General features: G+C 68.5%; 111 protein-coding genes and 1 tRNA gene (2 of these 112 cut by a window edge). 64 read left to right on the top strand and 48 right to left on the bottom strand.

The features are described 5' to 3' along the window. A protein-coding gene (locus GLO27_RS08850; protein WP_029258241.1) for a hypothetical protein crosses the window boundary here: on the bottom strand, window positions 1-499 show its 5' portion. 113 nt of this gene lie to the left of the window's left edge; the window shows 499 of its 612 coding nt (coding positions 1-499); the start codon lies at window positions 497-499; the stop codon falls past the left edge of the window. 131 nt (window positions 500-630) lie between these two features. On the opposite strand from GLO27_RS08850, the gene GLO27_RS08845 reads away from it, so the two are divergent. After that, a complete protein-coding gene (locus GLO27_RS08845) occupies window positions 631-1017 on the top strand; it encodes an Rv3235 family protein (RefSeq protein ID WP_021199857.1) in 387 nt (128 codons plus the stop codon). A gap of 24 nt (window positions 1018-1041) precedes the next feature. Next, a complete protein-coding gene (locus GLO27_RS08840) occupies window positions 1042-2526 on the top strand; it encodes a PAS domain-containing sensor histidine kinase (protein ID WP_029266826.1) in 1485 nt (494 codons plus the stop codon). Between the two features lie 63 nt (window positions 2527-2589). Here the strand turns inward: GLO27_RS08840 and GLO27_RS08835 are convergent, their stop codons facing one another. Next, the gene (locus GLO27_RS08835; protein ID WP_017203224.1) at window positions 2590-2838 is read right to left on the bottom strand and encodes a WhiB family transcriptional regulator; all 249 of its coding nucleotides are present in this window, start codon (window positions 2836-2838) and stop codon (window positions 2590-2592) included. A gap of 230 nt (window positions 2839-3068) precedes the next feature. On the opposite strand from GLO27_RS08835, the gene GLO27_RS08830 reads away from it, so the two are divergent. Then, entirely contained in the window at window positions 3069-3455 is a 387-nt protein-coding gene (locus tag GLO27_RS08830; RefSeq protein WP_029258238.1) for a hypothetical protein, read from the top strand. 54 nt (window positions 3456-3509) lie between these two features. Here GLO27_RS08830 and bcp read toward each other — a convergent pair whose 3' ends face one another. The 3 genes from bcp to aroA are packed head-to-tail and all read right to left on the bottom strand — an operon-like array spanning window position 3510 to window position 6382. Beyond that, window positions 3510-3983 carry a thioredoxin-dependent thiol peroxidase gene (bcp, locus tag GLO27_RS08825; protein ID WP_021199860.1) on the bottom strand — a complete coding sequence of 158 codons (474 nt, stop codon included), beginning with the start codon at window positions 3981-3983 and terminating at the stop codon, window positions 3510-3512. Window positions 3984-3992: 9 nt separating this feature from the next. Beyond that, window positions 3993-5063 carry a ribosome small subunit-dependent GTPase A gene (rsgA, locus tag GLO27_RS08820; protein WP_167254452.1) on the bottom strand — a complete coding sequence of 357 codons (1071 nt, stop codon included), beginning with the start codon at window positions 5061-5063 and terminating at the stop codon, window positions 3993-3995. A 2-nt stretch (window positions 5064-5065) separates the two neighbouring features. Then, on the bottom strand, window positions 5066-6382 hold the full coding sequence (aroA, locus tag GLO27_RS08815; protein ID WP_029258236.1) for a 3-phosphoshikimate 1-carboxyvinyltransferase: 1317 nt from the start codon (window positions 6380-6382) through the stop codon (window positions 5066-5068). A gap of 124 nt (window positions 6383-6506) precedes the next feature. Here aroA and GLO27_RS08810 point away from each other — a divergent pair, with 124 nt between their 5' ends. Genes GLO27_RS08810 through GLO27_RS08800 form a run of 3 tightly spaced genes read left to right on the top strand, consistent with a single transcriptional unit; the run spans window position 6507 to window position 8693 of the window. Then, window positions 6507-7115, top strand: a complete 609-nt coding sequence (locus GLO27_RS08810; protein WP_231479889.1) for a sigma-70 family RNA polymerase sigma factor — start codon at window positions 6507-6509, stop codon at window positions 7113-7115. Next, a complete protein-coding gene (locus tag GLO27_RS08805; protein ID WP_021199864.1) occupies window positions 7112-7357 on the top strand; it encodes a zf-HC2 domain-containing protein in 246 nt (81 codons plus the stop codon). The genes GLO27_RS08810 and GLO27_RS08805 overlap by 4 nt, the downstream gene beginning before the upstream one ends. A gap of 34 nt (window positions 7358-7391) precedes the next feature. Continuing rightward, the gene (locus GLO27_RS08800; RefSeq protein WP_167254450.1) at window positions 7392-8693 is read left to right on the top strand and encodes a GNAT family N-acetyltransferase; all 1302 of its coding nucleotides are present in this window, start codon (window positions 7392-7394) and stop codon (window positions 8691-8693) included. Between the two features lie 63 nt (window positions 8694-8756). Here GLO27_RS08800 and GLO27_RS08795 read toward each other — a convergent pair whose 3' ends face one another. After that, a complete protein-coding gene (locus tag GLO27_RS08795) occupies window positions 8757-12437 on the bottom strand; it encodes a multifunctional oxoglutarate decarboxylase/oxoglutarate dehydrogenase thiamine pyrophosphate-binding subunit/dihydrolipoyllysine-residue succinyltransferase subunit (RefSeq protein ID WP_021199866.1) in 3681 nt (1226 codons plus the stop codon). Between the two features lie 160 nt (window positions 12438-12597). Between GLO27_RS08795 and GLO27_RS08790 the strand changes: the two genes are divergently transcribed. The 3 genes from GLO27_RS08790 to GLO27_RS08780 all read left to right on the top strand — a co-directional run bounded on the left by GLO27_RS08790 (window position 12598) and on the right by GLO27_RS08780 (window position 16539). After that, window positions 12598-14052: a GuaB1 family IMP dehydrogenase-related protein gene (locus GLO27_RS08790; RefSeq protein WP_167254448.1), complete on the top strand. Its 1455-nt coding sequence runs from the start codon at window positions 12598-12600 to the stop codon at window positions 14050-14052. Window positions 14053-14164: 112 nt separating this feature from the next. Then, entirely contained in the window at window positions 14165-15481 is a 1317-nt protein-coding gene (locus GLO27_RS08785) for a hemolysin family protein (protein ID WP_021199868.1), read from the top strand. Beyond that, entirely contained in the window at window positions 15478-16539 is a 1062-nt protein-coding gene (locus GLO27_RS08780; protein ID WP_021199869.1) for a hemolysin family protein, read from the top strand. Before GLO27_RS08785 ends, GLO27_RS08780 begins: the two co-directional genes overlap by 4 nt. Window positions 16540-16610: 71 nt before the next feature. Here the strand turns inward: GLO27_RS08780 and GLO27_RS08775 are convergent, their stop codons facing one another. Further along, complete coding sequence (locus GLO27_RS08775; RefSeq protein ID WP_167254446.1) at window positions 16611-17678, bottom strand: NADH:flavin oxidoreductase/NADH oxidase; 1068 nt, start codon at window positions 17676-17678, stop codon at window positions 16611-16613. Window positions 17679-17734: 56 nt separating this feature from the next. On the opposite strand from GLO27_RS08775, the gene GLO27_RS08770 reads away from it, so the two are divergent. From GLO27_RS08770 to GLO27_RS08745, 6 genes are read left to right on the top strand one after another with little or no spacing between them, the layout of a single operon-like run. Then, window positions 17735-18568 (top strand): ADP/ATP-dependent (S)-NAD(P)H-hydrate dehydratase, encoded by an 834-nt coding sequence (locus tag GLO27_RS08770; protein WP_167254444.1) that lies wholly within the window; start codon window positions 17735-17737, stop codon window positions 18566-18568. After that, complete coding sequence (locus tag GLO27_RS08765) at window positions 18565-19800, top strand: hypothetical protein (RefSeq protein WP_167254443.1); 1236 nt, start codon at window positions 18565-18567, stop codon at window positions 19798-19800. Before GLO27_RS08770 ends, GLO27_RS08765 begins: the two co-directional genes overlap by 4 nt. 4 nt (window positions 19801-19804) lie before the next feature. Beyond that, window positions 19805-20149, top strand: coding sequence for a thiamine-binding protein (locus GLO27_RS08760; protein ID WP_167254441.1), 345 nt, complete (start codon window positions 19805-19807; stop codon window positions 20147-20149). Between the two features lie 13 nt (window positions 20150-20162). Further along, window positions 20163-20618 carry a GNAT family N-acetyltransferase gene (locus GLO27_RS08755; protein ID WP_167254778.1) on the top strand — a complete coding sequence of 152 codons (456 nt, stop codon included), beginning with the start codon at window positions 20163-20165 and terminating at the stop codon, window positions 20616-20618. 9 nt (window positions 20619-20627) lie between these two features. Continuing rightward, window positions 20628-21857, top strand: a complete 1230-nt coding sequence (locus GLO27_RS08750) for an MFS transporter (RefSeq protein WP_021201022.1) — start codon at window positions 20628-20630, stop codon at window positions 21855-21857. A 35-nt stretch (window positions 21858-21892) separates the two neighbouring features. Beyond that, entirely contained in the window at window positions 21893-22504 is a 612-nt protein-coding gene (locus GLO27_RS08745) for an NUDIX domain-containing protein (protein WP_021201021.1), read from the top strand. Between the two features lie 10 nt (window positions 22505-22514). Here GLO27_RS08745 and GLO27_RS08740 read toward each other — a convergent pair whose 3' ends face one another. The 3 genes from GLO27_RS08740 to GLO27_RS08730 form a co-directional block, all read right to left on the bottom strand. Next, the gene (locus GLO27_RS08740; RefSeq protein ID WP_167254439.1) at window positions 22515-23720 is read right to left on the bottom strand and encodes a homoserine O-acetyltransferase; all 1206 of its coding nucleotides are present in this window, start codon (window positions 23718-23720) and stop codon (window positions 22515-22517) included. A gap of 213 nt (window positions 23721-23933) precedes the next feature. Continuing rightward, on the bottom strand, window positions 23934-24878 hold the full coding sequence (locus GLO27_RS08735) for an endonuclease/exonuclease/phosphatase family protein (RefSeq protein ID WP_021198514.1): 945 nt from the start codon (window positions 24876-24878) through the stop codon (window positions 23934-23936). Window positions 24879-25002: 124 nt separating this feature from the next. After that, window positions 25003-26325 carry a bifunctional o-acetylhomoserine/o-acetylserine sulfhydrylase gene (locus GLO27_RS08730; RefSeq protein ID WP_021198513.1) on the bottom strand — a complete coding sequence of 441 codons (1323 nt, stop codon included), beginning with the start codon at window positions 26323-26325 and terminating at the stop codon, window positions 25003-25005. A 195-nt stretch (window positions 26326-26520) separates the two neighbouring features. Between GLO27_RS08730 and GLO27_RS08725 the strand changes: the two genes are divergently transcribed. The 3 genes from GLO27_RS08725 to GLO27_RS08715 are packed head-to-tail and all read left to right on the top strand — an operon-like array spanning window position 26521 to window position 28641. After that, the gene (locus GLO27_RS08725; protein ID WP_167254437.1) at window positions 26521-27303 is read left to right on the top strand and encodes an SDR family oxidoreductase; all 783 of its coding nucleotides are present in this window, start codon (window positions 26521-26523) and stop codon (window positions 27301-27303) included. Between the two features lie 2 nt (window positions 27304-27305). Next, window positions 27306-28019 (top strand): uracil-DNA glycosylase, encoded by a 714-nt coding sequence (locus GLO27_RS08720; RefSeq protein WP_021198511.1) that lies wholly within the window; start codon window positions 27306-27308, stop codon window positions 28017-28019. Between the two features lie 4 nt (window positions 28020-28023). Next, on the top strand, window positions 28024-28641 hold the full coding sequence (locus GLO27_RS08715; RefSeq protein ID WP_021198510.1) for a GNAT family N-acetyltransferase: 618 nt from the start codon (window positions 28024-28026) through the stop codon (window positions 28639-28641). A gap of 30 nt (window positions 28642-28671) precedes the next feature. On the opposite strand, the gene GLO27_RS08710 is transcribed toward GLO27_RS08715, so the two are convergent. From GLO27_RS08710 to GLO27_RS08685, 6 genes are all read right to left on the bottom strand, one after another. Further along, window positions 28672-29469, bottom strand: a complete 798-nt coding sequence (locus GLO27_RS08710; RefSeq protein ID WP_031206731.1) for an ATP-binding cassette domain-containing protein — start codon at window positions 29467-29469, stop codon at window positions 28672-28674. Beyond that, the gene (locus tag GLO27_RS08705) at window positions 29466-30257 is read right to left on the bottom strand and encodes an ABC transporter ATP-binding protein (RefSeq protein ID WP_029266363.1); all 792 of its coding nucleotides are present in this window, start codon (window positions 30255-30257) and stop codon (window positions 29466-29468) included. The genes GLO27_RS08710 and GLO27_RS08705 overlap by 4 nt, the downstream gene beginning before the upstream one ends. Continuing rightward, entirely contained in the window at window positions 30254-31123 is an 870-nt protein-coding gene (locus GLO27_RS08700) for an ABC transporter permease (RefSeq protein WP_021198507.1), read from the bottom strand. Before GLO27_RS08700 ends, GLO27_RS08705 begins: the two co-directional genes overlap by 4 nt. Beyond that, window positions 31120-32070, bottom strand: a complete 951-nt coding sequence (locus GLO27_RS08695) for an ABC transporter permease (protein ID WP_021198506.1) — start codon at window positions 32068-32070, stop codon at window positions 31120-31122. Before GLO27_RS08695 ends, GLO27_RS08700 begins: the two co-directional genes overlap by 4 nt. A gap of 17 nt (window positions 32071-32087) precedes the next feature. Further along, entirely contained in the window at window positions 32088-33608 is a 1521-nt protein-coding gene (locus GLO27_RS08690) for an ABC transporter substrate-binding protein (RefSeq protein WP_167254435.1), read from the bottom strand. Window positions 33609-33700: 92 nt separating this feature from the next. Continuing rightward, window positions 33701-34627, bottom strand: coding sequence for an alpha/beta hydrolase (locus GLO27_RS08685; protein WP_292774678.1), 927 nt, complete (start codon window positions 34625-34627; stop codon window positions 33701-33703). Window positions 34628-34797: 170 nt separating this feature from the next. Between GLO27_RS08685 and GLO27_RS08680 the strand changes: the two genes are divergently transcribed. Genes GLO27_RS08680 through GLO27_RS08670 form a run of 3 tightly spaced genes read left to right on the top strand, consistent with a single transcriptional unit; the run spans window position 34798 to window position 36529 of the window. After that, entirely contained in the window at window positions 34798-35274 is a 477-nt protein-coding gene (locus GLO27_RS08680) for a carboxymuconolactone decarboxylase family protein (RefSeq protein WP_021198503.1), read from the top strand. Beyond that, window positions 35271-36005 carry a tyrosine-protein phosphatase gene (locus GLO27_RS08675; RefSeq protein ID WP_167254431.1) on the top strand — a complete coding sequence of 245 codons (735 nt, stop codon included), beginning with the start codon at window positions 35271-35273 and terminating at the stop codon, window positions 36003-36005. The genes GLO27_RS08680 and GLO27_RS08675 overlap by 4 nt, the downstream gene beginning before the upstream one ends. A 53-nt stretch (window positions 36006-36058) precedes the next feature. Further along, window positions 36059-36529: an SIP domain-containing protein gene (locus tag GLO27_RS08670; protein WP_136023783.1), complete on the top strand. Its 471-nt coding sequence runs from the start codon at window positions 36059-36061 to the stop codon at window positions 36527-36529. Window positions 36530-36605: 76 nt separating this feature from the next. On the opposite strand, the gene GLO27_RS08665 is transcribed toward GLO27_RS08670, so the two are convergent. The 4 genes from GLO27_RS08665 to GLO27_RS20015 form a co-directional block, all read right to left on the bottom strand. Continuing rightward, the gene (locus GLO27_RS08665; RefSeq protein ID WP_021198500.1) at window positions 36606-37049 is read right to left on the bottom strand and encodes a hypothetical protein; all 444 of its coding nucleotides are present in this window, start codon (window positions 37047-37049) and stop codon (window positions 36606-36608) included. After that, window positions 37046-37849: an arginase family protein gene (locus GLO27_RS08660; RefSeq protein WP_021198499.1), complete on the bottom strand. Its 804-nt coding sequence runs from the start codon at window positions 37847-37849 to the stop codon at window positions 37046-37048. Before GLO27_RS08660 ends, GLO27_RS08665 begins: the two co-directional genes overlap by 4 nt. Window positions 37850-37913: 64 nt before the next feature. After that, window positions 37914-38657 (bottom strand): PspA/IM30 family protein, encoded by a 744-nt coding sequence (locus GLO27_RS08655; protein WP_017831053.1) that lies wholly within the window; start codon window positions 38655-38657, stop codon window positions 37914-37916. Between the two features lie 58 nt (window positions 38658-38715). Beyond that, on the bottom strand, window positions 38716-40764 hold the full coding sequence (locus GLO27_RS20015; protein ID WP_167254430.1) for a TPM domain-containing protein: 2049 nt from the start codon (window positions 40762-40764) through the stop codon (window positions 38716-38718). A gap of 122 nt (window positions 40765-40886) precedes the next feature. Between GLO27_RS20015 and GLO27_RS08645 the strand changes: the two genes are divergently transcribed. The 5 genes from GLO27_RS08645 to GLO27_RS08625 all read left to right on the top strand — a co-directional run bounded on the left by GLO27_RS08645 (window position 40887) and on the right by GLO27_RS08625 (window position 44972). Beyond that, window positions 40887-41726 (top strand): DUF3097 domain-containing protein, encoded by an 840-nt coding sequence (locus GLO27_RS08645; RefSeq protein ID WP_021198497.1) that lies wholly within the window; start codon window positions 40887-40889, stop codon window positions 41724-41726. 65 nt (window positions 41727-41791) lie between these two features. Next, the gene (trmB, locus tag GLO27_RS08640; RefSeq protein WP_167254429.1) at window positions 41792-42517 is read left to right on the top strand and encodes a tRNA (guanosine(46)-N7)-methyltransferase TrmB; all 726 of its coding nucleotides are present in this window, start codon (window positions 41792-41794) and stop codon (window positions 42515-42517) included. A gap of 20 nt (window positions 42518-42537) precedes the next feature. Then, the gene (locus tag GLO27_RS08635; protein WP_167254776.1) at window positions 42538-43404 is read left to right on the top strand and encodes a CPBP family intramembrane glutamic endopeptidase; all 867 of its coding nucleotides are present in this window, start codon (window positions 42538-42540) and stop codon (window positions 43402-43404) included. Between the two features lie 53 nt (window positions 43405-43457). Beyond that, window positions 43458-43850, top strand: a complete 393-nt coding sequence (locus tag GLO27_RS08630) for a DUF1304 domain-containing protein (protein ID WP_021198039.1) — start codon at window positions 43458-43460, stop codon at window positions 43848-43850. A 45-nt stretch (window positions 43851-43895) separates the two neighbouring features. Next, on the top strand, window positions 43896-44972 hold the full coding sequence (locus GLO27_RS08625) for a DNA polymerase IV (RefSeq protein ID WP_208323577.1): 1077 nt from the start codon (window positions 43896-43898) through the stop codon (window positions 44970-44972). 37 nt (window positions 44973-45009) lie between these two features. Here the strand turns inward: GLO27_RS08625 and GLO27_RS08620 are convergent, their stop codons facing one another. The 4 genes from GLO27_RS08620 to GLO27_RS08605 form a co-directional block, all read right to left on the bottom strand. Beyond that, window positions 45010-45411 carry a RidA family protein gene (locus tag GLO27_RS08620; protein ID WP_029258462.1) on the bottom strand — a complete coding sequence of 134 codons (402 nt, stop codon included), beginning with the start codon at window positions 45409-45411 and terminating at the stop codon, window positions 45010-45012. A 56-nt stretch (window positions 45412-45467) separates the two neighbouring features. After that, on the bottom strand, window positions 45468-46445 hold the full coding sequence (locus GLO27_RS08615) for a zinc-binding dehydrogenase (RefSeq protein WP_167254428.1): 978 nt from the start codon (window positions 46443-46445) through the stop codon (window positions 45468-45470). Window positions 46446-46472: 27 nt separating this feature from the next. Then, window positions 46473-46937, bottom strand: a complete 465-nt coding sequence (locus GLO27_RS08610) for a MarR family transcriptional regulator (protein WP_208323576.1) — start codon at window positions 46935-46937, stop codon at window positions 46473-46475. A 92-nt stretch (window positions 46938-47029) separates the two neighbouring features. Continuing rightward, the gene (locus GLO27_RS08605) at window positions 47030-47416 is read right to left on the bottom strand and encodes an SHOCT domain-containing protein (RefSeq protein ID WP_021198034.1); all 387 of its coding nucleotides are present in this window, start codon (window positions 47414-47416) and stop codon (window positions 47030-47032) included. 186 nt (window positions 47417-47602) lie between these two features. Here GLO27_RS08605 and GLO27_RS08600 point away from each other — a divergent pair, with 186 nt between their 5' ends. From GLO27_RS08600 to GLO27_RS08590, 3 genes are all read left to right on the top strand, one after another. Continuing rightward, window positions 47603-49279, top strand: coding sequence for a SulP family inorganic anion transporter (locus GLO27_RS08600; protein WP_167254427.1), 1677 nt, complete (start codon window positions 47603-47605; stop codon window positions 49277-49279). 117 nt (window positions 49280-49396) lie between these two features. Then, window positions 49397-50377 carry an FUSC family protein gene (locus tag GLO27_RS08595; protein ID WP_167254426.1) on the top strand — a complete coding sequence of 327 codons (981 nt, stop codon included), beginning with the start codon at window positions 49397-49399 and terminating at the stop codon, window positions 50375-50377. A 100-nt stretch (window positions 50378-50477) separates the two neighbouring features. Next, window positions 50478-53078, top strand: a complete 2601-nt coding sequence (locus GLO27_RS08590) for a LuxR C-terminal-related transcriptional regulator (protein ID WP_167254424.1) — start codon at window positions 50478-50480, stop codon at window positions 53076-53078. Window positions 53079-53091: 13 nt separating this feature from the next. Here GLO27_RS08590 and GLO27_RS08585 read toward each other — a convergent pair whose 3' ends face one another. From GLO27_RS08585 to GLO27_RS08570, 4 genes are all read right to left on the bottom strand, one after another. Continuing rightward, window positions 53092-53808, bottom strand: coding sequence for a GAP family protein (locus tag GLO27_RS08585; protein ID WP_167254422.1), 717 nt, complete (start codon window positions 53806-53808; stop codon window positions 53092-53094). Window positions 53809-53853: 45 nt separating this feature from the next. Then, window positions 53854-54525, bottom strand: coding sequence for a GAP family protein (locus tag GLO27_RS08580; protein WP_167254420.1), 672 nt, complete (start codon window positions 54523-54525; stop codon window positions 53854-53856). Beyond that, a complete protein-coding gene (locus GLO27_RS08575; RefSeq protein ID WP_208323575.1) occupies window positions 54525-56177 on the bottom strand; it encodes a solute carrier family 23 protein in 1653 nt (550 codons plus the stop codon). Before GLO27_RS08575 ends, GLO27_RS08580 begins: the two co-directional genes overlap by 1 nt. A 195-nt stretch (window positions 56178-56372) precedes the next feature. Further along, window positions 56373-57152 (bottom strand): AI-2E family transporter, encoded by a 780-nt coding sequence (locus tag GLO27_RS08570; RefSeq protein WP_292774635.1) that lies wholly within the window; start codon window positions 57150-57152, stop codon window positions 56373-56375. A 24-nt stretch (window positions 57153-57176) separates the two neighbouring features. Between GLO27_RS08570 and GLO27_RS20245 the strand changes: the two genes are divergently transcribed. Further along, window positions 57177-57383: a hypothetical protein gene (locus GLO27_RS20245; protein ID WP_167254416.1), complete on the top strand. Its 207-nt coding sequence runs from the start codon at window positions 57177-57179 to the stop codon at window positions 57381-57383. A gap of 28 nt (window positions 57384-57411) precedes the next feature. On the opposite strand, the gene GLO27_RS08560 is transcribed toward GLO27_RS20245, so the two are convergent. Further along, window positions 57412-58353 carry an HAD family hydrolase gene (locus tag GLO27_RS08560; RefSeq protein WP_031206625.1) on the bottom strand — a complete coding sequence of 314 codons (942 nt, stop codon included), beginning with the start codon at window positions 58351-58353 and terminating at the stop codon, window positions 57412-57414. A gap of 209 nt (window positions 58354-58562) precedes the next feature. Between GLO27_RS08560 and GLO27_RS08555 the strand changes: the two genes are divergently transcribed. The 5 genes from GLO27_RS08555 to GLO27_RS08535 all read left to right on the top strand — a co-directional run bounded on the left by GLO27_RS08555 (window position 58563) and on the right by GLO27_RS08535 (window position 64605). Continuing rightward, window positions 58563-58772 carry a heavy metal-associated domain-containing protein gene (locus tag GLO27_RS08555; protein ID WP_021198018.1) on the top strand — a complete coding sequence of 70 codons (210 nt, stop codon included), beginning with the start codon at window positions 58563-58565 and terminating at the stop codon, window positions 58770-58772. Then, window positions 58772-59728 (top strand): heavy-metal-associated domain-containing protein, encoded by a 957-nt coding sequence (locus GLO27_RS08550; RefSeq protein WP_167254414.1) that lies wholly within the window; start codon window positions 58772-58774, stop codon window positions 59726-59728. The genes GLO27_RS08555 and GLO27_RS08550 overlap by 1 nt, the downstream gene beginning before the upstream one ends. A 62-nt stretch (window positions 59729-59790) precedes the next feature. After that, entirely contained in the window at window positions 59791-62118 is a 2328-nt protein-coding gene (locus GLO27_RS08545) for a heavy metal translocating P-type ATPase (protein WP_167254412.1), read from the top strand. A 20-nt stretch (window positions 62119-62138) separates the two neighbouring features. Beyond that, window positions 62139-62399 carry a YHS domain-containing protein gene (locus GLO27_RS08540; RefSeq protein WP_021198015.1) on the top strand — a complete coding sequence of 87 codons (261 nt, stop codon included), beginning with the start codon at window positions 62139-62141 and terminating at the stop codon, window positions 62397-62399. A 139-nt stretch (window positions 62400-62538) separates the two neighbouring features. After that, window positions 62539-64605, top strand: a complete 2067-nt coding sequence (locus GLO27_RS08535) for a heavy metal translocating P-type ATPase (RefSeq protein WP_243844805.1) — start codon at window positions 62539-62541, stop codon at window positions 64603-64605. A gap of 63 nt (window positions 64606-64668) precedes the next feature. On the opposite strand, the gene GLO27_RS08530 is transcribed toward GLO27_RS08535, so the two are convergent. Together GLO27_RS08530 and GLO27_RS08525 are read right to left on the bottom strand one after the other, a co-directional pair. Continuing rightward, window positions 64669-67023 carry an arylsulfatase gene (locus GLO27_RS08530; protein ID WP_021198013.1) on the bottom strand — a complete coding sequence of 785 codons (2355 nt, stop codon included), beginning with the start codon at window positions 67021-67023 and terminating at the stop codon, window positions 64669-64671. Between the two features lie 64 nt (window positions 67024-67087). After that, window positions 67088-67582: a DUF1269 domain-containing protein gene (locus GLO27_RS08525; protein ID WP_167254408.1), complete on the bottom strand. Its 495-nt coding sequence runs from the start codon at window positions 67580-67582 to the stop codon at window positions 67088-67090. Window positions 67583-67916: 334 nt separating this feature from the next. On the opposite strand from GLO27_RS08525, the gene GLO27_RS08520 reads away from it, so the two are divergent. Genes GLO27_RS08520 through GLO27_RS08500 form a run of 5 tightly spaced genes read left to right on the top strand, consistent with a single transcriptional unit; the run spans window position 67917 to window position 73349 of the window. After that, window positions 67917-69344, top strand: a complete 1428-nt coding sequence (locus GLO27_RS08520; RefSeq protein ID WP_167254406.1) for an amino acid adenylation domain-containing protein — start codon at window positions 67917-67919, stop codon at window positions 69342-69344. Then, window positions 69329-70663, top strand: coding sequence for a hypothetical protein (locus tag GLO27_RS08515; protein ID WP_167254404.1), 1335 nt, complete (start codon window positions 69329-69331; stop codon window positions 70661-70663). Before GLO27_RS08520 ends, GLO27_RS08515 begins: the two co-directional genes overlap by 16 nt. A gap of 11 nt (window positions 70664-70674) precedes the next feature. Then, entirely contained in the window at window positions 70675-71445 is a 771-nt protein-coding gene (locus GLO27_RS08510; protein WP_167254402.1) for an enoyl-CoA hydratase/isomerase family protein, read from the top strand. Window positions 71446-71487: 42 nt separating this feature from the next. Further along, the gene (locus GLO27_RS08505) at window positions 71488-72213 is read left to right on the top strand and encodes a response regulator transcription factor (RefSeq protein WP_046398829.1); all 726 of its coding nucleotides are present in this window, start codon (window positions 71488-71490) and stop codon (window positions 72211-72213) included. 5 nt (window positions 72214-72218) lie between these two features. Next, window positions 72219-73349: a HAMP domain-containing sensor histidine kinase gene (locus GLO27_RS08500; RefSeq protein WP_167254400.1), complete on the top strand. Its 1131-nt coding sequence runs from the start codon at window positions 72219-72221 to the stop codon at window positions 73347-73349. A 45-nt stretch (window positions 73350-73394) separates the two neighbouring features. Here the strand turns inward: GLO27_RS08500 and GLO27_RS08495 are convergent, their stop codons facing one another. Beyond that, the gene (locus GLO27_RS08495) at window positions 73395-75305 is read right to left on the bottom strand and encodes a heavy metal translocating P-type ATPase (protein ID WP_136023765.1); all 1911 of its coding nucleotides are present in this window, start codon (window positions 75303-75305) and stop codon (window positions 73395-73397) included. A gap of 138 nt (window positions 75306-75443) precedes the next feature. Here GLO27_RS08495 and GLO27_RS08490 point away from each other — a divergent pair, with 138 nt between their 5' ends. Genes GLO27_RS08490 through GLO27_RS08480 form a run of 3 tightly spaced genes read left to right on the top strand, consistent with a single transcriptional unit; the run spans window position 75444 to window position 78171 of the window. After that, window positions 75444-76865 (top strand): ferredoxin reductase family protein, encoded by a 1422-nt coding sequence (locus GLO27_RS08490; RefSeq protein ID WP_243844755.1) that lies wholly within the window; start codon window positions 75444-75446, stop codon window positions 76863-76865. Between the two features lie 14 nt (window positions 76866-76879). Next, on the top strand, window positions 76880-77359 hold the full coding sequence (locus tag GLO27_RS08485) for an FMN-binding protein (protein ID WP_167254398.1): 480 nt from the start codon (window positions 76880-76882) through the stop codon (window positions 77357-77359). Beyond that, a complete protein-coding gene (locus tag GLO27_RS08480) occupies window positions 77359-78171 on the top strand; it encodes an FAD:protein FMN transferase (protein ID WP_167254396.1) in 813 nt (270 codons plus the stop codon). Before GLO27_RS08485 ends, GLO27_RS08480 begins: the two co-directional genes overlap by 1 nt. Here the strand turns inward: GLO27_RS08480 and GLO27_RS08475 are convergent. The 4 genes from GLO27_RS08475 to GLO27_RS08460 form a co-directional block, all read right to left on the bottom strand. Beyond that, complete coding sequence (locus tag GLO27_RS08475; protein WP_167254394.1) at window positions 78149-79126, bottom strand: HAMP domain-containing sensor histidine kinase; 978 nt, start codon at window positions 79124-79126, stop codon at window positions 78149-78151. The genes GLO27_RS08480 and GLO27_RS08475 overlap by 23 nt on opposite strands. Then, entirely contained in the window at window positions 79123-79800 is a 678-nt protein-coding gene (locus GLO27_RS08470; RefSeq protein ID WP_167254392.1) for a response regulator transcription factor, read from the bottom strand. The genes GLO27_RS08475 and GLO27_RS08470 overlap by 4 nt, the downstream gene beginning before the upstream one ends. Window positions 79801-79838: 38 nt before the next feature. After that, window positions 79839-81131 (bottom strand): Na+/H+ antiporter NhaA, encoded by a 1293-nt coding sequence (nhaA, locus tag GLO27_RS08465; protein WP_167254390.1) that lies wholly within the window; start codon window positions 81129-81131, stop codon window positions 79839-79841. Window positions 81132-81198: 67 nt separating this feature from the next. After that, window positions 81199-81372: a hypothetical protein gene (locus GLO27_RS08460; RefSeq protein WP_017831028.1), complete on the bottom strand. Its 174-nt coding sequence runs from the start codon at window positions 81370-81372 to the stop codon at window positions 81199-81201. 72 nt (window positions 81373-81444) lie between these two features. On the opposite strand from GLO27_RS08460, the gene GLO27_RS08455 reads away from it, so the two are divergent. Continuing rightward, entirely contained in the window at window positions 81445-83085 is a 1641-nt protein-coding gene (locus GLO27_RS08455) for an MFS transporter (RefSeq protein WP_167254388.1), read from the top strand. A 23-nt stretch (window positions 83086-83108) separates the two neighbouring features. Here the strand turns inward: GLO27_RS08455 and GLO27_RS08450 are convergent, their stop codons facing one another. Together GLO27_RS08450 and GLO27_RS08445 are read right to left on the bottom strand one after the other, a co-directional pair. Next, window positions 83109-83546, bottom strand: coding sequence for a cupin domain-containing protein (locus GLO27_RS08450; protein WP_167254386.1), 438 nt, complete (start codon window positions 83544-83546; stop codon window positions 83109-83111). A 56-nt stretch (window positions 83547-83602) separates the two neighbouring features. Then, window positions 83603-84073 carry a hypothetical protein gene (locus GLO27_RS08445; RefSeq protein WP_021199346.1) on the bottom strand — a complete coding sequence of 157 codons (471 nt, stop codon included), beginning with the start codon at window positions 84071-84073 and terminating at the stop codon, window positions 83603-83605. A gap of 156 nt (window positions 84074-84229) precedes the next feature. Here GLO27_RS08445 and GLO27_RS08440 point away from each other — a divergent pair, with 156 nt between their 5' ends. From GLO27_RS08440 to GLO27_RS08430, 3 genes are all read left to right on the top strand, one after another. Further along, window positions 84230-85114 (top strand): aldo/keto reductase, encoded by an 885-nt coding sequence (locus GLO27_RS08440; protein WP_167254384.1) that lies wholly within the window; start codon window positions 84230-84232, stop codon window positions 85112-85114. Between the two features lies 1 nt (window position 85115). Beyond that, window positions 85116-85871: an SDR family oxidoreductase gene (locus GLO27_RS08435; protein WP_167254382.1), complete on the top strand. Its 756-nt coding sequence runs from the start codon at window positions 85116-85118 to the stop codon at window positions 85869-85871. A 93-nt stretch (window positions 85872-85964) separates the two neighbouring features. Next, on the top strand, window positions 85965-86825 hold the full coding sequence (locus tag GLO27_RS08430; protein WP_031207103.1) for a helix-turn-helix transcriptional regulator: 861 nt from the start codon (window positions 85965-85967) through the stop codon (window positions 86823-86825). Window positions 86826-86988: 163 nt separating this feature from the next. On the opposite strand, the gene GLO27_RS08425 is transcribed toward GLO27_RS08430, so the two are convergent. Then, window positions 86989-87061 (bottom strand) — tRNA-Arg (locus GLO27_RS08425). A gap of 16 nt (window positions 87062-87077) precedes the next feature. After that, the gene (locus GLO27_RS08420; RefSeq protein ID WP_243844754.1) at window positions 87078-87893 is read right to left on the bottom strand and encodes an SGNH/GDSL hydrolase family protein; all 816 of its coding nucleotides are present in this window, start codon (window positions 87891-87893) and stop codon (window positions 87078-87080) included. A gap of 92 nt (window positions 87894-87985) precedes the next feature. Between GLO27_RS08420 and argS the strand changes: the two genes are divergently transcribed. Next, a complete protein-coding gene (gene argS, locus GLO27_RS08415; protein ID WP_167254380.1) occupies window positions 87986-89650 on the top strand; it encodes an arginine--tRNA ligase in 1665 nt (554 codons plus the stop codon). 40 nt (window positions 89651-89690) lie between these two features. Beyond that, complete coding sequence (locus tag GLO27_RS08410; protein ID WP_167254378.1) at window positions 89691-90536, top strand: DUF2993 domain-containing protein; 846 nt, start codon at window positions 89691-89693, stop codon at window positions 90534-90536. 44 nt (window positions 90537-90580) lie between these two features. Here the strand turns inward: GLO27_RS08410 and GLO27_RS08405 are convergent, their stop codons facing one another. The 4 genes from GLO27_RS08405 to GLO27_RS08390 are packed head-to-tail and all read right to left on the bottom strand — an operon-like array spanning window position 90581 to window position 93896. Beyond that, the gene (locus GLO27_RS08405; RefSeq protein ID WP_167254376.1) at window positions 90581-91330 is read right to left on the bottom strand and encodes an alpha/beta fold hydrolase; all 750 of its coding nucleotides are present in this window, start codon (window positions 91328-91330) and stop codon (window positions 90581-90583) included. A gap of 2 nt (window positions 91331-91332) precedes the next feature. Continuing rightward, window positions 91333-91914 carry a TetR/AcrR family transcriptional regulator gene (locus GLO27_RS08400; protein ID WP_021199354.1) on the bottom strand — a complete coding sequence of 194 codons (582 nt, stop codon included), beginning with the start codon at window positions 91912-91914 and terminating at the stop codon, window positions 91333-91335. Further along, window positions 91892-92794 carry an alpha/beta hydrolase gene (locus GLO27_RS08395; RefSeq protein ID WP_021199355.1) on the bottom strand — a complete coding sequence of 301 codons (903 nt, stop codon included), beginning with the start codon at window positions 92792-92794 and terminating at the stop codon, window positions 91892-91894. The genes GLO27_RS08400 and GLO27_RS08395 overlap by 23 nt, the downstream gene beginning before the upstream one ends. 55 nt (window positions 92795-92849) lie before the next feature. After that, the gene (locus GLO27_RS08390; RefSeq protein ID WP_021199356.1) at window positions 92850-93896 is read right to left on the bottom strand and encodes a YihY/virulence factor BrkB family protein; all 1047 of its coding nucleotides are present in this window, start codon (window positions 93894-93896) and stop codon (window positions 92850-92852) included. Window positions 93897-94043: 147 nt separating this feature from the next. Between GLO27_RS08390 and lysA the strand changes: the two genes are divergently transcribed. The 5 genes from lysA (at window position 94044) to prfA (ending at window position 100935) form a co-directional block, all read left to right on the top strand. Then, window positions 94044-95462 (top strand): diaminopimelate decarboxylase, encoded by a 1419-nt coding sequence (gene lysA, locus GLO27_RS08385; RefSeq protein ID WP_021199357.1) that lies wholly within the window; start codon window positions 94044-94046, stop codon window positions 95460-95462. Window positions 95463-95483: 21 nt separating this feature from the next. Then, window positions 95484-96788 carry a homoserine dehydrogenase gene (locus GLO27_RS08380; protein WP_021199358.1) on the top strand — a complete coding sequence of 435 codons (1305 nt, stop codon included), beginning with the start codon at window positions 95484-95486 and terminating at the stop codon, window positions 96786-96788. 2 nt (window positions 96789-96790) lie between these two features. Further along, window positions 96791-97753, top strand: coding sequence for a homoserine kinase (thrB, locus tag GLO27_RS08375; RefSeq protein WP_029258410.1), 963 nt, complete (start codon window positions 96791-96793; stop codon window positions 97751-97753). Window positions 97754-97933: 180 nt separating this feature from the next. Then, a complete protein-coding gene (rho, locus tag GLO27_RS08370) occupies window positions 97934-99844 on the top strand; it encodes a transcription termination factor Rho (protein WP_167254374.1) in 1911 nt (636 codons plus the stop codon). 11 nt (window positions 99845-99855) lie between these two features. Continuing rightward, window positions 99856-100935, top strand: coding sequence for a peptide chain release factor 1 (gene prfA / locus GLO27_RS08365; RefSeq protein WP_021199361.1), 1080 nt, complete (start codon window positions 99856-99858; stop codon window positions 100933-100935). 21 nt (window positions 100936-100956) lie between these two features. Here the strand turns inward: prfA and GLO27_RS08360 are convergent, their stop codons facing one another. Beyond that, window positions 100957-101610 (bottom strand): response regulator, encoded by a 654-nt coding sequence (locus tag GLO27_RS08360; protein ID WP_021199362.1) that lies wholly within the window; start codon window positions 101608-101610, stop codon window positions 100957-100959. Beyond that, the gene (locus GLO27_RS08355; RefSeq protein WP_167254372.1) at window positions 101607-103250 is read right to left on the bottom strand and encodes a sensor histidine kinase; all 1644 of its coding nucleotides are present in this window, start codon (window positions 103248-103250) and stop codon (window positions 101607-101609) included. Before GLO27_RS08355 ends, GLO27_RS08360 begins: the two co-directional genes overlap by 4 nt. A gap of 168 nt (window positions 103251-103418) precedes the next feature. Here GLO27_RS08355 and GLO27_RS08350 point away from each other — a divergent pair, with 168 nt between their 5' ends. Both GLO27_RS08350 and GLO27_RS08345 read left to right on the top strand, forming a co-directional pair. After that, window positions 103419-104963, top strand: coding sequence for a CitMHS family transporter (locus GLO27_RS08350; RefSeq protein ID WP_167254370.1), 1545 nt, complete (start codon window positions 103419-103421; stop codon window positions 104961-104963). Between the two features lie 70 nt (window positions 104964-105033). Beyond that, window positions 105034-105441, top strand: a complete 408-nt coding sequence (locus tag GLO27_RS08345; RefSeq protein ID WP_031207104.1) for a phage holin family protein — start codon at window positions 105034-105036, stop codon at window positions 105439-105441. Window positions 105442-105462: 21 nt separating this feature from the next. Here GLO27_RS08345 and epsC read toward each other — a convergent pair whose 3' ends face one another. Both epsC and cysK read right to left on the bottom strand, forming a co-directional pair. Then, entirely contained in the window at window positions 105463-106035 is a 573-nt protein-coding gene (gene epsC, locus GLO27_RS08340) for a serine O-acetyltransferase EpsC (RefSeq protein WP_029258405.1), read from the bottom strand. A gap of 8 nt (window positions 106036-106043) precedes the next feature. Next, window positions 106044-106982 (bottom strand): cysteine synthase A, encoded by a 939-nt coding sequence (gene cysK / locus GLO27_RS08335; RefSeq protein ID WP_167254368.1) that lies wholly within the window; start codon window positions 106980-106982, stop codon window positions 106044-106046. 100 nt (window positions 106983-107082) lie between these two features. On the opposite strand from cysK, the gene prmC reads away from it, so the two are divergent. The 8 genes from prmC to GLO27_RS08295 all read left to right on the top strand — a co-directional run. Further along, window positions 107083-107943 carry a peptide chain release factor N(5)-glutamine methyltransferase gene (gene prmC / locus GLO27_RS08330; RefSeq protein ID WP_167254366.1) on the top strand — a complete coding sequence of 287 codons (861 nt, stop codon included), beginning with the start codon at window positions 107083-107085 and terminating at the stop codon, window positions 107941-107943. A gap of 52 nt (window positions 107944-107995) precedes the next feature. Then, the gene (locus GLO27_RS08325; RefSeq protein WP_167254364.1) at window positions 107996-108730 is read left to right on the top strand and encodes an L-threonylcarbamoyladenylate synthase; all 735 of its coding nucleotides are present in this window, start codon (window positions 107996-107998) and stop codon (window positions 108728-108730) included. After that, window positions 108727-109896: an MraY family glycosyltransferase gene (locus GLO27_RS08320; protein WP_021199370.1), complete on the top strand. Its 1170-nt coding sequence runs from the start codon at window positions 108727-108729 to the stop codon at window positions 109894-109896. The genes GLO27_RS08325 and GLO27_RS08320 overlap by 4 nt, the downstream gene beginning before the upstream one ends. Then, the gene (locus tag GLO27_RS08315) at window positions 109896-110414 is read left to right on the top strand and encodes a hypothetical protein (RefSeq protein ID WP_021199371.1); all 519 of its coding nucleotides are present in this window, start codon (window positions 109896-109898) and stop codon (window positions 110412-110414) included. Before GLO27_RS08320 ends, GLO27_RS08315 begins: the two co-directional genes overlap by 1 nt. Before the next feature lie 210 nt (window positions 110415-110624). Next, window positions 110625-111344 carry a F0F1 ATP synthase subunit A gene (gene atpB, locus GLO27_RS08310; RefSeq protein WP_231479872.1) on the top strand — a complete coding sequence of 240 codons (720 nt, stop codon included), beginning with the start codon at window positions 110625-110627 and terminating at the stop codon, window positions 111342-111344. Window positions 111345-111388: 44 nt separating this feature from the next. Next, entirely contained in the window at window positions 111389-111625 is a 237-nt protein-coding gene (gene atpE / locus GLO27_RS19755) for an ATP synthase F0 subunit C (RefSeq protein WP_021199373.1), read from the top strand. A 27-nt stretch (window positions 111626-111652) separates the two neighbouring features. Then, window positions 111653-112210 (top strand): F0F1 ATP synthase subunit B, encoded by a 558-nt coding sequence (locus tag GLO27_RS08300; protein ID WP_021199374.1) that lies wholly within the window; start codon window positions 111653-111655, stop codon window positions 112208-112210. After that, window positions 112210-112357, top strand: partial view of a F0F1 ATP synthase subunit delta gene (locus GLO27_RS08295; RefSeq protein WP_021199375.1) — the 5' end (the start) only. The gene runs 644 nt beyond the window's last position; only the first 148 of its 792 coding nucleotides appear in the window; it begins with the start codon at window positions 112210-112212; its stop codon lies off the right edge, out of view. The genes GLO27_RS08300 and GLO27_RS08295 overlap by 1 nt, the downstream gene beginning before the upstream one ends.

Here is a 112357-nt window from a genome sequence, read left to right as displayed (position 1 = left end):
GATCGAGGTGATCGGCAGCGGCGCGGTCGATCGTGCCATGGACGTCGTCGCCCACCCGTGTGCTGATGTGCACCGGGACGCGTCGCCGCGCGAGGTCACGCAGCACGAAACCGAGAGTCATCCGCTCTCGCAGCGGTATGTCAGCAGACGGCGGTGCGTCGAGACTCGCCAGGAGCATGCCGTGATCCGTCGCGACACCGCTGACGGCCGCGAGCGGAAGGAAGAGGGCGGTGGAGTCGCCGTGTGCCGCGCCAGTGCCGCGCGTGGAAACCGCGACCCAATCCGCACCGAGGCACTGCAGCGAGACCGGAATTCGTCTCCCGTTCGTGAGGTCGATCGTGGCGTCCGCACCGGTGCGGCACAGCGCGCGCAGCCGAGAGCGCAGATCCAATCGCGCGATGCGAAGCCGTTCCGACTCGGCGTCCAGCACCGCGCGCTCGGCCTCCCATTCCGATGCCAGCTGGCCTTCGAGGTCTTCGAACAGTCGGTCCCAGTGCATTCGACAGAGCGTAGGCGACACCATTCCCCGGCTGTACGAGTTATCCACATTCCTCCACCTTTTCCGCCCTCGTCCGGGCATCGCGGTGCTGTACTTGCTCACTCGCAGACCTCCCCGATCGAGAGTTCGACATGATGCCGCACGAGTACTTCGCACCCCAGCCGACACCGACCATCGAGCTGCCCGACCCTGTTCCGCTTCTGCGCAGCCTCACGCACGGCGTGCTCGAGGTTCTCGCGGGTGTCAGAGAAATCGATCAGCTCGCCCGATGGTTCAGCGAAGAGGCGTTCCGCAGCCTGGTCACCCGATCGAACCTCTCCGCGCGAGCACGCAGTGCACGCGGAGTGCCTCCTGCACGTCCGACCTTCGAGATCCGCGCGCTACGAGTCACCGAGCCCCTCGACGGTGTCATCGAAGCCGTGGTGGTGGTCGCGGGTCCCGGTCGAACCCGGGCGGTCGCGGTGCGCCTGGAAGGGACGGATCGTCGCTGGCGCGCGACTTCGCTGGCGATTCTCTGAGGCATGTGACCGTAGGCTGGTCAGGTGTCAACCCTCAGCGATCTCGCCCATGCCCAGGGACTCCTGAACGACAGCGATGTCGAATGGCTCCATCGTCTCGCCGGCGACGGACAGCTCCTCGCGGACCTGGCCTCGGCCGACATCGTGATCTGGATCCAGACCGACGACGGCTCCTTCATCGCGGTCGCGCACGCGCGACCGAGCGGCGCCGCGACCCTCTTCTATCGCGACATCGTCGGTGAACGGGTGCGGCCGCAGTGGCGCACGCAGGTCCAGGGCGCCTTCGAGTCCGCCGAGATCGTCGATTCCTCTTCGCCTGACTGGTTCGAAGAGACGCCGACCAGAGTGCGAGCCGTGCCGATCGTGAGTGTCCGCCGCGGCGCCGACGCCCAGTCCACCGTGATCGGAGTGGTCACCCGGCACACCAACCTCGGCGAGGTGCGCACGCCCTCCCGTCAGCAGATCACCTTCGACGAGTGCGCGAACGATCTTTTCCGCATGATCGCCGACGGAAGCTTCCCCGACCTCACCGCACCGACGTCACCGCGTCGCGGCGCCCCGCGAGCCTCCGACGGACTCATCCGCATCGACGTCGACGGGATCACCACATTCGCCAGCCCGAATGCGCTCTCCGCCTTCAACCGGATGGGTTTCGACGACGAGCTCGAGGGGGAGTCGCTCGCCGAGGTCACCACTCGGCTGGTGCCGCCTTCCCGACAGGTAGACGAGTCTCTGCCCGTCGTCGTCACCGGACGCGCGCCGTGGCGCACCGATATCGAGGCCCGCGGGGTGACGGTGTCGCTGCGCGCCATTCCGCTGAAGGACCACGGCACCCGGATCGGGGCGATCGTCCTCTGTCGCGATGTGTCGGAGCTGCGTCATCAGGAGCAGGAGCTCATCACCAAGGATGCGACGATCCGGGAGATCCACCACCGGGTGAAGAACAATCTGCAGACGGTGGCCTCCCTGCTGCGGATCCAGGCACGTCGCACGCATTCCGACGAGGCGCGGGACGCGCTCACGCAGGCCATGCGCCGCGTGGATGCCATCGCCGTCGTGCATGACACGCTCGCTCAGGGCCTCACGCAGAAGGTCGATTTCGATGAGGTCTTCCACCGCGTGCTCAAGCTCGTCGCCGAGGTCGCCTCCGCGCCCAACACGCGCGCACGCACGCAGTCGACCGGACGCTTCGGTGTGCTGCCGAGCGAGTACGCGACTCCGCTCGCGCTCGCGCTGACGGAGGTCGTGACCAACGCGGTGGAGCATGGTCTCGCCGGGCAGGAGGGCGTCGTGACGATCGACGCCAAGCGCACCGAGGAGAATCTCCGCGTGACGGTGCGGGACACCGGACTCGGCCTGCCGGAGGGGCGGATCGGCCAGGGGCTCGGCACTCAGATCATCCGCACCCTCATCCAGGGCGAACTCGGTGGAACGATCGAATGGCACGGGAGCGACGGAGAAGGCACCGAGGTGGTCATCGACATCCCGCTGCGCTGGCTCGAGAGGTGAGCACGGCCGCTCCCGAACAGACGGAAGCGGCCTGAGAGTCGATCTCAGGCCGCTTCCGGACGATCAGGAGGCGCGGCGGGCGCGGGCGGCGCGACGCTTCAGAGCGCGGCGCTCGTCTTCGGAGAGACCGCCCCACACGCCCGAGTCCTGGCTGGTCTCCAGGGCGTACTGCAGGCAGATCTCGGTGACGGTGCAGGTGGCGCACACAGTCTTCGCCTTCTCGATCTGATCGACGGCCGGGCCGGTGTTCCCCACGGGGAAGAAAAGCTCGGGGTCGACAGTCAGGCAGGCGGCCTTATCGCGCCAGTCCATGGGGGCTCCTCGGTGTGGATTTCAAGAGATGTCGCGATGCGACCTCTCGGATTCGGGTAGTAGTTCGGGTTCCGCTACCCTGTTGAGATGCGGACGGAATGCCCGCGAATTGTGATGCGAGCGTGAACGCTCGCCCCACGCCGCTGTGGGAGCACATGACTTTCTCTATTCTGTTACATGAAAACCGTGAAATCAAGGGTTTTCTCCTCTTTCGATCCTTGGGAGACACCGTGCGCGCACCCGGAATCGCCCTCGCAGCTGCGGCGGTCCTCGCCCTCGAGGCGGTGGCTCTCCTGGTCTTCGCCGTGATCGAGCTCGCCGGCCTCGGTGCGGGCGACGCGGCCTCGCTGCCGACGGCGCTGGCACTCATCGTGCTCACGCTGATCGGTGCCGCAGCCCTCGTCGCGTTCGCCGTCGGCACACGCGTGGGCAAGTCGTGGGCGCGGTCCGGGGGAGTGGTCTTCCAGGTGCTCGCCGTGGCTCTCGCGCTGGCGTCTCTCACGCTGCAGCCGATCGCGTGGACATTCACCCTCGGTGTCGGGCTTCCCGGGCTGGTCGGATTCGTCCTGCTGATCTCGAGCGCGCGTCTGGAAGGCCCGCAGCGCGCTGCCGAGTGACCTCAGCGCCGTGCGGGCCGCGGGGCCCATCGGCCTCGGATCGAAAGTCGCGGCTCAGGCGTCGATGCCGAGCTGCTTGCGCAGTCGTGCGACGTGGCCGGTGGCCTTGACGTTGTACTGCGCGAGAGCGATCTTGCCCTCTTCGTCGAGCACGAAGGTCGAGCGGATAACGCCCTCGATGCGCTTGCCGTAATTCATCTTCTCGCCCCACGCGCCGTACGCCGTGTGCACCGCGTGGTCGGGATCGCTCAGGAGCGGGAAGGTCAGCCCGTCGCGCTCGCGGAACTTCGTCAGCGTGGCGGGTTCGTCGCGCGAGATGCCGATCACCCGATAGCCGGCGCCCTGGAGCGAGGAGATGCTGTCGCGGAAGTCGCAGGCCTCGGTGGTGCATCCGGGGGTCATCGCCGCCGGATAGAAGTACAGCACGGTCTTCTGGCCGCGCAGGTCGTCCAGACGGACGGTGTTCCCGTCCTGGTCGAGGAGGGAGAAGTCGGGGGCGGCGGTTCCGGGTTCGAGGCGCTGAGTCACGTGTCCAGCCTAACGGCCGGGCGCCTGCTCCGCCTTGTCCGCGAAGGTCTGCAGGAGCCGCTGCAGGGAGTCGAGCCGCGCTCGACCGGTCTCGCCCAGTTCGCCGCTCTCCGCGGCCTCGATGAGGGCACAGTCGGGGGCGTCGGCGAGGTGGGTGCAGCCGCGAGGGCAGTTCTCGGCGATCGCGGCGAGCTCGGTGAACGCCGCAAGGATGTTCGCGGGATCGACGTGTCCGAGACCGAACGAGCGCACGCCGGGGGTGTCGATGACCCAGCCGGTCCCGCGGGGGCCTTCGTAGCGCAGCGACACCGTCGACGACGAGGTGTGCCGCCCGCGTCCGGTGACCTGATTCACGTGGCCGGTGGCGCGCAGCGCCGTCGGGACGAGCGCGTTGACGAGCGTGGACTTGCCCACCCCGGAGTGGCCGACGAAGACGGTGGAGTGTCCGACGAGGGATTCGCCGATCTCGTCAACGGGCATCTGATCCTGCGCACTGGTGAACACCCGCAGGTCGAGCCCGTCGAAGTGCGTGAGGAACTCGGTGGGATCCGCGATGTCGGTCTTGGTGACGACGAGGAGTGGGCGGATGCCGGCATCCAGCGCGGCCACGAGATAGCGGTCGACGAGTCGGGCGCGGGGCTCGGGGTCGGCAGCCGCGACCACGACGAGCATCTGATCGGCGTTGGCGACGATCACGCGCTCGACCTGGTCGGTGTCGTCGGCACTGCGTCGCAGCAACGAGGTGCGGTCGATGATGCCGACGATGCGGGCGAGGGTGCCTTCGTCTCCCGATGTGTCGCCGACGACTCGTGCCCGATCGCCGGTGACGATCGGCATACGTCGCAGCTCCCTGGCGCGCGTGGTGGTGATCATGCGCTCCTCGGCGGTGTCCTCGCCGAGGAGGACGGAGTACCTGCCGCGGTCGACGCCGAGCACTCGACCCACCTGCGCATCCTCGTGCGCTGGGCGACGTTTGGTGCGCGGGCGGTTCGCCTTCGGGTTGGGGCGCGTCCGGATGCTGCTCTCGTCGAAGTCCTCGAAGTCGTCTTCGAGGTCGTCGGCGTCGTCGAGCCAGCTCATCCTCAGCCCCGCAGCATCCGCTCCCAGAGCATCGTGAACTCCGGGAGGGTCTTGGCGGTCGTACCGATGTCGTCGATCTCGACGGCGGGGATGCGCAGGCCGATGAGCGCTCCGGTGGTGGCCATCCGGTGATCGTGATGTGCGGCCCATCCGCCGCCCTGCAGTGGGCGGGGGATGATGCGGAGGCCGTCGGGAAGTTCTTCGGCTTCGCCGCCGAGCTTTCGGAGGTTGCCGATCAGTGCGGCGATCCGGTCGGTCTCGTGCAGACGGATGTGCCCGATGCCGCGGATCGTGGTCGGAGACTCCGCGAAGGCGGCGAGGCCGACCAGGGTCGGCGTCAATTCGCTGGCCGCGGAGAGGTCGAGATCGAGGCCGCGGATTCCGGAGCCGGCGCGCACGGTGAGCGTGCCGCCGTGACGGCCGACGTGCGCTCCCATGGCCTGGAGGATCTCGGGCAGCAGCGCACCGGGCTGGGTGGAGTGGGCGGGCCAGCCCGTGATCGACACCGATCCGCCGGTGACGAGTGCCGCGGCGAGGAACGGTGCGGCGTTGGAGAGATCGGGTTCGATCGCGATCTCCTTGGCGCGCGGCACGCCCGCTTCGACCAGCCATTCGCCGACAGCGGGGCGCTCGATGCGGATGCCGCGTCGGCTGAGGGCCTCGATCGTCATGTCGATGTGCGGGAGGCTCGGCAGGTGCTCGCCGGTGTGGACGAGGTGCAGGCCGACGTCGAACCGAGGAGCGGCGAGCAGAAGCCCGGAGACGAACTGGCTGGATGCCGAGGCGTCGATCTCGACCCGTCCACCGCGGATCCGACCGTGACCGCGGATCGTGAAGGGGAGGGCCCAGGTGCCCTCGTCGTCGATGTCGACGCCGAGATCGCGCAGCGCGCTGATCAGGCCGCCCATCGGACGGTGGAGGGCGGTCTCATGGGCGGTGAGATGCACGTCATGTTCCGCGAGTCCGGCGAGCGGGGCGATGAATCGCATCACGGTTCCGGCCTGCCCGCAATCGATCGTGGTGCCGCCGCGGAGCTTCGCAGGGGTGACGACCAGATCGGGTCCGAACTCGTGTCCGGCGTCCACCTCCTCGATACCGACCCCGAGAGCGCGGAGAGCGTCGACCATGCGCGCGGAGTCGTCGGAGTGCAGCGGCGAGATCAGGCGGCCGGGACCGTCGGCGATCGCGGCGATCATCAGCTCGCGGTTCGTCAGCGATTTGGAACCGGGGATCGTGAGCTCGGCGTGCACCGGCACGTCGGTCGTGGGCGCGGCATAGGCGCCCTGCACACGGGAAGGGGAATACCTGTTGGCGCTCATCGGTTCTCACCTTAGTAAACACAGGGAGCTTCGTCGCGAAAGACAGGCATCCCGACGCGAAGGAGAGAGCATGCCGGCGACGTTGGAGCGCGAGGTGTTCGACCTCAGCGGCCTAGACTGGCCGATGATGGATGACACCGCAACCGCAGACACCGTCAGCGACCCTCGGCGCGAGTTCGAGGAGCAGGCGATCCCTTTCATGGATCAGCTCTACGCCGCGGCGATGCGCATGACGCGCAACCCGGCCGACGCCGCCGACCTCGTGCAGGAGACCTTCGTCAAGGCCTACGGGTCCTGGGCGACGTTCTCGCAGGGCACGAACCTCAAGGCGTGGTTGTACCGGATTCTCACGAACACCTACATCAACATCTACCGCAAGCGCCAGCGGGAGCCGTTCCAGGGAACGATCGACGAGCTCGAGGACTGGCAGCTGGGCGGAGCAGAGTCGACCACGGCGTCGCACAGCCGGTCGGCCGAAGCCGAAGCCATCGACCGGATGCCCGCGTCGGTCGTCAAGGACGCGCTGCAGGCCGTTCCGGAGGATTTCCGGCTGGCGGTGTATCTCGCCGACGTCGAGGGCTTCGCGTACCAGGAGATCGCCGACATCATGAAGACCCCCATCGGCACCGTCATGAGCCGTCTGCACCGTGGCAGGCGGATGCTGCGGGAGCTGTTGGCAGATTACGCCGCTGAGCGGGGCATCGCCGCGGCTGAGACGAGGAGCAAGAAATGAGCGACTGCGGCTGCGACAAAGCCCGTCAGGATCTGGAGGAGTACCTCCGCAACGAGGTGTGCAAGACCGAGCACACCGAGATCCGCGAGCATCTCGAGAACTGCCCGTCGTGCCGGGACGAGGCGCTCGTCGCCACCACCCTCACCGATGTGATCGCCCGTGCCTGCAAGGAGACGGCTCCGGAAGAGCTGCGCGACCAGGTGTTCGCGCGTCTGCGGGCCGTTCAGGCGACACAGCACTGACACACGCGTCTGAGGCCGTCGCTAGTGTGGATGGATGACCTCCATCGATGCGCGCGACGTTCCCGCTGACAACACCTCGACGGAAAGACTGGCCGGATCCGGGCTCGAGTACCGAGTCGTCGATCTGAGCGACGAGGCGAGCGCTTCCGCCTTCGCCCGCGCTGTCGACCGAGGGTTCCTCGGGTCCGACCCGAACGCCGAGATGCGGGCTCAGGTGCGGAAGACGTTCGCCGAGCGACGGAACATCGGTGTCTTCGAGAAGACACCGCCGGCGACCGCTCTGCCGGTGGCGACGATCAACAGCTGGGTGACTCCGCTCACCGTCCCCGGCGGCGAGATCCCCATGTGGGCCATCAGCGTGGTCACGGTCTCGGCGACGCACCGGCGTCGCGGGATCGCCCGGGCACTGCTCGAGGGCGAACTGCGCGCGGCAGCATCCGCAGGGGTGCCGATCGCGGGGCTCACCGTGTCTGAGGCGACGATCTACGGTCGGTACGGGTTCGGATCGGCGATCCCGGTCGCGCGTCACACGGTCGACACCCGACGCGCAGGCTGGAGCGGTCCGACGCCGACCGGCCGGCTCGAGTACATCGATGGCGAAACCCTCGCCGCCGATCTCGGCACGGTGCACGAGCGCGCCCGGGGCCGGGCGTCGGGCCAGATCCCCGGCTGGCAGGGTCGATGGGAGGGGTACGCGGGCGTCGCGCCCACCCCGGATCGCGACCAGGCGCGCGGGGTGCGCTACCTCGACGAGGAGGGTGCGCTGCGCGGTGTGATGGCGTACACGGTGGGGGAGGCCGGCGGAACCTTCCGCTTCCGGATGGACGTGCGCCTGCTGGTCGCCGAGACCGACGATGCGCGCACCGCGCTGTGGCGTTTCGCGCTGCAGCACGATCTCGTCGACGAGGTGGTCGCCGACCTCCGCCCGATCGACGACCCGCTGCCGTGGCTGGTCCACGACACCCGCGGGGTGAAGCAGGAGGTGCACGATCACGGGTGGCTGCGCATCCTGGATCTGCCGACCGCCCTGACCGCGCGCCGCTATTCCGCACCGATCGACACGGTCCTTCGCGTGGAGGACTCCCTGGGCTTCGCGAGCGGCGACTGGCGTCTGCGCGTCGATGACGCCGGGGTCGCGACGGTGGACGCGGCCACGGGAGGCTCCGCGGTCGACGTCACACTCGACGTCTCGACGCTCTCCGCGCTCTACGCGGGGGGTGTCCGTGCGTCCACACTGCACGGTGCCGGACGGATCTCCGCCGAATCCGAGGCGGTCGAGGCGCTCGATCGGGCGCTCGTCGCCTTCCCGGCACCGTCGCTCGACATCTGGTACTGATTCCGGAGGGGAAACGAAAGGGGCGCCACGACCGAAGTCGCGGCGCCCCTTCTCGTCTGACGATCAGCCGAGGGTGACCGCCGCGCGGATCAGCGCGGCCTGCTCAGCCGCGTGGACCTTCGAGGATCCGGTCGCCGGCGATGCCGAGGCCGGGCGCGACACCGGGCGGAACGAGCGGTCTCCGGGAACGTCGGCGAAGGCGAGCGCCAGGAACGGCCAGGCGCCCTGGTTCTCCGGTTCTTCCTGCACCCACACCAGTTCGGCGTTCGGGTAGGAGTCGGTGATGGCCTTGAGCTCGTCGATCGGCGTCGGGTACAGCTGCTCGAGCCGGACGAGGGCGACCTCGGGGTTCGGGTTCTTCTCGAGCTCGGCACGCAGATCCCAGTGCACCTTGCCCGAGTGCACGAGCACCCGCTTGACGGCGGTGCGGTCGAGCCCGCGGTCGTCATCGATGACCGGCTCGAAACGACCCTGCGTGAACGCCTCGACCGGGCTCGTCGCGCCGCGCAGACGCAGCATCGCCTTCGGTGTGAAGACGATGAGCGGCTTGCGCGGTCGGGCGTAGGCCTGGCGGCGCAGCAGGTGGAAGTACGACGCGGGGGTCGACGGACGCGACACGATCATGTTGTCCTGCGCGCACATCTGCAGGAAGCGCTCGATGCGTGCCGACGAGTGGTCCGGCCCCTGGCCTTCGTAGCCGTGGGGGAGGAGCAGGGTCACGCTGGACTGCTGTCCCCACTTCTGCTCGGCGGCCGAGATGTACTCGTCGATGACCGACTGGGCACCGTTGACGAAGTCGCCGAACTGGGCCTCCCAGAGCACGAGCGCCTCGGGAGCCTCCACCGAATAGCCGTACTCGAAGCCGAGGGCGGCGTACTCGCTGAGCAGCGAGTCGTAGACGAAGAAGCGCCCCTGAGCGTCGGAGAGGTTCGACAGCGGCAGCCATTCCTGGCCGTTCGCACGGTCGTGCAGGGTCGCGTGCCGCTGCACGAACGTGCCGCGGCGAGCGTCCTGGCCGGCGAGCCGGACGGGCGTTCCCTCCACCAGCAGCGAACCGAATGCGAGCAGTTCGCCGAAGCCCCAATCGATGTTGCCGTTTCGGCTCATGTCGAGGCGCTTGTCCAGCAGCTGCTGGATCTTCGGGTGCACCGTGAAGCCCTCGGGCTTGTTCACGAAGGCGTCGCCGATCATCTGGATGACCTCGCTCGGCACACCGGTGATCTCGGGGGCACCGACCTGGTCGTCGACGGGGGCCTGCTCCGGAGCGATCGGCAGAGCGCCGGTCTCGGCGGCGTGCGTCTCGGCGAACGCGATCTCCAGGCGGTTCTGGAAATCGGCCTTGGCCTCGTCGTACTCCTGCTCGGTGATGTCACCACGGCCGACGAGCGACTCGGTGTACAGGCGGCGGACGGAACGCTTCGCCTGGATGAGGTCGGTCATCAACGGCTGCGTCATCGAGGGGTCGTCGCCCTCGTTGTGACCACGTCGGCGGTAGCAGACGAGGTCGATCACGACGTCACGGTGGAAGCGCTCGCGGTACTCGAACGCGAGCTGCGCGACGTGGATGACGGCCTCGGGGTCGTCGCCGTTCACGTGGAACACCGGCGCCTGGATCGTCTTGGCGACGTCGGTCGAGTAGATCGACGTGCGGCCGTCGTTCGGCGTCGTGGTGAATCCGACCTGGTTGTTCACGACCACGTGGATCGTGCCACCGGTGCGGTAGCCGCGCAGCTGCGACATCTGCAGCGTCTCGACCACGACACCCTGACCGGCGAAGGCCGCGTCGCCGTGCACGAGGATCGGCAGCCAGGCGAAGGTGCCGATCGGCTTGCGGTCCTGTTTGGCGCGGACGATGCCTTCCAGCACGCCATCGACGGTCTCGAGGTGCGAGGGATTGGCGGCCAGGTAGACCGGAAGCTCGGAGTCGTCGTCGGCGACGAAGGTGCCCTCGGTGCCGAGGTGGTACTTGACGTCGCCGGAACCGCGCTGGTTGCCCGGGGTCTGCGTGCCCTCGAACTCACGGAACACCTGGCCGTAGGTCTTGCCGGCGATGTTGGTGAGCACGTTCAGACGGCCGCGGTGCGCCATGCCGATCGCGGCGCCCTCGAGGCCGGCGGTCGCGGCGCCCTGAAGGATCTCGTCGAGCAGCGGGATGAGCGATTCGCCGCCCTCGAGCGAGAAGCGCTTCTGACCGACGAACTTGGTCTGCAGGAAGGTCTCGAAGGCCTCGGCCTCGTTGAGCTTGCGGAGAACCCGCAGCTGCTCGTCGTGGCCGGGCTTCTGGTACTTGACCTCCACCTTCTCCTGGAACCAGCGACGCTGCTCCGGGTCCTGGATGTGCATGTACTCGATACCGAGCGTGCGGCAGTACGAGTCGCGGAGCACCCCGAGGATGTCGCGGAGCTTCGCGATGCGCCGACCGCCGAACCCGCCGGTGACGAACTCGCGGTCCAGGTCCCAGAAGGTGAGGCCGTGGCTCTCGATCTCGAGGTCGGGGTGCGAGCGCTGCACGTACTCGAGCGGGTCGATGTCGGCCATCAGGTGTCCGCGCACACGGAACGAGTTGATGAGCTCCTGCACACGGGACTGCTTGTCGACGCGCTCGGCGAGGTCGACGGCGATGTCGGGGTTCCAGCGGATCGGCGCGTAGGGGATGCGCAGGGCCGCGAAGATGTCGTCGTAGAAGCCGCGCTGGCCGATGAGCAGCTCGTGCACCTTCTTCAGGAACTCGCCGGAGCCGGCGCCCTGGATGACGCGGTGGTCGTAGGTGCTCGTGAGCGTGATCGTCTTGCCGATCGCCAGCTCGTTGAGCGTCTTCTCGCTCGCGCCCTGGAACTCGGCGGGGTACTCGAGGGCACCGGCTCCGATGATGCAGCCCTGGCCCTTCATCAGACGCGGCACCGAGTGCACGGTTCCGATGCCACCCGGGTTCGTCAGCGACACCGTGGTGCCCTGGAAGTCGCCGGCCGTCAGCTTGTTGCCGCGGGCGCGGGTGACCAGGTCTTCGTAGGCGGAGAGGTACTCGGTGAAGGTGAGGGTGTCGGCGCGCTTGATGCTGGGCACCATGAGGGCGCGTGTGCCGTCGGGCTTGGGCAGGTCGATCGCGATGCCGAGGTTGACGTGCGCCGGCGCGACCACGGAGGGCTTTCCGTCGACCTCCGCGTAGAACACGTTCTGGCTGCGGAACTCGTCGAGTGTCCGGATGAGCGCCCAACCGATGAGGTGGGTGAAGCTCACCTTGCCGCCGCGGGTGCGTGCCATGTGGTTGTTGATGACGATGCGGTTGTCGATCATCAGCTTGGCCGGCACGGTACGCACGCTGGTGGCGGTCGGGACGGTGAGCGACTCGTCCATGTTCGCCGCGAGGGTCTTGGGCAGACCGCGCAGCGGCGTGACCTTGTCCTCTTCGGCGGGCGCCGGAGCGTCCTTCGACTCGGATTTCGCCGGCTTCGGGGCCTGGGCCGGGATCGGCGCGGCAGCGGCGGGCTTGGCCGTCGTGCGCGCCACCGGCTGCGAACCGATCACCGGGATCGGTGCGGTGACGGGATGAGCCGCCGCCGGCGCATCGGGTGTTGCCGCGGGAGCTGCGGAAGCCGTCTCGGAGTGGTACTTCTCCAGGATGGGCCACCACTCCTTGTCGACGGAGTCGCGGTTCACCTTGAACTGCTCGTAGAGCTCTTCAACGAGCCAGGAATTGGCTCCGAACCCCCCGTCGCCGTTGACGCCGGTCACCTGGTTCGACACTCTCGATCGCCCTCTTTCATCGCTGAAGCTCTCTGGTGCGGACGTCGACGCAGGATGCGTTCGGGCCCGCACACTCTCGACCAACAAGCCTAACGTGTTTCGCTATGGGAATCGTCGAAGCTGAGCGCCCACCGCGTCGCGATCTGGGTACCGTGGAAGCATGAAGTTCTCTGGAGAGCAGCCGACCGTCGATCTGACCTACTCCGACGTCTTCCTCGTACCGCGCAGATCCGCGGTCACCAGCCGTCTCCAGGTCGACCTCGCCCCGCAGGACGGCACCCCGGCGACCCTGCCACTCGTCGCCGCGAACATGAACTCCGTGACCGGTCCGCGCATCGCAGCCGTGCTCGCGCGGCGTGGCGCGCTCGGCGTGCTGCCCCAGGACCTGCCGCTGCAGGATCTCGATGCGGCGATCCGCGAGGTGAAGTCGCAGCCCGTGCTCTGGGACACGCCCATCGTGCTGCCTCCCGAAGCATCGGCGGCCGATGCGCTCCGTCTGCTCCCGGCGACCAGCGGTCACGGGATCGTCGTCGCCCGCGGCACGGCGCCGATCGACGTCGAGCGCATCCTCGGGATCCTCCCGGCGACCCGCCTGGCCACGGCGCTCCCCGATGCGCAGCTCGGCGACCTCGTGCACCACGGCACGCCGGCGATCGACGCGGACGACATCGGCTCGGAGCGGCACGCGTTCGATGTGATCACCGACGCAGGCGTCGAGATGGTGACCGTCGTGCACCACGGACACCTCGTCGGAACGCTGAGCGCCCGGAGTGCGCTGCGCTCGACGCTCTACCGCCCTGCGGTCGATTCCGATGGGCGCCTCGCGGTCGCCGCGGCCATCGGGATCAACGGCGACGTCGCGGCCAAGGCCAAGGCACTCGCAGCGGCAGGCGTCGACGTTCTGGTCGTCGACACCGCACACGGCCACCAGGAGGGGATGCTGCGGGCTCTGCGCGCGGTGGCGGAGCTCGACCTCGGCCTCCCCGTCGTCGCAGGCAACATCGTCACCGCCGACGGCGTAGCCGATCTGGTCGACGCGGGGGCCTCGATCCTCAAAGTCGGCGTCGGCCCCGGCGCCATGTGCACCACCCGCATGATGACCGCGGTCGGCCGCCCGCAGTTCTCCGCCGTGCTCGAGACCGCGCAGGCGGCACGCGAGCTCGGTGCGCACGTCTGGGCCGACGGTGGCGTGCGCTATCCGCGCGATGTCGCTCTGGCCCTCGCCGCCGGCGCGGCCTCCGTCATGGTGGGATCCTGGTTCGCCGGCACCATCGAGGCGCCGGGGGAGTTGCAGCGCGACGCAGAGGGGCGTCTGTTCAAGGAGTCCTGGGGCATGGCGTCGACCAAGGCCGTCCAGGCGCGCTTCGGTCGCCTCGACGCCTACGAGCGTGCTCGCAAGGAGCTCTTCGCCGAGGGCATCTCCTCATCGAAGATCTATCTCGACCCGCTCCGTCCCGGGATCGAAGACCTTCTCGACATGATCACCTCCGGTGTCCGCTCATCCTTCACCTACGCCGGCTCCTCGTCTGTACCGGAGTTCCATGAGCGCGCAGTGGTGGGCCTGCAGTCGGCGGCCGGCTACGAAGAGGGCAAGGCGCTGCCGGTCAGCTGGTGACCGCGAGCGCACTCCCCGTCGTCTTCGGTACAATCGTCGGCATAATGGACGACCCTCCCAGTTGTAGAACATCGCCCCACTGTCCGCCTCTCTCACAGGAGAGGAACCTCTGATGGACTACATCATGTTGGGCGTGGGGCTCCTGCTCACGGTCGGCACCGGCCTCTTCGTGGCGAGCGAGTTCGCATTGGTGAACCTCGATCGCGCCGAACTCGAGGCCAGGCAGGCACGCGGTGAATCGCGGCTCTCGCTCACGATCAGCGCCCTCAGGCACACATCGACGCATCTCTCGGCGGCCCAGCTCGGCATCACGCTCACGACGCTTCTGACCGGTTACACGATGGAGCCGGCGCTGTCGAACCTCCTGCGCCCGACCCTCATCGCCTGGAACCTCCCTGAAGCGGCCGTCGCGCCGATCGCGACCATCGTGGCGATGCTGGTGGCGACGGTGCTCTCGATGATCCTCGGCGAACTCGTGCCCAAGAACTTCGCCCTCGCTCTGCCGCTGGCCACGGCGAAGCTCGTGATCCCTTTCCAGATCGCGTTCACGACCGTGTTCAAACCGGCCGTCGTGGTGCTCAACGGCAGTGCGAACGGCGTACTGCGCGGCATGGGGATCGAGCCGAAGGAAGAGCTCTCAGGCGCCCGCAGCGCGGAGGAGCTGTCATCGCTCGTGCGGCGGTCCGCCAACGCGGGCCTGCTGGAGGCCGACACCGCCTCGCTGCTCGACCGCACCCTCATGTTCTCGCGCCTCACGGCCGCCGACGTGATGACGGCCAGACCGAGCATGCACGCGATCGCTGCAGGCGACTCGGTGGACGACGTCATCCAGCTCGCGCGACGCACCGGCCACAGCCGCTTCCCCGTGTACGACGACGACCTCGACGACATCACGGGCGTCGTGCACCTGAAAGCCGCCATCTCGGTTCCGCGCGAGCGGCGCACGGAGGTGCCGGTGGGCGCTCTCGCGACGGAACCGCTCCGCGTTCCGGAGACCGTGCACGTCGACGCCCTGATCGCGGAACTCCGTGCGCGCGGTTATCAACTCGCGATCGTCGTGGACGAGTACGGCGGGACCGCGGGGCTGGTGACCTTGGAAGACCTCGTCGAAGAACTCGTCGGAGAAGTCGCCGATGAGCACGATCGCACCCGCGCGGGAGTCATCCGCAACCGGGAGGGCGTCACGTTCCCCGGAGAGCTGCGCCCGGACGAGCTGCGTCGCCGTGCCGGTGTGGAAGTACCCGAGGGCGATGTGTACGACACCGTCGGCGGCTACGTCATGAGCGTGCTCGAGCGCGTGCCCGCGGTGGGCGACGAGGTCTCTCTCGACAGCGGCGTGCTGCAGGTGGTCCGCATGGATGGCAGACGGGTGGATCGGGTGCGCTACGTGCCGAATCCGCTCGATGGCGATGAGGAGGTGACCCGATGAGCGATTGGGCAGGACTCGCCTGGCTCGTCGTGCTCCTGGTCGCGAATGCGTTCTTCGTCGGTGCCGAGTTCGCGGTGATCTCGGCCAGACGATCGCAGATCGAGCCTCGAGCCGACCAGGGCTCACGCGCCGCGAAGACCGCGCTTTACGCGATGGAACACGCGACGCTGATGCTCGCGACGTCGCAGCTGGGCATCACGATCTGCTCGCTTCTCATCCTCAATGTGTCGGAGCCGGCGATCCACCATCTGCTCTCCGTGCCGTTGCACGCGCTCGGGTGGCCGGACGGTGCGGTCGACGCCGTGTCGTTCACGATCGCATTGGTGATCGTGTCCTTCCTGCACGTGGTGTTCGGCGAGATGGTGCCGAAGAACCTGGCGTTCTCGGTGCCGGACCGTGCCGTGCTGATCCTCGCCCCACCGCTGGTGTGGGTGTCGAAGGTGTTCATGCCCGTGATCTGGGTGCTCAACGCGGCAGCCAACGGCGTCCTGCGCCTGTTCCGGGTCGAGCCCAAGAACGAGGCCGCATCGACGTTCACGCTCGATGAGGTCGCGACCATCGTCAGCCAGTCGCGTCGCGAAGGCGTGCTCATGGACACGGCGGGAACAGTCGCCGCAGCGGTCGAGTTCACCGACAAGAAGGCGCGGGACGTCGCGGTGCCGCTGAGCGATCTGGTCACGCTGCCCCAGTCGACGACGCCCGACGACATCGAGAAGGCGGTCGCACGATACGGGTTCTCGCGCTACGTGATCGTCGACGATGCATCCGTACCGATCGGCTATGTGCACCTGAAGGACATCCTCCGCGCGTCCGAAGGCCCCGACGCCGAGGCCAAGATGGTCGAGCCGGTTCCAGCCAAGCGCATCCACCACATGGTGCCGGTGCAGGAGGACACGGATCTCGAGGACGCCCTCGCGGTCATGCGTCGCGCGGGTCGGCATCTGGCGAAGGTGCGTGACGCGCAGGGCAACACCACCGCCGTGCTGTTCCTCGAGGACATCCTCGAGGAGTTGGTCGGGGAGGTGCAGGACGCGACCCGCCGCTTCCGCGGACGCTGATCGTCGCTCGGACGGACGAAGGCCGCCGACCCCTCTCAGGGGATCGGCGGCCTTCGTCGTCCGAGCACTGTTCAGCGCAGGCGGGCGCGCTCGTACTGCGGTGGCCAGACGATCTCGGCGTCGAGCTCGTGCGCGGCACGGAGCGCGAAATGGGGGTCGCGCAGCCACTCCCGTCCGGCGAAGATCGCGTCCGCGGCTCCCTCGCTGAGCACCTGCTCGGCCTGGGCCGCCGCGGTGATGAGACCGACCGCCGATACCGGGATCCGGCCACCCTGTCGCACGGTCTCGGCGAGCGGGACCTGATACCCGGGGAAGACGCTGATCCGCTGGTGCGCGACCAGGCCGCCGCTCGAGACGTCGATCAGATCGGCACCCCGCTGCGCGGCCCAGTCGCCGACGATCGCCGCTTCCTCAGGTGTGAAGCCGCCGTCGGCATGATCTGTGGCGGAGATGCGCACGAACAACGGCACATCGGCTCCTATGGCTTCGCGGACCGCGTCGACGACGCGCAGCAGCAGGCGGGCACGATTCTCGAGGGAGCCGCCGTACTCGTCCCCGCGCAGGTTCGACAGGGGAGACAGGAACTGGTGCAGGAGGTACCCATGCGCCCCGTGCACCTCGAGCACGTCGAACCCGGCGTCCGTCGCGCGCCGTGCTGCGGACGCGAATGCGTCGACCACACGGTCGATCCCGGCGAGGTCGAGGGCGACCGGCTCGTCGAAGCCGTCGAAGGCGATGGCCGAGGGAGCGGATGTCGTCCACCCGCCATCGGCGGCCGGCACCGATCCGCGTTCGGGTGCCCAGGGCCACCACGTCGATGCTTTGCGGCCGGCATGGGCGAGCTGGATGCCGGCGTGGGCTCCGCGGTCATGGATCGCCTGGACGATCGGGACGAGGGCGTCGCGCTGCTCGTCATCCCAGAGCCCCAGGTCACGCGGTGAGATCCGTCCCTCGGGGACCACGGCCGTCGCCTCGGCGATGATGAGTCCCGCGCCGCCGGACGCGAACTGTACGAGGTGCGTGTGATGCCACTCCTGGGCCACGCCGTCGACTGCGCTGTACATGCACATGGGCGAGACCCAGAGGCGGTTGCGGAAGTCGACGGAACGGATGCGCAGCGGGGAGAAGAGAAGACTCACGGTTCGACGGTACCGCCGCGCGGGTGCAGGACGGGCCGTCGCACTAACGTGGAGTCATGTTCGAGGTGCGCGAGTGGACACGCGGCGACACGGCGCGGTTGTTGCGTGCGCCGACCGCGGATGACGACAAGTACGCCCGCGGCGTGGTGGCGCTGCGCACCGGATCGCCCGCGTATCCCGGTGCCGCGGTGCTCGGCGTCGAGGCGGCGTGGCGAGCCGGGGCGGGCTTCGTCCGCTACGTGGGCACGGAGCGGGTGGCGGATGCCGTTCTCGCCCGACGACCGGAGACCGTCGCCGGGGCGGACCCGGGGCGTTCGAGGGTCGACGCCTGGGTGATCGGATCGGGGACGGACCCGGCGCACCGCAGCGACACGGAATCCGGGGCTCTGCGGGAGATCCTCTCCGGCACCGCCGCCGTCGTGATCGACGCCGGAGCGCTCGATCTCGCCGAACGCGCGACGGCGCCGTTCCTCGTGACGCCCCACGCGCGGGAGTTCGTCCGGCTGCAGGAGAGGCTCGGAATGTCCTCGACCGCGGAGGATCGCGCGCAGGCCGCGCGGCACATGGCGGACACGCTCGGGGGCGCCGTGCTGCTCAAGGGCGCGCGTACGCTGATCGCGGCCCCGGATGGGACGGTCATCGCCGTCGAAGCGGGGACCGGCTGGCTGGCCACCGCGGGGACGGGCGACGTCCTCGCCGGCGCGCTGGGTGCTGTGCTCGCGGCGAACCCCGGACGCCCGATCGCCGAGGTCGCCGCGGCCGGAGCATGGCTGCACGGCCACGCCGGGCGTATCGCCGCCGGCGTGCGTGACGGCGGGACGGGGCATCCGATCGTCGCGATGGACGTGGCCGAGGCCCTTCCGCTCGCGATCGCGGACGTCCTGGCGTGAATCGCGCGTCGACGGCCCGGGTGGTCGCGCTGTGGAGCGTCTTCCTCGTCGTGCACGCGCTGACCGCATGGGCCGGCTGGGTCTACCCCAGCCAGCCCATGGGCGATGTGGTGCTCGTGTACGAGCCCTGGGCGTCCTCTGCACTCGGTGGGGGGCCGATCGTCGGTGTCACCGAGACATGGGTCTACCCTCAGCTCGCCCTCGTGCCGATGCTCGTCGCCGCCGTGCTCTCCGCGCCGCTCGTGCCTCTGCTCGGAGTATCCAGTGCGTATCTCGTCGGATGGGCGGTCCTGGTCGTGATCCTCGACGCCGTCGCCTTCGCTGTGCTGGTGGGGCGCGCGCCCTCGCACGCGCGCCGTGTCGCGGCCTGGTTCTGGTGCGGCGCACTGGTGCTCCTCGGACCGATCGCGCTCTACCGGATCGATGCGATCACCGTCCCGATCGCCGTGATCGGCGGACTCTGGCTCGTGTCGCGGCCCGCTGTCGGAGCCGCTCTCCTCACGATCGGGGCATGGATCAAGATCTGGCCCGGTGCGCTCGTGCTCGCCGCCGTCGTCGCGCTCCGTGCGCGCGTGCGGGTGCTGGTCGCCGCCGCCGTCGTCAGTGTCGGGGTCGTCGCGACTCTGCTCCTGCTCGGGGCAGACACCGAGGTCCTCGGCTTCCTGACCGAGCAGACCGGACGAGGGCTGCAGATCGAAGCCGTGGCCGCCACCCCCTTCCTGTGGCTCGCGGTCGCCGGCGCCGCCCGCATCGAGTACAGCTTCGAGATCCTGACCTTCCAGATCACCGCGCCGGGGGTCGACGTCGTCGCCGCGGCGCTCACACCCCTCATGGCGATCGCGGTGCTCGCGGTGACTGCGGTCGGGGCACTCAAGGCGGTGCGCGGCGCGAGCTTCCCGAGACTGTTCCCTCCGCTCGCGCTCACACTGGTGACGCTTCTGATCGTCACCAACAAGGTCGGTTCACCGCAGTTCCAGACCTGGTTGATCGCTCCGGTGATCCTGTGGCTCGTGCTCGATCGGGCCCGAGCACGCGTTCCCGCCGTCCTCGTCCTCGCGCTCTGCCTGCTCACGTGCCTCGTCTATCCGATCGGCTACGACGGGCTGCTGCGGGCCGACGCCCTCTCGGTCGCCGTCCTCACGGTGCGCAACATCCTTCTCGTCGTCCTGCTCGTCCTCGCAGCCCGCGCTCTCGTGCGCGTGCCTGTCCGCCATCCGAAAACCCAGGAGTGAAACCATGCTTATCGCCTTCTCCGTCGCCCCGAGCGGCACCCCCGCCGCGGGAGCAGAGCGCCCCGATGCTTCCGTGCACGACGCCGTGGCCGCTGCCGTACGGGTGGTGCGCGAGTCCGGACTGCCGCACCGCACCACGAGCATGTTCACCGAGATCGAGGGACCGGACTGGGACACGGTCATGGACGTCGTGAAGCGTGCGACCGAGGCCGTGATGCCCTTCGGCTCGCGGGTCTCGCTCGTGCTCAAGGCCGACATCCGCCCGGGCTACTCCGGAGAGCTGGACGCGAAGATCGAGCGGCTGGAAGCAGCCATCGACGAAGCAGCGGTCGAGGAGTCCGGTGACTGATTCCCCGTCGTCCATGTCGGTAGCTCTTCGACCGGCGACGGCCGATGACTCCGAGTGGATCGCGGAACTCCGCGCCGAAGTGCTTCGGGCCGACCTGGAGCGGCTGGGGCGTTTCGACGAGACCCGCGTCCGGCAGCGGTTCCGTGATGCGTTCGAACCGACGCAGACCCGGATCATCGTCGTGGACGGCACCGATGTCGGCTCGGTCGCCATCCGTGCGGAGGGGGAGTCCCGCTGGCTGGAGCACTTCTACATCGCGACCTCGCATCAGGGCCGTGGTGTCGGTGACCGCGTGCTGGGGATCGTGCTCGATGACGCGACCCCGTATCGACTCAACGTGCTCCAGGGCAGCCCGGCGCGCCGTCTTTACGAACGCCACGGTTTCGTCGTCGACACCCAGGATGACGTTGATGTCTTCATGACGCTCGATCGCGCGGGGCGGGCGACCTCCGGGTCCGACGGCCGCTAAGCTGATCCGGTGAATCCCTCGACTGAATCGAGGGGTGCGGCGAAGTGGGCGCTCCTCTCCCTCGCCATCGGCAGCTTCGGCATCGGCATGACCGAATTCGTGGTCATGGGCCTGCTGCCCAACATCGCCGCCGACCTGCTGCCTTCGCTCTGGGCGACCAGCCAGGAAGATGCGCTGAGCCAGGCCGGCTGGCTGATCTCGCTCTACGCGCTCGGTGTGGTGGTGGGCGCACCGACCATCGCCGGCTTCGTCGCGCGTTACCCGCGGCATCGGGTGATGATCGTGCTGGCCCTCGCGTTGACGGTGTTCAACGCCCTCACGGTCGTGCTGCCCACGTTCGAGCTCGTCGCCGCGTCGCGCTTCCTCGCCGGGCTGCCGCACGGTGCGTACTTCGGCATCGGTGCGCTCGTGGCCGCCGATGTGATGGGGCCGGGCAACCGTGCCAAGGGAGTGGCGTTCATCCTCACCGGCCTCACGGTCGCCAACGTCGTGGGCGTGCCGTTGGGGACATTCCTCGGGCAGCAGTGGGGCTGGCGCTCCGCCTTCGCCGTCGTGGCGCTCGTCTTCGCTCTCGCCACGCTCTGCATCGCGCTCTTCGTCCCGGAACATCCGGGAGACCCGGGACGCACGATGCGCCAGGAACTGCGGGTGTTCCGTATCCCGCAGGTGTGGTTCACCCTGGGCGTCGGCGCAATCGGTTTCGGCGGATTCTTCGCCGTCTACAGCTACATCGCCCCGCTGGTGACCGAGGTCTCCGGCTCCCCGGAGTGGGTGGTGCCGATCGTCCTCGTGCTCATGGGGCTCGGGATGACGGCGGGAAACCTCGTCGGCGGTCACCTCGCCGACATCGATCTGCGCCGCACGCTGCTCTTCGGACTCGCCGCCATGGCCGTGGTCTTCGCGCTGCTGGCGTTCCTGTCGTTCTGGATCGTCAGCCTGGCCGCGGTGGTGCTGGTGGTCGGGTTCGTCTCCTCCGTGCTGAGCCCGACGATCCAGACCCGACTCATGGACGTGGCGGGCGACAACCAGTCGATCGCCGCAGCCATGAACCACTCGGCGCTCAACATCGGAAACAGCCTGGGCGCGTTCCTCGGGGGCGTCGTTATCGCCGCCGGCTGGGGCTTCACCGCACCGGCATGGACCGGTGCCGCGCTCGCCGTGGCCGGTCTGCTGATCGCCCTGCTCTCGTACCGCGTCGAAGGACGCCGCCCGGCGGCAGCGGAGCTCATCGCCTCGTAGTTTCGCCGCGGTCGGTCCGGTCGTAGAGTGACGGGGTGAGTGCCCCCGAGCTGTCCCTGCCCGTCGCCGGCACTGCTGTCCTGCTGCGCGCGTCGGACCCCGCCTTCGATGTGCTGCTGATGCGTCGGCCCGATCGCGGGTCGTTCGCGGGAGCGTGGGTCTTCCCCGGAGGCAAGGTCGAACCGGGCGACGTCCACGACGGCGACGACGAGTCCGAGAACGCGCGCCGTGCCGCGATCAGGGAGACGCGCGAGGAGGTGGGCCTCGCTGTCGACGACCTCGTCGTGCTCTCCGAGTGGCAGCCGCCGGTGGAGGCCCCCACGCGTATCCGCACCTGGTTCTTCCTCGCCGAGGCGCCGGCCGGAGAGCCTTCGCCCGCTGCCGACGAGGTCGTGGAGATCGCCTGGGTGCCGCCGGGAGAGGCGCTCGCGAGGCACGCGGCGGGGGAGTGGACGCTGTATCCGCCGACGTGGATCACGCTCCACCAGCTTGCGGCGTTCAGCGACGTGGAATCGGCCCTGTCGTCGGGCGGTGCGGCGCAGCTGTTCCAGACCCGGGTGCTCGAGTCCGAAGCCGGGCGTGCCTTCGCCTGGGAGCAGGGACGCCTCGAGGCGGGTGCCCTGCCGTGGCGGTTCGTCGAGGCCTGAGGGATCGGGCTCAGCTGTCGAGCAGACGTCGCAGGTTCGCGCCCACGGCCTCGGTCTCGATGAGGAAGCCGTCGTGCCCGAAGTCGCTGGTGATGACGACGGCCTCGTCGTCGATGACGTTCGGGATGCTGCGGGCGATGCGCTGCTGCCCGTCGACGGGGAAGAGGCGATCGCTGTCGATGCCGAGCACCAGCGTGGTGGCGGTGACGGCGTGCAGAGCTTCTTCGACGCCACCTCGCCCGCGACCGACATCGTGCGAGTTCATGGCTTCGACGAGCGTGATGTAGCTGTTCGCATCGAAGCGGCGTGTGAACTTGTTGCCGTGGAAGTCGAGATACGACTCCACGGCGAAGCGACCGCCGTGCCCGAGCGGCGACACGTCGGACTGCCACGAACGCTGGAAACGCTGGTTGAGCTCGATCGGGCTGCGGTAGTTCAGCAGGGCCATACGGCGCGCCAGGGCGAGGCCGCGGTGCGGGCCGTCACCGTCGCCGAGGTCGTAGTACTCACCGCCCTGGAACCGCGGATCCATCCGGATGGTCTCCAACTGCACGGTGTTGAGCGCGATCTGGTCGGCGGTGGTCACCGGGGGAGATGAGAGCACGGCGAGGCGCTGCACGCGCTCGGGATGTGTGGCCGCCCACTCCAGCGCATGCATCCCGCCCATGGAACCGCCGATGACAGCGGCCCAGCTCTCGATGCCGAGCGCATCCGCCAGGCGGACCTGGGCGGCGACCTGGTCACGGATCGTGAGGTAGGGGAAGCGGGAGGCCCACTCGTAGCCGTCGGGGGCGACGCTCGCGGGGCCCGTCGAGCCCTGGCAGCCGCCCAGCATGTTCGGGGCGATCACGAACCAGCGGTCCGTGTCGAGCGGGGCTCCCGGACCCGTGATGTCCTCCCACCAGCCCACGGTGGGGTGCCCGGATCCCGCTGCGCCGCGCACATGGCTGTCCCCGGTGAGCGCGTGCAGCACGAGCACGGCGTTGTCCCGTGCCGTGTTCAGCTCGCCCCAGGACTCGTAGGCGATGCGGATGCCGGGGAGCTCGGCGCCGCTCTCCGTCGAGAAGGCGCCGAAGGCGGCGAACCGGCGACCGCCCACCGGGTCTCCGTCACGCCATGCTCCGGTCGCCGGCGGGCGGGCACGGAGCAGCCTGACGTCGGCCTCCGTCACGGGCGCCGAGGGCACCGTGTCCTCGGAGGTCGTCTGCCAGTCCATGCTCCCATTCTCGCCTGGTCCGGGACCCGTCGGTGGCAGGTTACGCTCCGATGTCCCGACTCTCCCGACCGCGACGATCGAGGCGGCCCGTCGGGATCCGTCGGGTCGGCATCGTCGCGTCGGTCGTCGGTCGTCGGTCGTCGGTCGTCGGTCGCGGTCGTCGGTCGTCGGTCGTCGGTCGTCGGTCGCGGTCGTCGGTCGTCGGCAGGTGTATCAGCGCACTCGGGTCAGGGTGGCGAGATGATCGCTGTTCCCCGCCCGTATCGTGCCCGACGTGACGACATCGAGGCCGCGGACGAAGACCTGGTCGATGCGTACGAGGGGGAAGGCGACGGGCCAGGTGAGCCCGAGGCTCCCATCCGTCGGACGCACCCAATCGGCTTCCGCGCGCAAGGCCGTCAGGCTCGGATCGGTCGACGGTGCGTTGAAGTCGCCGACGGCGATGAGGGAGTCCGCAGGGTCGGAGCCGACCCGGTCCGCGAGTCCGCTCAGCATCGTGTCGCGGTCCTGCTGGTGCCCCGGCCGCACCGACGCGGCGTGCATCACGTAGACGGCGACCGGCGCGGACGGCACCTGCACCTCGACACGGAGCGCACGCTTCCAACTGAGTCCCAGCGTCAGGGGCTCGGCGTTCGCGAGGGGATATCTGCTCCACACACCGACGGTTCCGACCGTGTACGAATGCGGGTACTGCCCGGCGAGGGCGTTCTGCGCCGCGGAGAGGCTGTCTCCATCGAGCTCCACGAGGGCGATCACATCGGCGCCGCTCTGCGCGAGCTCGGTCGCGGATGCGGCGGCCCCGCCGGATCGCGCCCTCACGTTCTGGCTCACGACCGTCAGCCCGGAAGCGGAGGCCGACTCCGACCCCGTCGGACCGGGGAGGGCGGGAAGAGCCGGTGCCATCGCGAGGATCCACAGGAGTGCGGGAACCAGGATCACGACGACCACTCGGCGGGCGAGGAACAGCGCGGCGATCAGCAGTGCGAGAAGCACGAGACCGAGCCAGGGGAGGGCGGCAGCGACCGCTGTGCCGACGATTCCGGGGATCCAGCCGCCGGCGATGACGAGCAGCACGGCGACGCCAGCGGCGGCGAGCCATCGCGCGCGGGTCGTCGTCACGCGTCGGACGCGCGGCGGTCGGTGTTCGACGTCGATCATGCTCTCCTCACGGCGGTCTTCCATTGTCGAGGCCGTCGCCTGTGGGTCGGCCGGGTGAAGACGTCGCCTGCACGCGAAGATGCCCCGGAGCTCGGGCTCCGGGGCATCTCGTGGGGTGTGCGGGTCAGGCGCGCGCGGCCTCCGACACGGCGCGGGCCGCGGCGAGAGCCTGCTCGAGGTCGGCCTTGAGATCGTCGACGTTCTCGATGCCGACGGAGAGTCGGACCAGGCCCGGCGTGACTCCGGCGGTGAGCTGCTGCTCCGGCGTCAGCTGCGCATGCGTGGTCGATGCGGGGTGGATGACGAGCGAGCGCACGTCGCCGATGTTGGCGAGGTGGCTGAACAGCGACAGGCTGTTCACGAACTCGCGTCCGGCTTCGACGCCGCCCTTCAGCTCGAACGACAGCACGGCGCCGACGCCCTTGGGCGCGTACTCGTTCGCCTTGGCGTACCAGGGTGAAGAGGGCAGACCAGAGTAGTTGACCGTCGCGACATCGTCGCGGCCGTCGAGCCACTCGGCGATCTCCTGGGCGTTCTGCACGTGGCGCTCGATGCGCAGGGACAGGGTCTCGACGCCCTGGATGAGGTTCCAGGCGCTCTGCGGGGCGATAGCGGATCCGAGGTCGCGCAGGAGCTGCACGCGGGCCTTGATGATGTACGCGAGCGGGTCGCCGACGGCGGCGGTGTAGCTGGCGCCGTGGTACGAGGGGTCCGGCACCGTGAGGCCGGGGAACTTGTCGACGTTCTTCGACCACTCGAACTTTCCGCCGTCGATGATGACGCCGCCGATCGTGGTGCCGTGGCCGCCGAGGAACTTCGTGACCGAGTGCACGACGATGTCGGCGCCGAACTCGAACGGACGGATCAGGTACGGGGTGGCGATCGTGTTGTCGACGATCAGCGGGACGCCGTTCTCGTGGGCCACATCGGCGACGGTGCGGATGTCGAGGATGTTGATCTGCGGGTTTCCGATCGTCTCCGCGAAGAACAGCTTCGTGTTCGGGCGGACCGCTCGACGCCACTCCTCGGGGTCGTCCTGGTTCTCGACGAACGTGACCTCGATGCCGAGCTTCGCGAGCGTGTACTTGAAGAGGTTGTAGGTGCCGCCGTAGATGGAGCTCGACGCGACGAAGTGGTCGCCGGCCTGCGCGATGTTCAGGACCGCGAAGGTCGACGCTGCCTGGCCGCTGGCGAGCACGAGAGCACCGGTGCCGCCTTCGAGCGCGGCGAGACGCTGCTCGAGCACGTCCTGCGTCGGGTTCTGGATGCGGGTGTAGATGTTGCCGAACTCCGCGAGGGCGAACAGGTTAGCCGCATGGTCCGCACTGTCGAACACGTACGAGGTGGTCTGGTAGATCGGCGTGGCACGTGCCTTGGTGACCGGGTCGGGGGCAGCGCCCGAGTGGATCTGCTTGGTCTCGAAACGCCAGGACTCGGGTGCGGACATGTGATTCCCCCAGGAGTGGTCGGAAGGTCGTGTGGCGGATGCCGTTGCAGCGACAGTACGGAATATCGCTGTCTGTCAACAACAGACGGGAAATGTGACGTAACAGAGCGGAGGCCCGGAATCCTGCGGCGGATCGATCGACGACAACCCCAGGGGGGAGTCCGCATTCCGGGGAGAACGCCGTACGGTGGAGGCATGGCGAACAGACGAGCAGTGGTGACAGGTGCGAGTTCGGGCATCGGCGCGGCGACGGTGCGTGCCCTCCGTGCCCGGGGATGGGACGTCGTGGGGGTCGCGCGACGCGAGGACCGACTGTCGGCGCTCGCCGCGGAGACCGGAGCCTCGGCCATCGCCTGCGACCTCACCGATGCCTCCGCCGTCGACGCGCTCGTGGGCGAACTCGAGCGGTCGGGCCCCGTGCACGCTCTCGTCCAGGTCGCCGGCGGTGCTCGCGGCACCGACCGCATCGAGGACGCATCGGTCGACGACTGGCAGTGGATGTTCGACGCGAACGTGCTGGCGAGCCAGCGTCTCGTCGCGGGTCTGCTCCCGCTCCTGCGCCGAGCCGCGGCAGCGGACGGTCACGCGGATGCGATCTTCGTCACCTCCACGGCTGCGCAGACCGCGTACGCCGGCGGTGCAGGCTACAACGCCGCGAAGGCCGCGGAGTCGATGCTGGTGAAGGTGCTCCGTCAGGAACTCAACGGCGAGCCGATCCGTGTGGTCGAGGTGGCGCCGGGAATGGTGCACACCGAGGAGTTCACGCTCAATCGCCTGGGCGGAGACTCGGTCGCTGCCGAGGCCGTGTACGCGGGTGTCGACGCCCCGCTCGTCGCCGACGACGTCGCCGACGTGATCGCGTATGCGCTGGAGTCGCCCGGACGCGTGAACCTCGACCTGATCACGATGCGGCCGGTAGCGCAGTCCGCGCAGCACCTGCTCGCCCGCGGCCCGCTGCGGGTGCGCTCCATCGACTGACGATGGCCCAGACTCTCGCAGAGCTCGCCGAGGGCGGGCTGATCGACGCCGGATGGGCGGAGGCGCTGGCCCCCGTCCAGGACACGATCACCTCCCTGGGGGAGCGGCTCCGCGACGAGCAGGAGGCAGGGCGGGGATACCTGCCGGCGGGCGCGAACGTGCTCAGGGCCTTCCAGCGGCCGCTGTCCGACGTCCGCGTCCTCATCACCGGGCAGGATCCCTACCCCACGCCCGGACATCCCATCGGACTCTCGTTCGCCGTCGATCGCGATGTGCGCCCGCTGCCGCGCAGTCTCTCGAACATCTACAAGGAGCGCGAGACCGACCTGGGCATCCCTCCCGCACCGCACGGTGATCTGACGGCGTGGAGCGATCAGGGCGTCCTCCTGCTCAACCGTGTGCTCACCGTGCGTCCCGGTGAGGCGGCCTCTCACAGAGGGTGGGGGTGGGAGAAGGTCACGGAGCTCGCGATCCGTGCGCTCGTCGCGCGCGATCAGCCGCTCGTCGCGATCCTGTGGGGGAAGGACGCAGCCAACCTGCGGCCCCTCCTCGGGGAGACGCCGGTCATCTCCTCGGCTCATCCATCCCCGCTCTCGGCCCGCCGCGGCTTCTTCGGATCACGTCCGTTCTCGCGGGCGAACGCCCTCCTCGAGGAACGGGGTGCCGAGCCCGTGGACTGGAGGGTGGAAGGCGAAGCCTCTCCCTCTCTAAGCTGAGCGCATGCAGTTCGAGCCGGGGGACCGTCGTCGTGTCCTGCCGCGCCACCTGCGGCCTGCGCCCGCGCCCGAGATCTTCTCGTACACGATCCGCGCCGCGCGGCCTGCCGACCTGCCCCATGTGCGCGAGATCTACAACCACTTCGTGAGCAATTCGGCCGTGACACTCGACGAGCGACGCAGCAGCATTCCCTACTGGCGCGACAAGTACGCTCTGCTCGCCCGGCTCGAGCTTCCGTTTCTCGTCGCGGTGTCCCCGGGCGGCGAGGTGATGGGCTACGCCCTCGCGCAGCCATGGGCAGGCAAGAACGCCTACAAGTACACCGTCGAGGATTCGATCTACCTCGGTCCCGGTGCGGGAGGCAAAGGCCTGGGGGCGGCGTTGCTGCAGGCGCTCATCGATGCCTGCGAGCAGATCGGCCTCCGAGAGATGGTCGCGGTCATCAGCGACCACGGTGCGGAGGCGTCGATTCGACTGCACGAGAAGCTCGGCTTCGTCGAAGCGGGACGGATGGGACGCGTCGGGTACAAGTTCGGCCGAGACCTCGGCACCGTGTACATGCGCCGCGTGCTCAAGCCGACAGGGCGGCGGCGGGGAGGGCTCTTCGGCTCGCGGCGCTGAGGACGCTCGTCCGGTATCGCGATCGCTCTCTCAATGCCCGGGGCCGGCGGGGATGACGGGGATGGCCGAGAGCAGCCTCTTCGTGTAGTCCTGTGTCGGATGCAGGAGCACGTCGCGAGTAGCGCCCCGCTCGACGATATGGCCGTCCTTCATCACGACGACCGTGTCGCACAGGTTCTGCACCACTCCGATGTCGTGCGACACGAGAACCAGCGTGAGGGCGGTCGTGTGTCGCAGTTCGATCAGCAGCTCGAGGATCTGGGCACGAACGGTCACGTCCAACGCCGACAGCGGCTCGTCGCCGACCAGGATCCGCGGGCCATGCACGATTGCTCGCGCGAGGGCGATCCGCTGCCGCTGCCCGCCCGAGAACTCATGCGGATAGCGGTCACCCATCTCGGGTTCGAGCCCGACCCGGGCGAGCACCTCCCGCACACGCGCGCGGTGATCCCCCTCGATGCCGAGGGCCCAGAGCGGTTCTCGCACGATCTGGCCGGCCGTCATCCGGGGGTCGAGCGACGCGTACGGGTCCTGGAACACCAGCCCTGTCTCGCGGCGCAGCCAATGCAGGGACCTCGCCGATGCGGTGGCGTCGACCGGGCGGCCGCCGACGGCGATCGTGCCGGACGTCGGTCGGTCCAGTCCCAGCAGCAGCCTGACCAGCGTGGACTTGCCCGATCCGGATTCGCCGATGATGCCGACGGACGATCCTTCGACGATGTCGAGGTCGGTGGGAGCCAGGGCGGTCTGCGTGCGGGTGCGCTCGAATGCGGAGCGTTTCGGGACGAAGAAGTCGCGACTGAGCCCTCGGGCTTCGATCAGACTCACGCGGCACCCCCGTCCGGACGCCACAGGGTCGCCGTCGCATCCCGCAGCAACCCCTGGGTGATGGGCGAGGACGGTGCGGAGAGAAGGGTCGAGACCGGGGCGGCTTCGACGACGTGCCCGTGTTCGAGCACGACTCCCTCGGTCGCGACCTGTGCGAGCACGGCGAGGTCGTGGGTGATGAACACGAGGGACATGCCCTCGTCCGCGACGAGCGCGAGCAGCAGGGAGAGGATCTCGGCCTGGATCGTGACGTCGAGCGCGGTCGTCGGTTCATCGGCGATGAGCAGTCTCGGACGACACGCGAGTGCCATCGCGATGGCGACACGCTGGCGTTGACCGCCGGAGAGCTGATGCGGGTACCGGTCCACGATCGACGCGGGGTCGGGAAGCCGCACCCGTGCCGCTTCCGCGATCGCCCTCTCCCGGGCCTCGCGGCGCCCGAGTCCCTCGTGGATGCGGATCGATTCCGCGATCTGCCGCCCGACGGTCCTGATCGGATTCAGTGCCGTGCGCGGCTCCTGGAACACGATGCCGATGTCGTCGCCGCGAAGGCGGGCCAGCTCGCGATCCGGCATCCCCACCAGCTCGGTGCCGTTCCAGCGGATGCTCCCGCTCGTGGTCGCGCCGTCCGGGAGCAGTCCCAGCACAGCGAGCGCGGTGAGGGACTTGCCGGACCCGGACTCGCCGATGAGTCCGAGTCGCGCGCCGTCGGGCACCTCGAAGGAGATGCCGTCGACGACGTGTCGCCCATCGATCTCGACCACGAGGTCCTTCACGGAGAGGCTCATGCGACCACCCCCGGGGTGTGGATCTCGGCGGCGCGATGCCGCAGCGTCGGATCGGTCGCCTCGCGCAGACCGTCGCCCAGCAGGTTCAGCGCGAGGACGGTGATCGTGATCGTGAGCCCCGGCCAGAGCACGGACAGCGGATGCACCCCGATATACCGTTGGAGGTCGGCGAGCAGCAGGCCCCAGCTCGGTTCGACCACCGAGGCGCCGAAACCCAGATACGAGAGACCGGCTTCGGCGAGGACTGCGACCGCCATCGACCACGACAGCTGCACGATGAAGACGGGGGCGACGTTCGGCAGCAGGTGTCGCACGAGGCTCTGAGCAGGCGTGACCCCCGCGGCTCGCGCAGCCAGGACGAAGTCGCTCTGCTGCACACGGCGCAACTCGGGGCGGGTGACGCGCGCGATGTTGACGCCGAAGCCGATTCCCACCGCCCAGATCACCACCCAGAGGGATCCGCCCCAGACCGAGGAGATCATCATGGCGATCAGCAGCACGGGGAATGCGATCAGGATGTCGACGAGTACCGCCACGGTCTCACGCAGCCAGCGTGCGGTCAGTGCTCCGAGGGCTGCGAGTGCGATACCGACCACGGTGGCGACGAGCCCTGCTCCGATGCTCACGAAGACGGTCGTGCGGGCACCCGCCATCAGCAGGCTCAGGATGTCGCGACCCGTGTCGTCGGTGCCCAGCAGATGCGGCCAGCTCGGCGGCAGCCAGCGATCGCCGATGTCCGATGCCTGCGGATCGAAAGGTGTCCAGAAGAGGGCGACGAGCGCGGTGAGGGCGATCACGACGACGACGATGGCACCGAAGCGCCCCGTCGAGGTGTTCCACAGTCGGCCCAGCCAGCGCGGGGTCATGCGGCCTCCCGCTGTCGAGGGTCGATCGCGCGGTGCACGAGGTCGACCAGGAAGCCCACGACCAGCACGAATCCGGTGAGCACGAGCAGCTCGCTCTGCACCTTGATGAGGTCGCGCGTTCCGACATCGGCGACGAGCATGCGTCCGATCCCCGGGAGGGTGAACAGCTGCTCGATCACGACCGATCCGACGATGATGCCGGCGACCTGGAGGCCGAGCACCGTGATGATCGAGAGACCGACGGCCGGGATGCCGTGCTGGATGAGCGCTCGGGTGCGAGTGAGCCCCTTCGCCGCGGCGGTGCGGACGAAGTCCTGTCCTGCGGCTTGGAGCGTCGCACTGCGTACGAATCGCATCAGCATCGCCCCCTCCACGATCCCGATCGTCAGTGCGGGGAGCAGGAGCGACTCGATCGCCCTTCCGGGCGTCGACCAGCCGGTGCGGGGGAACCCCTGCGGTGGAAGCCAGCCCAGCCATACCGAGAAGACCACGATGAGCATCATGCCGGCCCACACCACGGGGACGGCAGCCAGCGCCTGAGCGCCGACGCTGAGCGCGGTGCCGCCGCGTCGGTTGCGCAGGAGCGCGGCCAGGATGCCGAAGGGCACGGCGATGAGCACGGCGATCAGGAGCGACATGATGCCGAGCGGGACGGTGACCTGGGCCTTGAGGAGGAGCTCTTCGCCGACGGAGGCGCCCGACAGCAGAGACGTGCCGAGGTCGCCGCGGAAGATGCCGCCGATCCAGTCGGCGTACTGGGCGAGCAGAGGCCGGTTCAATCCGAGGGATTCGCGCAGGGCCTCGACCTCGGCGGGGGAGGCCTGGGTGCCGGCGATGAGCTGTGCGACATCGCCGGGGAAGACGCGGAGCGTCAGGAAGATGAGCACGCTCGACACGAGGAGCCCTGCGATGAGCAGGACTCCTCGGACGAGCGCATAGCGGATCACGAAGGGGTGACCGCTCGCTACTTCTCGGCGGAGACGGTGACGCCCGCGAGGTTGATGCGCGAGTTGATCGAGTCCTCGGGGAAGCCGGCCACGATCGGGCTCACCGCCGTGATCGTCTCGCCGTTGTAGAGCCAGTCGGCGGCGTGGTCCTCCGACACGATGCGTGCGGCCTGCGCGAGCAGGTCCGCGGACTTGTCCGGGTCGACCTCGGCAAGTGCCTTCGCATACAGGTCCTGCACCTCGGCGTTGTCGTAGCCGAAGTAGTAGTCCGGATCGGCGAAGTTGCCGAAGTCCCGCGGCTCGACGTGCAGAACGAAGCTGAGGTCGTAGTCGTGGTTCGTGTAGACGTCCTCCAACCAGGTGGGGAACTCGACGGAGTTGACTTCGAGCGTCACCCCGATCTTCTTGAAGTCCGAGATCAGGACCTTCGGCACCGTCGTGCCGTAGAAGGAGGGGATCGTGAGCGTCAGCTCCAAGTCCTTCTGGCCGGCCTCTGCGAGCAGATCCTTGGCCTTCTCGGGGTCGTAGGAGATCACGTCGGACAGGTCTTCGTAGCCGGGGTCGAGCTCGGGGATCGGCCCGTACAGCGCGGTGCCGGCGCCGACCGCCTCGATGAGAGCTTCGTGGTCGATGGCGAGCCGGAGTGCTTCGCGCACGCGGACGTCGTCGAGCGGGGCCTTCTTGTTGTTGAAGGCGAGAGTGGCCTTGTCGGTGGTGCGCCCGGTCGTGAGGGCGAAGTCTCCCGAGTCCTCGAGCTGCGGCGCGAGGTTCGGATCCACGGCCGTGAGCACGTCCACGTCGCCGGCCAGCGCGGCGTTCACCCCCGCGGTGAAGTCGGGGATGTACTGGAACTCGACCTGAGCGACGCCGGCCGGATCGCCCCAGTAGGCGTCGTTGCGCGCGAAGGTGATGGTGCTGCCCTTGTTCCAGCGCGTCAGAGTGAAGGGACCGGTACCATTCTCGGCCGTCTTCAGATCGGTGGTGTCTCCGGTCTTGAACACCAGACCGGCGGGCCCCGTGAGGGCGAACAGGAAGTTCTGGTTCGGTGCGGACAGCACGATCTCGACCGTCGTCGGGTCCGGTGCAGTGATCGCCGTCACCGAGGCGAAGTCCGCGTTGCCCTGGACGGTCGCATCCGTGCGCACGGTCTCGTACGAGGAGACGACGTCGGCGGACGTGAGCGGCGTGCCGTCGTGGAAGACGACGCCGTCGTTCAGGGTGAACGTGTACGTGAGACCGTCGGACGAGACGGTGTAGTCGGAGGCGAGGCGACCCTCGATCTCATTGTCCTGCGTGCGGGTGACGAGACCCTCGTAGATGTTGTCGATCAGGATCTGCTCGAGCGCGGCACCACTGGTGTGGCGGATGTCGAGATTGGTCGGCTCGAGGACGAGTCCGACGTGGAGGGTGGCGCTCGGGTCGGGTGTTCCCGCTGCGCTGCTGGGCTCGGGCTCGGTGGTGCCGGAGCAGGCGCTCAGGATCATGGCGGTGGCCGCGAGCGCGGATATCAGCGCGAGACGTCGGGTGCGTCGGAACATGGGCGTTTCCTCTCGGTGCGGCAGCTGCTGTGTGCCGTGGAATCGAGCCTAGAGATGTGAGGCGGGGTGAGGGTCGTGTATGGAACGGAGAGTCATATTCCGGCGGCGGGTGCTGCCGAGCCGATGAGACCGGCGAGAGCGGTCGGTGCCGTCTCCTGCACGTTATGGGTGGCATCGAGGACGACCAGCTGCGCCGCAGGCACGCGTCGCTGGAGCTCGGCGGCATCGGCTTCGCTGACGAATCCTCGTGCGGCCCGCACCAGGGTGATCGGCGCGCGGACTGCGGCCAGGTCATCCCAGCCCGTCTCGTGCAGCACCGACGGGGCGGTTGCCGATCCGGGGTCGTGAGCGGCGAGAGCCTGGGCGGCGAGGTGTGCGAAGTGGTGCTTCCACTCCACGCGTCCGTCCTCGCGTACGCGCGTGTTCAGGAAGACACCGCGTTCGGTCTCGGGGCGGGATCCGCCGAAGCCGAGCGCGATCGCCTTGTCGACGAGTTCGTCCCGCGTGGCGAAGTCGGTCGGGCCCGCGTAGAACTCGCGCAGCGCCGCGGGTCCGGCTGTCACGTCGATCCCTGGCGTGATGTCGACGATGATGAGCTCGGACACCAGATCGGGTCGTGCGGCTGCGAGCGCGGCACCGGTGAGTCCTCCGAGCGACTGGCCGACCACGACCTGGGGCTGCGTGGCCCAGGCGTCGAGCGCGGCGGCCACGTCGCGGGCGAGCGTTCGCGGCGTGTAGTCGATGTCGTCACGCCAGGAGGAGTCGCCGTGCCCGGCGAGATCGATCGCGAGCAGCGGCTGCTGCAGCGCAAGCGATGTGGTGTCCCAGGTGTGCGCGTTCAGGCCCGCTCCGTGCAGCAGTGTCACGCGCGGCTCGTCGGTTCCGAAACGAAGGGCGCTCAGGGTGCGTCCGTCCGGCAGCGGAAGGGTGAGACGCTCCACCGCCGGGAACGGCACGCCGAGTGCTTCGGCTTGTGCGGGAAGATAGCTGAACTCGCTGATGTCTATCGCCACCTCCACATTCTGCGCCCTCGCGCAGACGCGCAAGAAATGCAGGACCATTACGACAAGCAATTGCGGCGGTCGGTTGCTCATTATGTCTCTATGTTTCGCTCTCCTGTTGTCAATATGCATTTCCTGCAGACGCGTCAGTCGGAGCGTGGGCAATGCTCGCCGAATATCATGGAGTCATGAGCGAGACGCGTGTGCACCTGTCCAAGACCGAGCCGACGGCGTACCAGGCGCTTGACGCGTTCTCGAAGACCGTGGGGCAGATCTGCGCGGCCAACGGCATCGACGACCGCCTCAAGGAGCTCGTCATGATCCACTGCTCGCAGCTCAACGGCTGCGCGTACTGCGCGCGGATCCATGTCGACCGAGCGGTGGCGGCGGGGGTCGACACCGACACTCTCACGCAGATCCCCACGTGGCGCGAGAGCGGTGTGTTCAGCGAGCGGGAACGCGCCGCCCTCGAGCTCGCCGAAGCGTTCACGTTCATCGCCGAGGACGGGATCTCCGACGAGGTCTACGACCAGGTGGGAAGTGTGTTCACCGAGAAGGAGTACGCGGCGCTCAGCTGGGCCTGCGTGTCGATCAACGCCTTCAACCGCATCGTGATCGCGGGACGCTACCCCGTTCCTGCTCGCGATCCGAAGGGTCAGGCATGACGATCCTCGAGGTCGAGGGTGTCTCGAACATCCGGGATGTCGGGGGTATGCCGGCGAACGGTGGTCGTATCCGTTCCGGGGTGCTGCTGCGATCGGGACAGCTCTCGGGTGCGACCGCATCCGGCGCCGCCGCGCTGCGGGCACAGGTTCGGCACATCGTCGATCTGCGCGACGGCGAAGAGGTCGCTGCGGAACCCACGGAGATCGAGGGGCCGGACACCACACACCTTCCCTTGTTCCTGGGTTCGGTGCGATCCTTCTTCGAGGCCGACACGAGTCTCGAAGACCTGTATCTGCATCTGCTCGAGGAGAGCGGCGAACGACTCGTCGACGCCATCCGCATCATCGCCGCGGGAGAGTGCACGCTGGTGCACTGCACCGTCGGCAAAGATCGGACCGGCGTCACCGTCGCCCTCGCTCTCGCCGCCGTCGGAGCCGATCGCGAGGCCGTGATCGCCGACTATGCGCTCACCGAGTCGCAGCTTCCTGTTCAGCGCACGCGGTGGATCGCCGAGTACCTGCGGACCCAGCACCCGGAGGCCGTGCACGCGGTGGCGCTCGCGACCCAGTCCCCGGCGCCCGTGATGCGTCGTCTGCTGCAGCAGGTCGACGAACGGTGGGGGTCTGCTGCCGCATACCTGCGCGCGCAGGGGATGACCGAGGCCGAACTGGCCGCCTTGGTGGCGGCGCTCGTCGAACCGGCTTCCTCCACCGAAAGCTCCCGGCGATGACCGAGCTGATGCAAGGTTAGGCAAGCCTTCACTTGGTGTACGATAAAGACACCATGGACACCTCGCTCGAGACTCGCGGCACGCGCGCCGAACGTCGCGCGGCACGTCAGCGTTCCCATCACCTGGTGACGGCAGACGAGCACTCGCTCACTGAGCTCGAGGTGTTCCTGACCACGCTGCCGTTGTGCGCGTCGGGTCGCATCTTCATCGAGGTGCCCGAGGTCGCCGACATCGGCGTGATCGATGCTCCTGGTCGAATGACGGTCACGTGGCTCGCTCGTGAGCAGCGGTCCGGTGCTCCCGGAAGCGGTCGGGCGTGCGCACCCGGTCAGGCTCTGGCAAGAGCGACCTGCGCGTGGGCCGACGAGATGATGTGCGACGACGAGATCGAGACCCACGTCACTCTGCTCGGCAGCTACCTCGGCACGGCCGACATCATCGACCACCTGACGAGTGCGCTGGAGATCTCCCCGTCGCTCATCCACGCTCCCGAGCGCTTCGGCCTGCTGCCCGCCGACCGCTGATTCGCACGCGCAGGCGGCTCACGGCATGTTGACGTGCCGTCCAGTGGCCCGCGCCCATGCGAAGGCCGTCAGCCCGTCACCGCGTGCGGCGCACGTAGTTGCCGTCTTCGAGTCCCGCCTCGATCTCGAAGCGATTGCGTAGGGGGTTCCGCCCCGCAAAGAGGTACAGCACCGGCATCAGGAAGCCGTAGCGAAGCCACTGCTCCTTGTGCACGGCTTCGTGGCGGAGAACCGCCTCGCTGGGGCGGGTGCCACCCGTCAGGAAGCAGCCGCCGACGCACACCCCGCCGCGATTGAAGGTCCATGAGGGCATGCCCTGGAAGATCCACAAGCCTTCGCGCCGCTCGACGGGGCCGGTGCTCCACAGCGAGCCCCAGATCCACCCGATGGCCGTGCCCCAGGCGTAGCCGAGGCGGCTGATCGGAGAGCGCAGCAGGAAAGAGGGAATCCGTCGGTCGAGGCGTCTTCCGCGAGCGAGAGCCTGTTCTGCGGCCGGCCGCCAGTCCGTGGCGGCGGTCACGCCACCGCTCCGACCAGCCGCAGCAGCGCACCGAGGTCGTCGACCGCGTCGGCCGGAGACCGGGGAGCGAACCCGGCGATCGTCGCGCCCGCCAGTGGCACTTCGCTGCGCAGTGCGCGGATGGCAGTGCTCAGAGCCGCGGGCGAGAGTCCGAACGGCACGGAAGACGACACGCCCGCGAACTCCGAGGGATCGAGCACATCCACGTCGATGTGGACCCACACCCGCGTCGCCCCGGTCGCGCGGACCGCGTCGAGCAGCGCTTCGGGGCGTGCGAGGTCGTCGACCGAGAGGTTGCTCAAAGGGGCGATCTGCTCGACCTCGGCATCGTCGAGATTGCGCATCCCGACGGTCACCACACGGTGCGCGGGGATCGCGGGGGAGAGCACGAGTTGATCCTCACCCTCACCGAGCAGCGCCCGCAGCGCCATGCCCGAGAATGCACCGGACGGTGAGGTCTCGGGCGTGTGCATGTCGGCGTGCGCGTCGCACCACACCACGGCGAGCCCTTCCGTCCCTCCCGGGAGGGCATCGAGAGCGGCGACGGTCACGCTGCAGTCGCCGCCGATCACCACGGTGTCGTGGTCGATGTGCCCGTGTACTTGTTCACGGGTGCGGAGCAGAGTGCTCAGGCGTCGGACGTCGGTGCCCAGGGATTCGCCGGCCTCGACCGGCACGTCGAGCACCGTGGTCGCCGCGCGGGGGAGATCACCGGCGATCGCTGCGGCGCCGTCGGTGAGAAGCATCGCGCGCGGTGCGGGTGAACCCTGCCACTGCGGGATGACGAGGAATCGCACCATGGGTGCCTCCGAAGAAGAGAGGGCGGATGCCCCGGCGCGCTGCCCGGGGCATCCGCCGGTGGTGTCAGTTGCCTTCGATGGCCTGGCGGGGAGCGCTGCCGCCGGCCTTGAGCTCGGCGAGACGTGCCTCGACCTCGGTCAGTTCGCCGAGGTCTTCCAGGCTCTCGAACTGGGCATCGAGGCTCGACGCTGCGAGCTCGATCTTGCCCTGCGCGATGGCCTCCTGGCGGCGGACCTTGTCCTCGAACCGCCCCAGCTCGCTGGTGGGGTCGAGCACGTTGATCGAGCCGACAGCGTCCTGCACCTTGGTCTGCGCCTCGGCGACCTTGGCGCGCGCGAGGAGTTCGCTGCGCTTGTTCTTGAGCTCGACCAGCTTGTCCTTCATGCCGTTCAAGCCGCTCTTGAGCTTGTCGACGATCTCGGTCTGCGCCGCGATCTGGGGCTCAGCACCGGTGGCCTCGCGCTCGGCGCTGATCTGGCGCTGCAGGGCGATCTTGGCGAGGTTGTCGAACTTGTCCGCGTCGGCGGTGTTGCCGCTCGCGCGCATCTCATCGGCCTTGCGGCTGGCGGCGAGGGCCTTGTTGCCCCATTCGGTCGACGCCTGGACGTCTTCCTCGTGGTCGCGCTCAAGCAGGCGTAGGTTGCCGATCGTCTCCGCGATCGCGGACTCGGCGTCGGCGATGCTGTTCGTGTAGTCGCGAACGAGCTGGTCGATCATCTTCTGCGGGTCCTCCGCAGAGTCCAGCAGGGAGTTGATGTTCGCGCGGACGAGGGTCGAGATACGTCCGAAGATGGACTGCTTGGTCATGCGTGGTTCCTTTCAGAGGGCGTCTTCGAGAGCTTGTCGTAAGTGTCTGTGTAGGGGATCAGAAGCGTCTACCTCCCGAGCGGCCGCTGCGGCCGCTGCTGCGGGATCCGCCGCCTCCGCCGAACCCGGAGCTGCGGAAGCCTCCGCCTCCGGAAGAGCGCCAGCCGCTGCTGCCGCCGCGGCGCGAGGATCCGCCGCTTCCGCCGCCGGCGAGCAGCCCGCCGATGATGCCGCCGAGGATGTCCCCGCCGATCCCCGAGCCGCTGGACGACGACCCGGATCCGCCGAACAGGCCTCCGAAGCCGCCCTGGTCGTAACCGGGAGGGGCGTACGCCTGCACATCGGATTGCGCAGCCGACGTCGCCTGGCCTGCCAGGGCGAGCGCCCGGTTTGCCTCCGCCAGCGCGGCGTCGGGGTCGGTCGCCCGCAGGTTGAGCGCCTGCGTCAGGCTCGCCTCCGCGTTCGCGAGGCGGGTGCGGGCGGTGGAGCCCACGGTTCCTCGGCGCGTCTCGATGAAGTCACGAGCCGCGCGGATCTCGGAGTTCGCCTGAGTGAGGGTCTGATCGAGCATCTGCTGCACACGACGCGCGCGTTCGACGCCCTCCCTGCCCTGAGCGATCGCGGCATCGATCTGCTCGTTGGCGGCGGTGAGCGCCTCGAGAACGCGCTGCGGATTACGCGTGGAGCCGGCGAGGTCGGTCTGTGCCACTTGGAGCTGCTGTGCGGTCGCGGAGGCCGCGCCGGCGATCGCTCCCGAAGGATCGGGCAGCTGCTGCGCCGCCGCGAGGTCTCCCTGCAGCTCGGTGACGAGCGCCTGGGACTGCGCCTCGATCGTCGAGAGCTCGGTGCCCAGCGTCGTCACAGCCTGGGCGAGCTGTGCCGCCTGCGCCACCGACTGCTCTGCGGTGCGGATCGCGAACGCCGCCTCGCCCGAACGGCCGGCCGCGATCGCCTGCGCCGCCGCCTCGATCGATCGATCCGCGAGGTCGGCTCGCTCGCGGGCCTGTGCGGGGTTGTCCGCGACCATTGCGAGCGCCGCCGGAGCGTAGGTGGACGTGAGTGCGGAGAGGGCTGGAGCGGCCGCGGCGAGGACCGGGTCGAGCGCCGCGCGCTCACGACGGACCCGCTCGAGCTCCTGCGGGGCGTTCTGCTCCAGTTTGCGGAGCTCGTCGAATGCGGCGGTGTTGTCATCCAGGATGTCGTCGATCTCGTCCGCGATCTGGATGATGCGAATATGCCACGCCCTGCGGTCGTGGATCGTGTCCTCGATCTCGTCGTCGAGCTTCTGCTTCAGGTCGAAGGCCTCGGAGATCTTGGCCTTCGCCGCATCGACGACGCGCGTGAACTCCTCGGTCGCGCCCTCGCCGAACTGGGCGACGGCGAAGCCGAGTTCCTCCCGGCTCGAGGTGATCGCATCGTCCGCCTGCACGAGCGCGAGTCCGGCCTGTGTCTCGACCTGCTGGTCGGTCAGAGCGGAGAAGGGATCGGCGGGATCGGGGGTCTCGGGCATGGCGCCGCGCTCACGGATCTCGGCGCGGCGGCGCGCGCGGCGCACGAGAGCGACGACGAGCCACACCAGCAGCGCGACCACGACGATCGCGACGACGATCAGGCCGATCCGGAGCGCGCCGGCGCCCCCGTCTCCCTGGATCTCATCGGCGGCGAGGGTGATCGCTCCGACCCAGTCGCCGTCGGACGCGAAGGGAACCATCTTGTCCTCGATGCTGTCGAGCTGTCCGAAGCTCACGGGCCCGTCGGGGGCGGCGGAGATGTAGTAGCTCCGGCCGTCGACGGCGATCGCGAGAAGATACTGCTCGGTGCCGAGATTGTTGTCCTGTGCGACCGTATCCGCCCACTGCACGTTGTCGCTGGGATTGGTGAAGTCGTCGACGAGGACGACGAAGAGGTCGGCGTTCGAGTTGTCGGTGAGCTCCTGGAGCCGGGCTTCGACGGTGGCCTCTTCGTCGGCGCTCAGCACACCCGCCTGATCGGTGACGTACCCGGCATCGAGGGTGAGCGGATCGGTGGCCGATGCCGCGGAGGCGGTGAACGCTCCAGCGACCGCGGCGAGCGTGAGTGCGGCCAGCGCGAGCCACCGTTTCGTCATCGTGTTCCCTCCGACCGGCAGCCGAGCCCCATGCCACGAGTCTATGCACTGGATCCGACACGCGACAGCACTCGATGGTGCTTCTCCGTTCGCCCTCAGCGCAGACACATACGCTGGGAGGCATGGACGACATGTACGGTTCGGATGTGCTGGCCACCGGCTGGCGCGACCGCGGCGCGAAGCAGGTGCCGCAGGTCGCGGCGGAGACGGATCTCGTGGTGGAGGTCGCCGACGACGGTTTCTGCGGTGCCGTGACCCGCGTGCAGGGTGGGAACGTCGAGTTGGAGGACCGGGGCGGACGTCGACGCCTGTTCCCCCTCGGCGGAGGATTCCTGATCGACGGCGCACCGGTCCGTCTGGTCGTCCCCGCGGCGAAGGCCCAGGGCCCGCGTCGGACGGCATCCGGGTCCTTCGTGGTCGCGGATCAGCGCGCCCGCGTCGCGCTGCCCAGCCGTATCCTCGTCGAGGGCAAGCACGATGCCGAGCTCGTCGAGAAGGTGTGGGGTGCAGATCTGCGGGTCGAAGGCGTGGTCGTCGAGTTCCTGCAGGGGGTGGATCTGCTCGACGATCTGCTGGCAGCCGAACCACCCAGCGCGACGCGACGCTACGGAGTTCTCGTCGACCATCTTGTCCCGGGCTCCAAGGAGTCGCGGATCGCGGATGCGGTCGCCCGTGGCCCGCACGGTCGCCATCTCCGCATAGTCGGTCACCCCTTCGTCGATGTCTGGCAGTGCGTCACGCCGCGAGCCCTCGGCATCGCGAAGTGGCCGGAGATCCCGCGCGGCATCGAGTGGAAGGTCGGTATCTGCCGTGCCTTCGGGTGGCCGCACGAGACGCAGGCCGACACCGCGCGCGCCTGGCAGCACATCCTCTCGAAGGTGACGACCTATCGGGATCTGGAACCCGCCCTGCTGGGCCGTGTGGAGGAACTCATCGACTTCGTGACGGCGCCGACGCACTGAGCGCGGCTCTCGCGGGAGGTATCCGAGGCGCCGGACGCCGCGACGCCGACGGCTACCCTGGATTCATGCCCGAACCCCGTACCTTCCGAGACGAACCGGTGTCGTTCGTGCGCCGCAGCGGTCGGATGTCCGACGCCCAGGAGCGCGCGTTCTCCGAGCTCGGCGCGCACTATCTGCTCGACGTGCCGCGAGACGTCGCCTGGACGTCCGTGCACCCCGAGGCCCGTCTCGCCCCCGCGACCGAGTACGGACGCTCGGCCGATCTCTACGTGGAGATCGGCTCCGGGCAGGGGCATGCGATCGTGGCCGCGGCGTCGTCGCGCCCGGACGACGACTTCCTCGCCGTCGAGGTGTTCCGCGCTGGACTCGCGCGGACGATGCTCGACGCCGATCGCGAGGGTGCCCGCAACCTGCGCGTGGTCGAGGCGAACGCGCCGGAGGTGCTCGCCTCATTCCTCCCCGAGGCTGCGGCACGGGAGGTGTGGATCTTCTTCCCCGACCCGTGGCACAAGAAGAAGCACACGAAACGACGTCTGGTACGCCCCGGTTTCGGCGACACCGCGGCGAGAGCATTGTGTGACGGCGGACTGCTGCGACTCGCGACGGACTGGGAGGACTACGCGCTGCAGATGCGCGAGGTGCTCGATGCCGAGCCGCTGTTCGAGCGTGCATTCGACGGGGAATGGGCTGACCGCTTCGACGGCCGGGTGATGACCGCATTCGAGCGCAAGGGCATCGCCAAGGGACGGGACATCCGCGACCTCGTGTATCGGCGCAGGACGCGCGCGTGACCGACGTGCGGCGTGACACGATGCAGCGGCTGGGCTTCGTGCCGGCGCTGCTCGTGTGCGCCGCGGCTCCGGCATTCTTCGTGCTGGAGATCCCCTGGATCGGCTGGACGCTGCTCGCGGCGGGCATCGCTGTGGCGGGTCTGATCGAGCGCGGCCGCCGCGCCGAGGACGAGGTCGTGCACGTGGGGTCTCGGTTGGAGACCGCGAGGATGATCGGAGTGCACAGGCCGCCGTCTCTCACGAGGGATCTCTCCCTGATCGCGATCGGTCTTCTGATCGTGAGCATCATCCCGTTGGCTGCGGAGCTCGACAACCTCGCGATGCTGCGCTTCACTCTTGCACTCGGCGGGGCGGTCGCCGTGCCGTACGTCATCTCGCGGTTCGTCTACCGCGACCGCGCGATCAGCTTCCCGTGGCGAACGCGTAGACGCTGGGGTCGGCTGCAATGGGGCTGGCTGGTGGCCGTGCTGGTGCTCGGCTGGCTCATCCTGCCCTTCTACTTCATCACCAGCGGGGTCTACCAGAACTGGCCGGTGGTCGACACCCCCGACCTCATCGCGAGGCTCTTCGTCGGCGTCGGCGCCGTCGGCATCTGGGACGAGCTGTTCTTCATCTGCACGGTGTTCGCGCTGTTGCGACGCCACTTCCCGGACCTGGTCGCGAACCTGCTCCAAGCGATCGTCTTCGTCTCGTTCCTCTGGGAGCTCGGCTACCGGGAGTGGGGACCGCTGCTGACCATCCCGTTCGCCCTGCTGCAGGGGTACATCTTCCTCCGCACGCATTCGCTCGCCTATGTCGTCACGGTGCATCTGCTGTTCGACGCCGTGGTGTTCGCCGTGCTGGTGCACGCACACAATCCGGGGCTGCTGCCGATCTTCCTCGTGTAGCCCCGCTCACCGGTCGGCTTGCTCCCGACCCCTCGGAACGGGAGAATCAGCCCATGCTCATCGTCGGTCTCGTCCTCGCCGCAGCCGCCGCTGCGTTCCACGTCTTCATCTTCGCGCTCGAGTCGCTCAGGTGGACCGATACCGAGACGCGGAAGATCTTCGGCGTCGCCAGCGAGGCCGATGCGGTCACCATGAAGCAGTTGGCCTTCAACCAGGGGTTCTACAACCTCTTCCTCGCGCTGACGACCCTGCTCGGCATCGGTCTCGTGATCGTGGGAGCCGAGACGGTGGGGCTCACACTCGTCTTCGCCGGTACCGCGATGATGCTCGCCGCCGCGCTGGTGCTCGTGCTGTCCGACCGCACCAAAGTGCGCGCGGCCACGATGCAGGGAGCCCTGCCACTGCTCGCGGTGGTCGCCACGGCGATCGGCGTCGCGATCAGCTGATGCTCGAGGGGTGACATCCGCGCCGTCAGCGACCACACTCGTTGCATGGCCGACTGGGTGCTGCACGTGGACATGGATCAGTTCATCGCCGCGGTCGAGGTGTTGCGCAGGCCCGAGCTCGCCGGCCTCCCGGTGATCGTCGGTGGTCGGGGAGACCCCACCGAGCGCGCCGTCGTGTCGACCGCCTCGTATGAGGCGCGCGCCTTCGGAATCGGTTCGGGCATGCCTCTGAAGATCGCCGCACGCAAGGCACCCGATGACGCGGTCTTCCTCCCCGTCGACCACGAGGCCTATGCTCTGGCTTCCGGTGAGGTGATGGCCGCGCTCCGGGCGCTGCCGGATGTGGTGCTCGAGATCGTGGGGTGGGACGAGTGCTTTCTCGGCGTGACCACGGACGATCCGGAGACGATGGCGAGGTCCGCGCAGGCCGCGGTGCTCGATGCGACCGAGCTGCACTGCTCGGTGGGGATCGGCGACAACAAGGTGCGGGCGAAGATCGCTACCGGATTCGGCAAGCCCCGCGGCATATTCCGCCTCACAGCGGACAACTGGTTCGAGATCATGGGAGACAGGCCGACGCGCGAGCTGTGGGGTGTCGGGCCGAAGGTGCAGAGGAGACTGGCCGCTCACGGCATCCTGACCGTGCGCGAGCTGGCCGATGCGGACGAGCAGGCTCTGGTGGCGGAGTTCGGACCGCGGATGGGGGTCTGGTATCACGGCTTGGGATCCGGAATCGGTCCGCGTACCGTCGACGACACCCCATGGGTCGCTCGTAGCCACAGCCGCGAGATGACCTACCAGCAGAACCTGACGACACCGGATCAGGTCGAGACGGCGATCAGAGAACTCGCCGCCCAGGCTTTCCAGGACTGCGCCGCCGAAGGGCGACCCGTCGTGCGTGTGCACCTCAAGGTGCGGTACGCCCCGTTCGAGACCAGAACGATCGGTCGCACGCTTCCGGGGCCGACCACGGATCGCGAGGAATTCGTCGCGGCCGCGGCAGCACTCGGCGCGACGCTCGATCCCGAGCGTGAGGTTCGCCTGCTGGGCGTGCGCGCGGAGATGACCATGCCGGACGGCGCCGACGATGCGGAGCGCACTCCGGTGCGTGGCAGGATCTGACCTCCGTCCCGCACGCCCCCAAAAGCGCGGGGTTCGATCAGTCCCGGACGACGGCGGCGACGGCGCTCACCTCGATCAGCGCACCGGGCACCCCGAGCCCTGCCACCAGCGCAGCCGTGACGAGGGGCGGGGCGCCTTCCCTGGCGAGCCTCGAGGCGACCGCTCCATAGGCTGCGCGCAGATCCGCTTCCTGATGGATCAGCACGGTCCAGCTGATCACGTCGTCGAGTCCGGCACCGACCGACTCGAGAGCGATCCTGGCGTTCTCCACCGCGCGCAGCGACTGCTCGCCGGCATCGGAGGAGACGACGGCCCCCGTGGTGTCGACGCCGTTCTGGCCGCCGATGTAGATCGTCGTCGCTCCAGGCGGAACGACCGCCACGTGGCTGAATGCCGGACTCGCGACGAGCCCTTCAGGCTGAGTGAGTGTGATGTTCATGCGCACACTCTGCCTTGGGGTACCGACATCGGAGAGCTCCTCGGAGGCGCACGCGCTCAGAAGCGGAGGAGCACCTTGCCGACGCGCCCTGCGGTATCGCTCGCCTGCACGGCCGCGCTGATGTCGGCAGCGTCGAAGATGCCGGCGACGGGAAGGGTGAGGCTGCCGTCGGCGAGACGCTGGAAGAGCTCGCCGAACAGAGCGGTGCGCGTATCCGCGTCCAGGCGGGGGATCACCTTGCTGCCCCAGAAACCCTTCACCGTGGCCTGCTTGAAGATCACATCGGAGGACGCGATCTCCATGACGGGCGAGTCCATCGCGCCGAAGGCGACCAGGGTTGCTCCCTCGGCGAGCAACGAGAGCACCTGGCCCGCAGAAGCGCCGCCGACCGAGTCGACACCGGCGACGACGGGGGCACCGCCGGTGAGGGCTTCCACCTGTGCCTTCCAATCGGCCTGATCGGTGGCGACGATCCGGTCGATGCCCTGCTCATGGAGTTCCGTGATGCCCGCCGTCCGACGCACGAGGCCGACCACGTTCACACCACGTGCGGAGGCGAGCTGCGCGAGCATGCGCCCGACGGCGCCGTTCGCAGCGTTCTGGACGATCCAGTCGCCCTGCTTCACCGCGAGGAAATCGAGCAGGGTGATCGCGCTGAACGGCATCGACACGAGCTGGGCGGCCGTCTCATCGGGAACCCCGTCCGGGATGGGGATGAGCCCCGCGGCGTTCGTCACGATGTACTCCGCCCATGCGCCGAAGGTCCCGCCAGTGGCGACGCGCTGGCCGACGGCGAGGTTCTCGACACCGGCGCCGAGCGCATCCACCACGCCCAACGCCTCTGTGCCCGACGCCGCAGGGAGTTCGGGAGTGAAGCCGTAAGTGCCGCGCACCGTCCAGAGATCGTGATTGTGGATGGGGGAGAGGACCACTCGCAGGCGGACCTGTCCCTCGCCGGGCTCCGGAACGGGCCGGTCCTCGACGCGGAGGACTTCCTCCGGAGCGCCGAAGGTGGGGTGGATGAGTGCGCGCATGGCGGCTCCGTTCTGTCGGGGGTGAGGTCAGCGGGCGTCGCCCGGGCGGGCGCTGCCGAGGTCGATGGTCGCCTGCTGGAGGCGATCGGTGATGTCGTGCAACTCGGCGATGAGAGCTCTGCGGTGTGCGTCGTCGTGGAGTCCCGAGATCGCGGTGATCCTGGAATGGATCGGCGCGACCTCGGAGCGAAGGTCGCGCCCCTTTTCAGTGAGCGTCACGGTCACGACGCGCTCATCCTCGCGACTCCGCGATCGCGCCACGAGGCCTGCCTGCTCGAGTCGCCGAACGAGCGGGGAGAGCGTGCCGGAATCCAGGCGCATCACCTCGCCGAGTGAGCCGATCGTCTGCTCGCCGTCGAGCCAGAGCGCGGCGAGCACCAGGTATTGCGGGTACGTCAGTCCCCACGGCGCGAGCAGCGCCCGATATGCCTGCGTGGTGGCGCGAGCCGCGGAGTAGAGGGAGAAGCACACCATCTCATCGGTCACCGGCATGGATAAATTATTGCATGCAATTCGATTGTGCACAACTTGAATGACGGAGAACAGGGCGTGCCCGCGGTGCGCGGACACGCCCTGTATCGGTCCTAACGGAGGACCTTGGCCTTGATCGTGTTGTACTCCTCGGCCGTGATCGTCCCGGAGTCCAGCAATGCCTTCGCCTTCGCGATCTCCTCACTCGGACTCGTGCCGGCGACCTGCTGGATATAGGCATCTGCCGCGCTGCGGGCGCTCGCGGCCTCCGCATTGCTCCGCTCTGCCATGCCCGATCCCCGTGCGATCAGGTACACGAGCACCGTGAGGAACGGAACGAAGATCAGGAAGATGATCCACACCGCCTTCCACCAGCCGTTGAGCTTCCGGTCACGGAACAGATCGGCGACGATGGCGAACAGGGCGAACAGGTAGGAGATGAAGACGAACGCCAGCAGGAACCACCAGATGATGTCCCAGAACGATCCCCAAAAACTCATGACTACTCCTTCAAAAGATGTTCCGCGCGAAGTCGGCGGCTCGTCGGACGTTACCGGTGCGCAGGGCCGGCGGCACTGTCCGCGGCGGGAGTTCACCAGGGTGAGCCGCGCGTGGGACCCTTTCACCCGTGTTCCTCGCGGTGTCCGCCGCAGTACGCTTCTGACGACCCGACGACGGAGAGGCCGATGACAGTGACGAGACGACCCCCGTGGCTGTTCAGCACCGTCGTGGGCTACCGACGTTCCTGGATCCTTCGCGACGTGATCGCGGGGCTCTCGGCCGGTGCCGTCGTGATTCCGCAGGCGATGGCCTATGCGACGATCGCGAACCTGCCCGTGCAGGTGGGCCTCTACACCTGCATCCTGCCGATGCTCGTGTACGCGTTCCTCGGGGGGAGCAGGGCGATGAGCGTCTCGACGACGTCGACCATCGCCACGCTGACGGCGACGACCCTGGTCACGGCGGGCGTGGCGGCCGGGGCCGAGGACGCGATGGGTTCGTTGATGATGCTGACCCTGCTGGTCGGCGCGATCCTGCTGATCGCCCGGCTCTGCCGGCTCGGCTCGCTCGTGGAGAACATCAGTGGCGCCACGGTCCTCGGCCTGAAGATCGGTGTCGGTGCGACGGTCGCGGTCGGACAGCTGCCGAAGCTGCTGGGCGAGAGCGACGACTTCTCCGGTCATGGATTCCTCGCATCGCTCGGCGCGGTGGCGCAGGCCTTCGGAAGTGCGAACGGGCCCACGATCGCCCTCTCCGCAGGCTCCATCGCGGTGATCCTCGTGCTCAAGCGCTTCGCTCCGAAGGTTCCGGGCACGCTGGTCGTCGTGGTCGGAGGGATCCTCCTGGTCGGGCTGGCCGGAATCGATCGGCTCGGCGTCGACCTGATCGCTCCGGTGCCCAGCGGCCTGCCCGTTCCAGGAATCCCGGACTTCGGACAGACGGTGGTGCTGTTTCCGGGCGCGCTCGCGATCGCCGTGATGGCCTTCCTCGAGTCCGCAGCCGTCGCCCGAAGCCTTCGCGTCGCCACCGAGCCTCAGATCGACAGTGACCAGGAACTGCTTGCGACCGGCGCGGCGAACACAGTCGGGGCCTTCTTCGGAACGATGCCTGCGGCCGGAGGGTTCTCGCAGAGCGCGGTCAATCAGAGCGCGGGGGCGCGCTCGCAGGTGGCGACCCTCGTGACCGTGGTCCTCGCCGTCCTCGTCGCCCTCTTCCTCGGCCCTGTGCTCAGTCTGCTGCCGGAGGCGACGTTGGCCGCGATGGTGTTCGTCGCCGTGGCGGGGCTCATCAACATCCCGGAACTCGTGCGCTGGGCACGCATCAGCCGCGTCGACTTCTGGATCGCCTCGTCCGTCGCCGTCCTCGGTCTCACCGCGGGTCTGCTCCCGGCCGTGGCGGTCGGCGTCGTCGTGACGCTGATCCTGGTGCTGCGCGAGGTCAACATCCCGAAGGCGACCATCGTGGGTGGTGACGGCGGGGTGCTGGGCATCCGCCTGGACCGCGGTCTCTACACTGCGAACGCCCTGGCGAACGAGCGGATGCTCCTCGAGACCGTGGCGGCCCAGGGGGCTCCGGTCCGCGCGCTCGTGCTCGGGTTGACGCAGCAGGAGGTGATGACGATCACCGTGCTCGACGCGCTGGAGGATCTCGACCGCGAGCTCTCGCAGCTCGGGGTCGTGCTGCACCTGGCTGCGGTGCCGGCATCAGCCAAGGTCGTGGCGGAGCGCACACCGTGGTTCGCAGGCCTCGAATCGGCGGGGCGCGTCCACGGGACGTTGCGAGAAGGCATCACCGCAGCCGAATCGGCGATCGATGCGGGGATGCCCAGCCTTCACCAGGGTGAAGTGGACGACGCGCCCTGACGCACCGACGGCCTCCTCCCTAGGCTGGCTCCACAAGTGGGAGCGGCGGGCAGCCCCACGAGAGGGGGCGGTCGTGTCGAGCGACGAGCGGGCGGTTGCGGGGCCGAGGTGGACAGGATGGACGACCGCGCAGGGCTGAGTTGGCGGTGGTCTCGGTTCGGCCTCGGCATGCTCTTCGCCGTGCCCGCCATCGTGGTCGCCCCGTTCGATCTGTCGCTGGCGGTCGCCTTCGGGATCGGGGTCGTGCCCGCGGCGGCTTTCGGCATGCCGCCGCGACGGCGCAGTCGAGCGATCATCCCGGTCGTCGGGGTGCTCAGCGCCATGGCGCTGCTGCTCGGGTCCGTGCTGGCGGCTTCGCCCGTCATCGCCGTCGTCGGGGTGTTCGTGCTCGCGGTCCTGGCGAGCGTCAACGCGACGCGCGGACGCGGGGGTCAGCTCCTGCTGGTCCTGGCGCTGCCGATGACCGGTATCGGGCTGAGCTTCACCTGGTCGCCGGTCACCCTCGGTTTCGCGGCGTGCATCGTGGCCGGTTCGATCTATGCGTGGATCCTCATGCTGCTCTGGCCGGAACGCGACGAAGAGCCCCATCCGCCGCCGCCGGTGCCGCGCGGTCGCGCCATGCTGGTCTACGGAATCCTTCTCGGCGCGGGTGCGGCCACTGCCGCGGCGCTGGGCTTCCTGTGGGACCTCGAGCATGTCGGCTGGGCGACTGGTGCGGTGCTCCTGGTGATGAGGCCGGTGCGGGGGCAGCTCATCGCGCGCAGCATCGGGCGTGCGGTGTCCGTTCTGATCGGCGCACTGGCGGCGGCGGTCGTGGCGGTGCTCGACCCGGCGGACGTGGTCGTGGGGATCGTGGTGGGACTGGTCATCGGGTCGGCGTGCGCGATTCAGGAGAGCCGTTGGTACGTCGTGCCCGGATTCACCACGTTCCTCGCTCTGACGCTCATCATGTCGACGTCCCCGGAGCCCCCGGCGGAGCGGTTCGTCGAGCGCGCCGTGGAAACGCTGATCGGTGTCGGGCTCGCCCTCTTTTTCGGAGCCGTGGTGCCCTCGATCGTCTCGCTGCTCGCGAGGGTTCGGCGTCGTTCCTCCGCGTGATTCCACGCTAGACGAAAGTTCCTTGAGCCCGTGTTCTCTGGGGTGGGATACTTCGAGTGGGAGAGGGTCGAGTATCGTCTAACATGTTACGGGGGTTCCGATGGCATCAGATGAACAGGACCCGCAATCGTCGCGGGCTTTCGCCGTCTCGACGGTCGCGGGAGATATCGCGCGGCCTCGACTGCTGGCGCGTCTCACCGCCGCGATGGATGAACCCTGGACGTTGACCGTGCTCTCTGCGCCGGCCGGATCCGGGAAGACGCGACTGCTCGTCCACTGGGCTCACGCACTGGACGCCCATGGCGACACCGCGGTGGTGTGGTGGGCTCTGCAGCGTGGCGACATGGATCTCGAACCGTTGCGGAGCGCACTGGCAGACGTCGATGACGAACGGCTTCGCGAGAGCCTGGCGCGGGTCGCCGGCAGCTGGTCGGTGGAGACCGCACGCGCGCTGGCGCGCTCCCTCCGCGGCGCGGGGCGGCGTATCGTCGTCATCATCGACGACGTCCACCTCGTCGAGGACGATCGGCTCGCCGAGATGCTGACTTCTTTCGTGAACGCCGTTCCCGGCAACGGGCACGTCGTCCTCTCCGGACGGGGAACCCGCAGGATTCCGCTCGCGCGCCGACGCATCGCCGGGATCGCCCTCGAACTCGATGCGAAAGATCTCGCCTTCACGCCGGCGGAGGTGCGGTTGTTCTTCCGTGCGCGGGACGTGAGCCTCTCACAGGGGGAGATCACGTCCGTGCTGCGCAGGACCGAAGGATGGGCGACCGGGCTGCGTCTCCTCGAACTCGCCGCGCTCCACGATTCGTTCGCGACCGTGCTCCCGCTGCGCGGCGATTCTCCCACGGTGACCGACTACTTCGCCGAGGAGGTCTTCGCCGACCTCGACCACGAGCTCAGCGACTTCCTCGTGCTCACCTCGGTACCCGATTCGTTCACTCCCCGACTGGCCTCGCGGCTCATCGGTGGAGCGCCGGCCGCGGGTCTGATCGAGCAACTCATCCGCCTCAACGTTCTCATCAGTCGCAACCGCGACGAGCCGGGGTGGTATCACTATCACCCCCTGCTGCGGGAGTTCCTCTACGCCCGGTTGAAGGAGCGCGGAGATGCGGCGGTCGAGTCCCTCGAGAAGGTGACGGCGGAGTGGTTCGCCGCAGAGCAGGAGCACAGGCTCGCGCTCACTCACGCGACGCGCAGTCACGACGCGCAGTCGATGTTCCTGATCCTGCGACAGTGCGGGATGCAGCTCGTTCTCATGGGGCATGCCTGCGAGGTGATCTCCGCGACAGCGGGGCTTCCGCATTCCGTGCTGGCCGAACCTTCCGTGCAGCTGTTGATCGCATCGGCGCGACTCGCGCGAGGAGACGCTTCCACGGCAGCTGCCCTGCTGGACTCCTCGCCGCCATGGCCGGGGGATGAGGGGTCTGCGGCCGTTCGTCAGTGGCGGAAGGGGCTGGAACTGCATATCGCCGTCCGGCGCGGAAGCCTCACCGAAACTCTCGACCGGCTGGAGCTCGCGCTCGATGAGGTGACCGGGGAGTCGCAGCTGGACACCTATGTGTTCGTGCAGGCCGCCATGGCGGAGCTCTATGTCGGAGACCTCGACCGGGCAGGTCGATTCGCGCGGTTGGCGTGTGACCGCGCGGTCGCCTCCGGCGCTGCAGCGGCGGAGTTGCAGGCGGCAGCCATCCTGAACACCGCTGAGTTCTTCCGCGGTCGCATGGGCGAGGTGCTCCGTTCGGGTGCGCGCCTCGATCAGCGCTGGGCCGAGCTCGGCACCCCGGATGATTCGTTCTACGAGGTCACCAGAGTGTGGCGCTACTGGGTTCCCTTCGAGCGGATGCTCGTCGGCGACGTCGACGAGACGCTGAAGGTCGCCGCCGGCATCATCGAATCGGGCGCCGAACCCTCGATCGCACGGGGTCTTCGCGGAATGATCACGCTTCTGGGAGTCGACTCCGCGATCGACGCGCATGCCGCGGCCACCGCTCTGCTCGACAACCTGGCGCCGCGCGCCGACATGCCGCTTCCGGTGCACTGGTACGCGATGATGAGCGCATTCGCCGTGCGGGCGTTCGATCGACTCGGGGAGCGCTCGCTCCGTGACCGCTTCATCGTCGAGATCGAGCGGGCGATCGGCTCGACCGGCGACGTCTTCCTGCTCAGGGCGATCGCGGCACTGCACGACCAGGACTTCGCGCGTGCCCGTCAGGCGCTCGCTCCCGTCCTGGAGGGAAGCTCGCAGTGTCTTCTGCTGGCATCGATGGTCGACGCGTGGCTGGTCGCGGCCTGCCTCGACGTGCAGTCCGGGCACCCGGACCAGGCGCAGGTGTCTCTCGCCTTCGCGCTCGCGCTGGCGGAGCCGGAGGAGCTGGTCCGGCGTTTCGCCGACGCGGGGCCGGTGGTGGCGCGTCTGCTCGCCGCACGCGCCACCCCGGGTTCCCGCGGGCGTTTCGCCGACTGCGTCCGCGAGCGCCTCGCCGCTGCGGGCATGCTGATCGACGAAGAACTCACGCGGCGCGAGCGCATCGTGCTCTCCGCGTTGAGCCGCAATGCGACGCTGCGGGAGATCGCCCAGCAGGAGTTCATCTCGCCGAACACCGTGAAGACCCACGTCCGGAACATCTATCGGAAGCTCGGCGTCTCCGACCGCGAAGGAGTGACGGCGGCCGCGCTCGCTCTCGGTATCGACTGAACCGGTGCGTCGCTCAGAGCAAGGCAGCGATCCCCTTCTCGAGCTGAAGGGCACCGATGACCAGGAGCAGCGCGGCGTTCAGGACGTGCGTGTTCCCGGCTATCCACGTCCGCACGCGATCGAGGAGCGGCTGGGCGTCGGCACCGCGGACCACCACGTACAGCACGGGCAGTGCGATGGGGAGCGTCCCGATGACGACGAAGACGACAGCGACCCACAGGCCGGAGCTCCGGTCGACGTCCGACAGCGAGATGTCGAGCGCGGCGAGGATAGCGCACGAGGCATCGACCGGATTCAGCACGAAGAGCCCGAGTCCGAGAAGCAGAGTCCGCCCGGGCCGAAAGGACTCCACGGAATGCAGCCAGCCCGGGAGCTGGGGTGATGCGGCGACGACTTCGCGCGGTGATGACGCCGCGGCCATCTGTGCGATGTGTGCGCGACCCTTTCGGTACACCCAGACGGCGGACCCGATCAGGAATAGGCCGAGGAGGACACGCACGATCGGGACCCACAGCGGAGGCTCACCGAGCTCGTGCACCGCGAGCAGGGGGAACAGCCAGAGGCACAGGGTCATGAGCCCGCCCAGACCGAGGAACCACCCGATCAGGTACGTGATGCCGTTCATCCGCGCATTGCGCGAGAGGAGAACGGCGACGAGCGCCATGATCGCGAGGGGGCTCAGGACCACACCGAGAGCGACCGGGACGAGCGCGAGTATCAGTTCTCCCACGTGCGTGTCCCTTCTGCGGACCGGGTTCCCCGGCCGATCCCGGTTCTAGAAACTGCCGATTCCCTTGCCGATCATCGATACGCCGATCACCAGCAGCAGGACGGCCATGATGACGGCGTTCTCCGCCGCCAGCCACCCGCGCAGGGCGTCCAAAGGCGCGCGGAGACGGTCGGCTGCGATGAGATAGCCGACGACCGGGATCAGCACCGTCGATGAGGCGATGAGCGTGTAGATGACGACGACCACGACGGCGGACCCCACCGGAAGGGCCGCGCCCCCGATATCGGTGCCCGCGCCGGCGGCCATGATCAGGTTCTTGGGGTTCACGGCGGACAGGAGGAATCCGAGGCCGAACGCCACGGGGAAGGTGACCGTGTCGATGGCCTTCATCCACTTCGGCAGCGCCGCGTCCTCGCCGGGCTTGGGGCGCTTGCGCCACTGTCCGAAGGCGAGGAGGAAGAGCAGCAGCCCCAGGACGAGCTGCACCACACCACGGATCGGCCGTGAGGCATCAGGGTCGTCCGCCGGCAGGATCGACGACAGGAGAGTGAACACGGTGACGGCGACGACGATCCCGATCACCCACCCGAGGAGGAAGCCGACACTGGTGATGCGCGCCTTGGGCGAGAGCAGCATGAGGATCGCCGCGATGATCGGGATCGGGCTGATCGCGACCCCGAGCGCGAGGGGGAGGATCTCTCCGATGACGGTTCCCATCAGTGACCTTTCTCTGGAGTCGACCCCGTCGTCGACGGAGCCAGATTCGTGATCGCTTCGCGGTTGGTGGCGTAGACGTCTTCCGCCTCGAGGAGTCCGAGCTCGGTCAGGCGGTGCAGTGTGTTCGGCCGCACTCGACTGAAAGCGAGGGAGACCGACTGGCCGGCGAGCCAGTGCTTGAGGGCGACGAACGATTCCGCGCCGCTCACGTCCACATCGGTGACGGCTTCCATATCGACGACGAGGTGTTGGACACGGCCGTGGCCAGCAGACGAGATGGCGTCTTTCACGGCGCTCGAGAACACGGCACCGTTGGCGAAGAACAGCGGAGCGGCCAGCCGGATGACGATCACTCCCGGTGCCGTGACGTTTCCGGCCGGAGCGTCTTCGAGCAGCGACTCGCCGGGGTCTCCGCTGGATTCGAGCACGTCGATCGCGGGATTCGACGCGCGTTTGGCGATGTTGATGAGCGCGAGCACGAACGCCACCAGGATGCCCGGGATCGAGCCGATCAGAAGCGTGACGAGGAAGCAGGTCGCGCCGATGAGGAACTCGAACCGGTCCTTGCGCCACAGGTCGATGAAGTCGCGGATGCCGAGCAGCGGGATGATCGCGACGCCGACGATCGCGCCGATGGCCGGCGACGGGATGTCGGCCAGGAGTGCCGTGCCGAACAGGAGCAGCAGCAGGGTGCCCGCGGCGAGGATCAACGCGGGGAACTGCGTACGCGAACCCGCTTGATCCATCGCCGCAGTGCGGGAGGTCGACGAGCCGACGGCGAAGCTGCCCTGCGCGCCGGCGACGATGTTCGACGCGCCGAATGCGAGGAGATCCCGGTTCGCGTGGAACGGGTAGCCGTGTTTCTCGGAGTATGACCGCGACACCAGCAGGCCCTCGGCCGTCGTGACCAGAGTCAAGGCGATCGCGGACGGAATCAGCATGAGCCAGAGCGACCAGTCGATCATCGGCCACGTGAGCACGGGCGGTCCTGCCGGAACCTCGCCGAGGACGTCGACGCCCTGCTGATCGAGTCCGGTCACGACGACGACGAGCGTGGTCGCCACCAGGACGATCAGTGCCCAAGGGACGGCGCGGAGAAATCTGCGTCCCAGCAGCAGCACGGCGACCGCGCACACGGAGATCAGGACGGCCCAGCCGTTGACCGTGGTGAACCCTCCGACGAGGTCGACCAGTTTCCCGATGAAGTCCTTGCCGGAGTCGATCTTGACGCCGAGCATCTTCGCCACCTGGCTGACCATGATGTCGAGCGCCAGCCCGCCGACGAAACCCACGAGGATCGGTTTGGAGAGGAAGTTCGCGAGGAAGCCCAGTTTGAAGATCGCGAGGAGCACGAACATGACGCCGCAGATGATCGCCTGGGCCAGCGCGAGAGTGGCGTAGTCGGCACTGCCGGCGGCGGCGAGGCCGCCGATCGAGGACGCGACGAGCGCGGCGGCTGCCGCGTCCGGTGACGCGACCAGCTGTCGGGAGGAGACGATCAGCGCGTACACGATCGTGGGAACGATCAGGGCGTAGAGGCCGGCGGTGGGCGGGAGGCCGGCGATCTGGGCGTAGCCGATGTTCAACGGGATCGCGATGGCGAGCAGGGTGACCCCGGCGGTGAGCTCCGTGACGAAGTTGCGCCTGGTCAATCCCGCGAGTGGACGTTGCACATCGCCTCCATCCGCCGGCGCCCCCGTCGAGCGCTCCCGCCTCCACGATCCCACCGGGAACGTTCTCGGGACCACGTCTCGACGGCAACCTCACCCCTGGTGATTTACGGGGGAGGTGCGGGCACAGCGAGGTCGTGCGGGCGCAGCAGTGGGGAAGAGGCAGGTGCGGAGACGTCAGCGGCGACGAGGCGCACGACGTCGGCGACGTCGTCGCGCAGGCTCGACCGGCTCCGGCTCCGGCGCCGCGGGAACCGCGGTGCGGTCTCCGGAGAGCCAGCGCAGCCAAGTCGCATCGGGATCGCCCTCGAAGACGAGCGTCCGCGCCAGCAGGGTGAGCGGGATCGACAGGATCGCCCCGAGGGGACCGATGATGAAGGTCCAGAAGATCACCGAGAAGAAGCTGAGCGTCAGACTGAGATCGACCGCATCGCTGACGAACTTCGGCTGGACGAGCACCTGGAGGACCACGTTGACGATGCAGTAGACCGCGACCACTCCGAGCAGCAGCGGCCAGCCGCCGACGACGAACGCCAGGATCGCCGGAGGGACGAGGCCGAGGACGAAGCCGATGTTCGGGATGAAGTTCGTCACGAACGCCAGGATCGCCCAGACGACCGGAGCCGGAACGCCCATCCACCACAGTGCGAGACCGTCGATGATCGCGACGATCGCGCCGAAGCTCGCGTTGACGATGTAGTAACGGCGGACGCCGGTGTTGAGACGCGAGATCCGCGCGATCACCGCGCCCTTGGTCGCGCCGAAGATCGCGGGCGCCTGGCGGTAACGAGCGGCATCCACCGCCATGAAGATGATGTAGGCGCACACGAAGAACAGGGCCGTCGCGACGCTGACCACGGTTCCCCCTATGCTCCGTGCGAGCCCGAGCAGCGTGGTGGGGTCGAGGACCGAGGCTGCGGCGTCCGAGGCCTCCTCGTCCAGGTCGATCGCTTCCACGGTCCGATCCTTCTGGTCGGGTTGGTGCTCGCGCTCCTCATCCTCATGGCGTCGAGACCGGTCTCGTTCGGAGCGGTGTTCGGGGTGACCGTCGGACTGTTCGTCTTCGCCATCGTGGTCGAGCTGCTCAGGCGACCCCCGGGCGCAGCGATCGTTTCCCCGAGGGAAGAGCCACTGGTCGAAGAGCCGGAGGAAGCCGACCCGGCCGACGCGGAGAACGCCCGACGGTGAGTCTCCGACGGGCGTTCTCCCCGACATCTCAGGCGCGCGCGGAGTCGGGAAACACCTGCTCCCAGTCGTCTCTGACGCTCACGACGGTGTAGCCCTTGTCCGCAGCGTCCGCGAGGGCCTTCTCGGCGCCCGCGTCGTAGGGAATGTCGCCGCGTGACGGGTCGTCGTGGTGGACGAGGAGTGCGAAACCCGGCCGGGGTCCTCGGCGTGCGAAGTCCATCATCGCCGTGTCGCCGTTGGAGTTGCCCCCCACGAACAGGGGGCGCCGGCCGATGCGGGTCCAGATGCGGATCGGCTTCTCGGGGCCGTCGTCGAAGAAGGCCAAGGAGGACGAGTACCGCACGGTCGCCTCGGCATCGTCCCACGCGAGACCGAAGGCCGACCCCACCACGCGCTCCGGGGGGATCCCGTAGTTGGCCTGCGTCATCGGACGCATGAAGTCACGCTCACCTCCCGAGACGATGTAGCAGGTGAAGCCGTGGTGCTCCAGAAACCTGAGCAACTCGACCATCGGCTGATACACGGTCTCGGCGTAGGGGCGCTGCAACGTCGGATGCTGCGCGGTGCGGTAGAACTCCGCCACCGACGTCGCGTAGTCCTCCACGCTCATCCCATCCGTGAGCCCGACCAGCGCCTGGATGATGATCCCGAGGTCGGAGTCGTCACCACCGTAGTGCTTGTCGATCGCCGCTCCCAGCCACGCGAAGTCGCCGCTCACGGCTGCGAGATACGGCTGCCTCTCGGCGAGCTCCGGTTGCCGCTCCGCAGCCGCACGCCACTGCTCCACGACGAAGTGCAGCTGTGTGATCATCGGCTTCTCCGACCACAGGGTCCCGTCGTTGTCGAACACCGCGATGCGCTCCTCGACGGGGACGGCGTCTGGCCCCGATGTCACGGAGGCGACGAAAGCCTCGATGTCTCGGCGTGTGCGGGTGTCGCGCCAGGAGGGGAGGGAAGGGTGAGCGGTCATGTGCGATCCTCGCGTCTCTTCGAATGCCGGCGGAAGCATCAGCGTGGCATCGTCCCGCGGTTCTCGACAGGCTGACATCACCCCGCCGGGGCGATGGTCCGCGCGGTCGAACACGGAGATCACCGCGTGATCGGAATACCCCAGGAGGGTATAGGGTTGACACGAAGGAGTACCCCACCCGGGTATGCTGAAACGAGAAAGGAACCCTCATGAACACGAGCGAGTACCAGGTGAGCGGAATGAGCTGCGGCCACTGCGAGGTCGCTATCCGGGGCGAAGTCAGCCAGATTCCCGGTGTCGATGCGATCGACATCAGCGCTCAGACCGGCAGGCTCGTCGTGACGAGCGCAGAACCCCTCGAAGACGCGGCGATCCTCGCGGCGGTCGACGAGGCGGGCTACCAGGCAGTACCCGCCTGATGAACACCGCAAGCCGTCTCGGTCTCTACGGCGCAGGTCTTGTGGTGGTCTTCGGGGTCGCGTTCGCGGTGGCCGGCGCCGTCGTTTCCGACAGCGCTGTGGCCTCCTGGACGGAGCGCGGGGGAGCCGGCCACGATGAGCAGTCGGCGGAACCCGGCACGCAGAACACGGATAACGGGAAAGAGCAGGGGACAGACGTGAGTGGAGTGATGATCGCCGCATCCGGATACACCATCGGCGCGATCTCGGCCCCGGGGGAGACCGGGACCGCGGGGGAGCTCTCCTTCGTGGTGCGAGGGCCCGAGGGCGAGCCGGTCACCTCGTACGAGACGGCCCACGGCAAGCAGCTTCACCTGATCGTGGTGCGCAGTGACGGCAGCCGATATCGGCATGTGCATCCCGTGCTCGATGTCGGGACGGGGGCCTGGTCGCTGCCATGGACCTGGGAGGCTGCGGGTACGTACCGTGTGTACGCCGACTTCACCGCATCGGACGGGCCCGGGGTGACGCTCTCACGGACCGTCGATGTGGGCGGGCCCTTCACGCCGCAGCCTGCGGCCGAGACGCGGTCCACCGCCACCGTCGATGGATTCGACGTGTCGATCAGCGGTGACCTCGTCGCCGGTGCCGGGAGCGAGTTGACGGTCGAGATCGCTCGGGACGGGGTACCCGTCACCACGCTCGAGCCTTACTTGGGTGCGTTCGGGCATCTGGTCGCACTCCGTGACGGAGACCTGGCCTACCTGCACGTGCACGCGCACGGAGATGAGCCCGCACCGGGTGAGGTCGCCGGTCCCGAGGTGGTCTTCACCGCGCAGGCTCCGACCGCCGGCAGGTACCTGCTCTACCTCGACTTCCAGGTCGACGGGAAGGTCCACACCGCGCCGTTCGTCCTCGATGCGGTTCCCGCCGACCTGTCGTCGAACGACACGGGCGACGACCACGGCGGGCACTGAACCGCACGACCCCACTCTTTCCGCGTCCTCGGACGCGGAGCGCAAGTATCGAGGAGATCATCATGACGGACACGCAGTCCGCGGCCGCACCGGCCAGCGTGGAGCTGGAGATCGGCGGCATGACCTGCGCATCGTGCGCGATGCGGATCGAGAAGAAGCTGAATCGGATCGACGGCGTCACGGCCACCGTGAACTATGCCACGGAGAAGGCCAAGGTGACCGCCCCGGCCGGCTTCGATCCTGCTCTGCTCATCGCGGAGGTGGAGAAGACCGGATATACCGCCGCCCTTCCTGCGCCCGAAGCCGAGACGGGTCAGGACGATGCGGGCGATGCCCCCGATGCCGAACTCACGAGTCTCAAGCACCGGCTCATCGCCTCGATCGTCCTGACGGTCCCGGTCATCGCGATGGCGATGATCCCGGCGCTCCAGTTCATGTACTGGCAGTGGCTCTCACTCGCGCTCGCCGGTCCCGTCATCGTGTGGGCGGCGTGGCCGTTCCACAAGGCGGCGTGGACGAACCTGCGCCACGGCGCAGCGACCATGGACACCCTGATCTCGATGGGGACCATCGCCGCATTGCTGTGGTCGCTCTACGCCCTGTTCTTCGGGACTGCAGGAGTCCCCGGGATGACGCACCCGTTCGAGCTGACCGTGGCTCCGAGTGACGGCGCCGCGAACATCTACCTCGAGGTGGGGGCGGGGGTGACGATGTTCATCCTCGCCGGGCGCTACTTCGAGAAGCGCTCCAAGCGTCAGGCCGGGGCCGCGCTGCGTGCGCTGCTCGAACTCGGAGCCAAGGACGTCGCCGTGATCCGCGACGGTATCGAGAAGCGGATTCCCACGGCCGACCTCCAGCCGGGAGATGAGTTCGTCGTACGCCCCGGTGAGAAGATCGCCACGGACGGGGTCATCGTGTCCGGGACCTCGGCCGTCGATGCCTCGATGCTGACCGGCGAGTCGGTGCCGGTCGAGGTCGGTGAAGGGGACGCCGTGACCGGCGCGACCGTGAACGCCGGTGGCCGCCTGGTCATCCGGGCGACCCGTGTCGGCTCCGACACGCAGCTGGCGCAGATGGCGAAGCTGGTCGAGGACGCGCAGACGGGGAAGGCCGAGGTGCAGCGCCTCGCCGACCGCGTCTCCGGGATCTTCGTGCCGATCGTCATCGCGATCGCCCTCGCCACCCTCGGGGCATGGCTGGGAGCCGGGTTCCCTGCCTCCGCAGCCTTCACGGCGGCCGTCGCCGTGCTCATCATCGCCTGCCCCTGCGCGCTGGGCCTCGCCACACCGACCGCTCTGCTGGTGGGGACGGGACGCGGAGCGCAGATGGGCATCCTCATCAAAGGACCCGAGGTGCTCGAATCCACCCGCAAGGTCGACACGGTCGTGCTCGACAAGACGGGCACTGTGACGAGCGGCAAGATGACGCTCACCGCCGTGCACACCGCGGAGGGCGTCGATCGACGCGAGCTCCTGCGGCTGGCAGGCGCCGTGGAAGACGCGTCGGAGCACCCCATCGCGCAGGCAGTGGCGAAAGCCGCGACTCAGGAGATCGGCGCACTCCCGGTGCCCGAGGACTTCGTCAACGTCGAAGGCAAGGGTGTTCAGGGCGTGATCGAGGGGCACGCGGTGCTCGTGGGTCGGGAATCGCTGTTGGCCGAGTGGTCGCTGCACCTGCCCGCCGCGCTCGCTGCCGCGAAAGCGGAGGCCGAGAGTCAGGGCAAGACCGCCATCGCGGTCGGGTGGGACGGCGAGGCGCGTGGCGTGCTCGTCGTCGCCGACACGGTGAAGCCGACCAGTGCGCAGGCCATCTCGCAGCTCAAGAGTCTGGGTCTCACGCCCGTCCTCCTCACCGGCGACAACCGGGCGGTGGCGGAGCAGATCGCGGCAGAGGTCGGCATCACCGATGTCATCGCCGAGGTGCTCCCGAAGGAGAAGGTCGAGGTGATCACACGGCTGCAGCGCGATGGCAAGGTCGTCGCGATGGTCGGGGACGGCGTGAATGACGCGGCCGCACTCGCCCAGGCCGATCTGGGGCTCGCGATGGGCACAGGGACCGATGCGGCGATCGAGGCCAGCGACATCACACTGGTCCGCGGAGATCTGCGCAGTGCCGCGGACGCCATCCGCCTGTCCCGCAGGACTCTGGGCACGATCAAGGGCAACCTGTTCTGGGCCTTCGCCTACAACGTCGCGGCGATCCCGCTCGCTGCGCTCGGCTTGCTCAACCCCATGCTCGCCGGCGCGGCGATGGCGTTCTCCAGCGTCTTCGTGGTCGGCAACAGCCTCCGCCTGCGTTCCTTCCGGAGCCAGACGGCGGACCCCTCTCCGGCGGGGAGCCGTGCGGCGCGGGAACGCGCGACACCGGCAGTCCCCGCAGGAACCCACTGAAACCGAAAGAGGAGCATCTCATGTCCGATTCCCCCGCAGGATCCTGCTGCAGCGTCACCAGCAACGGTGCGGTCTCCGCCGAAGGTCGAAAGGATCTGCTGGCGTCGCCCTCCGGCGCCATGGCAGAGTGCCCGGTGATGGTCGGCAGCGCGGTCGTCGTCGCGGATGCCGAGGCCGCCGGCCTGTTCCGTGACTACGAGGGCACCCGCTACTACTTCTGCTGCGCAGGATGCGGGCCGGCGTTCGACGCCGACCCGGCGAAGTACGTCGCCGCAGCCTGACCGTTTCACCCGTGCGGGGCCGCACCACGCGGCCCCGCACGGGAATCGTCTTTCCGAGGAGGAGAGGGTAATGAGCACTCCGCACCACGACAGCACCGCACCCGGCGCCCCGCACCACGAGTCGAACGACTCCGACCATATGCATGGGGGACACGACGCCCACGGGGGACACGACGCCCACGGCGCCCACGGGGGACACGGCGGACACGGCGGACACGGAGGGCACGCCGACCACGTCGGCCAGTTCCGGCGGCTGTTCTGGATCATGCTCGCGCTTGCCGTCCCCACCGTCGCGTTGTCGGGGATGTTCGCGATGATCCTCGGCTACCCCCTTCCCGACCTCCCCGGGCTGATGTGGGTCTCGCCCGTGCTGGGAACCGTGATGTACGTGTGGGGAGGCAAGCCCTTCCTCGTGGGCGCCGTCAGCGAGATCCGCGCGCGCAAGCCCGGCATGATGCTGCTCATCGGCCTGGCGATCACCGTGGCCTTCCTCGCATCGTGGGGGGCGAGTCTCGGCATCCTCCATCACGAGCTCGACTTCTGGTGGGAGCTGGCCCTCCTCATCGTGATCATGTTGCTCGGGCACTGGATCGAGATGCGCTCGCTCGCGCAGACCACCTCTGCGCTCGACTCGCTCGCCGCTCTCCTGCCGGACGAGGCCGAGCGTGTGGAGGACGGTCAGGTCGTGATCGTCTCACCCGCAGATCTGGCCGTCGGCGACATCGTCGTCGTTCGCCCTGGCGGAAGCGTTCCGGCCGACGGGCGCATCGTCGACGGACGCGCGTCGATGGACGAGTCGATGGTGACGGGGGAGTCCCGCACGGTCGCACGCGGTGCGGGAGACCAGGTCACCGCCGGCACCGTCGCCACGGACTCCGGGCTCCGGGTGGAGATCACTGCGACCGGAGACGACACCACCCTCGCTGGAATTCAGCGCCTGGTGACCGAGGCGCAGAGCTCGTCTTCGCGAGCTCAGCGCCTCGCGGATACCGCAGCGGGGTGGCTGTTCTGGTTCGCTCTGGGATCCGCGGCGATCACCGCGATCGTGTGGACTCTCGTCGGATTCCCCGACGCGGCCGTCATCCGCACGATCACCGTGCTCGTGATCGCCTGCCCGCATGCGCTGGGTCTGGCGATCCCGCTCGTCGTGTCGATCGCGACCGAGCGCGCCGCCCGGGGTGGAGTCCTCGTGAAGGATCGCCTCGCCCTGGAGAGTATGCGAACCGTCGACACCGTGCTGTTCGACAAGACCGGAACCCTCACCAAGGGCGAGCCCGTCGTGTCGGAGGTGTCGGTCGCGGGCGAGCATGACGCCGATCGCGTGCTGGCGCTCGCCGCCGCTGCGGAAGCCGACAGTGAGCACCCGCTCGCGAAGGCGATCGTCCGCGCCGCCACCGAGAGGAGCCTCTCGGTGCCGCAGAGCCGCGACTTCACGTCGTCGCCTGCTGTCGGGGTCACGGCTACCGTCGAGGGATCGACCGTGCGCGTCGGCGGCCCGCACCTGCTCACGGAGGAGCAGGTGGACGAGCTCGCCGTCGCCGAGCAGTGGCGGGAGGACGGCGCAATCATCCTCCACGTCGTCCAGGACGGCCGAGTGATCGGAGCGCTGAAGCTCGCCGACGAGGTACGTCCGGAATCCCGCGAAGCCGTGGACGCGCTGCATGCGCTCGGTGTGCAGGTCGTCATGATCACGGGTGATGCCGAGGCCGTCGCGCAGACAGTCGCCGCCGACCTGGGGATCAACCGGTTCTTCGCGGGGGTGCGCCCCGAGGACAAAGCCGCGAAGGTGCAGGAGCTGCAGCACGAGGGGCGCAAGGTGGCGATGGTCGGCGACGGCGTCAACGACGCACCCGCGCTGGCGCAGGCAGACGTGGGGCTCGCCATCGGGGCGGGCACAGACGTCGCCATCGCCTCTGCCGGCGTGATCCTCGCAAGCGATGACCCGCGCTCTGTTCTCTCGGTCATCGAACTCTCGCGGGCCGCGTATCGGAAGATGAAGCAGAATCTGTGGTGGGCCGCCGGGTACAACCTGCTCTCGGTGCCGCTCGCGGCCGGCGTGCTCGCGCCGATCGGGTTCGTGCTGCCGATGTCGGTGGGGGCGATCCTGATGTCGCTGTCGACCATCGTCGTCGCGCTCAACGCGCAGCTGCTGCGGCGCCTCGATCTGCGGCCTGACGTCGCGACCCGCGCCATCCTCGATCGCTGATTCCCGTACGCAGAAAGACCCCGTCCAGCCGGACGGGGTCTTTCCGCGCACGGTTCTCGCGACTCACTGATGCCGCAGCGCGGCGTTCAAGTGCTCCTCTGGGTCGACCAGGTGGTTGTGATCGTCGGTGCCGAGTGCGACCTCTGCCCAATCGATCGTGCCGGTGAACTTGCCGCCCCACTCCTTGTATCCCTCGTAGGCGGGCATTCCGGTGTCCTCGCCGGTGTCCAGGCCCTCGTCGAAGGAGAAGTACAGCGGGTGCGTGTGCTCCACGCGTCCGGAGCCGACCGCGGCACCGTCGATGAACAGCGTGACCTCGCCGCCCTTGCCGATCCCCCCGCCGTCGTAGGCGAACTCCGCACGCACGAGGTGATCGCCACCGCCGATGGTCGTGTCGGACAGCACGGTCGTGCGGACCAGCCCGCAGTAGTTGTAGTGATACCCGAGCTTGCCGTCTTCTGCGAAGAACGACCACCCGCCGGTGCGTCCGCCCTGGGCGACGATGGCACCTTCGACTGCGCCGTCCTCGGGCACCGTGAGCTGGGCCGTCACCGAGTACGAACGGTTCTTCACATTCAGGGCGACGTTCTCTCCCAGACGGATCATCCCCGGGTACAGCCGCAGTCGGTCGCCGGTGACCAGCGTGGGCCTGCCGGCGATCGCGGGATTCATGCGCTCGGCCGCGCGGTCGTCGAGCGGGAACACGTTGTGTCGAGCCGCCTCGATCAGGAACATCTGCTGCATCTCTGCCAGCTTCTCCGGGTGTGTGGACGCCAGGTTGTCCGACTGCGTCCAGTCGACCGAGGTGTCGTACAGCTCCCACACGTCGGCCGAGAAGTCCGGAGCCTTCGAGACGACATCCCACGGAGTGCGGTGCTTCGTCTGCGCCGTCCAGCCCTTGTGGTAGATGCCGCGGTTGCCCATCAGCTCGAAATACTGCGTGACGTGTCGTTCATCGGCGTCCGGGGCGTTGAAGCTGTAGGCCATCGAGACTCCGTGCATCGGAATCTGGGTGACCCCGTTCACCGTGTGCGGCTCGGCGAGGCCCGCGACGTCCAGGACGGTCGGGGCGAGGTCGATCACGTGGTGCCACTGGTGCCGGACCTCGCCGGATCCCTCGATCGCGCTCGGCCAGTGGACGATGGTGCCGTTGCGCGTTCCGCCGTAGTGCGATGCCACCTGCTTGGTCCACTGGTAGGGCGTGCACATCGCGTGCGCCCACGCCACCGAGTAGTGGTTGTACGCCTCTGGACCGCCGACCTTGTCGAGATGCTCGTTCCAGAACTCGACGGTCTCGAACTGACCGCCGCCGTTGGAGGCGGTCGTCAGCATGTAGGCACCGTTGATGCCGCCCTCCGCGCTCGCCCCGTTGTCGCCGATGATGTAGTAGACGAGGGTCTCGTCGAGGATGTCCTGCTCCTCGAGCGCGTCGATGACGCGACCGGTGTGGAAGTCGGCGTACTCCAGGAACGCCGCATAGACCTCCATCTGGTGCGCGAGGATCGGCTTCTGCTCGTCCGGGACGTCGTCCCAGGCCGGCAGTCCCTCCGGGCGTTCCGTGAGCTTCGAGTCCGGCGCGATCACGCCGAGTTCGATCTGCTTCGCGAAGGTCTGCTCGCGCTGCGCGTCCCAGCCGTGGTCGAAGGCCCCCTTGTACTTCGCGATCCAGTCCTTCGGAACGTGATGCGGGGCGTGCGTCGCGCCCGGGGCGAAGTAGATGAAGAACGGCTTGTCCGGCGTCAGGCTCTTCTGCTGCCGGATGTAGTCGATGGTCTTGTCGGCCAGATCGGGCATGAGGTGGTAGCCCTCGTCCGTCGGCGGCTCGACCGCGGTGACTCCGTCGACGAGGGCCGGCGTCCATTGGTTCGTCTCACCGCCGATGAAACCGTAGAACCTCTCGAAGCCCGAGAAGGCAGGCCAGTGGTCGAACGGTCCCGTGGGGCCTGTCTCCCACACCGGCACCTCGTGGCACTTTCCGAACTGCGCGGTGTTGTAGCCGTTCTGGCGCAGGATCTCGGGCAGCGGGACGGCAGAGTTCGGACGCGTGGAACGGTAGCCGGGGGAAGGGGTCGCGGTCTCGGTGATGTGGCCCATGCCGACGGCGTGGTGGTTGCGTCCGGAGAGCAGCGCGGCACGGGTGGGGGAGCACAGCGCGGTCGTGTGGAATCGGGTGTACTTCAGCCCGGCGTTCCCGAGGCGTTCGGCCGTGGGCGTGTGGATCGGGCCGCCGAATGCGCTCGACGCGCCGAAGCCCACATCGTCGAGGAGGATCACCAGGACGTTCGGTGCGCTCTTGGGCGGGCGCTTGGCGACGAGGGGAGGGAAGTCGGCCTCCGACTTCTTCGCGTCGAAGACGACGGGCCCCTGATACTCACGGTCAGGAAGCGGCAGGATCGATCCGGGCAGTTCCGCGGTCATGGAAGTTCCTTCTTCTCATACATGGGGTGTATCGCGAGTACCTGGGGGTGTCCGCGTGGATCGACTACTGGGCGCCGCCGAGGTCGTGGATGAGCTCCTTCTCGTCCTCGGCGGAGAGGGAGGTCTGGACGACCGTGCCGTGGAACGGCGCGAGCGCGGCGGCGAACTTGTCCTCGGTGATCTTCGTCGCGTATACGACGACGGCGGACTTGCCGGCGGAGACCGTGCTCTTCACCCGGTCGCGGAACTCCGCATCGATCCCGGTCTTGTCGAGGCCGGCGAACAGCGCGCCGAAGAGGCCGCCGAAGAGCAGTCCGGCGATCGGCACGAAGAACAGGAGGCCGATGAGCATGCCGAAGAGTGCACCGTCTGCGGCTCCGACACCGACGTTGCCGGCAGCGCCCGGATACTCGACCTTGGTCTTGCCCTTCTCGTCGACCTTCACGAGCGCGAGGCCCGCGAGCTCGACGACCAGGTCGTTCTGCAACGACAGGATCTCGTCGTAGGCGCCTTCCGCCTGGGGCTCGGAGTCGAAGGAGATGACGATCAGTTCGGCCATGGGTGAGTTCCCTTGTTCAGGGCTGAGTCGACCACCCTCAGCCGTTGACGACAGGAGGCCACTCCGCGGTGGCTCCCGCTCGAGGCCAGGCTAACCGTGCTGCACCCGCGAAACGCGGGCGTCATCGCGAATTCACCCGGGGGACCTTCGGCGATGACAGGGGATACGCAGGGAACTGATCACGCTCTGTAATGATTGCCCGCCGTCGTGGGAGGTCGGTCGAAAAATACTGGGCACACCGAAACGAAAGGTGTTCCCCGTGTCCGCTCCTGCTCCTCCCGCCGTATCCCCGTCCGCCCCGGGCGCTCCGTCCGCCCGCCGTACGATCCTCGACATGCTCAGCCGGTGGATGTGCGAACAACCGCTGGCCGTCGCGGCCCGGCACGCAGGGCGGGAGCTGACATACGGAGACCTCGATCAGCTGTCCGGCATGCTGGCGGCGGATCTTCGACGGAGAGGCGTCGGGAGAGGTGATCGGATCGGGATCTTCGTGGAGCGCGGATTCGAGATGGTGGTCGCCATCGTGGCCGCACTGCGGCTCGGGGCGGCGTACGTGCCCGTGGATCCGCGAATCGCCACCGAGGTCCATATGGCGCATGTGGTCGCCGTGACGGGCATGCGTGTCGTGCTCACCCAGGCGCGGTTCGCGGACCGCGTGACGTCGGCGACGGGCATCCTGGTCGTGCCGATCGAGCGCGCCCGCACCGCGGACGCGGATGCCTCTTCGCAGGGGACCGTCGCGCCACGCGCCGGAGATGAATGCGTGATCATCTTCACGTCCGGAACGACGGGTACGCCCAACGGCGTGCGGGTGACCCACCGCAACCTCGAGAACTTCCTGTTCGGAGGGCCCGGAGCGCTCGGCATGAAGCCGGGGACCGTGGTCGCCCAGATCCTCAACATCGCTTTCGACATGGCGGTCTGGGAGATCCTCGGCGCGCTTACCCACGGTGCCACGCTGCACATCCGCGGACGGGACTTCGCCGAGGCTCTGCGTGCCGCAGACGTCGTGATCGCGACCCCGTCGATCCTCACCCCGCACGACCCGCGACGGCTGGGCCGGTTCACCGCTGTCGCCGTCGCGGGGGAACGGTGCCCTCGTGCCCTCGCCAACCGCTGGGCTGCCGTGACGGATTTCTACAACTCGTGCGGTCCTACCGAGATCACGATCGTGAACACGATGCATCTGTGCACCCCCGATGAGGCGGATCCGCCGATCGGGCGGCCGATCCCGGGAACGACCGCCTACATCCTGGATGAGGGTGGCGCTCCGGTCGCCGACGGCGAGGTCGGGGAGATGTGGGTCGGGGGAGCGGGGGTCACCGCCGGGTACCTGGGAAACCCGCGTCTGACCCGCGACCGTTACCGACTCGACCCGTTCTCCGACGACGGCAGTCTCATGTTCCGCACCCGCGACCTCGCCCGATGGAATGCGGACGGAGATCTCGAGCACCTCGGACGCACGGACGACCAGGTCAAGATCCGGGGCTTCAGAGTCGAACCCGACGCCGTGAGCGCACTGCTCGAGCGGGAGGACTCCGTGCAGCACGCGGCCGTCCTCCCCACCGACGACCGCACGGCGCTGGTCGCTTTCGTGACTCCGGAGGACGCCGACGTGGAGGCTGCGCTCGCCCATGTACGTGAAGCACTGCCGTACTACTGCGTGCCGGAGATCGTCCATCTCGTACCGGCTCTTCCGATGACGACGCGCGGCAAGGTCGACCAGACGGTGCTGAGGAGCCACGCATGGCGAGCAGCGTGACTCCCGAGACCCACGTGCGCCCCGCGGCGCTCACCGGGTGGCGGCTTCTTCTCACCCGTCCTGCTCTGATGCCCTACAACAGGCTGGTGGTGCTGGTTCTCGCGCTCAACGCCGTCGTCGCCGGGATCATCGCCACGACCTCGGCCTCGATGCCGTCCGACGACGCCGCCACCCTCCTCATCACCATGAGCGGCGTGAACCTCGCAGCCGCAGTGTTGATCCGCCAGCAGTACGTGATCAACCTCCTGTTCCGGCTCGCGACGAGCGTGCCGAAATCGGCGCCGCTGGCGGTCCGTCGACGTCTCGCGAAGGTCTACCACTTCGGTGGGATCCACGTCGGAGCCGCGGTCGCGGCCGTGGGCTGGTTCCTGGGGGGAGCCGCCACCGTCGTCTTCAGTGATTCCTTCTCCGTGTTCTCGAAGGGCGTGGCCGTCGCCCTCGTCGCGTGCCTGGTCGGAATCCTCGTACCGGCGCTGCCTCCGATCCGCCAACGCCGCCATGACCTGTTCGAGATGACCCATCGCTTCGGAGGATGGTCCGCTCTCACCCTCTTCGCCGTACTCACCGTGGCGCTCGCCGCCGATGCCGCCGACTCCGCCGGCGCTGCGGGGATCGGACGAGTCCTCGCCGCGTCGCCGTCGTTCTGGCTGCTGCTGGTCATCGTGCTCAGCGTCGTCGCACCGTGGCTGCGGCTCAGGAAAGTGCCCGTCCGCATCGCGACGCCGTCGTCTCACGTCGCACTCGCGGACTTCGATCACGGCGTGCGTCCCTTCGCCGGTTCGTCCACCACCCTGGCGCGGCATCCGCTCGGCCAGTGGCACTCGTTCGCGAATGTCGTCACCCGCGACGAGACCGGCTTCCGGCTCACCATCTCGCGGGCGGGGGACTGGACCGGAAGACTCATCGACGACGCGCCCTCGCATGTGTGGACACGAGGGATTCCGACGGCGGGCGTGGGAAACGTGGACAAGCTCTTCGAGCGCGTCGTGTGGGTCGCGACCGGAAGCGGGATCGGCCCGTGCCTGCCGCACCTCTTCGCCGACACCACGCCCTCGAAGCTCGTGTGGGCGACCAGAGAACCGGAAGCCACCTACAGCAACGATCTCGTCGAGTCCATCCGTGCCTCGCACCCCGATGCCGTGATCTGGAACACCAGCGAACAGGGGCGCCCCGACCTCGTGGCACTGGCGCTCGAAGAGTTCACCTCGTTCGACGCCGAAGCGGTGATCTGCATCTCCAACCAATCGACCACCCGCCGGGTCGTCTCCGCGCTGGAAGCCCTCGGGGTCCCCGCGTACGGGGCGATCTGGGACTCCTGAAAGGCATTACCGTGTCCACACTGCTCATCAGCTCCGAGGGGACCACCCTCACCGTCACCCTCGACCGCCCCGCTCAGCTCAACGCCATGGGCATCGACGAGCTCGATGCCATCCGGCATGTGTTCACAGAGCTCGCCGAGACGGTGCCCGCGGATCGCCCCCGCGCCGTGGTCGTGCGTTCGACCGGAACACGCGCGTTCGTGGCCGGTGCCGACATCGCCGAGATGGCGGCCGCATCGTCCGACTCCGGTGAGCGCATCAGCCGCGCCGGACAGGCGGCCATGGACAGCATCGCCGCCTGCCCCGTGCCGGTCATCGCCGCCGTCGACGGTCACGCGCTCGGAGGTGGGTGCGAACTCGCGGCCGCCTGCGACCTCGTGTACGCCACGGCGAACTCGCTCTTCGCGCTGCCCGAGGTCGGGTTGGGCCTGATCCCGTGCTTCGGCGGCACGTATCGTGTTGCCGCCCGGATCGGCGACGGCCGGGCGCGACGCATGGCCCTGACGGGCGAGCGGGTGACGGCCGCGACGGCGGAGGAGTGGGGTCTCATCGACGCCGTGCTTCCCGACGCCGATGGGCTCGCCGCCGCGGTGGGCGGCCAGGCGCTCGCGTTCAGCCGTGCGTCGAGGAGTGGGCTCGCCGCCGTGAAGGCCGCTTTCGCGCTGCCCGCGCCGCTGCGTGCGGTGGCGGAGCGCACACTGTTCCGGGACGCTCTGGCACACGCGGATGGCCAGGAGGGCATGGCGGCGTTCCTGTCGAAGCGCGCCCCGTCGTTCCGCTGAGAGTGCAGGACTCTGTCGGCAACGACGACGTATCTTCGGAAGGTGCGCAGAACCGTGGAAGTGCAGTTGGCCGACCTCGCGAACGGCCGGGTGCTGGTCGTCGAGGACGATGAGGAGCTGCGCAGCATCCTCGTGGCCTATCTGCGTCGTGCCGGGTTCTCCGTCGAAGCGGTCGCCGACGGCTTCGCGGCGTTGGAAGCCGCGACGCTCAGTCCTCCGGATGTGGTGCTCCTCGACCGCATGATCCCCGGCGTCGACGGCGTGGAGATCTGCCGTCGTCTGCGCACCACGTCGAACGCTCCGATCCTCCTGCTCACGGCGATGGGGCAGCCGCATGAACGCATCGACGGCCTGGAAGCCGGCGCGGATGACTACGTCGTCAAGCCCGTCGCACCGCGCGAGATCGTGCTCCGCGTGATCCGGCTGTTGCAGCGGACCGCGCACCAGGGCGCCGGCGAGTCGCCGATCACCCTCGGACGGTTCCGTTTGACGCCGGCGATGCGGGTGATCCAGAGCGATGGCGTCGACCTGGAGCTGACCGTCCGGGAGTTCGAGCTGTTCGCTTTCCTCCTCCGCCACCCCGATCGGGTGCACTCGCGCGAGGAGATCGCCGGCGGAGCGTGGGGATGGGAGGCCGGAGACACCTCGGCTGTGGCCGTCAACATCCGTCGCCTCCGCCTGAAGGTCGAGCCCGATGCCTCCCGGCCGGTCGTCATCCGCTCGGTGTGGGGGCACGGCTATCTGCTCGACAGCGAAGGGACGAGATGAACGCGATGCTCCTCGAAACGCTCGGAGTCGTCGTGGCGGCGGTGATCCTGACCGGAGTCTTCGGGGCGGTCGCGCTTCGGCTGACCCGCAGGTACTCGATGCGCTGTCAGATGATGATCGTCGTGATGACGGTGGTCGTGGGGATGTCGGCATCCTTCGCCTTCGCGGCCTCGCGGATGCAGATCGAGGAGGACGATCTGCCGCTCATCCTCGGAGCGACGATTCTCGCCGGCTCGGGCACGATGCTGCTGGCGTGGCGCCTGGGCAACCGGCTGGTCGAGGAGAGCAGACGGATAAGCCTGCACACCCGGCAACTGGCATCGGGTCGCCCCCTCGACGACCACACGGTGGTGTCGAACTGGGAGTATCGGCAGATCGATCGAGAGCTCCACAACGCTGCGCGCGCGCTCCACGAGGCTCGGGAGACGAATCTCCGGCAGGAGGAGGCGAGACGGCACCTCATCACCGGGATCTCCCATGATCTGAGGACACCGTTGGCCGCCATCGACGCGATCATCCGCGCTCACGAGGACGGGATCATCGAGGACCGTGTCGAGTTCACGACGAGGCTTCGCGCGCAGAGCAGCCGTCTCGGGGCGCTGGTCGAGGACTTCTTCGCGTTCTCGCTCATCGAGATCGATCGGGTGCCGCTGAGCCCGGAGCACCTCGATGTCGCCGATCTGGTCGGCGATGCCGTGGGAACAGCCCGTAATCTCGGCGCGACGGTGCACCTGGAAGTCGACGAGTCAGGCGACGTCACGGCCTTCGCCGATCCTCTCAGCATCGAGCGCATCTTGATGAACCTGCTCGCCAATGCGGTGCAGCACACCCCTGAGGGGACCGCGGCGACGGTCTTCCTGGAGGCCGATGCCGACGCGGTCAGGATCAGCGTGGAGGACCACGGCTCCGGCATGACCCCTGAGGCTCTCGAGCAGGCGTTCGATGCCGGATGGCGTGGCGACCTCGCCCGCACCCGGAGCATGGCCCCCTTGGCGACGAGCGGAGCCGGGCTGGGGCTGGCGATCGCGCGCGGACTCGCGGTGGCGAACGGCGGAACGCTGGAAGGTCGTTCGCAGAGTGGGGCCGGCTGCCGGTTCACCCTCACGCTGCCGCAGCGAAACCGTCCACATGGATGATCCGCCTCCGTCGCGTCGGTCGTCGTACGCGCAGGTCGTGACTCCTCACTCCTTGCGCTGCGGTGCCGGTGTCTCGGTCTTCACCTGCGGACGGGCGGGCGCGGAGGCGAGCACCGTCGAGGGGCCGCTCAGCGCCCGCAGCGCGTACAGGATCGTCGCGAGATCGACGAGCTCCTGGACGAGTGCTCCGACCACCGCGGGGATGAGGCCGGTCATCGCGACGATCATGAGCCCGACGCTCAAGCCGATCCCGATCCAGATCGCGGTCAGGGCGACCCGCAGAGTGTGGCGACCGATCGACACCGCATCGACGAGCTTCGCCAGCGAGTCGACGAGGATCACGACATCAGCGGCATCGCCGGCAGCGGTCGCTCCCTTCGCGCCCATGGCGACGCCGATATCGGCGGCGGCGAGCACAGGGGCGTCGTTCACGCCGTCGCCGACCATCATGATCGGCCGCGGTTGGAGTTCGCCGGCGAGAGCGACCTTCTCGGGCGGAAGCAGCTCGGCGTGGATCTCCGAGATGCCCACCTGATGAGCCACTGATTCCGCCGTCGGCCCGACGTCGCCCGTGAGCATGACCACGCGATCCACCTCGTGCGTCCGCAACCACGAGACGACGGCCGCTGCTTCGGGCCTCGGGTGGTCGGCGAGTACGAGCACCCCGGCGAAACGGCCGTCGACGGCCACGTAGGCTGCGGCCTGACTCAGCTCCAACGTCGCCCGCACGGTGTCGGGCGCGAGAGCGGCCACGTAGGCGGGCTTGCCGACGACGACAGCTCGACCATCGATCTCGGCGACGACACCGTTCGTGGCCTCCTCCCTGGCCTCTGTCGCTACACGCAGCGCGAGTCCGCGCGCGTCCGCGGCGCGACGGATGCCCTCGGCGAGCACGTGCGTAGAGTACTGTTCCGCCGAGGCGGCGAGTTGCAGGACCTCGTCCGCGCCGAAGCCGTTCGCCGGCCGGACATCGACGAGTTCCGGTCGGCCCTGCGTGAGCGTTCCCGTCTTGTCGAAGGCCGCCGATCGCACGCGCGCGATCTGTTCGATGACGGCGCCGCCCTTCATGATCACGCCTGTCTTCGCCGCGCGTGAGAGGCCTCCCAGGAACGCGACCGGGGCGGCGATCAGGAGAGGACAGGGCGTCGCGAGCACGAGGACCTCGGCGAAGCGCGTCGCGTCGCCCGAGATGGCCCAGGCTGTGCCGGCCAGGACGAGCGACACCGCGGTGAAGGGGATCGCGAAGCGGTCGGCGAGCCGCACCACCGGCGCGTGGGAGTCCTCTGCGGCGTGCACGAGTGCGACGATCTGCTGGTACTGGCTGTCTGCGCTCGAGCGAACGGCCTGGATCCGCACAGCGCGACTGCCGTTGATCGCTCCGGAGAGCACCTCCCCTCCGGACTCGCGGGCCACGGGCATGCTCTCGCCGGTCAGCGATGACTCATCGAAGGTTCCGGTCTCGGTGAGCAGCACGCCGTCGACGGGCACCACCTCCGACGGGCGCACGAGGAGCACATCGCCGATCGCGACCTCGTCGACGGGGAGATCCCTCACCTCGTCCGAATCCGCGGCCTGTGCGTGCACGAGCACGTGGGCGATGCGCGGAGAACGATCCAGCAACGCGGACAGGTCGCGCTTCGCGCGACGGCCGGCGAAGTCTTCGAGCGCCTCTCCGCCCGACAGCATGAGCACGATGATGAGGGATGCGATGTACTCGCCGACGGCGAGCGTCGCCACCATCGCGACCACCGCGAGGATGTCGAGACCCACGTGGCCGCGCAGCACATCCCGCACCATGCCGACGAGGGTCCAGACGACGAACGCGGCCACGTAACCGGTGGCGATCCACCGTCCGATGACGGCCGCGTCGACCGCGTGCAGGATGAGCACGCCGACGAACACGAGGACGGTGGTCGTGATCGCCGGATAGCGCCACAGCAAGCGGAGAAACCTCATGCTCCAGCTTCCCGCGAATCGGTGCGGAGTGCCACCGACGGGCGGCGGGTTCGGGTTAATCCCATGAAATCCCTGTGAGTGGACTGTGGCGAGGTCATTCTTAGAACCGTCTCAGAGCCTGGTCTCCAGGATGACCCCATGACCACTCTCACGAACAGACCCCGAGGTGCCCTCTCCCCGGTGATCGGAGAGCACCATGGCTCGGCCCACCGCCGCGCTCAGGCATGGCGGGCGGGAGCGATCATCGTCATCTGGGCGACGAGTCTCCTCGTCGTCGCGCTCTGGGTGGCCGGGGGAGGGATCGGTGCCGTCCTCGGAGCCAGCGGGGAGACCGTCACCACGCTGGGACGACTGACGGGTCTCGTCGCCGCCAACCTCCTGCTCTACCAGGTGCTCCTCATGGCGCGGGTTCCACTCTTCGAGCGCGGATTCGGTCGTGACGGCATCACCCGTATGCATCGCTTCGTCGGGTTCTGGTCGTTCTGGCTGATGGGCGCGCATATCGCTCTGCTCGCGTTGGGCTACGCGATCACCGCCGGCATCAACCCCTTCGTGCAACTGTGGGGATTCGTCTGGGACTACCCGGGCATGCTCCTCGCCACCGCAGGGACCCTGCTGATCCTGCTCGTGGTGGTCACCTCGATCCGACGTGCGCGTCGGCGCCTGCGCTACGAGTCCTGGCATCTCCTGCATCTCTACGCGTACCTCGGTGTGGGCCTGGCCCTCCCGCACCAGCTGTGGACGGGCGCGGACTTCCTCTCGTCGCCGCTCGCGACCGCGTACTGGTGGACGATCTGGGCGCTCGCGGCGGCGTCGATCCTCGTGTTCCGATTCGGTATGCCCGTGCTGCGCTCCTCGCGGCGTGCCCTGCGCGTGGCGAGCGTCGAACCCGACGGTGCGCGGGGAGTGACCATCCGCGTCGTCGGGCGTGATCTCTCGACCCTGGGTGCCCGTGCCGGACAGTTCTTCGTATGGCGCTTTCTCGACGGGCAGGGGTGGACGCGTGGTCACCCGTTCTCGCTCTCCGCTGCGCCAGGGAGCGAGCTCACGCTGACGGCCCGAGTGGTGGGGGACGGTACGCGCCGTCTGGCATCGCTCACACCGGGCACGCGCGTCATCGTCGAAGGACCGTACGGGGAGATGACGGGGGAGCGTCGTACCGGGACGAAGCTGCTCATGATCGGTGCAGGTGCCGGGGTGGCCCCTCTTCTCTCCCTGTTGGAAGCCGAGGATTACGCGCCGGGGGAGGCGACTCTCCTCACCCGCGACTCCGTCGCCGAAGATGCACTCCGGCAGGACGCGATCGCCGACCTCGTCTCGCGTCGAGGAGTGCGGTACCTGCCCTTCATCGGTCCCCGGTCCTCCGGCCCGTCGAGCTGGATCGCGGCCAGCCACAGCGCCTGGAACGGTCCCGACCTGCTCCGCCACCTCGTTCCCGACCCCGAGGCCTACGACGTCTTCGTCTGCGGAACCGAGACCTGGATGAAAGGGCTCACGCGCGACCTCGAGAGCGCCGGGTTCCCTCCGCACCGCATCCACTCCGAATCGTTCACCGTCTGACCAGGGAGGTCGCCATGAAGAAGATCCTGTATGCCGTGCTCGCGACGATCAGCGGGCTCGTGCTGCTGTTCAGCTATCGCACGTCGCTCGATGCGGTCATGCCGCACGACGCGACTCCTCCGACCACAGGCGCCGTCGGCAGCTCCGGGACGTCGAACTCCGGAGCGTCGGACTCCGGAGCGTCGGGCTCCGGAGCGTCGGCGGGTACCGGTCTCGCCGACGGGACCTACACCGGCGCGTCGTCGCAGACCCGGTACGGACCGGTGCAGGTCAGGATCACGGTTTCCGGCGGACAGATCAGCGACGCGCAGGCCATCGATTATCCCGACGGCAACGGCCGGGACCGTCAGATCAACGGCACCGCGATTCCTCGGCTGGTTTCGGAGACTCTGCAGTCGCAGAGCGCGCAGATCCAGATGGTGTCGGGAGCCACGTTTACCAGCGACGGCTACCTCTCGTCGCTGCAGAGCGCGATCGATCAGGCGCACAGCTGATGCGTGGCGCACCGGAGAGCACGCGGGTCTGGGTCGAGAAGATCATGGGCATCCCGATGAGCATCCACCTGATCTCCGCGGGAGATCAGGATGCTGTGGCGACCGAGGGGGCGATCAGAGCGTGCTTCGATGAGCTGCACGACGTGGACGGCATCTTCTCGACCTATCGACCGGACTCCGACATCAACCGCATCCGCCGAGGAGAGCTGTCTCTGGCTGACGCCGACCCGCGGGTGGCGTTCGCGTCTGCTGCGTGCGAACGCGCAGCGCACGCGACCGGTGGGCTGTTCTCTGGGTATCGGGAAGGGTGGTTCGATCCCACCGGCTGGGTCAAGGGGTGGGCGGTCGAGGAGGCGAGCCGTCGCCACCTCGCACCGCTGCTGACCTCGGCGGTCGCGGTCGGGATCAACGCGGGCGGAGACCTGCAGCTGTTCACGGCGGACGGATCGGATCGGCGGTGGCACGTGGGGATCGCTGACCCGCACGACCGCGGTCGGGTGCTCGCCACGCTCGATATCGCCAACGGTGCTGTCGCCACATCGGGCACTGCCGAGCGCGGCCACCACATCCTCGATCCGCGAACGGGCGCGCCGTCGACCGGCGTGGCGTCCGCGACCGTCGTCTCTGACGGCCTCGCGCAGGCGGACGTCTGGGCGACCGCAGCCGTCGTGGCAGGAGCTCTTGATCATTCCTGGATCGAGACTTCCGCCTCGCGCACCGGCATCGTGGTGGACCGCGAGGGGGCTGTCACGCGCTGGCTCGGTTCGACGATGATCGACGTGTGCGCTGTCAGCGGGACGCGGGAAGTGTGAGGAGGAAGGTCGTGCCGCGGGCGGTCGAACTCTCGACCTCGATGGAACCGCCGGCCCGGCGCGCGACATCGCGCACGAGCGAGAGTCCGAGGCCGAAGCCGCGCAGGCGCCCGCTCTCGGGCGGGCGGGCGAAGCGCTCGAAGATCTGATCCGAGGGGATCCCGGCGATGCCCGGTCCCTCATCGGTCACACGAACGGTGACGTCACGCGCGTCCGTGCCGATGCGGATGGTGACTGCGCCGCCGGCAGGAGAGTGCTGTACCGCGTTGTCGAGCAGAGCGACGAGGACGCGGACCAGTGTCACCGTGGGGATCCGGGCTACGGCCCCGTCGTCGACGACGGTCACCGTGAGAGCCACCTCGTGCTCGTCCGCGATCGTCGAGATCGCGGCGACCGCCGTGGACGCTGCACTCGCCACTTCGGCCTCTCCGTCGTCATGGGACGCCCCCTCGGCCGCTATCAACAGGTCGTTCAGCACATCTCCCATGGAGTCTGCATCTCGACGGAGCTCGACCAGGCCGGGGCCGATGTCCTCACCCCGGTCGAGGCGTCGCTGAAGCACTTGGATGCGACTCGTCACCGTCGTCAGGGGCGTGCGCAGCTCATGGCTGGCATCGGCCACGAAGTTGCGCTGTCGGCGCAGTGCCTCACCCAGCGGGCGAACCGACCGTCGGGCGGCGACGGCGGCCACGATCCCCAGCAGCACGACGCCGATGACGCCCAACACGATCACCACGGGCACGACCACGTCGATGTCGACGATGAAGTCGTCGCGTGCACCGACGGGGCCGCCGAACCATCCGCCGCCGTGTTCTTCCCCTTCCCGTCGGGAGGTGGAGAGGATCACGGTGATCAGGATCCCGATGCCCATCGCAACGATCACACCCGACGCGACGCCCACCCACAGCCCGATCGACAATGCCGCTCGGCGCACCCGCGCCGCGTCGTCGCTCATGAGGGCGCCCCCGCCCGGTACCCCCGTGCGCGCACGGTCTCGATCATCTCTGCGCTCGTCTTGCGTCGCACATAGTGCACATAGGTGTCGACAGAACTCGTCGTGTCCCCCTCGTGGAACACCGCGTGCAGGATCTCCTCCCGGGTGAACACATGCTCAGGGCTGGCCGTGAGCAGCTCCAGCAGGGCGCTCTCGGTCGCCGTCAATGCCACGCGATACCCCGTCGGGTCGTAGACCGCCTGGGCATCAGGGGCGAAGACCCACTCGCCCAGAGGCCTGCGCGCGCCCTGCGCGCGGAACGCTCTCCGCAGCGCGCGAAGGCGCGCCAGCAGTTCGTCGTAGTCGAACGGCTTCACCAGGTAGTCGTTCGCTCCGCCGTCGAGACCTGTCACGCGATCATCAACGGTATCGAGGGCCGTCAGCATCAGGACGGGCGTCGTGATGTGTGCTGTGCGCACCGCATGCACGAAGGCCACGCCGTCCATGCCCGGGAGCCTCCGGTCGACCACCATCGCGTCGTAACGCCGACTCAGTGCGAGTCGCAGGGCGCTCTCGCCGTCCGGAGCATGATCCACGTCGTACACGTCGCCCAGCACCTCCACCGTCAAGGCGGCGATCTCCGCGTCGTCCTCCACATAGAGGAGCTTTCCGCGCGGCGCATCGGTCTGGTTCATGGCGGCCGTCCTCGGGGAGTCGTCCGTGATCTTGGTGATCAGAGTACGCCCGCACCGGCGTCGTGAACCTCACGACGCCCCCGTGCATTGCTGCGCGCCAGGATGATCCCGCCGAGGAGGGCGGCGACGAACGATCCGACCAGTACCCCGATCTTCACGTGTTCGTCCGCAACCGAGCTCGATCCGTAGGCGAGTTCGCCCACCAGGAGGGACACCGTGAACCCGATACCGGCGAGGAACGCCATTCCGGTCAGATCGGGCCAGCGCAGCGACTCGTCCAGGCGCAGCGCAGGGAGGCGACTCAGCAGGAAGGTCGTGGCGAGGATGCCGATCGGCTTCCCGATCACGAGGCCGACGACGATTCCGATGGTGATCGGGTCCGTGAACGCCGACGTGAGGCCTGCCCACCCGCCGACGGTGACCCCGGCGGCGAAGAAGGCGAAGACCGGGACCGCGAACAGCGTGGCCACGATGCTCCAACGGTCGGCGAAGTGCGCGGCCATACCGTCGTAGACCGGTCGGCCGGCATCGTCCGTGCCGACCCGCACGCGGGCGCGCTCCGTCGCCGTGACGGGCACGACGAAGCCGAGAAGCACGCCGGCGACGGTCGCGTGCACACCGGATGCGTGGATGCACACCCAGACGGCGATGGCGAGGGGGAGCAGGATCCACCACGCCCGCACCCCCTTCGCCACCAGGGCGGCGAATCCCGCCAGCGGCAGCAGCGCCAGGATCAGCCACGGAAAGCTGATGGTGTCGGTGTAGAACGTCGCGATGATGGTGATCGCGATGAGGTCGTCGATGATCGCCAGCGTGAGCAGGAACACCCGAAGGGCGGGAGGCAGGAACTTGCCGACCACGGCGATCACGGCCACGGCGAACGCGATGTCGGTGGCCGTGGGGATCGCCCAGCCGCGCAGGGCATCCGAACCGCCGGCGGCGTTGATCACGACGAAGATGAGAGCGGGAACCACCACGCCGCCGATCGCGGCCGCGATCGGCAGGGCGGCTCGACGTGGATCGCGCAGGCGTCCGGCGACGAACTCCTCCTTCAGCTCGAGACCGACGACGAAGAAGAAGATCGCCAGCAGGCCGTCGGACGCCCAGGCGCCGACGCTGAGTTCGAGATGCAGTTCCGGGATGCCGAACGTGAAGTCGCGCACGGACTCGTACCAGGGGGCGGCGGGACTGTTGGCGAGGACGAGCGCGGCGAACGTCGCCGCGAGCAGGAGCGACCCGCCGAGGACGTCGCTGCGGGCGTTGGAGCGGATGCCGTTCCACAGCGCATGCGGGGCGAGGGAGAAACGGGCAGGGGAAGAATTCGGGGACACGGAAAATACCTCACGCGAGAGAAGGGGGGAATGGCGCAGAAGACCAGCGCCCCGTTCGAGGCGTGGTCTAGTTCCGTGGCGGCGGGCAGCCGGCGATCTCGCCGTGCGAGAGGGTGCCCCAGACACTGGTCCACCCGTTCGTGCCCGGGTGCAGGATGACCCGCATCCATTCCCTCATCGGGGTCGCCGAACGGAGACGGTGCGGGGCACGCGTCGAACCGGCGATCGAGAGGAGGGGCACGTATCGAGCCTATCGTCGTCCCGCTGGGACACCGCCTACCGCGATCGAATTTCGCTAACTAGGCTAGCGATCATGGAAAGATACGTGCGCTGGCGTTGGCTCGGGCTCGTCTTCATCAGCATCGCGGTCTCGCTGATCATCGTCGATTCGACGATCGTCAACGTGGCGATCCCCGCGATCGTGGAGGACCTCGGCATCACCTCGACCGAGGTCCAGTGGGTGCAGGAGTCGTACACGCTCGTCTTCGCGTCGCTGCTGCTCGTCTTCGGCAGCCTCGCCGACCGTTTCGGTCGACGCCGGGTGATGATCATCGGCGTCGTCGTCTTCGGAGCCTCGTCGGTGGTCGCCGCCCTGTCGCCGGACGGCGGCATGCTCATCCTGGCCCGACTGGCGCAGGGCGTCGGCGGTGCGATGATCCTCCCCACCACCCTCTCGATCATCAACGCGACCTTCCGAGGCAGGGAGCGCGGAATCGCGTTCGCCGTATGGGGTTCCACGATCGGCGGCATGGCGGCCGTCGGTCCGCTCCTCGGCGGGTGGCTCACGACCGCCTACTCGTGGCGCTGGGCTTTCGGCATCAACATCCCCCTCGGCGTCATCATCGTGGTCGGCGTGCTCCTGACCGTCGCGGAATCGCGCAGCGATCGCGTCTCCCGCGTCGACATCATCGGAGCATTGCTGTCGATAGCGGCGATGGGAAGCCTCGTGTTCGGCCTGATCGAGGGACGGACCTACGGCTGGTGGCTGGTCGACACGCGGCCGCAGATCGGTGACTGGGCCTGGCCGTGGGAGCTGTCGCCGATCCCGCTGTTCTTCGCCGTCGCCGTCCTCGCCGTCATCGCGTTCATCCTGTGGGGACGGCACCGCGAACGGGTGGGGAAGTCGACGCTGCTGGCGCTGCGGCTGTTCTCGATCTCCTCGTTCCGCAACGGGAACATCGCCGCAGCGGTGGTGTCGTTGGGGGAGTTCGGCATCATCCTCGCGCTTCCGCTCTGGCTGCAGTTCGTTCTCGGTTTCGAAGCCGTGCAGACAGGGCTGCTCCTGCTCGCACTGGCGGGCGGATCGTTCCTCGCCAGCGGTGTCGCCGGAGCCTCGAGCGGAAAGGTCGCCCCGGTCTGGGTGGTGCGTGCCGGCCTCATCGCCGAGATCATCGGTGTCGCGGGAGTCGGCTTCGTCATCGGCCCTGATGCATCCTGGGGACCGCTCATCCCGTTCCTCTTCGTCTACGGACTCGGTGTCGGCCTCGCCACGGCGCAGCTAACCGGGGTCGTGCTCGCCGAGGTGCCGGTCGCGGACAGCGGGGCGGCCTCGGGCACGCAGTCCACGTCTCGGCAGATCGGCGCCGCCCTCGGCGTCGCTGTTCTTGGCACTGTTCTCTTCACCAGTACCGCCGGGATCCTCGCGTCTTCGCTCGACGAGCGCGGTGTCCCCGCCGCCCAGCGCGACCAGATCGTGTCGGCCGTGGTCGACAGCGCAGGGGCGGCGATCAGCGGGCTGGAATCGAATGCCGCGACCGCTGATGCGGCCGATGATGCCAAGGCCGCCTTCTCCGAAGGGACCCGCTACGCCGCCTGGACAGCGGCAGGGTTCCTCGCCCTCGGCCTGCTCGCCACCGTGTCCCTCGGATCGACCACGGTGCGCACCCGGCCGGAGGACGAGGACGGGCGGACGGAGGAAGAAGGCCGCCAGCAAAACGACGAAAGAGCAATCTGACGGAGGGCGTCGCCACTCCCGCCCTACTGTCGCGAAGCAGGATCTCCGGTCCGCCGGTCGAAGCGCCCCGCGTAGTCGTCGTCGGTGATGTGCTCTTTCCACTCCGTGGTCTCCGCAGGGTCGTCCGCGTTCTCGAGCATGGCGATGTGCTCCATGAAAGAGTCTCCCGCAGCGGCGTGCCAGTGATCCTGTCCGGGCGGCGTGTACAGCGTCTCTCCGGGGTGCACGTCGATGATCTGCCCGTCGCGCGTCCCGAAGCGGGCGACGCCCTGGGTGACACGAAGGTACTGACCTCGGGCGTGCGAGTGCCACGCGGAGCGCGAACCGGGGGCGAACTTGACGATGGCCACGGTCATCCGTTGGTCCCCATCGTGCGGTGCGGCGATTCGGTCCACCCAGACGTCTCCCACGAACTGGTCTGCAGTGTTCTTGGCGGTCGGTGTGGTCGGTTCGAGGTTCACAGTGGCGTTCCCATCGCAGTGAAGGAGAAGGGGGGCAGAGGAGGCGGGGAGTCGGGTCAGCGGAGAGCATTCTCGCGGATGTCGGCGAGCGCGTTCATGAACCCTTCCGAACATCCGCTGGATCCCGCGAGTCGGTCGACCACGATGTCGTCGAGCGGCGTGCCCACCACCTCTCTCGGGAGGGCATCAGCGAACCGCTGTTGATACCCCAGCGATATCTCGTCATCTGCCGGCGTGGTGATGTCGACGTCTGTGACGATGCCGTTCTCGATGGTGAGAGTCACGTCGTGATGGGACGGGAGCGAGCCATACCAGCCGCGTGCGGAGTACTCTCCGTCACGATAGGTGTCCGTGGTCACGGTGTCTCCCTCGACCCTCGGTGGTGCTGATGGTGCCGAGACATCGGGCCGTGCATCGTCTGATCCGGCGCACGCGGCGATCGAGACGGCCGATGCCACGATGCCGACAGCAGCGGCGACCCGGCGCCCGACTTTCGTGGGGCGTTGCGGGGAAGCGGTGCGGGCCATGTTTCGACGGTACGCCCGTACCTCATCGCCTGGGGTGCTCTGCTGTTACCTGGATAGGTGGCCCCTGGTGCTGCGTTGCGGCGGGCGGGACTGACCGCTTATCCGTGTAACGACAGTCACTCCCAGGTGCTGATGGATGGTCATAGTGTCGATCCCATGACGAACACTCACCTCACCCTGAACAACGGTGTCGAGATGCCCGCATTGGGTTTCGGCGTCTTCCAGACACCGCCGGACGAAACGGTCGAGGCTGTCTCTTCCGCCCTCTCCACGGGGTACCGTCTCATCGATACCGCCGCCGCATACGCCAACGAGCGAGGAGTGGGCGACGCCATCAAGGCGTCCGGTCTTTCCCGCGACGACGTGTTCATCGAGTCGAAGGTCTGGATCAGCGACTACGGCTACGACCAGACGCTGCACGCATTCGAGAAGAGCGCCCGCAAGCTCCAGGTCGACGTCATCGACCTCTTCATCCTCCACCAGGCCCTCCCCGGTGAGTTCGACAAGACCATTGCCGCCTACACGGCGCTGGAGACTCTCCTCGCCGAGGGCAAGGTCCGCGCCATCGGCGTGAGCAACTTCATGGTCGACCACCTCACGACGCTGCTCGCGCAGACCGAGATCGTGCCGGCGGTGAACCAGATCGAGGTGCACCCGTACTTCCAGCAGCGCGAGCTGCAGGCGTTCGGCAAGGACCGCGGCATCCTCACACAGGCCTGGTCGCCCATCGGCGGCATCACGTCCTACCGAGGGGACGATTCCCAGAGCACGTTCAACGACCCCGTCATCGTCGCCATCGCCGACACACATGGAAAGTCGGCAGCGCAGGTGATGCTCCGCTGGCACATCCAGAACGGCGTCCAGGCCATCCCCAAGTCGGTGAAGCCTGCTCGTATTGCGGAGAACTTCGACGTGTTCGACTTCGAACTCACCGACGACGAGATCGCTCGCATCGACGCTCTCGATACCGGCGTTCGCGGGGGCCCGGAGCCCGAGGTCATCACGCTCGAGGCGTTCGGTCGCGATATCCCGGAGAACTGACATGACCGCGACGTCCACGGTTCTCGTCGTGGGGGCGACCGGCAGCATTGGTGTGCACGTCGTCCGCGAGGCTCTCACGAGAGGACGACACGTGCGCGCGTTGGTGCGTGACGCATCTCGCGCCGCGCGGGTCCCGGAGGGCGCGGAGATCGTCATCGGCGATCTCACCTCGGCCGAGACGCTGGCGGACGCTGTCGCCGGGGTCGGCTCCGTGGTCTTCGTCCACGGCTCCCATGGTGGCCGTGGTGTCGCAGAGAAGGTCGACTACGGAGCAGTGGCCAACGTGCTCACTGTGCTCGACGGACGCCCTGTGCGCATCGCCCTGATGACCGCTGTCGGCACGACGGATCGGGCGAACGAAGGTCACGACTGGAAACGGAGGGCCGAGCGCCTCGTCCGCGCGTCCGGCAACCGGTACACGGTCGTCCGCCCCGGCTGGTTCGACTACAACGCACCGGACGAGCGCCACATCGTCTTCCGTCAGGGAGACCGGTACAGCACGGCCTCGCCGGCAGACGGGGTCATCGCCCGCGACCAGATCGCGCGCGTGCTGCTCGACTGTCTGGAGATCGACGCGGCGGACCACCGAACCCTCGAACTGGTCGCGGAGCGAGGGGCAGCGCAGGAGGACCTGGCCCCCGAGTTCGAGGCGCTCGTCCGAGATACTGGAATCGACGGCGCACTCGACATGCCGAACATGCCTCTCACCGACGAACCGGCCACCGTGCGGGACGACCTGAGCCGGCTCGGCCGGTAGCTCGTCGACCGGCGGCTCGTGAGCGCCGCCGGTCGGTACGTATCCGCACACGACACCCATCCACACACGACGGGAAGGCACGACGTGGCAGGCATGACACAACGAGCCGAGGTGAGTGAGTTCCTCTCCACGCGGCGAGCACGACTCACCCCGGAGCAGGCCGGCATCATCGGCGGAGGCCGACGACGTGTCACCGGTCTCCGCCGCGAAGAGGTGGCCATGTTGGCCGGGATGAGCGTCGACTATTACGCCAGGATGGAGCGCGGCAACCTGTCCGGCGTCTCCCCGGAAGTGCTCGAGTCGCTCGGGCGCGCACTCCACCTCGACGACGCCGAGCTCGCCCACCTCCATGACCTCGCCCGAAACGCCGCCCCGAACCGTTCTGCACGCGCACGTCCGCGGGCTGCGACGCCCGTCATCCGGCCCGCGCTTCAGCGACTCCTGGACAGCATCAGCGTTCCCGCCTACATCTCGAACGCACGCAAGGACTTCCTCGCCGTGAACGTCATCGGTCGGGCCGTCTTCGCGCCGATTCTGGACGACGCCGCCAATCAGCGCAACAACGCCCGCTACACGTTCTTCAACCCCGCTGCGCAGAACTTCTACGTCGATTGGGAGTCCGGGGCCAACAGCATCGTCGCCTCACTCAGAATCGAAGCGGGACGCAACCCGCACGACAAGGACCTCACCGATCTGATCGGCGAACTCGTCACGCGTAGTGACGTCTTCCGTACGCGCTGGGCAGCCCACGATGTTCGCTTCCACCGCACCGGAAGCAAACGGATCCACCATCCGGACGTCGGGGCGCTCCTCTTCGACTACGAGGGTTTCGAGCTGCCTGCGGATCCCGGGCTCGTCATGTTCACCATGACCCCCTCGCCGGGCGGCCCCACCGAAGAGCGTCTCCGATTGCTGGGGAGTCTGTCCGCCATGGAGAGCGCTCAGTCGGAGTGATCCACCGACGTCGAGCGGGCCCGGTGCTCGCCATGACGCGGGTCCGAAGCCCCACTAGTGCTCGCCGGTCCTGTGTACGAGAAAAGCCGCCTGAAACCAGGCGGCTTTCTCATACTCGGATGGACTTCGTATGGATTGACGTTCCATTCGCGTACAACGTGTGTGCCCCCGACAGGAGTCGAACCTGCGACCTACGGTACCGGAAACCGGCGCTCTATCCACTGAGCTACGGAGGCGTACCGATCGACAATATCACTCGTCGGGGGTGGTCTCCGACCCACCGGCCACGGTGACGGGCGCGGCGCGCAGTTCGTCCAGCGCCGCAGCGAGCTTCTCGGCCAGATAACGGTGGCCGTCCGTGGAGGGATGCTGGCGTCCCGCTTCCACGTCGATCACGTCGAGGTAGTTCTGCGGGGTGATCCAGTCCTGGGCGATGGGGGAGATGTACCACCAGCCGCGTGCGGCGGCGAGCTCGGAGAGATCCGCGTCGATACGCGCGGTGGCCGCGCCCACGGGGAGCTCGTGCGGCGCCGGACCGAGCACCACGATCGTCGCCTCCGGGTAGGTGGCGGCCATCGCGTCCCACGCGGCGTTGACGGCCTCGCGGTACCCGGCGACACCCTGTGCGCGGTCGTTGATGGACCCCTGGATGATGACGAGATCCGGCGAGAGGGACGTGTCGAGGGCGGCGATCCGCTCGCCGAAGGAGGGGCCGTCGATCCCGGGCTTCAGGTATCCGCTCCCGCGGACTCCGTTCACGACGGTTTCGCCGTCGAGCAGGTCCGCCAACAGGTAGGCGTAGCCGAGGGTCGGGACGGTCGCCGCCGAACCGTAGGTCCAGGAGTCGCCGAACACCAGCACGGTCGGATGCTCCGGCAGGACGAGCGGCGCCGGAGCGATGACCGCCGAGGGGCCGGATGCCGCATCGGCGGGTGCGCTGATCGGAGTCGTGGAGGGCGCCGGGATCCATGGCCGCCACACGCCGAGGACCACTGCCGCGACGGCGATGAGCAGGCCGGCGGCGATACCGGCGGCGCCCACTCGGCGACGGGTGGCGGGCGGCTTCATGGCATGAGAGTAGATCACCGGAGGCCGAACGCAAATTCGGGGAGCCCCGCGCCGTCGGTCGTGACCTTCCGGCCCCGTAAACTGGGGAGGCTATGAACCCCGAAACCCTCGCCGCAGCCATCCTCGCCGTCCTCGCACCGATCGCCGAGGAACGACGTCCCGGCGAGCCGCTGGAGCTCTCCGCATCCGACATCGTGCTCGAGCGCCCCCGCAACCGCGACCACGGCGACTGGTCCTCGAACATCGCCATGCGCATGGCCAAGCCGTTCGGCACGAACCCGCGCGAGCTCGCGCAGCAGATCGTCGACGGCCTCGCCGACGTCGACGGCATCGCCAGCGCCGAGGTCGCCGGCCCCGGGTTCATCAACATCCGTCTCGATGCCGCAGCGGCGGGTGCGCTGGCGAAGGTCATCGTCGATGCCGGTAGCGCTTATGGCACGAACGCGTCGCAGGCGGGAGTGAGTGTGAACGTCGAGTTCGTCTCCGCGAACCCGACCGGTCCGCTGCACATCGCCCACACGCGCTGGGCTGCTCTCGGCGACTCGATCGTGCGTCTGCTCCTCGCGAGCGGTGCGAACGCCGTGCGTGAGTACTACATCAACGACGCGGGTGCGCAGATGGAGCGCTTCGCGAGCTCGGTGCTCGCGGCGGCGAAGGGCGACCCCACCCCCGAGGGCGGCTACCCGGGCGCCTACATCACGACCCTCGCCGGTCGCGTGCTCGAAGCGCGGCCCGATCTGCTGCAGCTTCCCGAGACCGAGCAGTCCACCGTCGCGATGGAACTCGCGTACGAATTCCAGCTCGCCGAGATCAAGAGCTCGCTGGACCGCTTCAATGTGCCGTTCGACGTCTGGTTCTCGGAGCGCACGCTGCACGCCAAGGACGCGTCCGGCACGAGCCTGATCGACCAGGCCGTCGACCGTCTGCGCGAACAGGGACACGTGTTCGACGACGAGGGCGCCGTGTGGGTGCGCACGACCGACTTCGGTGACGACAAGGATCGTGTCATCCGCCGGTCGAACGGCGAGTACACGTACTTCGCCGCCGACGCCGCCTACTACCTGAACAAGGGCGACCGCGGCTTCCAGAACAAGATCTACCTTCTCGGCGCCGACCACCACGGTTACGTGCACCGCCTCAAGGCCGTCGCCGGAGCGGCAGGAGAGGACCCGGAGAAGAACGTCCAGGTGCTCATCGGCCAGATGGTGTCGATCAACGGTGCGCGCCTCAGCAAGCGTGCGGGGAACATCATCGAGATGGATGATCTGCTCGACTGGCTCGGTAGCGATGCGCTGCGATACTCGCTGGAGCGCTCGCCTGCCGACTCGCCGCTCGACCTCGACCCCGAGCTGCTCCAGAAGCGCACGAACGACAATCCGGTGTTCTACGTGCAGTACGCCCACGCGCGTACCCACAACGTCGCACGCAACGCCGGCCAGTCCGGTGTGGACCGCTCGGAGTTCGCTCCCGAGACCCTCACGCACGAGACAGAGGCCGCGCTGCTCGGCGCGCTGCAGGAGTTCCCGCGCATCGTGGCGTTCGCCGCCGAGGTGCGCGAACCGCACCGTGTCGCCCGCTACCTCGAGGAGCTCGCCGGCCTGTACCACCGCTGGTACGACAACTGCCGCGTGATCCCGCTGAGCGAAGACCCGATCGAGAGCGTCCACCGCACCCGGCTGTGGCTCAACGACGCCACCGGTCAGGTGCTGCGCAACGGACTCGAGCTCCTCGGCGTCTCCGCACCAGAGCGGATGTAGTGCGGCTCGGCGTCCTTCTCGGTACGGCAGGATGGCAGGCATGAGCGACGACAACCACACCCTGCCGTACCCGGACGCCGCCGCGGAGCATCCGACGCTCGTGATCCCCGGTTCCGCCTCCGCTCAGGAGGCGGCCGCGCCGCGCACACGGGCCCGCTGGCCCTGGGTGCTGCTGATCGTGGTCGTCGTGCTCGCAGTGCTCCTGGTCGCTGCGGAACTCATCGCTCGCGCCGTGCTCCCCGGCGTCGTGCGGTCGATCGTCGTGGAACAGCTCGACCTGCCCGCCGACCAGCAGCTCGACGTCGAGACGCAGGGGCTCCTGCTGCCGCAGCTGATCGGCGGCACCCTCGACACGCTGCGTCTGTCGACGGATTCGGTGACGTTGGAGGGCATCACGGGCGCCGTCGATGTGACAGCGACGGACGTCCCGCTGCACGGCGGCGATCTGGGCGGCGCCTCCGGGACCATCCGCATCGATCAGGAGCAGTTCACCTCTCTGCTCGCCGGGACCGATCTGCCCGTCGACTCCGTGGAGTTCGCCGCCCCGAACGCCACGGTGAGCGGGTCGATCAGCGTGCTCGGGGCCGCCGTTCCGCTGTCGCTCACGCTCACGCCCGGAACAACCGACGGCGACCTCGAGCTGACACCGGTCGCCGCGAGTATCGGCGGACTGGACATCGACATCGACCGGGTCGCCTCCACTCTCGGCGCCATCGGCGAAGGGCTGACGCAACCGCAACGGGTGTGCATCGCCGATCAGCTGCCCGCAGGCCTCACCCTCACCGGGCTCGAGGTCGTCGACGGTGCGGCGGTGATCGATATCGATGTGGACGGGGCGATCGTCACCGACACCACGCTCCAGGACAAGGGCGTCTGCCCGAGCTGACCCCGAGTCGTCTTCCGGCGGCGCTCTCACCCCGGCGTCCCGGGCTACGCGGGGTGAGGGGGCTCGTCGAGCGTCGCCTCGATGTGTCGGGCGAGCCACGAGGGACGCTGCAGGGGGATGCCGTGTCCGCAGTCGTCGACGACGCGCAGATCGCTGTGGGGGAGTGAAGCGTGGAGCAGAGCCGCTGAGCGCTTCATGAGCGACCTCTCCTTCCCCCCGACGAGGATCGACGCCGCTCCGGGATACGACCGCCAGGCTGGCGGTGGTGAGAATCGAAGGTTCTCCTCGACGGAGCGCAGCAGACTCTCCCGTGAGATGCCAACCGACGTACGCACGTAGTCGTCCAGGAGCTCGTCCGGGATGAACAGCTCCCGGGCCTGCATCCGGGCGAACCACTGCTTCTTCGCGAGGCCGGCGGTCGCGCCGAGAAGGGCGAGTGTGGGACGGGTCGCCCACATCGGAGCGGCCTGTGCGCTGACCACAACGACGTTCCGCACCCTCTCTGCGTGCTGAGCTGCGAGCTGCACGGTCAGCTGGGCGCCGAGCGAGAAGCCGACGACCGTGGCGGGTCTCCCGAGGTCGTCCAGCAGGCGGGCGAGGGCCGTGGTCGTGACCGCGTGAGACACATATGCCTCGTCGGTGCTGTGACCATGTCCGGGAAGATCGGGGACGACGATGCGCAGACCCTCGCCGAGGTGCGCGCGCAGCGGCTCCCACATCCACCCGGCGACACCTCCACCGTGCAGGAGCAGCAGGGGATGTCCGTCGCGTGCTCCGAAGCTCTCCACATGCATGGTCAGGTCCTCTCGAAGGTCTCGGCCATGCGGCCGATCGTGTCGATCGCGCGTTCGAGCTGCGCGGAGTCGAACGGTCCGAGCAGTCGAGCCGCCGAGAGGAGGCCGATCGACGCGCTCGAGAGCGCGAGGGCGAGCGCCTCGACGTCCACGTCCGCCACGATCTCGCCGCGCCGCTGCAGGCCGTGCAGCCACTCGACGACGCGTCGCTGCCGATCGCGATACCGGCCGTCCGTGATCTCCGCCACGTGCGCACCGAGGATGCCACGGTCGTCGAGGAACGCCGCTGTCATCAGCGCATCGGCACTCAGCGCGCGTGCGGAGGCGCGATACGCAGAACTCAGGCGGGGTCGGTCGCCCAGTTCGCGGCTCACGCGGTCATTCATGCGCGTCGTCCCGCGCTGCAGGAGTGCATCGAGGATCTCCCGCTTGCCGCTGAATTCCAGATAGACCGCACCCTTGCCGATCCCGGCGCCGTCGGCGATCGACGATACGCTCACGCTGTCGAAGCCTTGCGCGAGCACCAGTCGTTCGGCCGCGTCGAGGATGCGCTCGCGACGGTCAGGGACGCGGGGTCTGGGCATCGCCGCTCCTTTCCAGGTGTTCCCGCATGGCCGGGATGACGAGGTCGGGGCGGTCGCGCTGCACCCAGTGTCCGGCACCGGGTACGGTCACCAGCGACCCCACCGGCAGCTGCTCGGCGGCGATCCGGATGCGCGCGAGGGGAACGCCGGAGTCACGATCGCCGTGCACGAGGAGCGTGGGCGTCGTGATCGAAGGCAGCTGCTCGACGTACACGGTGCGCAGTCGATTCCAGAGCACCTGATCGCGCTGCCATTCCCCGAACGTCTCCAGGCCGGTGCCGGTGGCGGCCTCGGCGAGCACCGCATCCACGAGTTCAGGCGTGCGCGCTGTCGGGTTCCGCACCAGCTCTCGCAGCCCTCGTTCCATCGCTGAACGGTTGTGCGCGTACGCGCGGGTCATCCGGGCGAGCAGACCCGAACGCAGCAGGAGGAATGTGCCGAAGTGCGTGAGCCGACCGGAGAAGCCGTCGGCCAGACGGGGCATCAGACCGTAGCATCCGAGCAGTATCGCTGATCGCGCGCGGCCGGGTCGATCCAGGAGATGCCCGACCGCCATGCCGCCGCCGAGTGAGAGGCCGGCGACGGCGTAGTCGGCGAGACCGATCCCGTCGACGAGCTCGCCCACGTATCGCACGAGCCGTTCCTGAGTGAGCGGCCGGTCCGGACGTGGACTCTGCCCGAAGCCCGGATGGTCGGGCGCGATCACGCGATGCCCCGCCTCGGCGAGAGCATGTCCGACCGCACTCCACGAGAGTTCGGCGTTATCGGCACCGCCGCCGTGCAGGAGCAGGACGGGCACACCGGACTCGCATGCCGGTCGCCACTCCAGAGCGGAGACCGTGGCATGGGGGAGGACGATGCTCGTGCGTCGGGGATCCATGGCATCCTCTCGTTGTGACCAATCTACTTGATCTGGTCACAACGAGGGCACCCGGTCACGAAGTGGTGTCAGGACTCGCGGCCTTCTGCGCCGCTCGCAGTTCGGCCGTGGCGATCTGCACGTCGACCTCCGCGCGCTGCAGTCTTCGCTGCGGAAACGTGGTCGCCGCGAACTTCGCGTGCACGCGATCGGACTTCTCCTCTTCGGCCGTCACGATGTAGGCGCAGGCGAAGAGCATCACCTGTGCGGAGAAGTTCAGCCAGATCAGCAGCGCGAGCAGCGAGGCGAACGAGGCCAGCAGCGGATTGCTCGTGGCGCCACCCACGAAGAGGCCAGACAGCTCCTGCAGTGCCAGGAGTCCCAGCGCGCCCAGCAGCGCACCGGACCAGAGCGATCGAGGCGACGGGCGGACTCCGGACAGCAGGCGGAACACACCGATGATGATCACCGCGTCCAGGGCGAAGACGACCACGAGCGACACCAGGCGCACCGTCCAGGCCGCGACGGGTGAGTCCTCGGGAAGGCCGAGCATTCCGGCGATCCATGTGACGCCGAGCTGGCCGGCGAAGGTGAGGAAGGCCGAGGCGACGAACGCGACACCGATGCCGAGCGCGAGCGCGAGGTTGCGCAGGATCACCCAGATCCAGAGGATGTCGTCCTGCACGGTCCCGGCGAGCACGCGCACGGCCGTGCGCAGTGAGCCGATGGCGCCGAGCGCGGACCCCACGAGGGCGACGAGGGAGATGATCCCGGCGATCGACAGCGAGGCGGGCGCACGCAGATCCTCGGTCTTGATCACGCCATCCTCGCCGATGAGCCCCGGTACCGCCGCCTGCACGGAGTCGATGATCGCCTGCCAGGCCACGGGATTCCCGGCGAGCCACAGCGCCGCGATGGAGAAGCCCAGCAGCACGCCGGCGAACACGCTGAAGAGCGCCCGGTACGTGACGCTGTCGGCGAGCATCGGTCCGCGACGCTCGGTGTAGAGCAACGCGGCGCGCACCGGTCGGCGCGCGAGAGCCCAGGCGATCACCGGCCCGGTGATGCGCGCGATGAGTCCCGGCTCTGCGGGGGAGTCTGATCTCGTTTCGCTGTTCGTCACGCCCCCACACTATGAGGCGACGCCGGTCGCCCGCAGGGGCTTGACGCCGCGCGTCACCCTGACCAAGGGCGACCGGGCGGTGCCCTAGAATCGGGTCAGCCTCGATGTGCGTGCCCCGCCCGAGATCCTTCCCACGATTGGTGATCAGTGCTTCTCCCTGCCGATTCGCTCGCTCCGGAATGGCTCGCCGTCCCCGAAGACGCGAACGACCTCGCCGACGGCGTCTGGCCCGCCTCCGCGGTGCGCGATCCCGACGGCGTTCTCGACATCGCGGGCGTCAGCGCCACCACGCTCGCCCGCACCTACGGCACCCCGCTGCTGGTGCTCGACGAAGACGAGGTGCGGGGGCGTGCACGGCGGTTCCGGCTCGCCTTCGACCAGGCGGCGGCCGAGAACGGCACCACGGCTCAGGTCTATTACGCGGGCAAGGCGTTCCTCTGCACGACGGTCGCGCGGTGGGTGGTCGACGAGGGACTTCGCGTCGACGTGTGCACCGGGGGAGAGCTGGCGGTGGCTCTCGCGGCCGGCGTCGTGCCGGCATCCATCGGCTTCCACGGCAACAACAAGTCGGTCGCCGAGCTGGAGAGAGCCGTCGAGGTCGGCGTCGGCACGATCATCGTCGACAGCGCTGTCGAGATCGAGCGCCTCGCGGCGATCACCGCTCGCACCGGAGCCACACAGCGTGTACTGGTGCGCGTGATCAGCGGGGTCCATGCCGAGACCCATGATTTCCTCGCGACCGCTCACGAGGACCAGAAATTCGGCTTCCCGCTCCCGGATGCGGAGAAGGCTGTCGCGCGCATCCGTGAGATCCCCGGCCTGGTCTTCGCCGGTCTGCACTGCCACATCGGATCGCAGATCTTCGGCGTCGCCGGGTTCCGCGAATCGGCGTCCCGCGTGCTCGACCTGCATGCGGCGCTGCTCGAGGGCGGCCCCGTGCCGCAGCTCAACCTCGGCGGCGGCTTCGGCATCGCCTACACGCGCGTCGACGACCCGACGCCCATCGAGGAACTCGCAGGCGCGATCATCACCGCCGTCGCCGAGGACTGCGCGGCTCGGGGCATCCCCGTCCCTGCGCTCTCGTTCGAGCCGGGCCGTGCCATCGTCGGCACGGCGGGCGTCACGATCTACGAGGTCGGCACGACCAAGGACGTCACGATCGATTCCGGAGCCGTGCGCCGCTACATCAGCGTCGACGGCGGCATGAGCGACAACGCGCGTCCCGCTCTGTACGGGGCCCAGTACTCCGCACGGCTCGCCTCCCGCGTGGGCGAAGGCGAGCCCCGTCTCAGCCGCGTGGTCGGCAAGCACTGCGAATCCGGCGACATCGTCGTCGACCACGAGTACCTGCCCGACGACCTCGTGCCGGGCGATCTGCTCGCGGTTCCGGCGACCGGCGCGTACTGCGTCTCGCTCGCGAGCAACTACAACCATGTGCCGCGTCCGCCGGTCGTCGCCGTGCGCGGTGGACGTTCGACGGTCATCGTCCGCGGCGAGACCATCGACGACGTGCTGGCCCGCGACGCGGGCATCGACGGGGCGAGCGCCCCCGAGGGAGACCAATGACCCACCTCCGAAGGAGTAACCATGACTGACTACCGACGACTTCGCGTGGCGCTGCTGGGTGCCGGAGCGGTCGGCTCTCAGGTGGCGGCACTCCTGCTGCGACACGGCGACGAGCTCGCCGACCGTGCCGGCGCCGAACTGGAGCTCGCCGGCATCGCCGTGCGCGACATCGACGCTCCCCGTGACGTCGACCTGCCCAAGGAGCTCTTCACCACTGACGCCGAGTCGCTGATCCTGGGTGCCGACATCGTGATCGAGCTCATCGGCGGGATCGAGCCGGCCCGTACGAGCATCCTGCAGGCGATCGGATCCGGAGCCGACGTCGTGACAGCCAACAAGGCGCTGCTGGCGACGCACGGGCCCGAACTCTTCGAGGCGGCCGACCGCGTGGGCGCCTCCGTGTACTACGAGGCCGCGGCCGCGGGAGCGATCCCGATCATCCGTCCGCTGCGCGACTCGCTCGCCGGCGACCGTGTGGTGCGCATCATGGGCATCGTGAACGGCACCACCAACTACATCCTCGACCGGATGGACACCGAGGGTGCCGACTTCGCCGACGTGCTCGCCGATGCGCAGCGCCTGGGCTACGCAGAGGCCGATCCCACGGCCGACGTCGAGGGGTACGACGCCGCGCAGAAGGCCGCCATCCTCGCGAGTCTCGCGTTCCACACCGCGGTCCCGCTCGACGCCGTCTACCGCGAGGGCATCACCTCGATCACGGCCTCCATGATCGAAGAGGCTCGCGCCGCCGGCTTCGTGATCAAGCTGCTCGCCGTCTGCGAGCGCATCGAGGCGAACGGCGCCGAGTCCATCTCGGTGCGGGTCTACCCGGCCCTTGTGCCCACCTCGCATCCGCTCGCCTCCGTGCACGGCGCGAACAACGCGGTGTTCGTCGAGGCCGAGGCCGCCGGCTCGCTGATGTTCTACGGTGCAGGTGCCGGCGGTGTGCAGACCGCGTCCGCGGTGCTCGGCGACGTCGTCTCGGCCGCCCGTCGCCACATCGCCGGCGGGGTCGGGGTGGGGGAGTCCACTCGCGCCAACCTTCCCGTCGTGCCGATCGGCCACGTCACCACCCGTTACCAGATCACGCTCGAGGTCGCGGATGCGCCCGGCGTGCTGGCCACCGTCGCGAGCATCCTCAGCGACGGCGACGTCTCGGTGGCGACGGTCGTGCAGACCGTCGAGGGGGAGGACGAACCGACCGCCCGTCTGATCATCGGCACGCATCGCGCGACCGAGCAGGCACTCAGCGCCACCGTCGACGCTCTCGCCGACAGCGAGGTCGTGGCCCGCGTGGTCTCGGTGCTCCGGGTGGAGGGCGAGTGACGATGGCGGCAGCCCTCGCGCCGGCCGCAGGCGACGCGGTGCCGGGGCGCACCGTCGAGGTGCGGGTTCCCGCGACGAGCGCCAACCTCGGCCCCGGCTTCGACACGCTGGGCCTGGCGCTCAGCATCTACGACACCCTCGAGGTGACGGCCCTGCCTCCGGGGCAGTTGGAGATCGAGGTGACGGGATCCGGCGCGACCGAGATCCCCCGCGACGAGTCGAACCTGATCGTCCGCACCATCGCGTACGTCTTCGCCGACGCTGGCCGCCCGGTACCCGGGCTGCGGATCGTCGCCGAGAACGGCGTGCCGCACGGTCGCGGCCTCGGGTCCTCCGGAGCCGCCGTCGCCGCGGGAGTCCTCGCCGCGAAGGGGCTGCTCGCGGGCGACGTCGAGATCGGCGACACCGACCTCCTCCGCCTCGCGACCGAGCTGGAGGGCCACCCCGACAACGTGGCTCCGGCGCTGTTCGGCGGGCTGACGATCGCGTGGATGTCCGAGCGCGGACCACAGCACAAGAAGCTGCTCGTGCATCGCGGCGTGTCGCCTCTCGTGCTCGTCCCCGCGTACACGATGTCGACGTCGCAGGCGCGATCGCTGCAGCCCCCGCAGGTGTCCACCGCCGATGCCGTGTTCAACGTCTCGCGCTCGGCGTTGCTGATCGCCGCTTTGATGCAGAGCCCCGAACTCCTCCTGGACGCGACCGCCGACCGCCTGCACCAGGACTACCGGGCCGGAGCCATGCCCGAGACGCAGCGTCTCGTGCAGGCACTGCGGGCCGCAGGCTTCGCGGCCGTCGTCTCCGGAGCCGGCCCGAGCGTCCTCGTGCTTGCCGACGGTCCCGGCAGCCGCCAGGATGCGGTCGAGCTGGCCGATCGAGTCACCGACACCCCGTGGGAGGCGCTCCTGCTCGCAGTCGACGTCCGTGGTGGTACAGTGGGGACTCGAGCGGAGGGCTCCACGTAACTGCGTGAATCTGGCCCCATTGCATCTCTTGCAAGACCCGCACGCAAACCCCTGTGGCAGAGCTCATTCCAGAGCCGCCTGCCGAGGCTGGCTGGCGCCGAGCGTCAGCCCGTGCGATCGCGCGCAGCACCCGTTGTGTGCGTTCAACGCTCATTCCCCATGACATATAAGGGAGTACTCGTGGAGAACCTCTCCGAGACCCAGAACGATCAGTCGGCGCCCACCGCCGAGGCACCCGCGGCATCCGCGGAGTCGGCGACCGAGTCCGCGCCTGCCCGCAAGCGCGCGCCGCGTCGTGCGAGCACCGCGACGGCTGCGGCCAAGGCCGAGAAGGCCGAGGCGGCGAAGGCCGAGAAGGCGGCGAAGACGGATGCCGCGCCGGAAGCGGCTGCAGCCGATTCCGCATCCGCCGGCGCAGATGCCGCCGAAGCCGCGCCGAAGGCGAAGCGCCCGAGCCGCAGCCGTGCGAAGAAGGCGGATGCCGAGGCTCCTGCCGCGGATACCGCTGCCGCCGAAGCGCCTGCTGCCGATGCCGCAGCTACTGCCACGGCCGAGGCTCCGGCCGAGCCCGCACCCAAGACGACCGGGCGCGGACGCCGCGGAGCACAGAAGCCCGCTGCCGACGCCGAGGCGCCCGCTGCCGAGCCGACGGCGGAAACCGGTTCCGACGCCGCGCCTGCGGAGAACTCGCAGAACGGCGACTCGGACTCGTCCGACGGTGGCGAGGAGCAGGGTGGCCGCGGTCGCAACCGCAACCGCAGCCGCAACCGCGGACGTGGCCAGAACGGCGCGGCGCAGGAGCAGCAGGCACAGCCCGCTGCCGATGACGACCAGGCCGGTGGCAACAACCGCAACCGTCAGCGCAACAAGCGCCGCAGCGGTGTGCCGACCGACGAGTTCGACACCGAGATCGGCGAGGACGACGTCCTGATCCCGATCGCCGGCATCCTCGACGTGCTCGACAACTACGCGTTCGTCCGTACGACCGGATACCTCGCCGGTCCGAGCGACGTGTACGTGTCGCTCGGTCAGGTGAAGAAGTACAACCTGCGCAAGGGCGACGCGGTCGTCGGTTCGATCAAGCAGCCGCGTGAGGGCGAGCAGCAGGGGCGCCAGAAGTACAACGCCCTCGTCAAGGTCGACTCGATCAACGGCCTCTCGATCGACGACGCGGCCACCCGCGTGGAGTTCGGCAAGCTCACCCCGCTGTACCCGCAGGAGCGCCTGCGCATGGAGACGGCTCCGGAGAAGCTGACCCAGCGCATCATCGACCTGGTCGCCCCGGTCGGCAAGGGCCAGCGTGGCCTGATCGTCGCGCCGCCCAAGGCCGGAAAGACCATCGTCCTGCAGCAGATCGCGAACGCGATCGCGCAGAACAACCCTGAGGTCCACCTCATGGTCGTGCTCGTCGACGAGCGCCCCGAAGAGGTCACCGACATGGAGCGCTCGGTCAAGGGCGAGGTCATCGCCTCGACGTTCGACCGTCCGGCCGAAGACCACACGACCGTCGCCGAACTCGCGATCGAACGCGCGAAGCGCCTGGTCGAGCTCGGCCGCGACGTCGTGGTGCTGCTCGACTCGATCACCCGCCTCGGCCGGGCCTACAACCTGGCGGCCCCGGCATCGGGTCGTGTGCTCAGCGGTGGTGTCGACGCGTCGGCGCTGTACCCGCCCAAGCGCTTCTTCGGCGCTGCGCGCAACATCGAGAACGGTGGATCCCTCACGATCCTCGCCACGGCGCTGGTCGAGACCGGCTCCAAGATGGACGAGGTCATCTTCGAGGAGTTCAAGGGCACCGGCAACAGCGAGCTGCGTCTGTCCCGCCAGCTGGCCGACAAGCGCATCTTCCCGGCGGTTGACGTGAACGCGTCGAGCACTCGTCGCGAGGAGATGCTGCTCTCGGCCGACGAGGTCAAGATCACCTGGAAGCTGCGTCGCGCCCTCGCCGGCCTCGACCAGCAGCAGGCCCTCGAGGTCGTGCTCGGCAAGCTCAAGGAGACTAACTCGAACGTCGAGTTCCTCGTGCAGATGCAGAAGTCGATCCCGACGCTCCCCTCGGGTGCGCACGGGCACGACAACAACATCCGCTGAGCGGCTGAGCCGTGTTCGAGTCCGTCCAGACTCTGATCGATGAGCATCGCCGGGTGCAGGAGGAGCTCTCCGACCCGGCGGTGCACGCCGACGCCGCCCGGGCCAAGCGCGTCAATCGCCGCTACGCCGAGCTGTCGCGCATCGTCGCCGCCTACGAGGCCTGGGTCGCTGCCACCGACGATCTGGAGACCGCTCGCGAGTTCGCCCGCGAGGACGAGTCCATCGCCGCGGAGATCCCGGCGATGGAGGAGGAGCTTCAGCTCTCGCAGGAGCGCCTCCGACGTCTGCTGATCCCGCGCGACCCGGACGACGCCCGTGACGTGATCATGGAGATCAAGGCGGGGGAGGGCGGCGCGGAATCCGCGCTGTTCGCCGCCGACCTGCTGCGCATGTACATCCAGTACGCGGCCTCCAAGGGCTGGAAGACGGAGCTGCTCGAGCGCAACGAATCCGACCTCGGCGGCTACAAGGACGTCCAGGTCGCGATCAAGGGCTCGTCCTCCGATCCCGCACAGGGCGTCTGGGCGCACCTGAAGTACGAGGGCGGAGTTCATCGCGTGCAGCGTGTACCGGCGACGGAGTCGCAGGGGCGCATCCACACCTCCACCACCGGTGTGCTCGTGTTCCCCGAGGTCGATGAGCCGGAAGAGATCCACATCGACCAGAACGACCTGAAGATCGACGTCTTCCGGTCGTCCGGCCCCGGCGGCCAGTCCGTGAACACGACGGACTCCGCCGTGCGCATCACCCACGTGCCGACCGGCATCGTCGTCTCGATGCAGAACGAGAAGTCCCAGCTGCAGAACCGCGAGGCCGGCATGCGTGTGCTGCGCGCCCGCCTGCTCGCGCGACAGCAGGAGGAACTCGACGCCGCGGCTTCCGACGCCCGCCGATCGCAGATCCGGGGCATGGACCGCTCGGAGCGCATCCGCACCTACAACTTCCCCGAGAACCGCATCGCGGATCATCGCACCGGGTTCAAGGCGTACAACCTCGATCAGGTGATGGACGGCGCACTCGATCCGCTGATCGAGAGCGCCATCACCGCCGACGAGGAAGCCCGGCTCGCCGCGGTCGGCTCCGAGTCCTGAGCGAGGGGCACGCGCCCCGCATCAGGTCCGTGCGATGTACCGATGCTCGGGACGTCCTGTCGTGCCGTAGTTGAGTCGAACCTCGACGACGGTCCTGGCGGCCAGCGCCGCCAGATGCCGTTGTGCGGTCGCGCGGGAGATCCCGACGCGTTCGCCGATCTCGGCGGCTGAGGCTTCGCCGTCGCCGAGTGCCGCGAGCACGAGCTGCTCCGTCGCCGAGCGCGAGATCGACACCGGCTCACCTGCACCGTGCAGGATCGCCGCGGCGCGATCGATGTCTTCCTGGCGCAGCGCACGATCACCGCTGAGGAGGTTCCGATAGCGGATGTAGCGGTCGAGGAGGCTCGACAGCGCTCGTCGCTCGAACGGCTTGACGAGGTAGCCCACGGCCCCCGACCGGAGCGCCCTGCGCACGGTGGACGCGTCGTCGGCCGCGGAGATGAGGATGGCGTCGACCCCGGACTCCCGTACGAGCGCGATGCCGTCGCCGTCAGGGAGGAAGACGTCGGCGACGAGGAGGTCAGGGCGCGACGAGCGGATGCTGTCGCGTGCCTCTGCGAGGGAGCGGACGGTCTCGGTGACGGTGCAGCCGGGGTGCTCCTCGACGATGCCCTGATGCAGCTGGGCCACTCGGAAGTCGTCGTCGAGGATGAGCACGCGCAGAGGCTCGGTCATGTGTTCTCCTTCTCATCGTGGCGGGCTCTGTCGATGGCTCCGCCGATGCGCGCGGCGAACACCGCGCCGCTGTCGGGCCCGCCCGGATCGATCACCCAGAGGTCTCCACCGCTCCGACGGGCGATCTCCGTCGAGAGGGGCAGCCCGATCCCGTGCCCGTGCACGTCTCCGGCGGCATCCTGCTCCCGCGACGGCGGCGCCCACGGGTCGCTGCCCCCGAGGCCGGACCCCGAATCGGAGACGGTGAACACGAGGGCGTCGCCGTCGTCCAGCACGGCGACCTCGACCCAGCGTGGTCTCCGCTCGCCTGCGACGGCGGCGGCAACGGCGTTGTCGATGAGGTTGCCGAGCACGGTGGCGACGTCTTCCGCCTCGCGGACGGTCCCGAGCAGCTGGGTGTCGTCCGCGATCCGAAGGGCCACCCCGCGCTCCCCGGCCTCGACGCCCTTGGCGCCGAGGAACGAGTGCAGGAAGGGATCGCCGAGGAGGTCCAATCCGACGACGGGGAACACCACCGGCCCCCGCTCCACGAGTTCGCCGAGGAACGTGCGCGCCTCTCGCACCCGATCGGCGTCGATGAGCCCGGCCGCCACATGCATGCGGTTGGCGAACTCGTGCCGCTGTACGCGCAACGCCGCCGTCATCGTCCTGACGGTCTCCAGCCGCTCGGTCAGGGCGACCAGATCCGTGCGATCACGCACGATCAGCACGTCGCCGAGCGCGTGGCCGTCGCGCACCACGGGGCGAGAGTCGAGGTAGAGCATCCGGTCGCCGACGATGGCACGGGAACGGGTGCGTGCGCCTGTCGCCGCCTCGAGGACGGCTGTGGCCAGGCCGAGTTCCTCGATGGGCCTTCCGATGGGATCGTGGAGCCCCAGCAGGCGATCGGCGGCGGCATTGCTCACGCGCACCACTCCTCGGGGGTCGACGGCGATGACGCCGTCGTCCACGCCGTCCAGCACCGCCGTCTGGTTCTGGACGAGTGCCACGAGTTCTTCCGGCTGGACTCCGAAGGTCAGACGCTCCCAGCGCCGGCGGAGCAGCAGGAATGCGAGGCCGGCCAGGGCGAGCGCACCCGCCGCTGTGACTCCGATCACCGTCAGCAGGGGAGGGAGATCATCGAACACCCCGGCACGCTCGAACCCCACGCTGACCTCGCCCACCGGCGTACCGGCGTCGTTGCGGACGGGGACTTTCGCCCGTGCGGATTCGCCGAGTGTGCCCGTCTGCCAGTCGACCACCTCCGCGCCGGCGAGCACCTCCTCGTAGGGAGTGCTGACCACTTCTCCTATGCGGGAGGGAGTGGGGTGCGCGAGTCGGATGCCGTTGTCATCGGTGAGCACGACGAACAGCGCGCCGGTGCGGCTCGTCACGTCGGAGGCGATGCGCTGCAGGTCGCCGTCGCGCAGCTCCGCCGCGTCGGGAGTGCCGTCCGAGAGCGAGATGCGCGTGACCTCTGCACGTACCTGCGGGTCCTCGGCGAGGGTGCGGGCGATGCCCAACGCGGTCGACTCGGCCTCTGCGCGCAACTGCTGCACGGTGAGCAGCAGATACACGCCCGTGCAGAGGGCGACGACGAGGGTCATCGTGGCGAGCTGGAGCAGCAGGGCGCGCGTGGCGAACCGCGGTCTGGTCGACATCGTCCTCGGCACCGTGCTTCTCCTCCGCTCGTGCCGCGCAATATGCGCAGAACCCACGCTACGCGCACAACGTCGGGGAATGCGGGATACCGCACCCGGACGTGGTCGATTGCCTAGTCTCGACAGGATCCGTCGCCGATGACGGAGCCACGACGAAGGAGTCAACGCATGCCAGACGCACTCACCGGCCTGTTCGCGGCCGCCGAAGAGGCGCCGACCTACGACGTGGCGTTCGTGCCGCCCGAGTGGGTGCTGGTGCTCCTCGGATTCACCATGGTGCTCGCGTTCATGACGCTCATCATGACCAAGCGCCTCACACCCATGGTGGCCCTGATCCTCGTACCGACCGCGTTCGGGCTCTTCGCGGGAGCGGGCCTCGGCCTCGGCGACATGATCCTCGAGGCGATCGGCGCGATGGCCCCGACCGCGGCGCTGCTCATGTTCGCGATCATGTTCTTCGGCATCATGATCGACGTGGGGCTCTTCGATCCCCTCATCCGGCTGATCACCCGCCTGCTCGGAGACGATCCCGCCAAGGTGGTGCTCGGCACCGCGATCCTCGCCGGTGCGGTGTCCCTCGACGGCGACGGCTCGACGACCTTCATCATCACGACCTCGGCGATGCTGCCGATATACCTCCGACTGGGGATGAGCCCGGTCGTGCTGACGTGCGTCGCCGGACTCATGAACGGCACCCTGAACATCGTGCCGTGGGGAGGGCCCACGGTCCGGGCGGCGACCGCTCTGGGACTGCAGCCGACCGACATCTTCGTCCCGATGCTTCCCGCGCTGGGCGCCGGGATCGTCGTGACGCTCGGCTTCGCGTGGATCCTGGGGCTGCAGGAACGCCGTCGACTCGGACGGCTGGACTCCGAGGGGCTGCTGGTCGGTGCCGACGGAGGATCGCTCTCGACGGTGCCGAAGATCTTCCGCGGAGCCGAGCCGAAGCCGGGTGCACGTGCGTCGCTGCGCACCGGGAACCTGGTGGTCGTCGCCGGTGGACACGCCCCTGTCTCGGCCGCGAACGTCGATCCCGCCGATACGGCCATGGCCGATACGATGCTGGATCCTGCACGCCCCACCCTCCGGCCGAAGCTCATCTGGTTCAACCTGGTGCTCACCGTCGCGGTGATGGTGCTGCTGGTGCTCGACATCCTGCCGCTGCCGTACGTGTTCATGGTGGGTGCCGGGCTGGCCCTCGTCATCAACTTCCGCGGCATCAAGGAGCAGGCGTCGGAGATCGTGGCGCACGCTCCGAGCATCGTGGGGGTCGTCTCCATGGTCATCGCGGCCGGGGTCCTGGTCGGCGTGCTCACCGGCACCGGGATGGTCGATGCGATGGCCACCTGGATCACGAACGTGCTGCCGCCGGCCCTCGGACCTTTCCTGGCGCCGATCACCGGCGTCCTCTCGATCCCGTTCACGTTCTTCATGTCGAACGATGCGTTCTACTTCGGCATCCTCCCGGTGCTCGCACAGAGCGCGGCGAACTTCGGCATCGATCCTGTCGAGATGGCGAGGGCGTCCATCACGGGGCAGCCCGTGCACCTGCAGAGCCCGCTCGTGCCGGCGATCCTGCTGCTCGTGTCGCTCGCGAGCGTGAACCTCGGTGATCACCACCGCAAGGTGCTGTGGCGTGCGACGATCGTCTCGCTGGTCATGCTCGGTGTCGGCATCCTGACCGGCGCCGTCCCGTTCTTCGTGGCGCAGTGACGACCCGCCGACGGGGAGCGCGGATGCCGTGTTCCCCGACGGCCGGCGTGCGGAGCGCTATGCTCGGCGCGTGATCACATTCCTCTTCCGCGGCCTGCTCTACGTGGTGTCGGCCGGTCTCGGCCTGATCGCCGCCGACCTCCTGCTCGACGGCTTCGAGATCGAATGGGACAAGTGGTGGGGCTTCGTCATCTGCATCCTGATCTTCGCGATCCTGCAGAGCGTGCTCGCGCCGTGGGTCGCCAAGGTCGCCAATCGCTACGCGCCGGTGCTGATGGGAGGCATCGGGATCTTCTCGACGCTGATCTCCCTCATCGTCGTCGTCCTGCTCCCCATCGGCGGGCTGCGCATCACGGACCTCACCGGCTGGCTGCTCGGTTCGGTCATCGTGTGGCTGATCACCGCGGTGGGCAGCGTAGTGCTCCCTCTCATCTTCCTGCGCAAGAAGGTCGAGTCCGTGAAGTCCGCACGCCGCTGACGGGCCCACGCGGCACCGGGTTCAGATCGCGTAGTGGTCGGGAGCGGTGAGGAGCGCCCTGGTGTCTTCTCCGAGCGTGCGGTGGCGCGGCTTCGCCGGCACCCCGACGAGCACGCTGTCAGCCGGGGCATCGCGTGTGACGACGGCATTCGCCCCGACCACGGATCCCGCGCCGATCGTGACGGGCCCCAGGATCTTGGCACCGGCGCCCACGGCGACGCCGTCTCCGAGCGTGGGGTGACGCTTGCCCGATGTTCGCGTACGTCCGCCGAGGGTGACGCCGTGGTAGAGCATCACGTCATCGCCCACCACAGCGGTCTCCCCGATCACGACGCCCATTCCGTGATCGATGAAGAAACGCCGGCCGATCCTCGCACCGGGGTGGATCTCGATCCCGGTGAGCCAGCGCGAGACCTGCGAACCGGCGCGCGCGAGCAGGCGCAGCCGTCGCCGCCAGAGCGCGTGCGAGACGCGGTGCGCCCAGATGGCATGCAGGCCGGGGTACAGCAGAGCGACTTCGACGGCGCTGCGCGCGGCTGGATCGCGGAGGCGCGCTGCTGCGATGTCCTCGCGCATCCGCCCGAAAATGCCCATCGACAGCCTCAGTCTTCGCGCAGGTCCTCGAACAGCGCGGTGGAGAGATAGCGCTCACCGGTGTCCGGGATCACGACGACGATCGTCTTGCCAGCGTTCTCCGGACGGGCGGCGACCTTGAGCGCCGCGTCGACGGCAGCACCCGACGACATGCCGACGAGGAGACCCTCCTTGGCCGCGAGCTCACGCGCGACGCGGATGGACTCGTCGAACTCCGCCGTGAGGATCTCGTCGAGCACGTCGCGGTCGAGCACGTCGGGGACGAAGTTCGGGCCGATCCCCTGGATCTTGTGGGGGCCGGGGCGTCCCTCGGTCAGCACGGGGGAGTCCTTGGGCTCGACGGCGATCACCTGGACGCCGGGCTTGGCGGCCTTGAGCGCCTGGCCGGTTCCGGTGACGGTCCCACCGGTACCGACGCCCGCGACGAGGATGTCGACGGCGCCGTCGGTGTCGCGCAGGATCTCCTGCGCCGTGGTCTCGCGGTGGATCTGGGGGTTCGCGGCGTTCTCGAACTGCCGGATCCAGATCGCGCCGGGGGTCTCGGCGACGATGCGCTTGGTCTCCTCGATCGCACCGCTCATGCCCTTGGTGGGATCGGTGAGCACGATCTCCGCGCCGAACGCCTTGAGCAGGACCCGGCGCTCCTTCGACATGGAGGCAGGCATCGTGAGGATCACCCGGTAGCCGCGCGCGGCACCCACCATCGCGAGGGCGATGCCGGTGTTGCCGCTGGTCGACTCGACGATCGTGCCGCCCGGCTTCAGCTCGCCCGATGCCTCGGCGGCGTTGATCATGGCGATGCCGATCCGATCCTTCACGCTCGACGCGGGGTTGTAGTACTCGAGCTTGGCGAGGACGGTGGCGCCCAGTCCCTCGGTCACCCTGTTCAGCCGGACGAGCGGGGTGTTGCCGAAAGCGGTCGTGATGTCGGAGTGGATACCGGGCATGGTGAGCCTTCCTGTGCGGGGGTCGCTGCCGCACCAGCCTAGGGGAGCGTCCCTATGGGCGAGGCTTTGTGACGTCAGCGCGCGCTCTACGCTGGAAGACATGTCCGACACCTCCCTCGCCGCCGTGGTCCGCACGGCTGCCCAGCGTCTCGCCGACGTCGGGGTCCCCGATCCGCTGGTCGACGCCGAGCTCCTCGCCGGTCACGTGCTCGGCCGTCGGCGCGGCGAGGTGCAGGCGGCGATCGTTCGCGGAGACGACGTCGACGACGAGACGGCAGCGGCTCTCGACATCCTCATCACGCGTCGGGCTGGCCGTGAGCCGCTGCAGCACATCACCGGTACCGCGCCGTTCCGTCACCTCGAGCTCGCGGTCGGTCCCGGCGTCTTCGTGCCGCGTCCGGAGACCGAGACCGTCGTCCAATACGCCATCGACGCCCTGCTGAACTCGGCGGAGCCCGCACCGATCGGGATCGATCTCGGAACCGGCAGCGGCGCGATCGCCCTCGCGATGGCCACCGAGGTGCCGCACGCCCGCATCTTCGCGGCCGAGCTCTCTGCGGACGCCCACGCCTGGGCGCGTCGAAACGTCGCAGGGATCGACAACCTGACACTCGTCCTGTCCGACCTGGGCGAGGCGTTCCCGGAACTCGAGGGCACGGCGTCCGTGGTCATCTCGAACCCGCCGTACGTGCCCGACGCCGCGATCCCGCGCGATCCGGAGGTGCGACTCTTCGACCCGGCGATGGCGTTGTACGGGGGAGAGGACGGGCTCGACATCGTGCGCGTGCTCAGCTCGCGGGCGCTGCGATTGCTTCGTCCCGGGGGCCTGCTGGTCATCGAGCACGGCGAACTGCAGGGCGAATCGATCAGGGAGATCCTCACCCTCGACGGCTGGCGCGCGGCGGCGACACATCGCGACCTGACACTGCGCGATCGCACCACCACCGCACTCCGACCCTGATCAGCAACCTCGGAGCGTGCTCACCGGCCGCGCCGCATAGAATCGAACCGTCATGTCAACCATCTTCGACTGCAGCGACGAGTCGCAGCTCCTCGCCGGAATGCGTCATGCGCGCCAGGCGATCGGCCGTGGCGACCTCATCGTCATCCCCACAGACACGGTGTACGGCGTCGGCGCCGATGCCTTCTCGCCGGCCGCTGTCCAGCGGCTCCTCGACGCGAAGGGGCGGGGCCGCGACCAGCCGCCGCCCGTGCTGATCGGCACGAAGGAGACACTCGCCGCCCTCGCCGAATCGGTTCCCGAACCGGTGGAGCGGATGGTCGCGGCGTTCTGGCCCGGTGGTCTCACGATCGTGCTGCCCGCGCAGCCGTCGCTGGTCTGGGACCTCGGTGAGACGCTCGGCACCGTCGCCGTCCGCATGCCGGAGGGGCGGGTCGCACTCGAACTGCTCGCGGAGACCGGTCCACTGGCCGTTTCCAGCGCGAACCTCACGGGGGAGGCCGCCGCCATCTCCGCGTACGACGCCGAGAAGATGCTGGGTGACAGCGTCGCGGTCTACCTGGCGGACGGACTGAGCAAGAACGGCATCGCGTCGACCATCGTCGATGCGACCTCGTTGGTCCGCCGCGGTGCGGACTCCGAGACGGGAGGCGTGCGCATCCTCCGCGACGGCGCCGTGACACGGGAGCAGCTGCAGGAGGTGCTCGGAGATCTCCTCGAGCCCGAGGACGATGCCGAGCACGAGCATCACCACCAGCATGCACCGGACCAGGACGGGGATTCGTGAAGCAGTATCTCTTCACGATCATCCTCACCGCCGCGATCACGTTCGTACTGACCTGGGCGGTGTGGAAGCTGAGCCTCCGGTTCAAGCTGTACCCCGCCATCCGCGACCGTGACGTGCACACCACGCCCAAGCCCCGTCTGGGCGGCGTCGCGATCTTCCTCGCCATCGCCGCGGCGTTCGGGTTCTCCGCGATCAATCCCTTCTTCCAGAGCATCTGGATCCCCCCGCAGACCATGTGGTCGATCCTCGGCGCCTCGCTGCTGATCGCGATCATCGGGGTCGTCGACGACCTGTGGGACATCGACTGGATGATCAAGCTGGGCGCGCAGTTCCTGGCGGCGGGCGTCATCACCGTCGGCGGCGGCCTGCAGATCCTCTCGTTGCCGTTCGGTGACCTCATCGTGGTATCGAGCTGGCTGAGCATCACCATCACGATGTTCGCGATCGTCATCGTGATGAACGCGGTGAACTTCATCGACGGGCTCGACGGGCTCGTCGCGGGCGTGTGCCTGATCTCGAACGGTGTGTTCTTCGCCTATTCCTACATCTTCACGCGCGACTCGGGCGCGTCCAGCTACTTCAACCTCTCGACCTTCATCGCGGCGGTGCTCATCGGCGCCTGCCTCGGCTTCCTGCCGTTGAACTGGAGTCCGGCGAAGATCTTCATGGGCGATTCCGGGGCGCTGGTGATCGGCCTGCTGATGGCCACATCGGCGATCGCGATCACCGGGCAGATGGACCCGTCCGCCCTCGACCCCGAGCGTCTCGGGCGTTCCCAGCTGGTCGGCGCGTTCCTGCCCATCCTGCTGCCACTGCTGGTCGTGCTGCTCCCGCTGCTCGACTTCGGGCTCGCCGTGCTCCGCCGGATGAGCGCCGGTCGCTCGCCGTTCTCGCCCGACCGGAAGCACCTGCATCACCGCATGCTCGATCTCGGTCACCGCGACCGCGACGCCGTGCTCATCTTCTATGCCTGGACGGCCGTCGTCTCGCTCGCCGTCCTCCTGATGTACGTCGGTGCCCGGGAGGACTGGCCCGGCCAGTATCTGCCGGGCGTCGGCTTCGGCATCGTGGGCATCGCCGCCTGCCTCGTCGTCACGCTGAGTCCCACCCGCCGCAGGAAGAGCGCAGCGGGCGCCGAACCCGAACCGACACCCGTGGAGTCCTGATGAGCCCGAGCCCCGTTTCCAGCACGCCGATCCTGCGCCGGACCCTGATCTGGTCGGCGATCGCCACCGCGGTGCTCGCGATCGTGGCGGGCGGAGTCGGTTATCTCGTCGCCCAGGGGGAGGGGCTCGTCAGTGGCCTGCTCGGTGTCGTCCTGGCTGCCGTCTTCCTCGGGATCACCGGACTCAGCATCCTGATCGCCAACCGCTGGTTCGGGGATCCGCTGTACGTGCAGCTGTTCTTCGCGATCGTCCTGGGCGGCTGGCTGCTGAAGCTCGGCCTCTTCGTTGTCGTGATGATCCTCCTCGCCGGTCAGCCGTGGCTGCAGCCGATGGTCTTCTTCCTCTCGATCGTCGCCGGTGTGCTCATGTCGCTCGTCATCGACGTCGTCGTGCTCACCCAGATGCGGCTCCCGAACGTCAGCGACACCACGCTGCCGACCGAGGTGCCCGAGGATCGTGCCCCCGGCGCGGCCAATCACATCGACGGCGGGCCGGTCGAGGGTGGCCAGCGGTCTTAGGGGACCCTCAGATTCTGATAGTGTTGAGACGTGCCCGCCGCTCGCCCGCGAGCGCTTGCGCTGTGAAGCACACCGACCATCGTCGCCCCGGTTCTGACCGGTGCCCCGAAGCTGGAGCCCGCGCTGTTTAATATCGCTGCGACCCTGACCCCCCGACTTGCCACCGACGGCGAGTTCCACGGCCCTTCGATCGATGAGTTCTTTCCGGAGATCCTCTTCCACGTAGGACCCATCCCGGTGAACCGGATCCACCTGATCCAGTTGCTCTCGGTGATCGCCGTGGTCCTCATCCTCTGGCTCGGCACCCGACGCATGAAGGTCGTCCCCGGACGTTTCCAGAGCGTCGTCGAGATGGGCCTCGGCTTCGTCCGTGGCGGCATCGCCCACGACCTGCTCGGTCGCAAGGACGGTGACCGGTTCCTCCCGATCCTGATGACCATCTTCTTCATGACTCTGTTCATGAACATCACCGGCATCATCCCGTTCCTGAACATGCCGGGTACGGCGATCATCGCGGTGCCGCTCACGCTCGCGGTGGTCAGCTACGTCACCTTCATCTACGCCGGCATCAAGAAGAGCCCCAAGAACTTCTTCAAGAACTCGCTCTTCCCCTCCGGTGTGCCGTGGCCCGTGTACTTCATCGTCACGCCCATCGAGCTGATCTCGACCTTCATCATCCGCCCGGTGACCCTCACCCTGCGACTGCTGATGAACCTGGTCGTCGGTCACATGATCCTGGTCCTCTGCTTTGCAGCGACCCAGTTCTTCTTCTTCACCGCGGGTGGCGGCTGGGCCGCTCTCGGTATCGGAACCCTCGCGTTCGGCGGCGCCTTCACTCTCTTCGAGATTCTGGTCGCCGTCCTCCAGGCATACGTCTTCACCGTCCTCACCGCGGTCTACATCCAGCTCGCGGTCGCAGAAGAGCACTGAGCGGGCGGGCAACAGCCCTCCCACCCAACGAAAGGAAAAACCCCGTGGACGCAACTACGGTTCTCGCTGACATCAACGGCAACCTCGCGGTGATCGGCTACGGCCTCGCAGCCATCGGCCCGGCCATCGGTGTGGGCATCGTCGTGGGCAAGACCATCGAGGGCGTCGCTCGTCAGCCCGAGCTGGCCGGCCGTCTCCAGGTCCTCATGTGGATCGGTATCGCCTTCACCGAGGCGCTTGCATTCGTCGGCATCGCCGTCGGATTCATCCCCTTCCCGTAATCCGAACCGACTTCTGAAGGAGACAGGATGCTGAACGCTCTTGTCACGAACCTCGCAGCAGAGGAGGGCGCGGTCAACAACCCGCTCATCCCGGCGTGGTACGACATCATCTGGTCGGGCCTCTGGTTCCTCATCATCCTCATCGTCGTGTGGAAGGTCGCCCTTCCCAAGCTGACGAAGATGCTCGACGAGCGGTCCGCCGCCATCGAGGGCAACATCGCCAAGGCCGACGAGGCGCAGAAGCAGGCGGAGGCGGCACTCGAGGAGTACACGCGTCAGCTCGCCGAGGCGCGTACCGAGGCCGGCGAGATCCGCGAGGCCGCCCGCGAGGACGGCAAGAAGATCGTCGCCGAGGCGAAGGACGCCGCGACCGCCGAGGCCGCACGCATCACCGCCACCGCGCACACGCAGATCGAAGCAGAGCGTCAGACCGCTCTCGTCTCGCTGCGCAGCGAGGTCGGATCGCTCGCTCTCGACCTCGCCGGTGGCGTGGTCGGCGAGACGCTCTCCGACGACGCACGTGCGACGGCTGTCGTCGATCGCTTCCTCGCCGAGCTCGAGGCATCCGAGAAGGCGGCTCAGTAATGGGCAGCGCGACCACTCAGGCACTCGCGGCATCCATCAAGACGCTTGCCGCAGCGAAGGACGTCACTCTCGACACCGCGCGGGAGCTGTTCGCTGCCGCGCATGCCGTGAGCGAGTCGTCCCAGCTGAGCGGCGCGCTTGCTGATC

The sequence above is a fragment of the Microbacterium sp. Be9 genome (assembly GCF_011754135.1).
GTDB classification, from domain to species: Bacteria; Actinomycetota; Actinomycetes; order Actinomycetales; family Microbacteriaceae; genus Microbacterium; species Microbacterium maritypicum_A.
This window is presented reverse-complemented; position numbering and strand designations above follow the sequence as displayed.

Bases quoted from the DNA above. Each gene is read 5' to 3' on its own strand.
- GLO27_RS08845 (WP_021199857.1), top strand. From the start codon at position 631: ATGATGCCGCACGAGTACTTCGCACCCCAGCCGACACCGACCATCGAG.
- GLO27_RS08835 (WP_017203224.1), bottom strand. From the start codon at position 2,838: ATGGACTGGCGCGATAAGGCCGCCTGCCTGACTGTCGACCCCGAGCTT.
- rsgA (WP_167254452.1), bottom strand. From the start codon at position 5,063: ATGAGCTGGCTCGACGACGCCGACGACCTCGAAGACGACTTCGAGGAC.
- aroA (WP_029258236.1), bottom strand. From the start codon at position 6,382: ATGAGCGCCAACAGGTATTCCCCTTCCCGTGTGCAGGGCGCCTATGCC.
- GLO27_RS08810 (WP_231479889.1), top strand. From the start codon at position 6,507: ATGATGGATGACACCGCAACCGCAGACACCGTCAGCGACCCTCGGCGC.
- GLO27_RS08805 (WP_021199864.1), top strand. From the start codon at position 7,112: ATGAGCGACTGCGGCTGCGACAAAGCCCGTCAGGATCTGGAGGAGTAC.
- GLO27_RS08800 (WP_167254450.1), top strand. From the start codon at position 7,392: ATGACCTCCATCGATGCGCGCGACGTTCCCGCTGACAACACCTCGACG.
- GLO27_RS08790 (WP_167254448.1), top strand. From the start codon at position 12,598: ATGAAGTTCTCTGGAGAGCAGCCGACCGTCGATCTGACCTACTCCGAC.
- GLO27_RS08785 (WP_021199868.1), top strand. From the start codon at position 14,165: ATGGACTACATCATGTTGGGCGTGGGGCTCCTGCTCACGGTCGGCACC.
- GLO27_RS08780 (WP_021199869.1), top strand. From the start codon at position 15,478: ATGAGCGATTGGGCAGGACTCGCCTGGCTCGTCGTGCTCCTGGTCGCG.
- GLO27_RS08770 (WP_167254444.1), top strand. From the start codon at position 17,735: ATGTTCGAGGTGCGCGAGTGGACACGCGGCGACACGGCGCGGTTGTTG.
- GLO27_RS08760 (WP_167254441.1), top strand. From the start codon at position 19,805: ATGCTTATCGCCTTCTCCGTCGCCCCGAGCGGCACCCCCGCCGCGGGA.
- GLO27_RS08755 (WP_167254778.1), top strand. From the start codon at position 20,163: ATGTCGGTAGCTCTTCGACCGGCGACGGCCGATGACTCCGAGTGGATC.
- GLO27_RS08740 (WP_167254439.1), bottom strand. From the start codon at position 23,720: ATGGACTGGCAGACGACCTCCGAGGACACGGTGCCCTCGGCGCCCGTG.
- GLO27_RS08735 (WP_021198514.1), bottom strand. From the start codon at position 24,878: ATGATCGACGTCGAACACCGACCGCCGCGCGTCCGACGCGTGACGACG.
- GLO27_RS08730 (WP_021198513.1), bottom strand. From the start codon at position 26,325: ATGTCCGCACCCGAGTCCTGGCGTTTCGAGACCAAGCAGATCCACTCG.
- GLO27_RS08725 (WP_167254437.1), top strand. From the start codon at position 26,521: ATGGCGAACAGACGAGCAGTGGTGACAGGTGCGAGTTCGGGCATCGGC.
- GLO27_RS08720 (WP_021198511.1), top strand. From the start codon at position 27,306: ATGGCCCAGACTCTCGCAGAGCTCGCCGAGGGCGGGCTGATCGACGCC.
- GLO27_RS08715 (WP_021198510.1), top strand. From the start codon at position 28,024: ATGCAGTTCGAGCCGGGGGACCGTCGTCGTGTCCTGCCGCGCCACCTG.
- GLO27_RS08705 (WP_029266363.1), bottom strand. From the start codon at position 30,257: ATGAGCCTCTCCGTGAAGGACCTCGTGGTCGAGATCGATGGGCGACAC.
- GLO27_RS08700 (WP_021198507.1), bottom strand. From the start codon at position 31,123: ATGACCCCGCGCTGGCTGGGCCGACTGTGGAACACCTCGACGGGGCGC.
- GLO27_RS08690 (WP_167254435.1), bottom strand. From the start codon at position 33,608: ATGTTCCGACGCACCCGACGTCTCGCGCTGATATCCGCGCTCGCGGCC.
- GLO27_RS08680 (WP_021198503.1), top strand. From the start codon at position 34,798: ATGAGCGAGACGCGTGTGCACCTGTCCAAGACCGAGCCGACGGCGTAC.
- GLO27_RS08675 (WP_167254431.1), top strand. From the start codon at position 35,271: ATGACGATCCTCGAGGTCGAGGGTGTCTCGAACATCCGGGATGTCGGG.
- GLO27_RS08670 (WP_136023783.1), top strand. From the start codon at position 36,059: ATGGACACCTCGCTCGAGACTCGCGGCACGCGCGCCGAACGTCGCGCG.
- GLO27_RS08660 (WP_021198499.1), bottom strand. From the start codon at position 37,849: ATGGTGCGATTCCTCGTCATCCCGCAGTGGCAGGGTTCACCCGCACCG.
- GLO27_RS08655 (WP_017831053.1), bottom strand. From the start codon at position 38,657: ATGACCAAGCAGTCCATCTTCGGACGTATCTCGACCCTCGTCCGCGCG.
- GLO27_RS20015 (WP_167254430.1), bottom strand. From the start codon at position 40,764: ATGACGAAACGGTGGCTCGCGCTGGCCGCACTCACGCTCGCCGCGGTC.
- GLO27_RS08645 (WP_021198497.1), top strand. From the start codon at position 40,887: ATGGACGACATGTACGGTTCGGATGTGCTGGCCACCGGCTGGCGCGAC.
- trmB (WP_167254429.1), top strand. From the start codon at position 41,792: ATGCCCGAACCCCGTACCTTCCGAGACGAACCGGTGTCGTTCGTGCGC.
- GLO27_RS08635 (WP_167254776.1), top strand. From the start codon at position 42,538: ATGCAGCGGCTGGGCTTCGTGCCGGCGCTGCTCGTGTGCGCCGCGGCT.
- GLO27_RS08630 (WP_021198039.1), top strand. From the start codon at position 43,458: ATGCTCATCGTCGGTCTCGTCCTCGCCGCAGCCGCCGCTGCGTTCCAC.
- GLO27_RS08625 (WP_208323577.1), top strand. From the start codon at position 43,896: ATGGCCGACTGGGTGCTGCACGTGGACATGGATCAGTTCATCGCCGCG.
- GLO27_RS08620 (WP_029258462.1), bottom strand. From the start codon at position 45,411: ATGAACATCACACTCACTCAGCCTGAAGGGCTCGTCGCGAGTCCGGCA.
- GLO27_RS08615 (WP_167254428.1), bottom strand. From the start codon at position 46,445: ATGCGCGCACTCATCCACCCCACCTTCGGCGCTCCGGAGGAAGTCCTC.
- GLO27_RS08610 (WP_208323576.1), bottom strand. From the start codon at position 46,937: ATGCCGGTGACCGATGAGATGGTGTGCTTCTCCCTCTACTCCGCGGCT.
- GLO27_RS08605 (WP_021198034.1), bottom strand. From the start codon at position 47,416: ATGAGTTTTTGGGGATCGTTCTGGGACATCATCTGGTGGTTCCTGCTG.
- GLO27_RS08600 (WP_167254427.1), top strand. From the start codon at position 47,603: ATGACAGTGACGAGACGACCCCCGTGGCTGTTCAGCACCGTCGTGGGC.
- GLO27_RS08595 (WP_167254426.1), top strand. From the start codon at position 49,397: ATGGACGACCGCGCAGGGCTGAGTTGGCGGTGGTCTCGGTTCGGCCTC.
- GLO27_RS08590 (WP_167254424.1), top strand. From the start codon at position 50,478: ATGGCATCAGATGAACAGGACCCGCAATCGTCGCGGGCTTTCGCCGTC.
- GLO27_RS08580 (WP_167254420.1), bottom strand. From the start codon at position 54,525: ATGGGAACCGTCATCGGAGAGATCCTCCCCCTCGCGCTCGGGGTCGCG.
- GLO27_RS08560 (WP_031206625.1), bottom strand. From the start codon at position 58,353: ATGACCGCTCACCCTTCCCTCCCCTCCTGGCGCGACACCCGCACACGC.
- GLO27_RS08555 (WP_021198018.1), top strand. From the start codon at position 58,563: ATGAACACGAGCGAGTACCAGGTGAGCGGAATGAGCTGCGGCCACTGC.
- GLO27_RS08550 (WP_167254414.1), top strand. From the start codon at position 58,772: ATGAACACCGCAAGCCGTCTCGGTCTCTACGGCGCAGGTCTTGTGGTG.
- GLO27_RS08545 (WP_167254412.1), top strand. From the start codon at position 59,791: ATGACGGACACGCAGTCCGCGGCCGCACCGGCCAGCGTGGAGCTGGAG.
- GLO27_RS08540 (WP_021198015.1), top strand. From the start codon at position 62,139: ATGTCCGATTCCCCCGCAGGATCCTGCTGCAGCGTCACCAGCAACGGT.
- GLO27_RS08535 (WP_243844805.1), top strand. From the start codon at position 62,539: ATGCATGGGGGACACGACGCCCACGGGGGACACGACGCCCACGGCGCC.
- GLO27_RS08530 (WP_021198013.1), bottom strand. From the start codon at position 67,023: ATGACCGCGGAACTGCCCGGATCGATCCTGCCGCTTCCTGACCGTGAG.
- GLO27_RS08525 (WP_167254408.1), bottom strand. From the start codon at position 67,582: ATGGCCGAACTGATCGTCATCTCCTTCGACTCCGAGCCCCAGGCGGAA.
- GLO27_RS08520 (WP_167254406.1), top strand. From the start codon at position 67,917: ATGCTCAGCCGGTGGATGTGCGAACAACCGCTGGCCGTCGCGGCCCGG.
- GLO27_RS08515 (WP_167254404.1), top strand. From the start codon at position 69,329: ATGGCGAGCAGCGTGACTCCCGAGACCCACGTGCGCCCCGCGGCGCTC.
- GLO27_RS08500 (WP_167254400.1), top strand. From the start codon at position 72,219: ATGCTCCTCGAAACGCTCGGAGTCGTCGTGGCGGCGGTGATCCTGACC.
- GLO27_RS08495 (WP_136023765.1), bottom strand. From the start codon at position 75,305: ATGAGGTTTCTCCGCTTGCTGTGGCGCTATCCGGCGATCACGACCACC.
- GLO27_RS08490 (WP_243844755.1), top strand. From the start codon at position 75,444: ATGACCACTCTCACGAACAGACCCCGAGGTGCCCTCTCCCCGGTGATC.
- GLO27_RS08485 (WP_167254398.1), top strand. From the start codon at position 76,880: ATGAAGAAGATCCTGTATGCCGTGCTCGCGACGATCAGCGGGCTCGTG.
- GLO27_RS08480 (WP_167254396.1), top strand. From the start codon at position 77,359: ATGCGTGGCGCACCGGAGAGCACGCGGGTCTGGGTCGAGAAGATCATG.
- GLO27_RS08475 (WP_167254394.1), bottom strand. From the start codon at position 79,126: ATGAGCGACGACGCGGCGCGGGTGCGCCGAGCGGCATTGTCGATCGGG.
- GLO27_RS08470 (WP_167254392.1), bottom strand. From the start codon at position 79,800: ATGAACCAGACCGATGCGCCGCGCGGAAAGCTCCTCTATGTGGAGGAC.
- GLO27_RS08455 (WP_167254388.1), top strand. From the start codon at position 81,445: ATGGAAAGATACGTGCGCTGGCGTTGGCTCGGGCTCGTCTTCATCAGC.
- GLO27_RS08445 (WP_021199346.1), bottom strand. From the start codon at position 84,073: ATGGCCCGCACCGCTTCCCCGCAACGCCCCACGAAAGTCGGGCGCCGG.
- GLO27_RS08440 (WP_167254384.1), top strand. From the start codon at position 84,230: ATGACGAACACTCACCTCACCCTGAACAACGGTGTCGAGATGCCCGCA.
- GLO27_RS08435 (WP_167254382.1), top strand. From the start codon at position 85,116: ATGACCGCGACGTCCACGGTTCTCGTCGTGGGGGCGACCGGCAGCATT.
- GLO27_RS08430 (WP_031207103.1), top strand. From the start codon at position 85,965: ATGACACAACGAGCCGAGGTGAGTGAGTTCCTCTCCACGCGGCGAGCA.
- GLO27_RS08420 (WP_243844754.1), bottom strand. From the start codon at position 87,893: ATGAAGCCGCCCGCCACCCGTCGCCGAGTGGGCGCCGCCGGTATCGCC.
- argS (WP_167254380.1), top strand. From the start codon at position 87,986: ATGAACCCCGAAACCCTCGCCGCAGCCATCCTCGCCGTCCTCGCACCG.
- GLO27_RS08410 (WP_167254378.1), top strand. From the start codon at position 89,691: ATGAGCGACGACAACCACACCCTGCCGTACCCGGACGCCGCCGCGGAG.
- GLO27_RS08405 (WP_167254376.1), bottom strand. From the start codon at position 91,330: ATGCATGTGGAGAGCTTCGGAGCACGCGACGGACATCCCCTGCTGCTC.
- GLO27_RS08400 (WP_021199354.1), bottom strand. From the start codon at position 91,914: ATGCCCAGACCCCGCGTCCCTGACCGTCGCGAGCGCATCCTCGACGCG.
- GLO27_RS08395 (WP_021199355.1), bottom strand. From the start codon at position 92,794: ATGGATCCCCGACGCACGAGCATCGTCCTCCCCCATGCCACGGTCTCC.
- GLO27_RS08380 (WP_021199358.1), top strand. From the start codon at position 95,484: ATGACTGACTACCGACGACTTCGCGTGGCGCTGCTGGGTGCCGGAGCG.
- thrB (WP_029258410.1), top strand. From the start codon at position 96,791: ATGGCGGCAGCCCTCGCGCCGGCCGCAGGCGACGCGGTGCCGGGGCGC.
- GLO27_RS08360 (WP_021199362.1), bottom strand. From the start codon at position 101,610: ATGACCGAGCCTCTGCGCGTGCTCATCCTCGACGACGACTTCCGAGTG.
- GLO27_RS08355 (WP_167254372.1), bottom strand. From the start codon at position 103,250: ATGTCGACCAGACCGCGGTTCGCCACGCGCGCCCTGCTGCTCCAGCTC.
- GLO27_RS08350 (WP_167254370.1), top strand. From the start codon at position 103,419: ATGCCAGACGCACTCACCGGCCTGTTCGCGGCCGCCGAAGAGGCGCCG.
- epsC (WP_029258405.1), bottom strand. From the start codon at position 106,035: ATGGGCATTTTCGGGCGGATGCGCGAGGACATCGCAGCAGCGCGCCTC.
- cysK (WP_167254368.1), bottom strand. From the start codon at position 106,982: ATGCCCGGTATCCACTCCGACATCACGACCGCTTTCGGCAACACCCCG.
- prmC (WP_167254366.1), top strand. From the start codon at position 107,083: ATGTCCGACACCTCCCTCGCCGCCGTGGTCCGCACGGCTGCCCAGCGT.
- GLO27_RS08325 (WP_167254364.1), top strand. From the start codon at position 107,996: ATGTCAACCATCTTCGACTGCAGCGACGAGTCGCAGCTCCTCGCCGGA.
- GLO27_RS08315 (WP_021199371.1), top strand. From the start codon at position 109,896: ATGAGCCCGAGCCCCGTTTCCAGCACGCCGATCCTGCGCCGGACCCTG.
- GLO27_RS08300 (WP_021199374.1), top strand. From the start codon at position 111,653: ATGCTGAACGCTCTTGTCACGAACCTCGCAGCAGAGGAGGGCGCGGTC.